Origin of the sequence: Vibrio sp. Vb339, assembly GCF_902751245.1 — a bacterium.
Lineage (GTDB): Bacteria > Pseudomonadota > Gammaproteobacteria > Enterobacterales > Vibrionaceae > Vibrio > Vibrio coralliirubri.
In genome coordinates, this window is sequence record NZ_CADDIS010000003.1 from 346,029 (window position 1) to 444,319 (window position 98,291).

General features: G+C 43.6%; 80 protein-coding genes and 3 pseudogenes (1 of these 83 only partly in view). 50 read left to right on the forward strand and 33 right to left on the reverse strand.

Translation table 11 applies throughout. The features are described 5' to 3' along the window. Window positions 1-445: the 5' end (the start) of an aromatic amino acid transport family protein gene (locus HRQ85_RS17455; protein WP_172380237.1), read on the reverse strand. It extends 809 nt beyond the left edge of the window; only the first 445 of its 1,254 coding nucleotides appear in the window; the start codon lies at window positions 443-445; the stop codon falls past the left edge of the window. A gap of 309 nt (window positions 446-754) precedes the next feature. Continuing rightward, window positions 755-1,354 carry a CoA pyrophosphatase gene (locus HRQ85_RS17460; protein WP_052878187.1) on the reverse strand — a complete coding sequence of 200 codons (600 nt, stop codon included), beginning with the start codon at window positions 1,352-1,354 and terminating at the stop codon, window positions 755-757. Between the two features lie 303 nt (window positions 1,355-1,657). Between HRQ85_RS17460 and HRQ85_RS17465 the strand changes: the two genes are divergently transcribed. Together HRQ85_RS17465 and HRQ85_RS17470 are read left to right on the forward strand one after the other, a co-directional pair. Further along, window positions 1,658-2,200 carry a heme NO-binding domain-containing protein gene (locus HRQ85_RS17465; RefSeq protein ID WP_017080579.1) on the forward strand — a complete coding sequence of 181 codons (543 nt, stop codon included), beginning with the start codon at window positions 1,658-1,660 and terminating at the stop codon, window positions 2,198-2,200. A 1-nt stretch (window position 2,201) separates the two neighbouring features. After that, on the forward strand, window positions 2,202-3,920 hold the full coding sequence (locus tag HRQ85_RS17470; protein WP_172380238.1) for an ATP-binding protein: 1,719 nt from the start codon (window positions 2,202-2,204) through the stop codon (window positions 3,918-3,920). A 162-nt stretch (window positions 3,921-4,082) separates the two neighbouring features. Here HRQ85_RS17470 and pabB read toward each other — a convergent pair whose 3' ends face one another. After that, window positions 4,083-5,471 carry an aminodeoxychorismate synthase component I gene (gene pabB / locus HRQ85_RS17475; protein ID WP_172380239.1) on the reverse strand — a complete coding sequence of 463 codons (1,389 nt, stop codon included), beginning with the start codon at window positions 5,469-5,471 and terminating at the stop codon, window positions 4,083-4,085. A 254-nt stretch (window positions 5,472-5,725) separates the two neighbouring features. On the opposite strand from pabB, the gene HRQ85_RS17480 reads away from it, so the two are divergent. The 8 genes from HRQ85_RS17480 to HRQ85_RS17515 all read left to right on the forward strand — a co-directional run bounded on the left by HRQ85_RS17480 (window position 5,726) and on the right by HRQ85_RS17515 (window position 13,629). Beyond that, window positions 5,726-7,243: a fumarate hydratase gene (locus tag HRQ85_RS17480; RefSeq protein WP_017068776.1), complete on the forward strand. Its 1,518-nt coding sequence runs from the start codon at window positions 5,726-5,728 to the stop codon at window positions 7,241-7,243. Window positions 7,244-7,407: 164 nt separating this feature from the next. Beyond that, complete coding sequence (locus HRQ85_RS17485; RefSeq protein WP_004734731.1) at window positions 7,408-7,593, forward strand: hypothetical protein; 186 nt, start codon at window positions 7,408-7,410, stop codon at window positions 7,591-7,593. Window positions 7,594-7,804: 211 nt separating this feature from the next. Then, window positions 7,805-9,178 carry a YcjX family protein gene (locus HRQ85_RS17490; protein WP_017067718.1) on the forward strand — a complete coding sequence of 458 codons (1,374 nt, stop codon included), beginning with the start codon at window positions 7,805-7,807 and terminating at the stop codon, window positions 9,176-9,178. A 14-nt stretch (window positions 9,179-9,192) separates the two neighbouring features. Then, a complete protein-coding gene (locus HRQ85_RS17495) occupies window positions 9,193-10,245 on the forward strand; it encodes a YcjF family protein (RefSeq protein WP_172380240.1) in 1,053 nt (350 codons plus the stop codon). Between the two features lie 123 nt (window positions 10,246-10,368). Continuing rightward, window positions 10,369-11,913, forward strand: coding sequence for a transcriptional regulator TyrR (tyrR, locus tag HRQ85_RS17500; RefSeq protein ID WP_048611644.1), 1,545 nt, complete (start codon window positions 10,369-10,371; stop codon window positions 11,911-11,913). Window positions 11,914-11,931: 18 nt separating this feature from the next. Continuing rightward, window positions 11,932-12,519, forward strand: coding sequence for a ribosomal protein S5-alanine N-acetyltransferase (rimJ, locus tag HRQ85_RS17505; RefSeq protein ID WP_017060432.1), 588 nt, complete (start codon window positions 11,932-11,934; stop codon window positions 12,517-12,519). Between the two features lie 152 nt (window positions 12,520-12,671). After that, the gene (locus tag HRQ85_RS17510; RefSeq protein WP_017060433.1) at window positions 12,672-13,145 is read left to right on the forward strand and encodes a DUF2947 domain-containing protein; all 474 of its coding nucleotides are present in this window, start codon (window positions 12,672-12,674) and stop codon (window positions 13,143-13,145) included. A gap of 268 nt (window positions 13,146-13,413) precedes the next feature. After that, entirely contained in the window at window positions 13,414-13,629 is a 216-nt protein-coding gene (locus HRQ85_RS17515) for a hypothetical protein (protein ID WP_012604204.1), read from the forward strand. A gap of 171 nt (window positions 13,630-13,800) precedes the next feature. Here HRQ85_RS17515 and HRQ85_RS17520 read toward each other — a convergent pair whose 3' ends face one another. The 3 genes from HRQ85_RS17520 to HRQ85_RS17530 all read right to left on the reverse strand — a co-directional run bounded on the left by HRQ85_RS17520 (window position 13,801) and on the right by HRQ85_RS17530 (window position 19,391). Continuing rightward, the gene (locus HRQ85_RS17520) at window positions 13,801-16,641 is read right to left on the reverse strand and encodes an Hsp70 family protein (RefSeq protein ID WP_172380241.1); all 2,841 of its coding nucleotides are present in this window, start codon (window positions 16,639-16,641) and stop codon (window positions 13,801-13,803) included. A gap of 153 nt (window positions 16,642-16,794) precedes the next feature. Then, a complete protein-coding gene (locus tag HRQ85_RS17525; protein ID WP_172380242.1) occupies window positions 16,795-18,759 on the reverse strand; it encodes an Hsp70 family protein in 1,965 nt (654 codons plus the stop codon). Then, on the reverse strand, window positions 18,759-19,391 hold the full coding sequence (locus HRQ85_RS17530) for a DUF2760 domain-containing protein (protein ID WP_048611653.1): 633 nt from the start codon (window positions 19,389-19,391) through the stop codon (window positions 18,759-18,761). Before HRQ85_RS17530 ends, HRQ85_RS17525 begins: the two co-directional genes overlap by 1 nt. Window positions 19,392-19,739: 348 nt before the next feature. Here HRQ85_RS17530 and HRQ85_RS17535 point away from each other — a divergent pair, with 348 nt between their 5' ends. The 6 genes from HRQ85_RS17535 (at window position 19,740) to HRQ85_RS17560 (ending at window position 24,868) form a co-directional block, all read left to right on the forward strand. Next, window positions 19,740-21,278 (forward strand): sensor domain-containing diguanylate cyclase, encoded by a 1,539-nt coding sequence (locus HRQ85_RS17535; RefSeq protein WP_172380243.1) that lies wholly within the window; start codon window positions 19,740-19,742, stop codon window positions 21,276-21,278. An 87-nt stretch (window positions 21,279-21,365) separates the two neighbouring features. Beyond that, entirely contained in the window at window positions 21,366-21,896 is a 531-nt protein-coding gene (locus tag HRQ85_RS17540; RefSeq protein ID WP_017068784.1) for a 3'-5' exonuclease, read from the forward strand. 306 nt (window positions 21,897-22,202) lie between these two features. Then, entirely contained in the window at window positions 22,203-22,559 is a 357-nt protein-coding gene (locus tag HRQ85_RS17545; protein ID WP_048609176.1) for an antibiotic biosynthesis monooxygenase family protein, read from the forward strand. Between the two features lie 15 nt (window positions 22,560-22,574). Beyond that, entirely contained in the window at window positions 22,575-23,270 is a 696-nt protein-coding gene (locus HRQ85_RS17550) for a hypothetical protein (RefSeq protein ID WP_019822538.1), read from the forward strand. 450 nt (window positions 23,271-23,720) lie between these two features. Continuing rightward, window positions 23,721-24,425: a winged helix-turn-helix domain-containing protein gene (locus HRQ85_RS17555; protein WP_444823274.1), complete on the forward strand. Its 705-nt coding sequence runs from the start codon at window positions 23,721-23,723 to the stop codon at window positions 24,423-24,425. Between the two features lie 5 nt (window positions 24,426-24,430). Continuing rightward, window positions 24,431-24,868, forward strand: a complete 438-nt coding sequence (locus tag HRQ85_RS17560) for a hypothetical protein (RefSeq protein ID WP_019822532.1) — start codon at window positions 24,431-24,433, stop codon at window positions 24,866-24,868. Window positions 24,869-24,901: 33 nt separating this feature from the next. Here the strand turns inward: HRQ85_RS17560 and HRQ85_RS17565 are convergent, their stop codons facing one another. The 3 genes from HRQ85_RS17565 to HRQ85_RS17575 all read right to left on the reverse strand — a co-directional run bounded on the left by HRQ85_RS17565 (window position 24,902) and on the right by HRQ85_RS17575 (window position 28,086). Beyond that, a complete protein-coding gene (locus HRQ85_RS17565) occupies window positions 24,902-25,351 on the reverse strand; it encodes a tellurite resistance TerB family protein (RefSeq protein WP_048609171.1) in 450 nt (149 codons plus the stop codon). Window positions 25,352-25,497: 146 nt separating this feature from the next. Continuing rightward, window positions 25,498-27,561 (reverse strand): alkaline phosphatase family protein, encoded by a 2,064-nt coding sequence (locus HRQ85_RS17570; RefSeq protein WP_172380245.1) that lies wholly within the window; start codon window positions 27,559-27,561, stop codon window positions 25,498-25,500. A gap of 24 nt (window positions 27,562-27,585) precedes the next feature. Further along, entirely contained in the window at window positions 27,586-28,086 is a 501-nt protein-coding gene (locus HRQ85_RS17575; protein ID WP_172380246.1) for a hypothetical protein, read from the reverse strand. 81 nt (window positions 28,087-28,167) lie between these two features. Here HRQ85_RS17575 and HRQ85_RS17580 point away from each other — a divergent pair, with 81 nt between their 5' ends. The 3 genes from HRQ85_RS17580 to HRQ85_RS17590 all read left to right on the forward strand — a co-directional run bounded on the left by HRQ85_RS17580 (window position 28,168) and on the right by HRQ85_RS17590 (window position 34,400). After that, window positions 28,168-29,496 (forward strand): MipA/OmpV family protein, encoded by a 1,329-nt coding sequence (locus HRQ85_RS17580; RefSeq protein ID WP_122082493.1) that lies wholly within the window; start codon window positions 28,168-28,170, stop codon window positions 29,494-29,496. A 198-nt stretch (window positions 29,497-29,694) separates the two neighbouring features. After that, window positions 29,695-33,762 carry an ATP-dependent RNA helicase HrpA gene (gene hrpA, locus HRQ85_RS17585; RefSeq protein ID WP_050621986.1) on the forward strand — a complete coding sequence of 1,356 codons (4,068 nt, stop codon included), beginning with the start codon at window positions 29,695-29,697 and terminating at the stop codon, window positions 33,760-33,762. Between the two features lie 143 nt (window positions 33,763-33,905). Then, window positions 33,906-34,400: an outer membrane beta-barrel protein gene (locus HRQ85_RS17590; protein WP_017107497.1), complete on the forward strand. Its 495-nt coding sequence runs from the start codon at window positions 33,906-33,908 to the stop codon at window positions 34,398-34,400. Window positions 34,401-34,535: 135 nt separating this feature from the next. Here HRQ85_RS17590 and HRQ85_RS17595 read toward each other — a convergent pair whose 3' ends face one another. Together HRQ85_RS17595 and HRQ85_RS17600 are read right to left on the reverse strand one after the other, a co-directional pair. Further along, window positions 34,536-35,318 (reverse strand): hypothetical protein, encoded by a 783-nt coding sequence (locus HRQ85_RS17595; RefSeq protein ID WP_048668634.1) that lies wholly within the window; start codon window positions 35,316-35,318, stop codon window positions 34,536-34,538. Continuing rightward, window positions 35,239-36,012, reverse strand: coding sequence for a hypothetical protein (locus tag HRQ85_RS17600; RefSeq protein ID WP_172380247.1), 774 nt, complete (start codon window positions 36,010-36,012; stop codon window positions 35,239-35,241). The genes HRQ85_RS17595 and HRQ85_RS17600 overlap by 80 nt, the downstream gene beginning before the upstream one ends. 528 nt (window positions 36,013-36,540) lie before the next feature. Between HRQ85_RS17600 and HRQ85_RS17605 the strand changes: the two genes are divergently transcribed. The 7 genes from HRQ85_RS17605 to pheT all read left to right on the forward strand — a co-directional run bounded on the left by HRQ85_RS17605 (window position 36,541) and on the right by pheT (window position 47,105). After that, complete coding sequence (locus HRQ85_RS17605) at window positions 36,541-37,326, forward strand: TetR/AcrR family transcriptional regulator (protein ID WP_048611674.1); 786 nt, start codon at window positions 36,541-36,543, stop codon at window positions 37,324-37,326. A 120-nt stretch (window positions 37,327-37,446) separates the two neighbouring features. Next, window positions 37,447-39,963 carry an efflux RND transporter permease subunit gene (locus HRQ85_RS17610; RefSeq protein WP_172380248.1) on the forward strand — a complete coding sequence of 839 codons (2,517 nt, stop codon included), beginning with the start codon at window positions 37,447-37,449 and terminating at the stop codon, window positions 39,961-39,963. A 44-nt stretch (window positions 39,964-40,007) separates the two neighbouring features. Then, window positions 40,008-40,829 (forward strand): outer membrane lipoprotein-sorting protein, encoded by an 822-nt coding sequence (locus tag HRQ85_RS17615; RefSeq protein WP_172380249.1) that lies wholly within the window; start codon window positions 40,008-40,010, stop codon window positions 40,827-40,829. A gap of 9 nt (window positions 40,830-40,838) precedes the next feature. Beyond that, the gene (locus HRQ85_RS17620; protein ID WP_172380250.1) at window positions 40,839-42,071 is read left to right on the forward strand and encodes a hypothetical protein; all 1,233 of its coding nucleotides are present in this window, start codon (window positions 40,839-40,841) and stop codon (window positions 42,069-42,071) included. Between the two features lie 160 nt (window positions 42,072-42,231). Next, window positions 42,232-43,383 carry a GGDEF domain-containing protein gene (locus tag HRQ85_RS17625; RefSeq protein ID WP_444823272.1) on the forward strand — a complete coding sequence of 384 codons (1,152 nt, stop codon included), beginning with the start codon at window positions 42,232-42,234 and terminating at the stop codon, window positions 43,381-43,383. A gap of 332 nt (window positions 43,384-43,715) precedes the next feature. Beyond that, the gene (gene pheS / locus HRQ85_RS17630; RefSeq protein WP_004734764.1) at window positions 43,716-44,699 is read left to right on the forward strand and encodes a phenylalanine--tRNA ligase subunit alpha; all 984 of its coding nucleotides are present in this window, start codon (window positions 43,716-43,718) and stop codon (window positions 44,697-44,699) included. Between the two features lie 18 nt (window positions 44,700-44,717). Then, window positions 44,718-47,105: a phenylalanine--tRNA ligase subunit beta gene (pheT, locus tag HRQ85_RS17635; RefSeq protein WP_172380252.1), complete on the forward strand. Its 2,388-nt coding sequence runs from the start codon at window positions 44,718-44,720 to the stop codon at window positions 47,103-47,105. A gap of 219 nt (window positions 47,106-47,324) precedes the next feature. On the opposite strand, the gene HRQ85_RS17640 is transcribed toward pheT, so the two are convergent. Beyond that, window positions 47,325-48,575 carry a glycosyltransferase gene (locus tag HRQ85_RS17640; protein WP_172380253.1) on the reverse strand — a complete coding sequence of 417 codons (1,251 nt, stop codon included), beginning with the start codon at window positions 48,573-48,575 and terminating at the stop codon, window positions 47,325-47,327. Between the two features lie 179 nt (window positions 48,576-48,754). On the opposite strand from HRQ85_RS17640, the gene HRQ85_RS26495 reads away from it, so the two are divergent. Next, window positions 48,755-49,342 (forward strand): TetR/AcrR family transcriptional regulator, encoded by a 588-nt coding sequence (locus HRQ85_RS26495; RefSeq protein ID WP_444823273.1) that lies wholly within the window; start codon window positions 48,755-48,757, stop codon window positions 49,340-49,342. A 204-nt stretch (window positions 49,343-49,546) separates the two neighbouring features. On the opposite strand, the gene HRQ85_RS17650 is transcribed toward HRQ85_RS26495, so the two are convergent. Beyond that, entirely contained in the window at window positions 49,547-51,832 is a 2,286-nt protein-coding gene (locus tag HRQ85_RS17650) for a DEAD/DEAH box helicase (RefSeq protein WP_172380254.1), read from the reverse strand. Beyond that, window positions 51,829-52,557, reverse strand: coding sequence for a hypothetical protein (locus tag HRQ85_RS17655; protein WP_172380255.1), 729 nt, complete (start codon window positions 52,555-52,557; stop codon window positions 51,829-51,831). Before HRQ85_RS17655 ends, HRQ85_RS17650 begins: the two co-directional genes overlap by 4 nt. 467 nt (window positions 52,558-53,024) lie before the next feature. Between HRQ85_RS17655 and HRQ85_RS17660 the strand changes: the two genes are divergently transcribed. Both HRQ85_RS17660 and HRQ85_RS17665 read left to right on the forward strand, forming a co-directional pair. Then, window positions 53,025-54,184 (forward strand): IS3 family transposase gene (locus tag HRQ85_RS17660; protein WP_172380256.1). Its coding sequence is split into 2 segments (ribosomal slippage): window positions 53,025-53,283 and window positions 53,283-54,184, totalling 1,161 coding nucleotides; the frame shifts between segments, so codons are not numbered across the junction. A gap of 393 nt (window positions 54,185-54,577) precedes the next feature. Beyond that, window positions 54,578-55,720: an MFS transporter gene (locus tag HRQ85_RS17665; protein WP_172380257.1), complete on the forward strand. Its 1,143-nt coding sequence runs from the start codon at window positions 54,578-54,580 to the stop codon at window positions 55,718-55,720. Between the two features lie 354 nt (window positions 55,721-56,074). On the opposite strand, the gene HRQ85_RS17670 is transcribed toward HRQ85_RS17665, so the two are convergent. Continuing rightward, complete coding sequence (locus HRQ85_RS17670) at window positions 56,075-56,332, reverse strand: hypothetical protein (protein ID WP_017085640.1); 258 nt, start codon at window positions 56,330-56,332, stop codon at window positions 56,075-56,077. Between the two features lie 538 nt (window positions 56,333-56,870). Here HRQ85_RS17670 and HRQ85_RS17675 point away from each other — a divergent pair. Next, entirely contained in the window at window positions 56,871-57,209 is a 339-nt protein-coding gene (locus HRQ85_RS17675; RefSeq protein ID WP_172380258.1) for a cytosolic protein, read from the forward strand. A 97-nt stretch (window positions 57,210-57,306) separates the two neighbouring features. Here the strand turns inward: HRQ85_RS17675 and HRQ85_RS17680 are convergent, their stop codons facing one another. Continuing rightward, the gene (locus HRQ85_RS17680) at window positions 57,307-58,815 is read right to left on the reverse strand and encodes a DUF3360 domain-containing protein (RefSeq protein ID WP_048609131.1); all 1,509 of its coding nucleotides are present in this window, start codon (window positions 58,813-58,815) and stop codon (window positions 57,307-57,309) included. Window positions 58,816-59,351: 536 nt separating this feature from the next. Here HRQ85_RS17680 and HRQ85_RS17685 point away from each other — a divergent pair. From HRQ85_RS17685 to HRQ85_RS17695, 3 genes are all read left to right on the forward strand, one after another. Beyond that, entirely contained in the window at window positions 59,352-60,224 is an 873-nt protein-coding gene (locus HRQ85_RS17685; protein WP_172380259.1) for a patatin-like phospholipase family protein, read from the forward strand. A 35-nt stretch (window positions 60,225-60,259) separates the two neighbouring features. Beyond that, a complete protein-coding gene (locus HRQ85_RS17690; protein WP_050634533.1) occupies window positions 60,260-60,616 on the forward strand; it encodes a hypothetical protein in 357 nt (118 codons plus the stop codon). A gap of 125 nt (window positions 60,617-60,741) precedes the next feature. Then, entirely contained in the window at window positions 60,742-61,368 is a 627-nt protein-coding gene (locus HRQ85_RS17695) for a type II secretion system protein (protein ID WP_172380260.1), read from the forward strand. A gap of 11 nt (window positions 61,369-61,379) precedes the next feature. Here the strand turns inward: HRQ85_RS17695 and HRQ85_RS17700 are convergent, their stop codons facing one another. Then, window positions 61,380-61,835, reverse strand: coding sequence for an Lrp/AsnC family transcriptional regulator (locus tag HRQ85_RS17700; protein ID WP_050634531.1), 456 nt, complete (start codon window positions 61,833-61,835; stop codon window positions 61,380-61,382). 142 nt (window positions 61,836-61,977) lie between these two features. On the opposite strand from HRQ85_RS17700, the gene HRQ85_RS17705 reads away from it, so the two are divergent. Continuing rightward, complete coding sequence (locus HRQ85_RS17705; RefSeq protein ID WP_172380261.1) at window positions 61,978-63,789, forward strand: PLP-dependent transferase; 1,812 nt, start codon at window positions 61,978-61,980, stop codon at window positions 63,787-63,789. Between the two features lie 209 nt (window positions 63,790-63,998). Here HRQ85_RS17705 and HRQ85_RS17710 read toward each other — a convergent pair whose 3' ends face one another. The 4 genes from HRQ85_RS17710 to accD form a co-directional block, all read right to left on the reverse strand. Then, window positions 63,999-64,523, reverse strand: coding sequence for a MerR family transcriptional regulator (locus HRQ85_RS17710; RefSeq protein ID WP_172380262.1), 525 nt, complete (start codon window positions 64,521-64,523; stop codon window positions 63,999-64,001). Further along, on the reverse strand, window positions 64,517-65,416 hold the full coding sequence (locus tag HRQ85_RS17715; RefSeq protein WP_172380290.1) for a DMT family transporter: 900 nt from the start codon (window positions 65,414-65,416) through the stop codon (window positions 64,517-64,519). The genes HRQ85_RS17710 and HRQ85_RS17715 overlap by 7 nt, the downstream gene beginning before the upstream one ends. Before the next feature lie 308 nt (window positions 65,417-65,724). Then, window positions 65,725-65,967 carry a hypothetical protein gene (locus HRQ85_RS17720; RefSeq protein WP_048611711.1) on the reverse strand — a complete coding sequence of 81 codons (243 nt, stop codon included), beginning with the start codon at window positions 65,965-65,967 and terminating at the stop codon, window positions 65,725-65,727. A gap of 299 nt (window positions 65,968-66,266) precedes the next feature. Then, window positions 66,267-67,133, reverse strand: a complete 867-nt coding sequence (accD, locus tag HRQ85_RS17725; protein WP_172380263.1) for an acetyl-CoA carboxylase, carboxyltransferase subunit beta — start codon at window positions 67,131-67,133, stop codon at window positions 66,267-66,269. A 137-nt stretch (window positions 67,134-67,270) separates the two neighbouring features. On the opposite strand from accD, the gene HRQ85_RS17730 reads away from it, so the two are divergent. The 3 genes from HRQ85_RS17730 (at window position 67,271) to HRQ85_RS17740 (ending at window position 70,525) form a co-directional block, all read left to right on the forward strand. Then, the gene (locus tag HRQ85_RS17730) at window positions 67,271-68,167 is read left to right on the forward strand and encodes a LysR family transcriptional regulator (protein WP_172380291.1); all 897 of its coding nucleotides are present in this window, start codon (window positions 67,271-67,273) and stop codon (window positions 68,165-68,167) included. A 273-nt stretch (window positions 68,168-68,440) separates the two neighbouring features. Further along, window positions 68,441-69,490 carry an HlyD family secretion protein gene (locus HRQ85_RS17735; protein WP_050650111.1) on the forward strand — a complete coding sequence of 350 codons (1,050 nt, stop codon included), beginning with the start codon at window positions 68,441-68,443 and terminating at the stop codon, window positions 69,488-69,490. A gap of 12 nt (window positions 69,491-69,502) precedes the next feature. Continuing rightward, window positions 69,503-70,525 carry a DUF2955 domain-containing protein gene (locus tag HRQ85_RS17740; RefSeq protein ID WP_172380264.1) on the forward strand — a complete coding sequence of 341 codons (1,023 nt, stop codon included), beginning with the start codon at window positions 69,503-69,505 and terminating at the stop codon, window positions 70,523-70,525. Window positions 70,526-70,677: 152 nt separating this feature from the next. Here HRQ85_RS17740 and HRQ85_RS17745 read toward each other — a convergent pair whose 3' ends face one another. Then, window positions 70,678-72,720, reverse strand: a complete 2,043-nt coding sequence (locus HRQ85_RS17745; RefSeq protein WP_172380265.1) for an FUSC family protein — start codon at window positions 72,718-72,720, stop codon at window positions 70,678-70,680. Window positions 72,721-73,116: 396 nt separating this feature from the next. Between HRQ85_RS17745 and HRQ85_RS17750 the strand changes: the two genes are divergently transcribed. Continuing rightward, window positions 73,117-74,316 (forward strand): hypothetical protein, encoded by a 1,200-nt coding sequence (locus HRQ85_RS17750; RefSeq protein WP_172380266.1) that lies wholly within the window; start codon window positions 73,117-73,119, stop codon window positions 74,314-74,316. Window positions 74,317-74,375: 59 nt separating this feature from the next. Here the strand turns inward: HRQ85_RS17750 and HRQ85_RS17755 are convergent, their stop codons facing one another. The 6 genes from HRQ85_RS17755 to HRQ85_RS17780 form a co-directional block, all read right to left on the reverse strand. Beyond that, window positions 74,376-75,101, reverse strand: a complete 726-nt coding sequence (locus HRQ85_RS17755) for a metallophosphoesterase family protein (RefSeq protein WP_172380267.1) — start codon at window positions 75,099-75,101, stop codon at window positions 74,376-74,378. 79 nt (window positions 75,102-75,180) lie between these two features. Next, window positions 75,181-75,675, reverse strand: coding sequence for a YcxB family protein (locus HRQ85_RS17760; RefSeq protein ID WP_122082522.1), 495 nt, complete (start codon window positions 75,673-75,675; stop codon window positions 75,181-75,183). 467 nt (window positions 75,676-76,142) lie between these two features. Continuing rightward, window positions 76,143-78,137 (reverse strand): choice-of-anchor X domain-containing protein, encoded by a 1,995-nt coding sequence (locus tag HRQ85_RS17765; RefSeq protein ID WP_050645342.1) that lies wholly within the window; start codon window positions 78,135-78,137, stop codon window positions 76,143-76,145. A gap of 12 nt (window positions 78,138-78,149) precedes the next feature. Beyond that, window positions 78,150-79,667: an esterase/lipase family protein gene (locus tag HRQ85_RS17770; protein ID WP_172380268.1), complete on the reverse strand. Its 1,518-nt coding sequence runs from the start codon at window positions 79,665-79,667 to the stop codon at window positions 78,150-78,152. A 232-nt stretch (window positions 79,668-79,899) separates the two neighbouring features. Further along, a complete protein-coding gene (locus tag HRQ85_RS17775) occupies window positions 79,900-81,060 on the reverse strand; it encodes an IS3 family transposase (protein WP_172380269.1) in 1,161 nt (386 codons plus the stop codon). Window positions 81,061-81,621: 561 nt separating this feature from the next. Then, complete coding sequence (locus tag HRQ85_RS17780) at window positions 81,622-82,005, reverse strand: helix-turn-helix domain-containing protein (RefSeq protein ID WP_172380270.1); 384 nt, start codon at window positions 82,003-82,005, stop codon at window positions 81,622-81,624. 258 nt (window positions 82,006-82,263) lie between these two features. On the opposite strand from HRQ85_RS17780, the gene HRQ85_RS17785 reads away from it, so the two are divergent. The 3 genes and pseudogenes from HRQ85_RS17785 to HRQ85_RS17795 all read left to right on the forward strand — a co-directional run bounded on the left by HRQ85_RS17785 (window position 82,264) and on the right by HRQ85_RS17795 (window position 85,677). Further along, window positions 82,264-82,461: a hypothetical protein gene (locus tag HRQ85_RS17785; RefSeq protein ID WP_172380271.1), complete on the forward strand. Its 198-nt coding sequence runs from the start codon at window positions 82,264-82,266 to the stop codon at window positions 82,459-82,461. Between the two features lie 839 nt (window positions 82,462-83,300). After that, complete coding sequence (locus tag HRQ85_RS17790; RefSeq protein WP_172380272.1) at window positions 83,301-83,939, forward strand: NAD(P)H-binding protein; 639 nt, start codon at window positions 83,301-83,303, stop codon at window positions 83,937-83,939. Window positions 83,940-84,321: 382 nt separating this feature from the next. Next, window positions 84,322-85,677: pseudogene (locus HRQ85_RS17795) on the forward strand (carbohydrate porin). A gap of 63 nt (window positions 85,678-85,740) precedes the next feature. Here HRQ85_RS17795 and HRQ85_RS17800 read toward each other — a convergent pair. Continuing rightward, a complete protein-coding gene (locus HRQ85_RS17800; protein ID WP_172380273.1) occupies window positions 85,741-86,727 on the reverse strand; it encodes a LacI family DNA-binding transcriptional regulator in 987 nt (328 codons plus the stop codon). A 152-nt stretch (window positions 86,728-86,879) separates the two neighbouring features. On the opposite strand from HRQ85_RS17800, the pseudogene HRQ85_RS17805 reads away from it, so the two are divergent. The 8 genes and pseudogenes from HRQ85_RS17805 to HRQ85_RS17840 all read left to right on the forward strand — a co-directional run. Beyond that, window positions 86,880-87,880: pseudogene (locus tag HRQ85_RS17805) on the forward strand (PTS transporter subunit EIIC); the annotation flags it as partial. A gap of 79 nt (window positions 87,881-87,959) precedes the next feature. After that, window positions 87,960-88,640, forward strand: a complete 681-nt coding sequence (locus tag HRQ85_RS17810) for a hypothetical protein (RefSeq protein ID WP_172380274.1) — start codon at window positions 87,960-87,962, stop codon at window positions 88,638-88,640. Between the two features lie 298 nt (window positions 88,641-88,938). Then, a complete protein-coding gene (locus tag HRQ85_RS17815; protein ID WP_172380275.1) occupies window positions 88,939-89,391 on the forward strand; it encodes a site-specific integrase in 453 nt (150 codons plus the stop codon). Then, window positions 89,375-90,496, forward strand: coding sequence for a hypothetical protein (locus tag HRQ85_RS17820; protein WP_172380276.1), 1,122 nt, complete (start codon window positions 89,375-89,377; stop codon window positions 90,494-90,496). The genes HRQ85_RS17815 and HRQ85_RS17820 overlap by 17 nt, the downstream gene beginning before the upstream one ends. Before the next feature lie 599 nt (window positions 90,497-91,095). Next, window positions 91,096-91,350, forward strand: coding sequence for a hypothetical protein (locus HRQ85_RS17825; RefSeq protein ID WP_172380277.1), 255 nt, complete (start codon window positions 91,096-91,098; stop codon window positions 91,348-91,350). 322 nt (window positions 91,351-91,672) lie between these two features. Beyond that, window positions 91,673-91,966 (forward strand): hypothetical protein, encoded by a 294-nt coding sequence (locus tag HRQ85_RS17830; protein WP_172380278.1) that lies wholly within the window; start codon window positions 91,673-91,675, stop codon window positions 91,964-91,966. Window positions 91,967-91,982: 16 nt separating this feature from the next. Continuing rightward, the gene (locus tag HRQ85_RS17835) at window positions 91,983-93,170 is read left to right on the forward strand and encodes a hypothetical protein (protein ID WP_172380279.1); all 1,188 of its coding nucleotides are present in this window, start codon (window positions 91,983-91,985) and stop codon (window positions 93,168-93,170) included. After that, on the forward strand, window positions 93,167-93,580 hold the full coding sequence (locus tag HRQ85_RS17840) for a hypothetical protein (RefSeq protein WP_172380280.1): 414 nt from the start codon (window positions 93,167-93,169) through the stop codon (window positions 93,578-93,580). The genes HRQ85_RS17835 and HRQ85_RS17840 overlap by 4 nt, the downstream gene beginning before the upstream one ends. 273 nt (window positions 93,581-93,853) lie before the next feature. Here HRQ85_RS17840 and HRQ85_RS17845 read toward each other — a convergent pair whose 3' ends face one another. The 4 genes from HRQ85_RS17845 to HRQ85_RS17860 are packed head-to-tail and all read right to left on the reverse strand — an operon-like array spanning window position 93,854 to window position 97,695. Then, complete coding sequence (locus HRQ85_RS17845; RefSeq protein WP_172380281.1) at window positions 93,854-94,831, reverse strand: hypothetical protein; 978 nt, start codon at window positions 94,829-94,831, stop codon at window positions 93,854-93,856. Further along, window positions 94,824-96,074, reverse strand: a complete 1,251-nt coding sequence (locus HRQ85_RS17850; RefSeq protein WP_172380282.1) for a hypothetical protein — start codon at window positions 96,072-96,074, stop codon at window positions 94,824-94,826. The genes HRQ85_RS17845 and HRQ85_RS17850 overlap by 8 nt, the downstream gene beginning before the upstream one ends. Window positions 96,075-96,085: 11 nt before the next feature. Continuing rightward, window positions 96,086-97,219 carry an ATP-grasp domain-containing protein gene (locus HRQ85_RS17855; protein WP_172380283.1) on the reverse strand — a complete coding sequence of 378 codons (1,134 nt, stop codon included), beginning with the start codon at window positions 97,217-97,219 and terminating at the stop codon, window positions 96,086-96,088. After that, window positions 97,216-97,695 carry a hypothetical protein gene (locus tag HRQ85_RS17860; protein ID WP_172380284.1) on the reverse strand — a complete coding sequence of 160 codons (480 nt, stop codon included), beginning with the start codon at window positions 97,693-97,695 and terminating at the stop codon, window positions 97,216-97,218. The genes HRQ85_RS17855 and HRQ85_RS17860 overlap by 4 nt, the downstream gene beginning before the upstream one ends. Window positions 97,696-97,790: 95 nt before the next feature. Between HRQ85_RS17860 and HRQ85_RS17865 the strand changes: the two are divergent. Then, window positions 97,791-98,291 (forward strand): annotated as a pseudogene (locus tag HRQ85_RS17865) (transposase); the annotation flags it as partial.

The window sequence follows — 98,291 nt, forward strand, 5'->3', positions numbered from 1 at the left end:
TAGCAAGGATAAGTGCACCAGAAAGAAGAGGACGTGGAATAGATTCCATACCCATTTGGTTTACTAGGAAAGAGTCAACCGTGTTTGTGATACCAACACCGTAGATAAGAACGATCGGGTAGATAGCGAAGAAGTAAGCAAAAGTAATAATGTTTGCGCCAGTCTTACCGAAGTGCTCTTCAACTGTGTCTGTAATGTCAGCTTCAGGGTTTTTAGCAGACAGTACGAAACGAGCTAGAGATTTGTGTGCGAACCAAGTCATTGGTGCCGCAATTAGAGCTAGGATAACTAATGGCCAAAAACCACCCGCACCAGCTTTGATTGGAAGGAATAGTACGCCAGCACCAACTGCTGTACCGAATAGTGATAAACACCAGGTAAAATCTTTATAGTTAAACTTGCTTGAATCTTTAACGGCATTTGCCGAAGAAGTTGTTGTGTTCATGTTAAATTACTCATTTTTTGGGAACAGGAAATAAGTCGGGGCTAATTCTGCAGAATTTTCGTCTGCAAAAAATAGATCTAAATCATGTAATGAAACGGCGTGTCACATGATATGCGAAAAACGGATTTTTGATCACGAAAATAGCGTGCCACAGGTGATTTATGTTTATGCTTGGTATTAGTTTTATTTATGCGAAAGGCGGGGTTGTATAGATTTATACCAGGGAAACGTTTGCGTAAAATTGCATTAATAAATCTGTTCCATAGAAAGTCTGGATTTTGTTAACAGAGATTAAACAAAACGTAGTTGCTATGTAATTCGTTGCACTACATGTTGCTGCAGTGATTGGATAATTTGCGCCGTAACGCCCCAAATTAGGTGCTCTTGGAAAGGCATCGCAAAAACACGATGCTTGATTTGTTTGAAGTTAACAGTGTGACTGTGTAACTTGGCTTGGTCTAAAACATAGGTGGCAGGCACCTCAAAAATAGAGGCAACTTCGTTCTCATCGATGATGGCTTCATAGTCAGGATCGACCATAGCAACAATCGGCGTCACAGAAAATTTACTAATGGTACTCAAAGCGGGTAATTGCCCAACAACTTTAACTTGATCCGATCGAATTCCTACCTCTTCATGGAGCTCTCTAAGTGCGGTGAATTGCATAGAAGGGTCAGAGAGTTCGTGTTTACCGCCAGGAAAACTGACTTGGCCAGGATGATGCTTTAAATGAGCCGCTCTTTTAGTAAAAATGACATGTAAACCATCTTCTCTTTCCACTAAACCGACCACCACTGCCGCTTTACGTAATTGATCGCCACTGATATGCGAAACACGCTCTACTGACTCTGGGTGATAGCCAACGGTAGGGTTTAGTTGGAATTGTTGAAGGAAGTTTTCTTTATTCATATCAAGCCAATATATTGATTATTATGATTTTAAGTATAGACATAACCGTGGGTTGATTACCAATATTGAGTTTTTCTTCATTCACTTTCCCTCTTTTAGTTATCAATTGGGCGTCATGAGAGGCTGTTTACCGATGAATCTCCTCAAAATGACGATTTTTGCTATATTCAATATGTGCATACAGGCGAGTAAGCGTTACCCATGTCATAAAATTGGGTGACGAAACGTAGATTTTTTGTTTAAGAATTTGATAACAATAACTTAGTGGACCATTCTAAAAAGAAATAGAAGAAAAGGTATGAGATGAAAGGAATCATATTCACCGAATTTTTAGAGCTTGTTGAAGACAAGTTTGGGCTAGAGCTTTTGGAAGAAGTTCTAGAAATGTCAGAAGACGAAGGGATCTATACGTCGGTCGGCAGTTACGACCACAAAGACCTTGTCAGGTTGATTATCAACTTGAGTAAGAAAACCGATATTGATGCGGCAAGCTTGCAACGCGTGTTTGGGCAGTCTGTATTTAAGAACTTACTGGCCTCATTACCGAATAAAGCGAGCCTTGCTCATAGCACGACCACCTTTCAATTTATTCAGCACGTAGAGCGCTACATTCACGTTGAAGTGAAGAAGCTCTATCCAGATGCTGAGCCACCTGAATTCAGTTTTATCACCACGACCGAAGCACAACTTGTTTTTGACTACAAAAGCGCAAGGTGTATGTCTCATGTTTGCTTAGGACTTATAGAAGGATGCGCTGAATACCACGGTGAATCTATCGCGGTGGAGATGACGCCACAAAATGATGACCAAAGCGTGGTTAGGTTTAATCTCAAAGTAGAAAAGTAATATGGATCTGGCATCTGCCCTAGAGAAGAAGCTCAAGCGTCAAATCGCGGCAAGAAAAGCGGCTGAAGGATTGTTGGAACAGAAGAGCCTCGAGCTGTTCGAGGCTAACCAACAACTTGAGCTTGCTTTGCGTCAGTTAGAAAAGCGCTCCAACGCGAATTTACGTCGTATTGAATTTCAAGAACAAATCGACAACCTGTTGATTGACTTCGGGCGCGCGTTTCTAAGAAATGATCTCGATGATGTCATGCTATCTGAACTAACGACGAACGTGACTAACAGTTACTTAATCGAAGCCAGTCGTTTGATTCTACCTCCCAAGCTCATCCCTCAGTTACACACCTATGATTATGGCGATGAGACTGTCGAGGTGTTAGATCAAGACATTCAAGAACCTCATTGGCAAGACGACCTGCTGACCGTGCCCTTAGAGGTTGAAAAAGTCATAGTCGGCGCGTTAATCGTCAGAGTCAGGTTGTTAGACCAAGACTACGAGTTTATACAAAGCCAACTGTTGTTGGTGACCGACCTCATCTGCAGTGCCTTGACTCATCAGCTAGCGATTAACCGAAATATTGAATCACGTAAACGAGCGGAAGAGTCCGAAAGGGCAACGCGTGACTTTGTGGCCATGATTAACCATGAGTTAAGAACTCCGCTTAATGGCTTGTTAGGCAGTGCCGAATTGATCAGTGATACCGAACTCAACAGTTCTCAGCGTGAAATAGTGAACAACCTGAGCCAGTCTGGAGAGTTTCTCAGAACCATCATTAATGATCTATTGGATTACAGCAAAATCAATGCAGGGATGTTGGAGCTTATTCCAAAGAAATTTGCCCTACGTGATTTGAGAAGCACGATTGAAAGCATCTTCGTCAATCGAGCAATTGAGAAGCAGCTCGAATTCAATATCAGTGTTGCGTCAAACGTTCCCTCCCATTTCCAAGGCGATTTAGAGCGCATCACACAGCTGTTTGTGAACTTAATCGGTAATGCGATTAAATTTACAGAAGAAGGGCATGTGAATGTTGATATTGAGTGGGACAAAAACCAATTTGTTTTCTCTGTAGAAGATACCGGAGTCGGAATTGCTGAATCGGCGCATAAGACGCTGTTTGAACCTTTTACTCAAGCGGATAACTCAAGTAGTCGAAACTATGAGGGCACCGGGCTTGGGTTAGCGATTTGTCGTAAACTGGTGGCTCTGATGAATGGCGATATTGGGGTGACCAGTGTTGTTGGTTCAGGCACGACGTTTACCATCTCGATTCCTCTTCAAGTTGTCGATGTTCCGGCTGAGAGTGATAGTGTTACTAAGGGCTTTGAGTCTGAGGCGGAATTGTCACTACTTAAAGTGTTGGTGGTTGATGATATTAAGATGAACCAGATCATCATCCAGCAAATGCTTCGTAAACATGAGATTGAACCGGCTATCGCAAGTAATGGTGTTGAAGGGTTTGAGCTCGCGTCAGACAACGAATACGACATTGTATTCATGGATTGCAGAATGCCCGTTATGGACGGCTTTGAAGCGACAGAGAAACTAAGAGAGAAGGGTTACGTTAAATCTATTGTGGCACTGACCGCCGGAACGACACTTGAAGAACGCGAACGTTGTATTCAGTGTGGAATGGATGACATTTTGAGTAAACCTTACACCGCCAATGATCTTAAAGAGATGCTTAAGAAGTGGGGTGTCTCTGCGGTGAAGGTCGCTTAAACACGCTAATAATGCGTTGTGAGCAATGCACTCTAGTTCAAAGACTAAAAAACCGAAGTGATCTTGCGATCCTTCGGTTTCTTTTTATATCGAGTTTTTGCTGAGCGTTAAGCCGCAGAACTCGTCATTAAATCGCGGAACTCGCAGTTAATGACGCTAGGTTTAGCAATCTTCAAGTACCGGTAGAATTCGACTCAGCTTATCCAGAGTTTCTTGGTATTCAGAAGCACAATCACTATCAAATACCACACCACCGCCAGCCCATGCATAAAGCGTATTGTTCTCGGCGACTAATGTACGAATGGTAATACTGGTATCCATTCTGCCATTTCGGCTGATGTAGCCAATACTGCCGCAGTACGCTGAACGTCGATGCGGTTCTAACTCTTCAATGATCTGCATCGCGCGAACTTTTGGTGCGCCAGTAATCGATCCTCCAGGGAAACACGCTCTCAGAAGGTCAGTCGCAGAATATTGTTCATCAAGGTCTGCTCGTATCGTGCTTACCAAGTGGTGCACGGCAGGGAAGCTCTCAATATCGAACAACTTTGGTACATGCACTGTGCCCGGTTTTGCGACTCTACCGATGTCATTGCGCAGTAGGTCGACGATCATCAGGTTTTCTGCCTGATCTTTTTCTGCTGCTGCTAAGTCTTGAGCATTGGCGTCGTCAATCATAGGTTCTTCAGAACGAGGACGTGTGCCTTTGATTGGTTTTGTTTCAATGGTGCCACTATTGAGCTCTAAGAATCGTTCAGGAGAAACACTTAAGATTGCTGAGTGTTCAAGACGAATAAAACCAGAAAACGGCGCCGAGTTGTATTGCTCTAACTTTTCATAAGCGAGCCATTCGCTGCCTTGGTAACCAGCACGAAAACGTTGAGCAAGGTTTATCTGATAACAGTCACCCGACAACAAGTACTCTTGAACGCTATCGAACTTATTGGCATAACTCTGCTCAGTCATGTTGGATTGCCATGGGGTGGTTAGTCCAAACTTCTGATGAGCCCGTTCTGCTTGTTGGCTTGGCGATTGTTGTTGAGTTAACCAATCCCAATGGGTATCAATGTTTTGCCCAACAAGGAACGCAGCTTTAAGCTTGTGATCAACAATTACAGCCCATTCATACAATCCAACCGCCATATCTGGCGCAGAAATATCGCGCTTAGCAAGAGAGGGCAGAGCTTCCACTCGTCGCCCTAAATCGTAGCTAAAATAGCCTAAAGCGCCACCAATGAAAGGCAGTTCAGGATGCTCACTGGTTGCGGGTAGCAATTGCTGCTGATATTGGTCGAGTAGTTCGAAAGGGTCTGACTCTGAAACCTCCCACGTCTCATTAACATTAACGGTCGTTTTTGCACCGATTGTCTCGAAGGTGGCGATGGGTTGAGCAACTAAAATATCGTATCGACTATCAACGTGGCTTTCTGAAGCGGAGCGTAATAGCATTGCCCACGGCAGGTTTTCAATATGGGAAAACAGCTGTTTAGCTAAAGTTGATTGATATTCAAGCGGCTTGATTTGGATAGAGCGAAATTCGTTGTTATTCATTTGTTTAATTTGTGACAAAGAGTTCGATCACTGCATGGCGTGTGAGAGGAAGCAAGAGTATCATAAATTGAAAATAAAATGGGTTCTTGATTAGAACGGAGTAATCCAAGTGGTTTAGTTTAAAGCTATGCAAGCGATTGCTAAAGCAACTAAATACAGCTCAACACAATAAAAAGCTAAACCACCTAATTCGATTTGGCATAGATAGCCAAACGGTGAACCCACATGGAACCAGAACAATAAAGAGGCATGCAATGACGGTTATTCGTAAGCAAGATGTGATCAGCAGTGTCGCTGACGCACTTCAGTACATTTCTTATTATCACCCCTTAGACTTTGTCCAAGCCCTAGAAAAAGCGTACGAGAAAGAAGAGAGCCAAGCAGCTAAAGATGCTATTGCTCAGATTCTTATCAACTCACGCATGTCTGCGGAAGGCCATCGTCCAATTTGTCAGGATACGGGTATTGTTACTTGTTTCGTGAACATCGGTATGGATGTTAGGTGGGAAACGGATCAAACAGTACAACAGATGGTTGATGAAGGCGTTCGTCAAGCTTACAACAACCCAGATAACCCATTGCGTGCATCTGTCCTAATGGACCCTGCAGGTAAGCGTATTAATACCAAAGACAACACACCAGCGGTTGTCCACATTAATATGGTTCCAGGCAACAAAGTTGAAATTCAAATCGCGGCTAAGGGCGGCGGTTCTGAGAACAAAACCAAGATGGTTATGCTGAACCCTTCTGATGATATTGCAGAATGGGTAGAGAAGACGCTGCCAACAATGGGTGCAGGCTGGTGTCCACCGGGCATGCTAGGTATAGGCATCGGCGGTACGGCTGAAAAAGCAGCGGTACTAGCAAAAGAATCTTTGATGGAACACATCGATATTCAAGAGCTTATCGAAAAAGGCCCAGAGAACGCAGAAGAAGAGCTTCGTTTAGACATCTTCAACCGTGTAAACAAACTGGGCATTGGCGCACAAGGTCTTGGCGGTCTAACGACTGTGGTTGACGTGAAAATCAAAACAGCACCAACACACGCAGCATCTAAGCCAGTTTGCTTAATCCCGAACTGTGCAGCAACGCGTCACGTTCACTTCACGCTAGATGGCAGCGGCCCAGCAGAGCTAACGCCACCTAAACTAGAAGAGTGGCCAGACATCACTTGGGAAGCGGGCGCAAATACACGCCGTGTTAACCTTGATGAAGTGACTAAAGAAGACGTACAAGAGTGGAAGACCGGAGAAACGGTTCTTCTGTCAGGTAAGATCTTAACCGGTCGTGATGCTGCTCATAAACGTATTCAAGGCATGCTAGAAAGCGGCGAAGGCTTACCAGCTGGCGTTGATTTCAAAGGCAAGTTCATTTACTACGTGGGTCCTGTTGATGCTGTAGGTGATGAAGCGGTAGGTCCTGCAGGTCCAACAACTTCAACACGTATGGATAAGTTCACTGACATGATGCTGAACGAAACTGGCATTATGGGCATGATCGGTAAAGCGGAACGTGGCCCTGCAACGGTTGAATCAATCAAAGAGCACAAAGCGGTTTACCTAATGGCGGTTGGCGGTGCAGCTTATTTAGTCGCGAAAGCAATTAAAAAAGCACGTGTAGTTGCGTTTGAAGATCTCGGTATGGAAGCGATTTACGAGTTTGAAGTTGAAGATATGCCTGTAACGGTAGCGGTTGACTCTAACGGCGTGAACGCACACCAGATTGGCCCTGACACGTGGAAAGTGAAGATTGCTGAAGCTGAGAAAGCGTAATTAACCGAAGCCAAAAAATCGTAATTGTCGCTAACTTCAGCGTTTGAATTGCAATTTTTGACAGAAAGTTAAAGACAAAAGTGCAGCATTATCTGCACTTTTGTCATATTATCAATGATATAGTGATAAACACATAGTTTGATATAAGAACATAGGAGAGAGGAATGCCTCGTTTTATTCAGATCCTACAGATTATCTTGGCAGTGGTGATTGGTGCTTTTGTTGGCTACGACCTGATCTTGAAAGGGATCAGTATCTTTGATAATAAATACGTGACGATTACATGTGCGCTTTGGCTAATTGCAGAGATTGCACTGTTTGTTATCTACAAGTTGATTGAAGACGATTAAACGTCGGATATCGTGCAAAAATTCTAAAGCCCCTGATTATGAATGTAGTCAGGGGCTTTTATTCATCTAGCATTAAGAATGGATATTGCATACTCACCACTATTAGCAAAAGAACAAACAAAAGCATACAAACTATCCCAACAGGGAAAGAACATAGGCTTGCCTCTTTATTATCATAACCAGCTAGCCTAATTATCACGGAGTCGTTCAAATGAAACACCTAACTCAAGAAATGAGTGACTTTATAAGCAGAGGAACGGATTCTCATATTCGAGTAGCGGTCACGGGGCTTTCTCGTGCGGGTAAGACTGCATTCATAACTTCGCTGGTTAATCAGCTTCTTCATACGTCTACCCATAAAAACCTACCACTGCTTGCATCGGCGAGAGATGGAAGAATTATTGGCGCAAAGCGTATCCCGCAACACAACATGATGATTCCACGCTTCTCCTATGATGAAGCGATGGAGTCGCTGAATGCACAGCCACCAGAATGGCCGGTGCCAACGCGTGATGTCAGTGAGATTCGTCTAGCCATCAAATATAAGCCTGCAAAGGGCGCGAAAAAGCTGCTGAGTAAAAACAGCACGCTTTATCTAGATATTGTTGATTATCCAGGTGAATGGTTGCTTGATTTGCCGTTACTGGATATGGACTTTGATACTTGGAGCCAATCTCAGTTTGCCGCGTTGAAAGGCGACAGAGAAACCTATTCGCAACAGTGGAACGCCATGCGTGGTGATATCGATTTGCTAGCAGAAGCAGACGAAAAGAAACTGGTCGCGATTGCCGATAGTTACACTCAGTACCTTCATACTTGTAAAAGTAACGGACTGCATTGGGTTCAACCGGGTCGATTCGTATTACCCGGTGAGCTTGAAGGCGCGCCTGTACTGCAATTCTTCCCGTGTATCGCGCCTGAAGGTAAGTTTTCAAAAACAAGTAATTACGCGGTACTGAAAGCGCGTTATGAAGAGTATCAACAGAAGGTCGTGAAAGCGTTCTACAAGAATCACTTTGCTACGTTCGACAGACAAATCGTGCTGGTGGATTGCTTACAGCCGCTCAATGCGGGCTATGACTCTTTCATGGATATGCGTGGCGCATTAGAGCAGCTACTAAAAAGCTTTAAGTATGGTCGAAGCAATATATTAAGACGCTTATTCGCGCCGAAGATCGACAAGATATTATTCGCCGCAACCAAGGCCGATCACGTGACACCGGATCAACACCCGAACTTGGTATCGCTGTTACAACAGATGGTGCATCCGGCTTGGCAACAGGCGGCGTTTGAACACATCGACATGAGTTGCATGAGCATCGCGTCTATTCAAGCGACCAGCGCGGGTTATATCTCGTCGGGCTCAGACAATGTTCCGGCGTTGCAAGGTGTGACTTTAGATAATGTCCCTCAAACCATGTATCCGGGAGAGGTGCCGCGTAAGTTGCCCAATAAACAGTATTGGGAAACCAACCAGTTTGATTTCACGAGCTTTAGGCCGATGGAGCAACATTCCGATGAGCCTTGCCAACATCTAAGAGTCGACAAGGTTTTAGAGTATCTCATTGGCGACAAGTTGAAGTAATTGAGGCAATCAAAATGAGTGAATTAAAAACAAAGCAGGTCTTTAATGAACCGTTGAAGACCTCTTTTGATGAGCAAGACAAGAGCGAAGTTGGCCCGGATTTAGGCGCTCAACAACTGTTCACAGAGCAAGAGAAATTTGTCCCTGTCGCACCGCAAGTGGAAGCCGAACTTGATGGTGAAGCTGAGCAGCTATTGGAACAAGTGATTCGACCGAGCAAAAAGAAGAAGTGGTTTGGAACGGGTTTATTGGTCGCTTTCTCTGGTCTAGTTGGATGGCAGGCAATTGATTCGGTGATTACCGCGATTCAAACGGCTGACTGGCTTGCGTTAGGTTGGGCTGGCTTTATTGCTGCCATTGCTTCATTGGGTTTAGGCGCAATAGGCAAAGAGCTGTGGAAACTGCGCTCACTTAAAGATCACTTTAGTGTGCAAGAGCAGAGTGAAGAACTACTCCAAAGCCAAAGTGTCGGTAAGGGCAAAGCGTTCTGTGAAAACATCGCCAAGCAAGGCGGCATTATCGCTGAGTCTCCTTGGTACGATAAGTGGCGAAACAGCATTAACCCAGCACACAGTGATGCAGAAGTGTTGGATATGTACGATGCGTTAGTCGTGAGTCAACAAGATAAGGTTGCGACTCAAATCGTCACTAAGTTCTCGACCGAATCGGCGGCTTTGGTCGCGGTGAGTCCATTGGCGGCGGCTGATATGTTGCTGGTGGCTTGGCGAAATTTCACCATGATAGACAAGCTTGCTGATGTGTATGGCATTGAGCTTGGCTACTGGTCTCGTATTAAGCTATTTAAACTGGTGTTAATCAACATGGCAGCTGCGGGTGCCAGTGAACTTGCGATAGACGCGAGTATGGACCTCGTCTCGATGGATCTTGCAGGCAAGGTTTCAGCTCGAGCAGGGCAGGGGCTCGGTGTCGGTATTCTCACTGCGAGACTGGGTTTAAAAGCCATGACATTGCTGCGTCCTATGCCTTGGCATAATGAGCGAAAAGTAAAAATATCAGATCTTCGCAAAGCCGTCCTTTCTGAAATAAAGCGTATCACTCTCAAATAAAGCATTTGAAGCTCAATAGTTTGAGAAGAAGAGTAAACATATGTTTACTCTTCTTCTTGACTGAACTCAGAGCTTAATCCACACTACTGTCAACTTATCCTGACACCTATAATAGGACTATTTGTGCGTCTTGAAGTATTGTGTGAAGACAGACTCGGCTTAACGCGTGAGTTGCTCGATATCTTGGCCTCAAAAAGCATTGATTTAAGAGGAATCGAAATTGATGTTAAAGGCATTATTTACCTAAACTGCCCTGATATCGATTTTGATGCTTTTAGTGAACTTATGGCTGAAATTCGCCGAATTTCAGGTGTGAAGGATGTACGTAAAATCCAATTTATGCCAAGCGAAAGGCATAACACAGAGCTGATTGCTCTGCTGGCAAACCTACCTGATCCTGTGATTGCGATTGACCTTAAAGGCTCAGTCGATATGGCTAACCACGCTGCATTGAACCTCTTCAACAAACAAGAAGATGAAGTCATCGGTGAACCGCTAGCGACGTTTGTTCCTAGCTTTAACTTTGCTCGCTGGATCGAAGGCGATGTAACGCGTCATCGTGAAGTTGTCGTGTTGGATGGTTTAGATTTCTCTATTGAGATCCTGCCGATTTACCTTGGTGGTGATGTCAACGAAGCGGTACTGGCAAGCGCAGTAATGACGATTCGCTCTTGTAATCAAGAGATGAACTCGCCAGATTCAATCCCAGAACAGAACAACCTAGGTTTCGAACACTTTGTTGGTGTCTCTAATCGCCATAAAGCCTTGATCAGCCAAGCTAAGAAATTGGCTATGCTGGATCAGCCTCTATTAATTGAAGGCGATACGGGTACAGGTAAAGAGATGTTGGCGAAAGCGTGTCATAACCGTTCAAATCGATCGTCTTTCCCATTCTTGATTCTAAGCTGTGCATCGATGCCTGATGACGTAGCGGAAACGGAATTGTTTGGTCATGCGCCGGGTTCATTCAACCATGAGCAAGGTCATAAAGGTATTTTCGAACAAGCGAATGGCGGTACCGTATTTTTAGATGAAATTGGCGAGATGAGCCCGCACCTACAAATCAAATTGCTGCGTTTCTTACAAGATGGTTCATTCCGTCGTGTTGGTGAAGAAGAAGAGATGCACGCTGATGTTCGTATTATTGCATCAACACGCCACCGTCTTTCTGAATTAGCCGACTCGGGTTCGTTCCGTGAAGATTTGTTTTACCGCTTGAATGTACTGACTCTGTCTATCCCTGCATTGCGTGAACGCTCAAACGACGTAGCACCGCTGTTGGAACTGTTCGTTGCAAAGTACGCGCAGCAGTTAGGTATGTTAAAACCAAAATTGACTCAAGAGTTAGTCGACCAGCTTGGTAATTACCAATGGCCGGGCAACATTCGCCAGTTAGACAACATGGTTCTACGTGCACTAACAGAGCTAGATTCAGACACACTAACGGTTGAGCAATTCCATTTGCCACAGCTTGAAACAATGACGGCTGGAATGGCGAACCTGAGCTTAGACGGCTCGCTCGATGAAATCATGAAAGACTATGAATCTCAGATTCTAGAGAAGCTTTATCAGTCTTTCCCATCAAGCCGTAAGCTAGCAAAACGTTTGAATGTATCTCATACCTCAATTGCGAATAAGCTTCGTGATTACGGTATCAGAAAGAACTGATCGAATAAGAACAAGATTATGGAAGATTTGAGTACACCAGAGCGCATTTATAAGCATGATGGTAATCTGATTCTACGCACGGCTGAAATTGATGACGCTGGCATGATCAGCGAGTATTTTCAGGTTAACAGAGAGTACCTGAAACCTTGGGAGCCGATACGCGAAGATGCGTTCTTTGATAGAGCGAGTTGGGCGCAGCGACTGATCAAGTTAAACGAGCTTCATAAAATGGGGCTAGGCTATTACTGTTTACTGATTAACGCTGACTCTAATGAAATGTTAGGCACCATATCGTTCAGTAATTTGTCGCGTTTCCCGTTCTACGCTTGTAATGTCGGTTACTCATTGGCTCAAAGTGCACAGGGCCACGGCTACATGCGCAGAGGTTTGAGCATGGCCAAAGACTACATGTTTGATGTGCAGAACATGCACCGCTTAATGGCGGGCTACATGCCTCACAACGAACGCAGTGCGGGTGTATTAGAACATCTTGGTTTTGTCCGAGAAGGTTTTGCTAAAGACTACCTACAGATTAACGGTAAATGGGAAGACCATATACTGACGGCATTAGTTAACCCGAATTGGGAAGATCGGCGCGCTGTATAGAGACCAATAGTCATTAGGCGTAAGTATCAATTAAGCGTAAATACAGAGTTAGAGGCAGTGACGACATAGATAAAATGAAACCGTCACTGCATCAAAAAGAACAGATAGGCATGGTAAATCCATCAGCCTGAGAAGATATTTGAGGAATTTTGATGTCATACACAACTTTGGACGAATACCAAAGAAAATGGATTTTCACACACCAGTCAATGCCGCTGCCGGCAGAGGACTTGGAAAAGATTAAGCCAATGACACAGGCGAGAGCATCTCAGTTCTGGAAAGAGAACGTGAGCCCTCAAAGTCCAGACGCAGAACGACTGAGCTCGCAAGACTGGCCAAGCAAAGCATCGAACTGGAATGAAGAGATCAGCTGGATGGCGCATTGGGAAGCGGATGAGCCAGAAATGCCAGAAGAAATTCTTAACTTCATTGATTGGCAAGATGACGTAACTGTTTATTTTTGTTACGAAAAGTATAATGTTCTTGAAACTAAATGGGCGATTTTCAAGAAGCATTGGAAGAACTTCTTGTTCTACGATGATGGCCCGATTTTAATTGGTCGCCGTCGTTCAGAAGCCCTTTGGTTTGCTACCAATGGCAAGGTAAAAATCGGTAACCGTGCTTAACCTCGGTGTGATTTAATCGAGTGAGTGTTTGTGTTTCGATCAACAGATAGACAAACAAAAAGCGAGCATTGAGCTCGCTTTTTTTGTGCCTAATGATCTTCGAAGATCATGGGGAAATACCCATTGTTTGAGCCTAGCTAAAGGTGACCATTTTCATGTGTTCAAAGTGGGTAAATTACGAAATTGAGATCGCTATCTCATTGGGTTAGTTGAAGTTTTATGGGGTTGAGCTATCTTTATATTACTGCCTTAGTGGAGGTGAAGTATTATGATTTGGGATACTCTCGAACGTGTAAATAAACTTCGCAAGGAAGCAATGGAGGATCCAGAGTTTTTGGATTCAGCAAAAATGCATGAGGAATGGCTTTTAAGCGAAACTCATAATCAATCAAACAAAGGAGCAAAAGAGAAGAAACCGAAAAAACTATCTGACATTTATGAAAATACGGATTTTCCTATCAACCCAACTGGAACCAAACATTAACAATGATGAACTGCAACACGGCTAAGGCTCTTAACCAAAAAGCTATAAGTCGATTATTCATACCAGCCTTAAGCCACCAATAAAAAAGCCACTTTCAACGAATCGAAAGTGGCTTTTTCTTTACTTGCTAGCTTCTTTACCATTAGCAACGAAAGCTAATCGTTTTCAAACCTAGTTATTGATTAGGCTTAATCCGCTTGGTAACGCATCACCAAACACACGCTTAGATTCGCTCTCAGAAAGCTCAGTCACTTCACTCACTAGTGTTAACCATGAATCAGGCACCTTGCTTTGCTTAAGCTTCTCAATCACTTGATTGCGATAGTCATCAGAGATATCAAACTGACGGTCACCGGTTTTACGACAAATCATCACCGCTGCAAAGGCGATCATCTGCTCTTTATGCCAGTTCTGCTCAAGCAGTTTCGGTAACCATTGTTCAGCTTGTTCTCTAGGAATCACGCTGTGTTGGCTACCATACAAAGGCGTTCTTGATGCTAATCGACCCAGAGCCCACCAATGCGCTTGTTCAAATTGGTTATGGTTGATCGCTTTGCTTAAGAACCAACTTGCCAGCAGCACTTTGTCTTCAACCTCAAGTTGCTCAAGTGACGCCGCTAAACGAACCATGGCTTCATAGCCATTGTCTTGCGCATCTTTGGCTGTCTTAGGGTTCTTCATTGCACCTGGGTGAAGGTATTTAGCGATGTCCGCCAAGATACTCTCTTGCTGCTCTTGGTTTAGTCCACCGGCCACACGACGCCAGAATACCCACCAGTCTGTCCAGCCTTGGTGGTTCTTGAACTGAATGTTCTGTTGGTAAAGGCCCCAAATTTGTTCGATACGCCATGAGTCAGTCGGATCGCCAAAGCCAGGACGTAGCGAGTATCCCGCCAAACGTAACCAGTTCTTCTCGTGTGCTTCTGAGCGGCGACGACGCTTACGACCTAATGAGAAGGTATCAAATAGGTTACGAAGGGTCGTGAAGTCCCATTCATCGCGTTTACCTAGTCGCTTCTCAAGATCTTTCGATAGCGTTTTGATCTCTTTCGATTCAGCACTTTTCTTGTTGCCGCTGTACAGGCGAGAAATCAATTCCTTACACTCTTCCAATCTTGGGTGAAGCGCGGAGGTATCAGATTCATCGCCTTGCTTATTTCTTACTTCAAACTCAAGCAACCAACGCTTAGAGTCATCTTCTGTGCTCACACACTCCATTTTCAGTGTGCCGACTTCGGTTAACTGACAAGCGAGCAGGACTTCAACACGCTCTTTTTGGTTGGCTTGAAGTTCTGCAGTACCTGAGCCTTCCAACGTAGAAATATACGGTGGGAGAGGGGAGAACAAGTCGGCATCCACATTGACCATCACACCGTTTTGAATGGCGGTGTCGTGAGCAATTTGATCGTGTGTTGAAGTCAGTAGATTAAATCGTACTGGCTCACCTAAAGTCAGCGAGAAACGACGGCTGTTTAAGCGTATCTCTTGTCCTTCCTCAGTACCTTTGGCAAGCAGACAAAGCGCTTTACCCATCTTGTTCTTCTCTTGTAGATGCAAGAAGTAAGAACGAGCTGCACCACCACCGATTTTCAGTTGTGCACCACGGCGGGCTTTACCAAAGGCAACCGCGCCAAGGGCAACAGACCAATCTGGATGAGGGTTATCAAGCACAGTGATCGGAGAACCGTTCCAGTTGCCAAGTAGCTGTGTGATTCGTTCAGTGACCAATTCACTGTTAAACACACCACCATTGAGCAGCACGCCAACTGGAATTGCAGGTTTGGTGTTATCGAACTCAATAGAGTCTGAGTTTTCTAATGCGGCTTTAGACACTTGTTGGTGTGTTGTTAGGAATTCTGCGACGTGCTTACTCACCGCAGGATCAGCCACGTAAGGCAGACCAAACTCAACCACAGCACTGCGGCGTTTGTCGGGTGTTTCAGCAAACTCAGAAAGCGGGAAGAAACCTTCCAATGCGATTTGATGAACTTCTTGTTTGGTTAAGCCAATACTCTTAGTACCGCCAAGCAGTTTAGAACCGCTGCCTAGCATTGTGATCTTCACATCATCGGGTGCATTGGCAGAAAGTAGGCTCTCTTTTGCGGCGCGAGTTTGTTGAATTAGTTTGGTTAGGCTAGAAGCATTCAGCTTTTTGTTTTGATTGAAGCGTTGCTCAGCGAGGTGAGCAAGTGCTAAATCGAGGTTGTCACCACCGAGCATCAAGTGTTCACCAACGCCAATACGGTCGAGTGCGAGCTCGTTATTGCCGTCGCTGTTCGCATCGAATTTGGCTTCAATTAAGCTCAAGTCCGTGGTACCACCGCCAACATCACACACTAGAATCAGCGGAATTTGTTGAAGTTCATCTGCTGCGGTTTGTTGGTGACGGGCATACCAGTCATAACAAACGGCTTGCGGCTCTTCGAGTAACAGAATCTTACCTAAGCCCGCCAGTTCTGCGGCTTCGAGTGTTAGCTTACGTGCTGTCTCATCGAAGGAAGCAGGAACGGTAACCACAACATCTTGGTCTTCCAGCTTGTTGCTCGGGTTACGGTAGTTCCATGCTTGGCGAATGTGGTTGAGGTAGCTTGCACTCGCCACAACTGGCGAGACTTTATCGACATCAGCTGCGCCAGCCCAAGGCAGAATATCGGAGTTACGATCAACCGCTTGGTGTGATAGCCAACTCTTAGCACTCGATACTTGGCGGCCTTCAACCTTAGCGCCTAATTCACGTGCCCATTCACCGACGATAACGTTCTTAATATCGCCTTCAACGGGGCTTGGTTCCCATGGCATTGTCAGGTCAGAAGGGGAGATTTGACCTTGTGCTGGGTGGTAACGAAATGATGGAAGTAGGGGCTTGCGAACCACTTCACCGGGGCCGATGAGTTGGTCAATATCGAAAAGAGAAACGGGAGCATGTTGTAGGTCGTCGTTGATTTCACAGTAAGCGACAACCGTATTGGTTGTACCTAAGTCAATGCCGACTAAAAAACGAGGAGTTGCCATACAAAACCTTATTCTTCCAGAGTGATGACCAGTTTTTTGATAGCTTTGGTCTTATTGTTGTTATTCGTAAACGTCATTCCTGAGAAACAGGCAGGACTAGATTGAGAAATGCATTGATAAAGTAACGGCACCCGCTAAGGTGCCGTTGATTCATTATGCTTGTTCGTTTGAGTCGTTATTCGAGTCTTCACGAACGTCGAACTCAACGTGCCACTTCTGACCGTTGTCAGTAGCAATCGCTTCTAGGTATAAGGTACCTAGCTCAGTAACGCGAGAAGCCAAAGTCACTGGAACCACTTCACCTTCGCGACGGCCTTCAGATACAGGCAGTGTCACTTGGATTTCAGGAAGCTCATCAAGCTCTTCAGGCGCCCAATGATCAAGGTGCGTACCCGCTTCATCTTCACGACGAATGGTTGAACCGAAGAACTGGAAGTGTACTGGCTGACCAATCACTAGACCGAACTCTTGACTAGGTACTTGTACGCTTGAGCCTTCTTCCATACCAAATGGTGCAACACACAGTGCTTCCATTGGAGGAGCCATACCTGGGATTGCTGGCATCGCGCTTTCAATTCCTACGTAGTAAGAAGAAGCGATACCGCCACGGATACGAACGCCTTGGCCACGACGAACTGCGCCGTAGTATGAAGCGCCGCTTGCAACTGCTAGGTCCAAATCTAGACCTGAAAGCTGTTTAGCGAACTCTTCGTCAGCATTGATCAGCCATTCGTTGATCGTATCTGAAAGACGATCAGCAAGTAGGTTCGATTTTAGAACACCACCATTGAACAGGATTGCTGTTGGCTTGATGAAGTCTGCCGCTGGCGCTTCTGACCCTTGCGTTTGTGTTCCGGGCATACCAGGCATGTTTGCAAACGGGTTGAAATCTTGTTGAGTAGCTTCGCTATTTCCAGAAAGCGCATTGGCTTGCTTAGAAAGGAATGCAGCAATGTGACGAGTAATCCCTGCGTCTTGAGCGTAAGGCAGGCCCATTTGAGTCAGTGCACCACGCGTTTTTTGTACCGGATGATCCGTTACAGCGACTTTAGGGAAGAAGCCGTCAACCAATGTTTGTTGTACTTCTTGCTGAGTCAGTTCTGTTTTCAGTGTTGCGCCAAGCAGTTTAGAACCACGACTTGGAACAACGATAGGCACAGATTGCAGTTCAGCATCGTTTAGCAGTGCTTCTTTTGCATCACGACATGCGTGAGTCATAGCTTGAACCTGCCAAGGAGCCAGCTCTTTGCCTTCTTGAGCCAGTTTCATTTTCAGGCGGTAAGCCAGTGCTAAGTCCATGTTGTCGCCGCCAAGTAGGATATGTTCACCTACTGCGATACGGTTCAGGCTTAGGTTGCCGTCATCTTGTGTTACTTCAACTAACGAAAGGTCGGTTGTACCACCACCGATATCGACAACAAGAACGATGTCACCAACGTTTACTTCATCACGCCATGTGTCGTTGCTGTTATCAATCCAGCTGTAAAGAGCCGCTTGTGGCTCTTCAAGAAGCGTTAGGTGAGTGAAACCGACATTACGTGCAGCTTCTGCTGTTAGGTCACGAGCCGCAGGATCAAACGAAGCAGGAACCGTGATTGTTACGTCTTGGTCTGCCAGTTTGTGTTCTGGGTTCGCGTGGTTCCAAGCATCTTTAAGGTGCTCAAGGTACAGTTCAGTAGTCTTAAGCGGAGATACCTTTTCCACTTCCTCAGGGCTGCCTGCAGGAAGGAAAGCATCGCGACGGTTAACACCACCGTGGCATAACCAAGATTTTGCACTTGCTACCAAACGGATAGGAGTTTTAGAACCAAGGTTACGAGCAATTGCACCCACTAGCGCTTTTGGCTCTGAAGACCAAGGAAGAACGCGAGAGCCCGCATTCATTTCGTGTTCGTGCGGTTGGTATAGGAACGAGCCAAGTTGGCTGCGAGTTTCTACTGTACCTGGCGCCGTCAGTTGAGGGATTGGCATCACCTCAACGCGAGCGTCTTCATTTGTTGTGTCGATGAAAGACAAAACGCAGTGTGTAGTACCTAAATCGATACCAACACTGAACTTAGGTGCTTGATTTTGCTCTTGAGAAGATAGCTCTTGAGCTGAATGACTTTGGTGTTCCATTATAGCTCCACCTCTGCCGGTGCAATTACAGATGCATCGTAGTTTTCAGCAAGCTTAGGCAGATTCATATCAGTTGCTTTCCAACCTTTGTGAACCAGTGTGCCGTTGAATGGTGCATTGCCCGTTACGTTGCCAGTTAGGCGAATTTCTTGAGGGTTGAAACCTTCAGTGATAGTGATACGTGTTTCTTCATCTTCAGTGCGGATGTGAGACAGCGTTACGTAATCGGCTAATACTTTTTGACCGCCAGTGTGAATAACACGAGCTGCTGCGCCAACTTCTTCATCAGAGAATGACGTCAGGTCTTCTTTCAAGAAGTCAATCAAACGTGCTTCTTGCTGCATGATAGACAGTAGCTGCATTGCTGAGTCAGTTGGTGCTGTAGCAAGCTTAGATTCAACTTCGACTACTTTTTCGATCACACGTTCAACTTCTACTACTTTCTCTACTTCGACAATTTTCTCAACTGGCTTTTCAACTTCAACGATCTTTTCTACTGGTTTTTCTACGACTTTCTCAACCACCTTGGTTTTACGAGAAACGGCAATTAGCAGTAGTAAAACGCTTGATGCAGTTAGGCCTGCGTGAAGCATATCAAACGTCTGTGGGATTAGGTTCAAATCAACGATCATAGTGATTTCTCTTTAAAATTGATTTAACGGTATATTCGTCGGTTCAAAGGAATATACAGGTTGGAAAGAAACTCATTGGCACTAAGCCGAAACGGTCACTTTCAAGCTATAAATATGGATGGATACTAGCATATTCAAGGCTTAAGAGTGGTATTTAATGTTTTTAATCAAGTGGGTTTTTGGTGTGTTAGCTTGAAATTTAGTCGAGATTCGGTCGAATATTGGTCGCCGATGTAAGGGCGAGGTAAACAATGCCCATTTTATGTCATTTTTAAAACCAAACTTAAATGGAGCATCATTCCCTTCCGTAATATACTTTTAACTCATTAGAGCCTATTTGGAAGCCACATGCCCCACACCACCGACCCACTAACAGGGTTGAAGAGACGAACTCTCCCATTGGTCGTATTTTCGGTCAGTTTTTTGATTACTGTGTTGTGTTTTATATTAGTCGCGCTCAACCAAAACCGCGCGCTAAATATGAATCTGGATAGCTTTGCTACTCACCAGACATTGAGCTTGGAAGCGTTTATCGCCAATGATGTGGCTTATATCGGTTCAGGTGCTAATTTTTTCTATTCTAACGAACCTGAAAACTGGGATAAATTTGACCGTTTTGCTCAGCAAACGATTAATGACTCAAAAAGCTTAATCGGCTTACAGTGGATGCAAAAAGTGCCGGCAGACGAGATTGCCGAGCATACCGCTAAAATGAAAGAAAAATACCCGTCTTACGAACTGTTCACGATTCCAAAACACGAAGCAAAAGCCTTTGGTTACATCTTAGATGGCGAGCCGGCGTTCATTGCTAGTGACCTGTATCCAAACACACAAGCAAACGACAATGTTCTTGGCTTTTACTCTTCTCGTGAGCGCTTCAAGCTGGTTTTAGATAATATTAAACAGACGCGTAAAGCGAATATTTCAGACAAAGTTCGCTTGCTTCAAGACGGCTTAGATCAAGACATACCAAAGACAGGTATGCTGGTTTACCACCCTGTATTTGAAGGTGAAAGCGACAACCTACTCGGCGTTGTAATTGGTGTGGTTCGCACGACTTATTACTTTGAAAACTTACTGGCTTCGGCAGTCGGCGACATGGATGTCTATATTCGTGTTACCGATACGGGTTTCGAAGCAGAAGACTCCCCAATCTTGTTTGAAACCGAGGGCTATGAAGCTGTTTCTGGCCACCACATAACAAAGACGATTGAATTGACTAACCGTGATTGGAAGGTCGATTACAAAATAGATTCATGCATCTCTTTCTATGGCTATTTGGTATTAACTGGAATTGTTTTAGTGGGGACAACCATCTCATTGTTGTTGGCGTATATCGTTAACATGCAAATCCGAGAGAAAGAGCGTTTGTATCAAATGCTTGATAAAAGAACAGAAGAGCTTCGCTTTCTAGCCAACCATGACAGTCTTACGGAAGTTTATAACCGACGTGCTTTCAATAAGATGTTAGATAAAGCGATACAGCGAAATGAACCCTTTAGTCTTATCGGATTTGATGTCGATAAGTTCAAAGGCATTAACGACCAATTCGGCCACCCAGCAGGGGATGCTTTACTCATTCATGTGATTAAGTTGATTTCAGTTAGCCTGAAAGAGGGTGATAACCTGTTTCGTATAGGTGGAGATGAGTTCTGTATCATTTCTAGTATTACAAACCATGAAGCCCTAGACCGATATTTACAATGCATTCTAAGTACAGTGGGCCACTCTCATTGTGAGCACAAAGGTCGACAGCTCAGTTGCACTTTGAGTATTGGTGCTGCCATTCGTGCCAACGAAAACACGGAAGAGATTCTGCAAAAAACAGACAGCATGCTCTATCAAAGTAAGTCGAATGGCCGAAATCGAGTGACAATTGCAGGCTAAATGAGCACTTGATACAACTAGGGTCGAGTTCTGTATTGGGCTCATGTACAATTTCACGAAATTTTTGACGAGAGAATTAGGCGACGTATGAATCACAATCGAGTGGTGTGTTTCGATTTGGAAATGTGCTGTTGGAGCGAAGACGGTGTGGGAACAACAGGGGAGATCATTGAAGTTGGTCTTGCTGAGATTGATCTAGCATCTGGCACTATCGTGAAGCGAGCACAATACTACGTTAAGCCAGAGAAAGACGAAGTCTCTCTATTCTGTGCCGAGTTAACGGGCATTACACCTCGTAAAATCGAAAAGCAGGGTCGCCCATTAGAGTCTGTTATCAAGTCGATGATTAAGAATTTCGGTGGTCCCAAAAAGATTTATGCAGCGTGGGGACGTGACGATCTTATCTTACACAAGGAGTGTATTGAAAAAGGCATCGAACCGCCGTTCAGCGAGTTCTTGAATATCGCAACGCTTTATCGAGTTCAGAATCGATTGAAAGACAAACGCATTGGTCATCGTGCTGCTCAAGAAGCCAAAAACATTGAGTGGGAAGGTCGTCAGCACTCGGGTTATGTCGATGCTTATAACTTGGCTAAGCTAACGCTGACGATGCTGTAGTCGTTTGCATTAAACGGGCGCTCGGTTAAAAACTGAAACCAGCCAGATTGTTGTGAGTTATCCAAATCAAAGCCACCTACTTATTAGGTGGTTTTTTTGTGCCTGTAATTTAAGGATAATTCCCTTCCAAAGAAAACTCATTTCAGCGAGTGGTTTATCAATAGTGAATGGCTACATCGCTTATTTAACGAGTGAATCTTGTTGGTTTGAAATTTAGCTTTTTAATTAATATTAAATCGCAGGTAGCAGCCTTGATTGGGCAGGGCTAAATGATAGCGTTAGCTCACCCAAAACAAGGAGAATAGGATGAAGAACATAATTAAGTATGGATTGGCACTGGGGGCACTAAGCGTAAGTGCGTTGGTTTCGGCACAACCCGTTGTATTGATTAACACTTTTTCAGTCGAGCCAGCCCATGAAGCCGCGACATTAACGTATTGGGAAGATGCGCGAGATGTATTGGTGAAGCAACCCGGATATATCTCTACCAAATTGCACCGCTCTTTAAGCTCGGACGCGACATACCGCTTTATCAATGTTGCTGAATGGGAGAGTAAGAAGCAATTCCATGATGCAATACAAGTGATGAGAAAAGAGCTACCACCTTTAAAAATCGAAGGGGTTTCTGCTGACCCTAACTTGTATGAAATTATTCGCGACTAATTAGGAAACCACATAATGAAAACAATTCGAGGAACCTTTTTAGCTATTTTTAGCTTTCTATTTTCAGCGATTCTATTTTCTAGCTATAGCCATGCTGCGGCATACGGCGTGTCAGTGGCTTGGAAAACCGATGACGCTCAAGCGGTATTTGAGGCAATGCCTCATCAGCAAAAAGCCTTTGCTAACTTAGTTGATGCAGGCTTGGTCCACGACATGTTCGTATCAGAAAGCTTTGTCGGAGATAAGAAGTTTCCGATCATCAAGTTTGTGATTGAAGCGGACAGTGAACAGCACGTTCGAGAGTTGATTGGTAACTTACCATTCCAATTTAAAGAGCTTGTCGAGGTGACTGAAATCAGAGACATCGGTAATAAATGGTTAAACACCGAAGTTGCTTTCAAAAACTACGCAGTCGAACTCGCTTGGACAGAGCCTGAGAATCAATTCATTGTCGATGAGATTATCAGTCAAGATTTACAAATGGTTGTCGATTGGAGCGCTCAAGGCGTGATTACTTCTGCTTACTTAAAGCATCAAGAAATAGCCCAAGAGAAGCCAAACCAAAAAGCAATGATCAGACCTATCTACTCAATGGCAATATTGGCTAAAAATGAACAACAAGCTCGCGAAGTTGCTAGTCAGTTGAATGCAGTAAAGCTAGGCTTTGCTGAGGTCATGGTCAGTGAACTGGGCTTTAAACTAGACCTATAAATAAATGAGTTCTATAGACGATAAGAACTAAAGAAAATGAAAGCTATCGAAAACGAGAATTATCGAAATCAATCGATATAGCTTTCTTTCTATAGACCTCATTAGTTGTTTTAATGGCTAGGCTTTGTACTAAGGTGAGTGAGTCTGCGTGACTCACTCACCTTATTGTTATTTTATCTTGTTACTTGCTGAGCTTATATTTGGCTTAATTATTGGCTAAACTTATCACTATTCTTTTCTATGTATGGTTTGGCATTAGCTCGACCAAACAAACACCTTTTTGATGACCTTTTTATTTATGAACACCTCGCCGAAATGAACGCCAGTAGCCCTGAAAAAATCATCTTAGACGCTTCGGGTCTCGAGATGGTTAACAACACACTCATTGATTCGAACTTGGACAAGCGGGTGACTTTGTCTCCCTCAGAAGCCTTGATTCTTGAGTTCTTAGTGAAGAACAGCCCCAAAGCTGTGGGTCGCGACTTCTTGCTTGAGCATTGTTGGCCGGGCAGGGTGGTGACGGGCAGTTCGCTTAATGTTGCAGTGAAGAACATTCGTACAGCATTAGGCTCACTTAAGTGTGATTGCAAAATCTTAACGGTGCAAAAGGAAGGGTACAGTTTTAGTAGACCTCAACAGATCGGTGGCTACCTATCTACACCCACCTCGGCTATTCAAGTTGAAGTACCTCAATATGAAGCGCCTAAAGGTGAAGCGCTTAACGTAACCTCAGCATCAAAGAGCTCGAGTACTGAACGTGGCGACGATGAAAATGAGCCAGCCTTAACGAAGCAACCAGACTCGTATAAACAGCGTCAGGTGCAGCATTTTGTCGCGCGTCATCGCTCTCGTATCGCCGGAATATTAGTCAGCGCGTTTCTTCTCATGCTGTTTTATCAGTTTGCTTTTTTTATGGATAAGACGAGCTATCACGGCATGGATGTTTATCACGACAGTTTGAATTTTGATCAAGAGCTTTTAACGGAGTTGAATACTGTGTCAGAACTCGGTGTTGAGTCGCTCTACCTGCATCGCATTGGCGTTGGGTGTCAGAACATTCAAGCTGTTGCTTTGATAAACGGGCGCTGGAAAGAGATGAGCCATCAGTTTAAGTCGCTCTCTTGTGATGACGACAATGACGATGAGCGAGGATAGCCGAGATGAATCGTAAGTTTTGGATGCCTATTTTGTTGACGCTTTTTGTGATTCTAAATGTAGGCTTAATTTCTGGGCTCGCAACCAAAAGTACTTATAAATTCACCGCAGAATATCCGATGATAGGCTGGGAGAAAATCTCACTTCGATTGGAAAATGGTCGAGTTAAAATGCAGTACATTGGTTACGACATGGATGGGAATGTCGCTCAAACCAAGCAAATGTTTGGTGTGTTCTTACGCTGGGGGAATCACTATTACCTTTATCAATTGGATCAAGAGCAGGCCCAAGATAAACAGACATTCAATATCAAGCACTTATATATTCAACAAACCCAAGGTAAGCGCAGTGTGTTGGTATCGAATCAGCGCGGCCTTTATGTAACGAAAAAAGGCGCGCCATTAGAACTTAAAGGCATCATGCATGGTGATAGATTACGTTAATACATAGGCTTAACGTGAATAGAAAGCCTGTGGTTAGCTTTTACCGAGGACGTTCAGCTTAGTTTTGATAAAGTCACTGTGGTCAACGTAGAGCAGTTCCGCTGTTTTACGGATCACAGAGTCTTCGATAGGGTCAATTTCCCCGTCGGCATGCGCCACTTCCCACATCGCTTTGATTAAGTCGATTCGCACTGGCTGAGATAGGTCTCTGAGTTGCGATGTAAAGTCATACAGCGATACTGATTGCTCTACTTTCGGCTCTGCTTGCGCGAGCAGCACCTTTGCTTGTTCTTCATCTAAATCCAGCAAACGCTGCAGAAGCTGTAGCTTAGCGACTCTTTCTGATTCATTGATCTGATGGTCGGCTCCCGCCACTTCACACAACAAACTCGCGATGGCGATATTAGGTGATGTGCCTTGGTTTTTGCTTAGGTCCTGACCTTCAATCAATTGTTTAAACATTGATGTGAGAGAATTGAACATAACGAGCTCCAGTTAAAATTTGTATCGGGTTCCGTAACGCTGATAGTTATCGACTATAACCATAACTATTGGGTCTACAGAGTGTGATCGCAAGCGTCTTTACTAAAAACTGACATTACGGATACGCGAGCGATAAGGAGCACTTCCTAGTCCGGTTTCGGAAAACGTGTAACCTTACCATCGCCGCTCAGGGTGGTGATCGATTGCGGTTTCCCATCGGTGTCTAGCCTCAATTCACCAATCGCACTGCGGTTTGAAAGGCGATAGAAGGTCTGATTGTCTGGGCTTCGTTTTTCGATCTTCAAGCGTTTACGCTTAGTGAAGTAGTTCAAAACTGAGCGAGGGCTGTATAACAGACGGTCCCATACATCGCAGAATTTAAGCAGCGGAGCAGGGAACTGATTTTTAATGCCACTGCACGTGATTTGATAGATGTTCGGGCTGTTGCGGCGATATCTAAGCTTGATGTCATAAGCGAAGGAGTAGTGAACGTCACCAGAAAGTACCACAAAGTTGGTTGGTGTTTTGGTATGGGTAAAGATACTGATCAGCGTATTCGCACTGCCCGGATGTGCCATCCAGTTTTCAGCATCTATCACCAATGGCTTGCCGATTGTGGTCGCCATCTTTTGCAGTGTTTCAATAAACTTCACGCCAAACATCGGTGCAGCAGAAACGATCACCACTTTATCTTGATTCATTAACTGATGTTGAAACTCAATCAAGGCTTCCCAGTCCATTAAACCTGAAGGCTTATTCATGCGTGACTCTGAACGCCAACGACGCGTACGAGTATCCAACACAATGACTTTGGGTGAAGTCTCTATTGTGTAATGCCATTCTTCAAAGCGACTCAGCATCTCAATGAAGGCTTGATGCTTGTCTGGCTCGATATTGCTAACAGAGTGAGTAGTCACTGCATCGCCGGCTTCATTATGAGTTTGTTTACTAATGCGCGGTTGTTTACTAATGCGCGGTTGTTTAGTAATGAGCGGTTGAGCGACAAAAAGCTGTTTTGCTTGCTCGATAAACGTTTCGTCGAAGCTCTCCGGTTTGTTACCCCAACCCTGACACATCCAGTAAGCCGCAAGGCCGTTACCAATGACTTGGGTCGCGAACTGATTTTGGTCGACGGCATGCTCCCAACCCACGGTAAGGTTCCAATCATCCGTCACATCGTGATCATCGAAGATCATGTACGTTGGAATATGCGCGAACAGACGTTGTACTTGCGGTAAGCCAGCAATGAAATCATCCATGATGATGCTTTCATCACGCCATTGTTGCTGCTCAGTCGGTGTTAATTGTCGCCCACCTTGAGTGAAGTTATTCTCAATTAAACGCTCTCGATTGACGCATTGCCACAGTGTTGGAGACCAAACCAATAGGTACATCGCGATAAACTCAGACAGCGTGACCAAGTGGTTTTCACAATCCGTAGAACTAAAAATCGGCACGCCACGATTCGGGAAGAACTTATCGAGCATCGATTCTGAAGCGGTGTGGTGCGGCAAATAGTGATGACGCTGATACAAGTGATGTTCGCTGTTATAGAGAGCGTCACTGCTGCTGATTTGTTTAATTTGCGAGTCGGTCGGTAAGCTTTCGCCTACGAGGCCAAGCAGTTGAATCACTTGTTGAATAGCATCAAGTGTTGGGCCTGCCACATGGTCGGCGTAGATCTGATCGCCACTCATCATTAGCATATCGGGTCTTTCAGCGACGGTTTGCTCGGCCATCTTGTTGTCGGCTGCGACTAGGCTGTCTTTGCTTGGATGATGCGGATTACGGCAAGAGCCATGCAGAATGTAATCAGCTGAGGTCGATATCTTAAACTCAACGCGAGATTTACCATTGTAAACAAGGTGAGGGGCGAGCTCTTTTAGTGAACCTGACTCTGTGTGAATGTCATATTCAAGCCGCGTATTAGTCGGAAACTCGCCTTGTAAGCGAATTAGCGTTACCCACGCATGTGTACCGATTTGAATCGAATCATGCTCTTCAAGCGATGAGGTATAAAACGGCTGATCTTGTGCTGCTTCAGAATGCTCTTTTTCGTTCGAAGAGCCTGTTTCTTGAATGTGAAGTTCAGCTCTGCCTTTAAGGGGCGAGCTGGTGGCTAACCAAAGTACCACTTCAGTCGCGGTGGTTTTTCTTAAAATGGGTCCGGCGAGTAACAGGGGAAGAGATGATGTCGTAGAGGGTTTCAATACGGTACCTAAAATCGTTGGTGGTTAGTCGTCGTGGTGTTCTTTTGTTTCGAGCTTATTCGTGTCTGGCTTTGTGGTTTCAAGCTGTGATGCTTCAAGTTCTACTGAGTCAGATTCTGTTGATTCAAGCTCTGTTGATTCAAGCATTTCGATAACTTCCGAGCTAGAAAGTTCATGACCCATTAGAAATATTGCCAATAGAGCATCGGCTTTGGTCTTGGTATCAGAAGGCTCGTCTAACAACAGTTCGAGCTTTTCACGAATCATAGCAATCTCGTGTTCAACAAAACCACGGCCTTCTTCATCCCCTTGATTGTCTTCAGGGGCATTATCGAATTCAAGAAATAGCATGTCACCGTCTAGTTTGGTATCCACCAAACGCTCGGGCAACCACGCCTCACCCATAACAATATCTGGATCGGAATATTTGGGTAAGTGATCTATAATGTTTTGTAATTCGGAGACTTTCACAATACTTTCATTTAACCGAGAATATTCTACATTGTAACGGTCAATGCCGAGCAAACCTAAAAATAGTTAGCCGTCATGGTTAATAAATGTCTATTCAGTAACACAATATTTATTACAAAGAGTAATTAGATAAGAATGAAGCTCAAATATTTACCGACTCTCCCTTCATCTGGGGTAGTTTTACTAGGTAGTGCTTTCCTAAGTAGCGTTTTCCTGAGTGCTAACGCGTGGGCCGCTGAAGAGCAAGAGTGGGGCATCGCTGCAATGTTCCGTACTGCGAGCATCCCTTATGACACGTCTGGTGGTGACCAATCGGTTAGCTCATTCGTACCGATGCTGTTTTTTAAGAACGATTATGTGTTCATTGACGGTACCGAGATGGGGGCATACCTCTATCAAACTGACGATGAGAAGTGGTCTTTCAATGCTATCTCTCGCATGCGCTTTATTGATATCCCGGCATCTGAGCAGAACGCGATTGAAGGCGATACGGCGGATTTCGGTGCTCAACTGACCTACCAACTTGATGATTCTTGGTCAGTTGAGACGGAATTAATGAGCGACAGTGAATACAACTTCCACGGTAACTTACGTGCTAAAGCTAAGTATGAAACCGGAGATTGGGAGTTTTACCCGAGCGCGACACTTCGTTATAAAAGTGCTGACTTCAACAGTGAGTATTACTCCGCGTCTAATGAAACCATTGGTGCTGGTGTTGACTTAAATGTCGGTGTTGAAACGCGTTACCATGTGGTTTCAAACTTGTACTTGTTGGGTTCTACCAGTGTGACTCGATTGGACGACAACGCCTACGACTCGTCGATTGTTGAAGATCGTTATCAAGGTGAGTTGTACCTTGGCTTTGGCTTCTTCAACGACAAAGAGAAAGCACCAAAACCGAAGCTGAGCAATGCGCCGTATTTACGTGTCGCCCACGGCTGGGCTACGCCATCCAATATTGGCGATATCATGAAGTTCAATCGAGAGAAAGACGAATACAACAACCAGTTGACTTCGTTCTTCTATGGACACCCGTTAACCGATGAGATCTTCGGCTTCCCATTGGACATCTACCTAACGCCAGGTATCGCGCACCACTGGAGTTCAGACGTACAATCAAGCAGCACCGAATACATTATCGCAATCAAAGCGTATTACACCTTTGATTGGCCAACTCAGTGGCGTGTAGGTGTGGCAGAAGGTATGTCTTACATCGATTCGATTACGTATATCGAAGGCTCTGAGATGGACCGTAAAGGTTACACCGCAAGCCATCTGTTGAACTACTTAGACTTCTCATTTGATGTGAACGTCGGCGACTTGATCGGTAAGAATGACTTGAACAACTTATGGTTTGGTTACTCATTGCATCACCGTTCTGCAATCTTTGAAAACGCATCCCAGTTCGGACGAATCAAAGGCGGCAGTAACTACAACACGGTTTACTTCCAATATGAGTTTTAAGCGCAGTTTTTAACGTTAGCTTTAAACCAGAGTTTACTAAGTACGACTTACATTTGACCTCGCTTTCATAGATCCTGCGAGTGTTCGTGAGATTAATCAGCCTGATAGCAAAAGGTTTTCCCTTTGCTGTCAGGCTTTTTTGTTTGAGACTTGTGATATAATCGCGCGAGTTTAATAAGTACAAGAATAGGACACGCTTTGACTTCGTCTCCGGAAAAAGCAGATAACAACAAGAATGCAGCACAGCCAAGTTCTTCACAGAGCAAAGCGAAACCAAACCAAGCTGCATCGAAGAAATCTGCTGAACAATCAAATACCAAAAAAGCTGAACAATCAGCGACAAACAACAAATCATCTCAGAATAGCCCAGCCTCTCTTCGTAAAGCGCTCAACGAATGTATGATGCGCGATCGCTTCCGTTTGAGTAAGCGAATTGCTGGTGCGAGCAAAATTAAGAACGAACAAGCTAAGCACGCTGTCTTTGATGAGATTGCGTTAGACATTGCTAAGTCGATGATGACGGCAACTCAGCGTGCGGCACAGAAACCAACGATTGAATATCCAGAAATTCTGCCTGTTAGCCAAAAGCGCGAAGACATCGCGAAAGCCATCGCTGAAAACCAAGTGGTTATCGTGGCGGGTGAAACGGGTTCGGGTAAAACCACTCAGTTACCAAAAATCTGTTCTGAGCTTGGCCGCGGCCGCTTTGGCTTAATTGGTCACACTCAGCCTCGTCGTCTTGCGGCGCGTTCGGTTGCGAACCGTATTGCTGAAGAGATGGAAACACAGCTCGGTGAGTTTGTTGGTTATAAGGTTCGATTTAACGACCAGATTTCTGACAACACCCAAATCAAATTGATGACCGACGGTATTCTACTGGCGGAAATTCAACACGACCGATTCTTAAATCAGTACGACACCATCATCATCGATGAAGCGCACGAACGTAGCCTGAACATCGATTTCATCATGGGTTACCTGAAAGAGTTGCTGCCAAAGCGTCCTGATCTGAAAGTGATCATCACGTCGGCAACCATCGATCCCGAGCGTTTCTCGAAGCACTTTAACAATGCACCAATCATTGAAGTGTCTGGCCGTACTTACCCAGTTGATACGCGTTACCGCCCATTAGGTGGTGATGAAAGTGATTCAGACCGCGACCAAATCGAAGGCATCTTTGAAGCCGTTGATGAGCTGTGTGATGAAGGGCTTGGCGATATCTTGATCTTCATGAACGGTGAGCGAGAAATTCGTGATACCGCAGATGCATTAAGTAAACGCAACCTTCGTGATACCGAAATTGTTCCGCTTTACGCGCGTCTATCGGCGGGTGAACAGAACCGTATTTTCCAGTCTCATACTGGCCGACGCATCGTTCTGGCAACCAACGTGGCAGAGACCTCGTTAACCGTTCCGGGCATCAAATATGTAATCGACCCGGGTACGGCGCGTATCAGCCGCTACAGCTATCGTACTAAAGTACAACGCCTACCGATTGAGCCAGTATCTCAAGCGAGTGCTAACCAGCGTAAAGGTCGTTGTGGTCGTGTTGCGGAAGGTATCTGTATTCGTCTGTACTCAGAGGAAGATTTCGAATCACGCCCAGAGTTTACCGACCCAGAGATCCTTCGTACTAACCTAGCATCGGTTATCCTTCAGATGACAGCGCTAGGCTTAGGCGACATTCAAGCGTTCCCATTTGTTGAAGCGCCAGATAAGCGCAACATTCAAGATGGTGTAAGACTGCTTGAAGAGCTCGGTGCGATCGCGACTGTTGAACCATCAGCGAACAAAAACAAGAACCACGGCGACGACAAGAAGAAGCTAACTGCGATTGGTCGTAAGCTGGCGAAGCTACCTATCGATCCACGCTTAGCGCGTATGGTGATAGAAGCGCCACGTAATCGATGCCTACACGAAGTGATGGTGATTGCGTCTGCGTTGTCGATTCAAGATCCGCGTGAGCGTCCATCAGATAAGCAACAATCGTCTGATGACAAGCACAAGCGCTTCTTCGATAAAGAGTCTGACTTCATCACGTTTGTGAACTTGTGGGATTACATCAAGCAGCAGCAAAAAGCGCTGTCGAGTAACCAGTTCCGCAAACAGTGTAAGCAAGATTACCTCAACTATTTACGTATCCGTGAATGGCAAGATGTGTACTTCCAAATTCACCAAGCGATGCGTGAACTGGATACCAAGTTGAATACAGAACCGGGTAGTTACGATGGCATTCACATGTCACTGCTATCAGGCCTGCTTTCGCACATCGGTATGAAAGACCAAGAGAAGAATGAGTATCAAGGTGCACGTAATGCGCGCTTCCACATATTCCCTGCGTCTGGCTTATTTAAGAAACAGCCTAAGTGGATCATGTCTGCTGAACTGGTAGAAACCTCAAAACTTTGGGGTCGCGTTATCGCCAAGATTCAACCGGAATGGATTGAACCGCTAGCGAAACACCTGATTAAACGCAGCTACAGCGAACCACATTGGTCTAAGAAACAAGCAGCGGTAATGGCACACGAAAAAGTGATGCTGTACGGAATCCCAATCGTACCTAAGCGCCTTGTGAACTACGGCGCGATTGATGCCACCGTCAGCCGTGAGTTGTTTGTACGCAGTGCATTAGTAGAAGGTGAGTGGGAAACCAAACACGCTTTCTTCAAGCAGAACCGCAAGCTTCTACAAGAAGTCGAAGAGCTAGAGCATAAATCGCGTCGTCGTGACATCTTGATCGACGATGATGAACTGTTCGATTTCTATGACCAGCGTGTTGGTGAAGAGGCGGTATCTGGCCGTCACTTTGATACATGGTGGAAGAAGACCAGTCAGAAAACCCCTGAGCTGCTGAACTTCGAAAAGTCGATGCTGTTCCGAGGCGATGCTAGCCACGTTACCGATCTGGATTACCCGAACTTCTGGCACCAAAATGGTATCAAACTGAAGCTGAGCTACCAATTTGAGCCGGGCGACGACAACGATGGTGTAACGGTACACATCCCGCTGCCTATCTTGAACCAGATCGACCAGAACGGTTTTGATTGGCAGATCCCGGGTCTACGTCAAGAGCTAGTGATTAGCCTGATTAAGTCGTTACCTAAAACGCTACGCCGTAACTTTGTGCCTGCGCCAAACTACGCTGATGCTTTCTTGGCACGTGTGACACCACTTGAAGCACCGTTATTGGATTCTCTTGAGAAAGAGCTACGTCGCATGACGGGTGTAGAAGTGGTCCGTGATGACTGGAAGTTAGACCAGATTCCAGAACACTTAAAGGTAACATTCCGCGCTGTCGATCATCGCAAGCGTAAGCTGAAAGAACAGAAAGACCTGCATGAGCTGAAAGAAAGCCTGAAAGACAAGGTTCAAGAAACGCTTTCTAAAGTGGCAGACGATGACATCGAGCAGCAGAACCTGCATACGTGGAGCTTTGGTGAATTACCAAAAGTCTACCAACAGAAACGTGGCGGCTACGATGTTAAAGCCTTCCCTGCGCTGGTGGATACCAAAGACAGCGTAGAGATTAAACTGTTCGAAACCGAGCAAGAGCAGATCTCAGCAATGAAATCGGGTCAGCGTCGTTTAATCCTGTTGAACGTGCCATCGCCGATCAAATACTTGCACTCTAACTTGCCGAACAAATCGAAACTTGGCTTGTACTTCAACCCATACGGACAGGTACTTGATTTAATCGATGACTGTATCGCTTGTGGTATTGATAAGCTGATTGAAGAGAAGGGCGGTTTGGTTTGGGAACCAGAGCAGTTTGAAGCACTGAAAGAGCACGTACGTGCAGAGTTGGGTGATACGGTAGTTGAGATTGCTCAACAAGTTGAAACCATCTTAACCACGGCATTCAGCATCAGTAAGAAGCTAAAAGGCCGTGTCGATCTTTCTATGGCATTCGCACTTTCTGACATAAAAGCTCAAGTAGAAGGTTTGATTTTTAAGGGTTTTGCCACAGAATGTGGGTGGAAACGCCTGCCGGATATTCTACGCTATATGAGAGCGATTGAACGCCGCATGGAAAAACTGCCAATTGACCCGAATAAAGATCGTCTTCATATGATCAAAGTTGAGTCAGTAATGAATGATTACAAAGAACTGCTGAATAAAATTCCAAAAGGGATCGCGGTTCCAGAAAATGTAAAAGAGGTGCGTTGGATGATAGAAGAGCTTCGTGTAAGCTTCTTCGCACAGCAGCTCGGTACGCCTTACCCAGTATCAGATAAGCGTGTTAAAAACGCGATTGATGCTTGCTAAAGGAATAAAGCTAGACGCAATAGCAAGGTTTGGGTATAAATCTTGCTTATTGCATTACTAATTGAATAGTTATTACATACAGGGCGACTTGGTGGCAATTTATTACCACTCAAGGCCTGCCACTAGGACGAAAAAGGTCGAATATGAAAAAAACGTTATTGGCACTAGCACTACTAGGTGCATCTTCAACAGCAATGGCTGATTCTTGGTTGTACGGCGGTGTAATGGGTGGTCAAAACTCATTCGCTGGTGAAGATGAAAATGCGGTGGGCATCCACGTAGGTACAGGTATCCTTCCACTAATCGGTGTTGAAGCGGGTTACTGGGATCTAGGTTCTTTCGACAACGTTAGCTACGGCAACCGTGCTAAACAAGGTGTTGACGTAAGCACTGCTTACTTAGCGATCAAACCAAGCATCGACTTCGGTCCTCTTCACGTATACGCGAAGGGTGGTCTTCATTCTTACGAAGTGAAAGGCGATAACTTCAAGCAAGACGACGTTGATATCATGTACGCTGTAGGCGCTGAATACTTCATCTTCGGTCCACTATCTGTAGGCGCTAGCTACCAAAACTTCAAAATGAAAGATGACGACGCAGGCGTTTTCTCTCTAAACGCAACTATCCACCTACTGTAATCAATCAGTAATGCGATCAGTCGTTAAGAGTTCGTAAGAATTCATAAAAAATGCCAGCTTGATAGCTGGCATTTTTGTATCTGTTAACCGTGTAGTCGCTACTCTGTTTTCTTACAACAGATAGCGGGCCGACGGTTACTTTTTACTGTTCAGAATACGCTGAATTCTAGGGTTAATCGCTTTGCCGTGTTGGCTTTCGTACTCTTCACGTTTTAAATCGTTGAGGTTCTTCACTGAGTTAGCGGCAAGCAGGAATTGCGGCAACTCCGTTTCTAGCATGCCTTTCTCATCTAAACGTTTTGCTTCCAAGTAGTACTTCTTAAACAGGCCATCAAGCTTGTTTTCCGCAGTGCGCTTCAAGTCATACAGCTTGTTTTGAATCAGCCATTTCTCAATCTTGTTCACCGCTGTACGCGACAACACACGGATACGGCTATCCAACAGCTCTTCTTCGGTCAAAGAGTCTTTCAGGATCCACAGCTCACCCATTTGCGGCGGCCAACTGTTGCCAAGCTGAATGCGCTCGTGACAGTGCATTAGCACTCGGTTTAGGCCGTCTGAATCAACAGAGTTAGCAAACTCAATGAACTTACCACTTGGCTCACTACCGTACTGATATTCCCACTGTGTTTCGTATACGCTCAAGAAAGAGCCGAACACATGGATACACCAATCGGTTAGTTCTAATTCTGCGGCATCCTGATCAACAACAGGCACTTGTTGAGACGCACCAGTGCTAGCAGCATTAGGTGTCGCTACTTCTGTACTCTGTGCTTCAATAACGTCAGGTACTGCGGGATCTTTAGGCAGCACTTCCGGAACAACAGGTTGAGCTTGCTCAGAAGGTTGGCTTTTTGCCTTTTTGAATGAGCTGCTGCCTGAAGCGTTCAGATGGGCTAAGCTTTTGTCGATACCCATTTCCTTGAGCTTGTCCTGCATTTCCTGAATATTGAGAGGTCTTCTGCTGTTGTTGTCTTTCATTTTGCTTCTCGTTAACTAACCAGTACTGCAACTTGGATTCGATGCGTGATATTGGCATTAGTTCATTGGCTTTGGCTTTATACCAGAGGACAAATTTTTTCCATACTAAACTATGGTCACCAGCAAGGCCGGAGAATTTAAACGCACGTTCCGCCCATGTTGGAATGATCTCTTCATCCAAATCATGCGTTGAAACGGTGTTGCTGTTCATTGAGCCTCTGCCTTGTGGGCGAGGGGTATGTTGCATGTGTTGCATTGGAGCCGGAGCAGGCTGAAACTTAGGTGCAGGTGCAGGTGCAGGTGCTGTAGAGTAGACCGGAATACTATTGGCCGGTTGAGCCTCAACGTGCGCTGCAGCTTGCTCTTGCTCAATGAGCATTTTGAAAACGTGAATCTCTTTTTGATCTCGATAATCTACTTTCACCTTATCGAGAAAACCTTGGTCGACTAAACACTTAAGACAGTCGGCTAAACCAAACGTAGAGAGAGCACAAAGTTGACCTGCTGTCTGTAGGCACACATTGGTGTAGCCGAATTCGTCAGCACCGTCTGCAAGCATCAATAAAACTAGCTTTTCTGCTGGGCTAGAAGTATTCACTTGCCAAGCTAAATAAGAATATTTGGCGCTCAATATCGTGTTCTCAAAAAAGGTAAGTCGTTGTCACTATTGTAAGTCACCCCTTACCGAATTTATAGCAACTTAACAGAAAACGGCATTAGTAAGCCAAATATTGACCATAAGGAGACGTCTGCCCTAAAAAGTAAGCCTACAGTCATTCATTCTTGTGGTTAGCGCTAGGAATCATTGGGCATGAATGCGCATAGCAGCTTAAAGTGACGACATTCTTTGTTAGGTTAAGAATGCCAATTCACTTTCGCAATCTGTAGGTCAAAATACGGGTCTTCTCTTAAGGTCGACTATTGATGATTGTCTTATCGATTCCAAATCCACCTATCCATTCAAATTTTGAATTTAATTTATAAAACACCTTGATATGATCAATATTTGCGCTATTATGACGATAAGTCAGAAATGACGAAGCGTCACAAAATGGTTAACTACATGAATTTACTATTCGTGTTAATATATTGGATAGGAGCGTTTTAAATACTGGCGAAGCTTAGGTAATGGCTAAGCTAAAATACGGACTGAGAAATTATGTTTGGCTTTGGTTGTAAAGGCGATAAACAAGGTATCTTTGGTTGCAAAGGCGTGTTGTCTAAAAAGCAACAGTCTATCGCAGACCGAGAAGTAGAATTGATGTTGTTAGCAAAAGATCTGGTTCGAGAACAAGGGTTCGGAAACCTCACGATGGATAAGCTAACGGCCGCGAGTTCTTATTCAAAAGGTACAATATACAATCACTTTTGCAGCAAAGAAGACGTAGTTTTAGCCTTGTGTATTCACTCTTTAAAGGCCGAAGCATTAATGTTTGCTCGTTCTGGAGAGTTTGAAGGCAACACACGTGAAAAGGTCGTTGCATTACACGTTGCTTACCGAATCTATGTTCGCATGGAGCCGGTACTATCAACCTGTGCGATCATGGCAAAAAGCCCGTGGGTACTAGAGAAAGCGTCTAGTGCACGCGTAGCAGAGATGAACGAACTGGAAGAATTGGTGATTGAACAAGCCGATTTAATGGTTAACCAAGCAGTCGATGCTGGTGACCTAAAGTTCCCTTCTGGTATGGGTTCAGACGCCATCGTGTTTGCAAACTGGTCAATCGCATTTGGTTCAAATGCCTTGTCACAGAATGCTTCAAACAGTCATTGTATTAAGCGGTTACAAGACCCGTATTCAGTATTATACAACGCGAACATGCTACTAGACGGCCTCAACTGGCAGCCTCTTTCTACTGATTGGGACTACCGCAAAACTTGGCGTCGTGTAGAACAAGAACTGTTCAGCGAAGAGATTGCCTACTTAGAATCTGTAGGTCGATAGCTTCCATTAAACCCACTCATGTGGGTTTATTAATAACCATTAGTGACGATTCGTCATAAACTTAAGTTTAGCCTAGTGTGGTTTTGGTTTTCTTGAGTGTATGACTAAGCATTGTGTCTTTTGTCAGCTTCGGCTGGCTTTTTAAGACACAACTATGACGAATCGTCACAAATGGAGACTGTGATGGAACATGACAGCCAGAAGCCAGCTTTCGATCACCCAAATCGAGATAACCGTAACGTCGATAGCGCAAACGGGGATCTAAATAACAGTTGGCACTCAATACCGACCAAGCGTTCGTTTATCGTTCTGCTGGTGGTTTTTTCAATCATCATTCTCTCTGCATTAGGGGCAAAGAACCTCTACTTTAGAGGGGACTACAATATCTTCTTCGAAGGCACCAACAAACAGTTGATGGCGTTCGATGAAATCCAAACGACCTTTGCAAAAACCGACAACCTTGCGATTGTTGTCGCCCCTGAAGATGGCAATGTCTTCACCCCAGAAACTCTCACCTTAATTCAAAACCTCACGGTCGATGCGTGGCAGATCCCGTACTCAAGCCGTGTCGATTCCCTTGCCAATTATCAGCATACCGAAGCCATTGAAGATGACCTCTTAGTGGAAGACCTGCTGTATGAAGAATACGAGCACACGCCCGAGCGAATCGCCAAAGTCAAACAGATCGCCCTAAACGAACCACTGCTTAAGAATGCCTTGGTGTCAGCCTCTGGCGACGTGACCATTGTGAACGTCACCGTGCAATTGCCAGAAGTGGATAAAACCGCGGAAGTGCAAGAGGTGATTACGGCCATCAACGCCATGATTGGCAAGTACCAAGCTCAGTACCCGAATGTCGAATTCCATAAAGCGGGCATCATAGCCATGAACAACGCATTTATGACCTCGGCTCAAGAAGACAGCTCAACGTTGGTGCCATTAATGCTGCTAGTAGTGTTGGTGTTCCTGACCTTCATGCTGCGCTCCTTCTTTAGCGTGCTTGCGACCTTAGTTGTGATCATCTCTTCAATTGTCGCGACCATGGGCTTGTCTGGCTGGGCAGGGATGTTCCTCAGCACCGCGACGGTTAACGTTCCAACCTTGGTATTAACCCTTGCCGTTGCCGATTGTGTTCACGTGATTGTGACCATGAGACAAGCGATGCAGCGCGGTATGGAGAAAGCACAAGCCATTCAATACAGCATCAAGCTCAATGCAATGCCGATTCTGATCACCTCAGTGACGACTGCGATCGGTTTCTTGATGATGAACATGTCGGATTCTCCAGTGCTGCGTGATTTCGGTAACTTGTCGGCACTAGGCGTACTCATCGCGTGTTTCCTCTCTGTGACCATGTTGCCTGCATTGTTAAAACTGCTGCCAGTTAAACGTCTATCTGCCAACCCTAAGGCGGAAGACAAAGTCACCTTTATGGATAAGCTCGGTGATTTTGTCGTTGCTAACCGCAAAGCACTGCTGCCTGTTTCAACTCTTGTGATTGTCGGTGCTGCTGCGTTAATTCCACTCAACAAAGTGAATGATGAGTCGGTGAAGTATTTCGATACCTCGAGCGAATTCAGACAAGCGGCCGACTTCATGGAAGAGACAGTAAGCGGCATGACGACCCTCAGCATCGCAGTGAAAACCAACGAGTCTCAAGCGATTGCTGATCCTGTGTTCTTGCAAGCGATTGGCGACTTTACTGAGTGGCTACGCGTTCAACCTGAAACCGACCATGTGGCGACGCTTTCCGATGTTTACATGCGTTTGAACAAGAATATGCATGGCGACGATGACAGCTACTACCAATTGCCGCTTAACCGTGAACTTGCCGCGCAATATCTGCTGCTTTACGAAATGTCTCTGCCGTACGGCTTGGACTTGAACAACCAGATCAACGTCGATAAGTCATCGATCAAAATGGTACTCACTGTCGACAACCTCGGCAGCGTGGAGTTAGTAGAACTCGAAGAGCGCATTTACTCATGGTTTGCGGCCAATGCGCCTCAGTATGAAGTAGTCGCGTCGAGCCCATCACTGATGTTTGCTCACATTGGCGAAACCAACATGGCGAGTATGTTATCGACTCTGCCTATTACCCTAGTGCTTATCTCCGGCTTGATGATCTTTGCGTTGCGCTCGGTTCGTTTGGGCATGATCAGCCTAGTGCCAAACATTGCGCCGGCGATCATTGGCTTCGGTTTATGGGCGCTTATCTCTGGTGAAATCAACCTTGGTTTGTCAGTGGTCGTCACGCTCACTCTGGGTATCGTGGTTGATGATGCGGTGCACTTCTTAAGCAAATACCAGCGCGCGAGAATTGAAGGGAAATCAGCGGAAGAAGCGGTTCGATACGCCTTCCACACCGTTGGCCGTGCATTGTGGATCACCACAGTCGTGCTCGTGGCGGGTTTCTCTGTACTGGCAATGTCGAGCTTCCGACTCAACTCTGATATGGGCTTACTCAGCGCGATTGTGATTTTCATTGCGCTGGTGGTCGACTTCATCTTGCTACCAAGCTTACTGATGATTTTCGATAAACAGACCCACTATTCAGTTAAAACTCAGCATGAATCAAAGCCTGACGCCAAGTCGCAGCCTAGCCCAGCAGCCGAACTGACTACATCGACCAAATAAGGAATCGTCAGCCTGCTGCGGTGGGCTGACTCAAGGAGATATTTATGAAAAGCGTTAAACAAACATTCGTTACCACATTATTTACCGTTAGCTCATTAACTGTCAGCACGTTAACAATAGGCTCATTCGCCGCTTTCCCAGCATTAGCAGACCCAGCGAAAGGCCTAGAAATCGCTGAGCAACGCAAAGCCGTCGATATGGGGTGGGGCGATTCTGTCGCAACCATGGAGATGCTACTTCGCAACAAACAAGGCGAAAGCAGCTCACGTCTAATGCGATTGAAGTCGTTAGAAGTGGATGACGATGGCGACAAAGGGCTGACAATTTTTGATGAGCCTCGCGACGTAAAAGGCACGGCTTTCTTAAACCATTCACACATCTCTAAATCGGATGACCAATGGTTGTATTTGCCTGCTCTGAAACGTGTAAAACGCATCTCTTCACGTAACAAATCAGGCCCGTTTATGGGCAGTGAATTTGCTTATGAAGATTTAAGCTCGTTTGAACTAGAAAAGTACACCTTCAACTACATTGAAGACGCGAATCTGGAAGGCGTCGATACCTTTGTCTTGGAGCAAGTACCGACCGATAAAAACTCTGGCTACACCATGCAGAAAGTATGGCTAGACCAACAATATTACCGCCCCGTTCAAGTGGAGTTTTACGACCGTAAAGGCGCATTACTGAAAACCCTCTCGTTCCAAGACTACAAACAATACCTAAACCAATACTGGCGCGCGCACACAATGTCGATGCAAAACCATCAAACAGGCAAAAGCACCGTTTTAACCACGACAGATTTAGCGTTCCAAACCGGTCTTAAGGACAAAGATTTCCAGAAAAACACACTGAAACGTGCAAAGTAAGGCAAGAATATGAAAAGGATTGTGTTAACAGGAACGCAGTTATCTTTAACCTTGGCAGCGACAGTTGGGCTTATGCAGGTGTCGTTGCCATGTGTGGCGGCAGGCTTTAGCTCTGAGTTCGTAGAACAAGTCCCCCCAGAACTCGCAGGGCAGGTTAACCTTGAACACAGGCAGTTCTTTAGCGACGGCTTACAAGGACAAGATAAAGGGCAAAGCTCACTGGTATTGCAGCCAGAGTTTTATTGGGAACAACAAGAGGGCAACGGCAGCTTTACCTTCACGCCGTTTTATCGGTTAGACAGTGAAGACGATGAGCGAACTCATGGCGACGTTCGAGAAGCTCTGTACCTCACGTATTGGGATGATTACGAACTGCGAGCTGGTGTCGGGAAGGTGTTTTGGGGCGTAACCGAATCGGCGCACTTGGTGGATGTGGTAAACCAAACCGATGCCATTGAATCGGTCGATGGTGAATCGAAACTCGGTCAGCCAATGGTCCACTTCACCTCGATCAAAGACTGGGGAACCATCGATGCCATGTTACTGCCGTATTTTCGTGAACGTACCTTCGCTGGGGAAGACGGCAGGTTAAGGCCAGCAGTGTCCGTATCGGACGATGCGCTTTACGAATCTTCGCGAGAAGAAAAGCACATCGATGTGGCATTGCGTTATAGCCAAATGTACGGCGATTGGGATGTCGGTTTAAGTTATTTAGGTGGTACGAACCGTGACCCTTACTACCGTGTGGAAGGCAATCAACTCAAGCCATACTACGCACAAATGCAGCACTTCGGACTCGATGTGCAAGGCATTATTGGTGACTGGTTATGGAAGCTGGAAAGTATTTATCGGGACAGCTACGACAACCACACAGGCGTAGCAACAGGCTTTGAATACACTTGGGTTGGAGCGCTTGAATCCTATTGGGACATCGGCTTCATCGCGGAATACTTGTATGACAGCAGAGGTAACAATGCCCAAACCATCGGCCAAAACGATGTGTTCCTCGGGGCTCGCTTCGCCTTGAATGATGAAGACGGCACCGAAGTGCTTACAGGCATTACTCAAGACTTAGATAACAGCGATGTCTACAGTGCAAAGCTGGAAGCATCAAGCCGAATCAATAACAATCTCAAGTGGCGACTAAACGCTTGGTTGTTTGAGAACGAAACCCCAGAAGACTTGTTGTTCTTCGCGCGTAAGGATGATTTTGTTGAGGTGGCGTTGGAATATTATTTCTAATGTTGGTTTGGTGGGGCTTTCTTGTTAAAGGGAGCGTCTCAGATTTAAGACGCGCTATATTTATAATGTTCAAAGTCATCTTTTTATAAAGTGGAGTAAATAATCGAATAGGCCTACAGGTAAGATGGTTATATTTTTCGAATATCTATAACCTCCGAATATGCATGTCAACCGTGCTGGTGGTATCGGCCCTAAGGGATCTATGAATTTATTTAATTGGGATCAAAACTTTGAAACAGGCATTGGTGTTGTCGATGAACAACATCAATACCTTGTTGGTTTTATCAACCACTACGGAAATCTTTTGTCAGAGAATACAATCTCTATAGACGAGATTAACATCGCTTTACTTGATCTCACGCGCTATGCCGAATTTCACTTTAAAGAAGAAGAATCTTTGATGAGAGATTGCGGTGTACATCAGGTACACATTGAAGAGCACGTCAAAGTGCATCGTGTGTTTATGCAAGATATCTACAGTATGCAAGCTTTCATCTTGAAAGAAGATCAGTTGTCAGCACGGCAGTTACTTGATTTCTTGATCCATTGGCTTGCTTACCACATCCTTGGCATCGACCAAAGCATGGCGCGACAAATGGTCGCCATAGAAGAGGGCGCAACACCTCAACAAGCCTTTGAAGCAGAAGCAAAGCAGCAAGATTCTTCGACTGTCCCGCTTTTGGCTGCGCTTAACGGCCTGTTTGAACAAGTCTCTGAACGAAACAAGCAGTTGTTACGCTTCAACCAGTTACTCGAAGACAAAGTTGAAGAACGGACGGCAGAATTGAAACGAACGAGTAAGAAACTTGAAGAACTGTCGTTAACCGATTCACTCACTCATTTGCCTAACCGCCGTAGTGCCTTTAAACAGTTAGCGCTACATTGGCAAGACTCCAAAGAACTTGGTATGCCTTTAGTGTGCATTATGATTGATGCCGACAACTTCAAGCGTATTAATGACACCAGTGGTCATGATGCAGGCGACTTGGTACTACAAACCCTATCGCGTGAACTGAAAAACACGTTCCGTAATGATGATATCGTTTGCCGGTTAGGTGGCGATGAGTTCTTGGTTATTTGCCCTAACACCGACCTCAAAGGTGGCATGCACATCGCAGAAACGGCTCGACAGAAGGTGTCTGAATTAGAGGTTGAAACCGGTAATCAAGTTTGGATTGGCAGTATTAGTGTCGGTGTCGCTGAAATAACCCAAGAATTCGGCTCAATGAACGAGTTAATCAAAGCCGCCGATGAGTCCGTCTATTTAGCAAAAAACGCAGGTAAAAACAGCGTTTGTTCGATTCAGGTTTAGAGCTCGTTTCACTTCTGATCTAGAACACCGCTCGCTTCAGTCTTTGTGCGCCATTTGCTTTGATTCTAGAACCTAGCAGCTTTAAATCTAAAACCTAGCTCGCTTTAGTTTTTGAGTGCTACTCACTTCAAAATAAACAAGTGGTACTCGTATTTGTGCCACTTCCTCTTAATCCTCATTAATATCCTGTTAAATTTGCCGTGTTTTTAGTCAATAACTTGCTCTTTTAACGATTCAATTTGGCATTGGTTGCGTGTTTGATTACTATGTGTAGCTATCTAAAAAAACTAATCATCCGATACGGACACTACCAACTGGTAGATGAGGAAATGATGCAACATCTAGAAGAGATCATTGCTAATGCAACGACTGCTATTGATACAGCAGATTCGTTAGTCGCACTTGATGAAGTGCGAGTTCAGTATTTAGGTAAGAAGGGTGAACTAACTCTTCAACTACAAAGCCTAGGTAAACTTCCACCTGAAGAGCGTCGCACTGCTGGTCAAGAGATCAACAAAGCGAAAGGTGCTGTTCAACAAGCGATCGCAGCTCGCAAAGACGCACTACAACGTGCAGAGCTTGAAGCGAAACTAGCTGAAGAAACTATCGATGTGAGCCTACCTGGTCGTCGCATTGAGAACGGTGGTCTTCACCCAGTTACTCGCACAGTTGAGCGTATCGAACAGTTCTTTGGTGAGCTTGGCTTTAGCACTGAGTCTGGCCCTGAGATCGAAGATGCATTCCACAACTTTGATGCACTAAACATCGCAGACGATCACCCAGCTCGTACTGATCACGATACTTTCTTCTTCAACCCTGATCTAATGCTACGTACGCACACTTCTGGTGTTCAAATCCGTACGATGGAAAACGGCAAACCGCCATTCCGCTTCATTGCTCCGGGTCGTGTTTACCGTAACGACTACGATCAAACTCACACGCCAATGTTCCACCAAGTGGAAGGTATGTTAGTTGATGAGAACGTAAACTTCGCACAACTTAAAGGCATTCTTAACGATTTCCTTTGTAACTTCTTTGAAGAAGAAGTTGAAGTGCGTTTCCGTCCTTCATTCTTCCCGTTCACAGAACCTTCAGCTGAAGTTGACGTGAAACGTAAAGATGGCAAATGGCTAGAAGTTCTAGGTTGTGGCATGGTTCACCCTAACGTACTTCGCTCTGTTGGCATCGACCCTGAGAAATACTCTGGTTTTGCATTCGGTATGGGTGTAGAGCGTCTAACGATGCTTCGTTACGGCGTAAATGACCTTCGTGCGTTCTTCGAGAACGACCTTCGTTTCCTTAAACAATTCAAGTAATCCGGGGCAGTCAAAACTATGAAATTCAGTGAATCTTGGCTACGCGAGTGGGTTAAACCTGCAATTAACAGCGAAGAGCTAGCTCACCAAATCACTATGGCTGGTTTGGAAGTTGACGATGTAGAACCTGTTGCTGGTGAATTCACCGGCGTTAAAGTAGGTAAAGTGGTTGAGTGCGGTCAGCACCCAGACGCAGACAAACTACAAGTTACAAAAATTGATATCGGCGAAGAAGAACTTTTAGACATCGTATGTGGTGCATCTAACTGTCGTCTTGGCCTAACTGTAGCAGTAGCAACAGTTGGCGCAGTACTTCCTGGTGACTTCAAAATCAAGAAAGCAAAACTACGTGGCGTTCCATCGCATGGCATGCTTTGTTCTTTCTCTGAGCTAGGTATCGACGTAGAGTCTGACGGCATCCTTGAGCTACCAGAAGGCACAACGCTAGGTATGGACGTTCGTGAGCTTCTTGAGCTTAACGACGTAACTATCGACGTAGACCTAACAGCAAACCGCGCAGACTGCTTCAGCATCCGTGGCCTTGCTCGTGAAGTTGGTGTACTAAACCGTGCAGACGTTACAGAGCCAACAGTTGAAGCTGTTGCAACAAGCATTGAAGACACAGTATCTGTTGAAATTAAAGCAACTGATGCTTGTCCACGTTACCTTGGCCGTGTGGTTAAGAACGTAAACGTGAAAGCGGAATCTCCAATCTGGATGCAAGAAAAACTGCGTCGTTGTGGTATCCGTTCAATCGACCCAGTGGTAGACATCACAAACTACGTGATGCTAGAGCAAGGCCAACCAATGCACGCATTTGATCTCGCTAAGATCGAAGGCGGTATCGTGGTTCGTCTAGCAGAGCAGGGCGAAAAACTAACACTTCTAGATGGCAACGAAGCTGAACTAAACAGCAACACACTTGTTATCGCTGACCACAGCAAAGCACTAGCAATCGCTGGTATCTTTGGCGGTCAAGATTCAGGTGTTACTACTGAAACAACAGACGTACTTCTTGAAGCTGCATTCTTCGCACCGGATCACATCCGTGGTCGCGCGCGTGCTTACGGCCTACACACAGATTCTTCTCTACGTTTCGAACGTGGTGTTGATTCAACTCTACAAGCAGCAGCAATGGAGCGTGCAACACAGCTTCTAGTTGAAATCTGTGGTGGTGAAGTTGCGCCAGTAAACGGCAGCGAATCTGAAGCTGATCTTCCTAAAGCAAACGTAGTTGCTCTACGTCGCGCTAAGCTAGACAGCCTACTAGGTCACGAAATCCCATCTACAGACGTAGTGGAAATTCTTACTCGCCTAGGTTGTGAAGTTGAGACGACAGAAGCAGGTTGGACGGCAACGTCTCCATCTTGGCGTTTCGATATCGCAATCGAGCAAGACCTAATTGAAGAAGTAGGTCGTATCTACGGTTACGATAACATTCCAAATCAAGCGCCTAAAGCGGCACTTAAAATGAATGACCACAAAGAAGCTGACCAACCGCTTAAGCGCGTTCGTGACCTTCTTGTAGACCGTGGCTACCACGAAGCAATCACATACAGCTTCGTAGAACCAGAACAGCAAAAACTTGTTGTACCTGGTGTTGAGCCGCTAATCCTGCCATTCCCAATCTCTGCGGACATGTCAGCAATGCGTCTTGGCCTAATCCAAGGTCTTCTAAACACAGTTGTTCACAACCAGAAGCGTCAACAGTCTCGCGTTCGTCTATTCGAATCAGGCCTACGTTTCATCCCTGAAGCAACTGCTGAAAACGGCATGCGCCAAGAAATGATGCTTGCGGGCGTTATCTCTGGTACTCGTGGCGAAGAGCACTGGGACATTGCAACTAACACTGTAGATTTCTTCGATCTTAAAGGTGACCTAGAAGCCGTTCTTGAGCTTTCTGCAAACGAAATCGCATACAGCTTCAAAGCTGCTAAGCACCCAGCACTTCACCCAGGTCAAACTGCGGCTATCGTAGTAGACGGCAAAGAAGTGGGTATCATTGGTACTGTTCACCCAGAACTAGAGCGTAAGTTTGGTCTTAACGGCCGTACTATCGTATTCGAAATCGAATGGGCAGCTATCAACACTCGCGTGCTTCCAGAAGCAGTAGCCGTATCTAAGTTCCCTGCAAACCGTCGTGATATCGCAGTCGTTGTTGACGAAGCAGTCGCTTCTGGCGACATCGTAGAAGCGTGTATCGCAGCGGGTGGCGAATTCCTAACAGGCGCTAAACTGTTCGACGTATACGTTGGTCAAGGCGTTGAAGAAGGTAAGAAGAGCCTAGCAATCGCACTTAGCCTACAGTCTGTAGAGCGCACACTTGAAGATGCAGACATCGCTGGTTCAGTAGATGCTATCGTAGCTTCAATCTCAGAGAAATTCGGCGCAGCACTTCGCGACTAATCTCTTCTGATTGATAGAAAACCAAAGGCCTCGCATTGCGAGGCCTTTTTTGTATGTGGATAGGTTAGAGTAGGTGGCAACTCATCGCTAGAAAGTTAGATGTCCGTGATTTAATTAGTATTTAACGAATAACTAGAGTACCCGAAGGTTATTCAGAGTTTTAGATATCCGGATTATGGTTCTCAATGTTCTACTTGTGTACTTATTACGGTACGAAAATCACCTTAATAACCCACGAGTCTCCATCCAAGTAATCGCCGTATCAACACCATTTTCATGTGAAAGTTCCTTGGCGAGTTTATTCGTATTGATCTTGAAATCTTGGTTGGACACTAACTCAATCAAAGCCTTACCTAAATTGTCGCTCGTAAGCTTCTTCTGCTTAATCGGTGAAGGGCCTAACCCTTTTTGTTCAACTTGAGCCCCCCAGAATGGTTGGTCACCAAAAAAAGGACAAATCAATGTTGGTTTACCCGCCGAAAGACCCGCTGCGGTTGTACCTGCTCCCCCATGGTGTATAACAGCTGCCACTTTTGGGAATAACCAATCATGTGGGACAGACTCAATCACTAATACATTGTTTGGCAATGCGTCCACTTTTAGACCTCCCCATCCTGATGCTAGGATTGCCCGAACGCCAGCTTTGGTCACTGCATCAACGATCATTTTCCCTGTTCTTGCGGGATCTTTTCCAGTCATACTGCCAAAACCAATATAAACAGGTTTTGATTCATGAGATAAAAATTCCACCAGTTCTTTTGAGGGGTGGTAATCATTTAGGTCGGTTTTTGATTGCCAATACCCTGTGATCGTTGCGTCACAAGTCCAATCGTTTGGACGAGGTACTAGCTGTTCGCTAAACCCATGTAATACGGGGACTGGTTTGCCGCTACTGTGTGACAATATTCCCGTATTTTTTTTCAAAGCGGGTAAACCTAAAAGCTCGGCACGTTGTTGATTGAGTTCTTTTGAATACTGGGAGTAGCCTAAGTTAATCAGTCGATAACTAAGCTTATTTGCTAATGAACCTAAGTTGGGAATCCCTGCAGGGGGGAAAGCACTGGTTTTAGTTATCATTGGTTGCAGAACTCCCATTACAGCAGGGACTGTAAACTTCTCTGCAATGGATACGGCAGCCAAACATTTTGGGTGGTAAATGATTAAGTCGGGCTTTGATTCTAGCCCGGCGTGAATACTATCAATGATCATTTGGCGGTTAAGCGGTTTCGCCTTTTTAACCAATTTGACTACCGTTCTTATCCCACTAAACAAGCTGCCCATGTTTTCAAATATACCGTTATCCATTAACTTGAATAAGTCATCATTAATGTATCTGTAGGTTAAACCACTTTCTTCAACGAACCCTTGAAATCGAGATGCTGTACATAAATCTACTTGGTGCCCCTTTTGTATTAACGCTTTACCTAAAGCGATATACGGTTCTACATCGCCACGAGAACCGATAGTCAACAATAGTACCTTCATCTAAAGCCCCTAATTTTCTATCAAATGGGAGCATGAAATTCATCAAGTACTCCAAGTTGGTTTATGAAATATGTACGTTGGATATTTCATAAAATACGTCAAAACAATCATCTGGTCAAATTTATGAAATAAAAGTAAGATAGACTTCATAACTTGGAGGGACTATGACAACTAATGGATTTCAGCGCCGAGCAGAACAAAAGAAAGACCAGATTATTAGCACAGCTAAAACTTTGTTCTTTAGCAAAGGTCCTGCCAGCACGAGTATTGCTGAACTCGCTAAAGAAGCTAAAGTTTCACAAGTGAGTATTTATAACTATTTTGGCTCGAAAGAGGCACTGGTTGAATTGGTGGTGACTCAATATTTAAACCAATCCTTTGAATCGGTAGAGGCAATTCTTGAATTAGAGTCTTCCTTTCAAGACAAGCTCAAACAATTTTTTGCTCTAGGTGATGGAGAGGGAAACGAAGTCAATAAGAACGCTTTAAAGCATTTTGATTGGCAAAGTGGCGCTCTTATGAAAATTTATGAGCGGTTTGTTCAAGAAAGACAAATCCCATTTTTACTTGCTCTTGTTAAGCAAGGGCAGCACGAAGGTGAGGTTGCCGTTCATTTGCAGCCAGAAGCGATTGTAGATTTTATGAACGCCAATATGATTATCTATAAAGACCCAGACTTCTTGAAAAAGGGGCATCAATACATGGAAAGTGTAGGGCATCTATTTTTTTACGGCATTTTAGGGAAAAAGTAGCTTAAACCAATCGCACTTAGCCTACAGTCTGTAGAGCGCACCAGACATCGCTGGTTCAGTAGATGCTATCGTAGCTTCAATCTCAGAGAAATTCGGCGCAGCACTTCGCGACTAATCTCCTCTGATAGATAGAACAATCAAAGGCCTCGCATTGCGAGGCCTTTTTTTGTTCATGTGTAAGAGATGTTGCTCAAGACTTCACATTTAAGGCAAGTACCAATCGACCATGTCCTGGATATATTGAGGTGCATCTTTTATCATTGGCTTGAAGATAATATCTTCTTCATTAATTAGTTGTATGTACGGTGATAAATCGGCGACGTCTTCAGGAGCAAAACCGTATCGCATAAGCATAGTGTGGACTACATCATTCGTACCATACCTCAACAGCTCAATAATCTTATCTGCCCTGTAATCTAGAGTGTGTTCTCTATAAACCTTAAATGCGGTTATAAATGTTTCAGTTAGTGAGAAGGAAATAACTTGATCAACATAATCATATGTATCGAACACAATAGCATCGTAGCTAACATCTTTTGCTTTCGTTCCTTTATCAAATAAAGAATATGTGTTTGTTAGAGTACTTTTTGGTAGTCTTTCTGCTGGTTGAGAAAACTTAGCGAAGCCATTCCTCCCTTTTTCTTTGTTAGATATCATCGCGAACCTAAGGCCAACGATTTCTCTAAATGTTCTCCCTTGAATGATTTGTAGGAAAATAGAAATTGCTTGAGAGAATACTGCATTTTCCCCATCATAGAGTACGCGGCCAAGTGATGACTCGAATAAAAACTGGAAGTAGGCTTTTATCTTCTCTCTATTTTGAGCGTTTTTCTTTCCTCTCAATACATCTTTAAATTCTTCTTGACCATATAACAAGTCTAATATTGCACGGCAATATTTTAAATTTTCGTTTGTTCCTAGCCGCTCTATTTTAGTTGGAGGGGCTTGCAGGACATCATCGAATGTATTGTTTTTGATTGAATCGATGAGTTCCGCTAAGTCTGGATCCCATTCCTCTCCGAATGTATCGATTAAAGACTCTTCTTTAAGAACAAATTTTTCATTAACTCTTGCGGTTAGAAGCTGTGGGTTTTTTGTGAAAACATAACCATAGTCAAATTTTCTATCACTTGATAACCTACCTGCTCGACCTATTAGATTTTTAAAAGCTAATGCTCGCTCTTGCTCACTTTCCCCCATTATTCTCATGTTATCTAACCACACGATATCAAACGGCATATTCACACCTTGAGCTAGTGTGCTAGTCGCAAAGCAAAGCTTTGCGAAACCTTTTCTAATTAACTCTTCGACAAGAAATCTTACTTCCAAGGGAACGGATCCATGGTGTATTACTACACCTTTTCGAAGTAAATTAACCATGTCTGATTTGTGCTCATTCGCATTTGCGCCTAACAGATGTTCAATGGTATCTATTAAACTTAGTGCTTCTTCCGATGTAACGTCATCAAAAGATTCAATATGTTTGTTGTAACTTTCTAGGTACTTCCCATTGTAAATAGATGATTTTGATACATAGATCAAAATCGTGTTTTGACCATTGAAAGCAAAGTCGACAAATTTTTTCTCGTATGGAATACAGTTTTTTATTTGATGACCTTTATCGACAAACGGAGAAAAGTAATAGTATTTCTTGTTACTCGGGTGCTGGTAAATACAAATTTTACCAACCGTTCCGTGTGTATAAGAACGTGAGTATCCCTGCTCGACAGGGAAGTCATGTTTTGTTAACTGAGCTTCTGGGTTTTCAACAAATGGATGGGCAAATATTATTTTTGCGGTAGGGTATTTCTTTTTAACTCGTCTCACTAAAACATCGAAAATGACACCGCGCTCTTTTTCTTCTGACACTTGCGCTTCGTCGAAAAAGAATACACTGATATTAAGATTGGAATTTGTATTAAATAGTTCTCTGGCTCGTTCTGGAGTTAGTATGAAAATCCGGCGAAGATCTCGTGAGTTAAATACTGTATCTACAAAAGCGGATATCATAACTCTTTTATCGCCAGCAAACTTTTGTTTCATTGTGTTTATATATTCAGCTATCAAGGCTCGAGATGGTACGACTATGACGGCATCACCAACACTTTCAGCTATGAAATCTCTAATTGAATAAGACTTTCCTGCGCTCGTAGGTGCAGAGATGGAAATGATCTGATTATCATTTACAGCTCTTCTCACGCTAGCTTGTACCGGAGTTAAATACTCCCCGTAATCTTGATGGTGCTGCTTGCCTACTCCGCCTAGAACAAATGAATAAAAGTTTGTTGGTTCCAGTACTTTGTAGAATAAACCAAGAGTCGAAATGATCTTTTCTTCAAATTCACTGAACAAGTCTTCATGAAACACTTTGTAATAGCTCAAATGTTCAAGTATTTCGGAACTTTCAGGACCAATTTCGTGGAGGTGATCTAATAATGCCTGTAAGCCTACTCGAGGGTCTGAAGCTTCAATAATATTTTTTATATTCAATGAGTCACCCCGACTAAATAAACGGATTTGATTTTCTCAGAGGAAAGTGATTGTGTAGCTGAATCTATAGCATTTTTGAGAACCAGCAGAGGGTTACCAGCATTTATTGAAAAGGAAGCGACTACACCATAGCTGTCATCATCTAGATTATGTATTGCATTGGCGGAAACGAGATCACGTAAGTGAACCCTATCACGGAGGTGTTTTTCATTTTCTATAAAGCCCTTTGCTTGATCAATTGCATTACCATGAGGGCTTTTTTTTGAAGAAAACTTAGCCTCTCCGAAATTTATTAGTTCATTTGAACATACAGTATGAAAGTCAAAACCTTCATTTTGCTTGACTTGCGGTTTCCAAAGTTCGGAAATTGGCAATACATTGTGGTCAAAGATAACTTCTAAAGCTTTAGTTGACCCAATTGAAACCATTATTTCACCAAATTCTTTTCCAACAGTACTTGTTGCTAGGGTGTCATTGAATACTTCGACCAACGCTTCGGCTGTATCAGCAACTGTGCGGTCATAGCTTCGCTTAGCACCCGGATCCAGATTTGTCATCCATGAAGTATCTTGGACTTTGGTAATTAGTTCCATTGCTACTTTGCGTAAGTCTGCCACTCTTACTAGACAAACTTGTACTTTACCCATGTCTATTTGACTAAATAACTCATCGTATTCACATCCCCAAGACGGGTCTGGCGTACTTTTTTTTACTTCTAAGGTCATTTGTGTGAATGCTCTGTTATGCAATTACATTTGTTATGAATATTGGGTTCTACTTTCATACAACCAATGCAACTAGTTGATTCGTTATGTGTGATATTTTATATGTCTATCAGTTGTATTACGAGTTGCGCATATGGGGAAAAGTGAGCGTCGACACACAGTTACATTAAAAAAACTATGGCTATTATTTTAATGTCGGTATGACCTATGAATGCCATGGCTCATGATTCAATGGTTAAGTACGGAATTACGATATCTCACGCTGGTGGAAAAATTGCGTATGGTAAAACTAGGAGTGGGGGGATACGGCACCGATCTTCATTCATGGTTGGAGCTTAGACAGATGCTCGTGGAATCGGCTGATAATCCCCTCCTAACCTCCCCTTGGTTTACATCTCCATGTAGTGGTCTAATGATCCCGGACACCAAATTAGGTGGTAAAGTCTCCACCATAAATGAGGTGTTCAATGACAAAACGACAACGACGTACATTTTCTACTGAGTTCAAACTAGATGCTGCAAGTTTGGTTCTTGAGCAAGGGTACTCCATACCTGAAGCAGCTAACTCTATGGGCGTAGGTGAAACGGCTTTACGGCGATGGGTCGACCAACTCAAAGTTGAGCGAGGTGGGATGACTCCAACGGCTAAAGCCCTCACGCCTGAGCAAAAGAAAATCCAAGAGTTAGAAGCCCGGATTAACCGGCTAGAACGAGAGAAGTCCATATTAAAAAAGGCCACCGATCTCTTAATGTCGGACGAACTCGAACGTTCTCGTTAATAGACAAGTTGAGGGAGCATGAATCGGTCAAAATGCTTTGCGAACTGTTCAACGTAGCTTCGTCTTGTTACTACGAGTTTAAGCAACGCAAGCCGGATGCCAGTCGCATTCGTCTAGCTAGCCAAATTAAAGAACTCTTCAACATGAGTCGAGGCTCTGCTGGCAGCCGCACTCTTGTCTCGATGCTGAGCGAAGAAGGCATAAAAGCCGGACGATTCAAGGTTCGCCAGATAATGCGTGAAGCTGATTTAATGAGTAAACAGCCAGGTTCGCATCGATATAGACATGCAAAAGTAGAAAGGCCAGATATTCCAAATCTACTGAAGCGTGAGTTTTCTGTCAGTACTCCGAATCGTGTTTGGTGTGGCGATATTACTTATATTTGGTCAGGTTCGAAGTGGACCTATTTAGCGGTAGTGCTTGACCTATTTAGCCGACGCGTTGTGGGGTGGTCTTTATCCGATAAGCCCGATACTGAATTAGTATCTAAAGCTTTGGACATGGCCTGGGAGCAACGAGGATGTCCGAAGAACGTGATGTTCCATTCAGATCAAGGTTGCCAATATAGCAGCCGCAAATATCGCCAAAGACTCTGGCGATATCGTATAACTCAAAGCATGAGCCGTCGTGGTAATTGTTGGGACAACGCTCCCATGGAGCGGCTATTTAGAAGCTTGAAAACCGAGTGGGTACCAGCAACAGGTTACCTGACACAAGCTCAAGCTAAGAAAGACATCAGCCATTATCTGATGAGTTACTACAATCGGCAGCGGCCTCATCAAGCAAATGATGGGCTGTCGCCAGTAAATGCCGAAAATCGGCTTAAGTCAGTGTCCGGAATTTGTTGACCACTACACCAATCTCTTGTTGGTAGCGGGAAAGGGGAGGAACTGAATACCGATCGTTGCCTGTGCAGCTGTATTTTTAATGACCAATAACAACCTCCAATGAATCTCTCAAATAAGTAAAACCTCTCTGAATACTTACCAATCTCAAGAAGTAACATTCTAAAAATGATCGTGTAACAACTCGTTAACTGGTTGTATTGTCTCTGTGTTCTTTGTCTTAGTTGCATATCGTTACCAAGCTCAGAACATACCACTGTTTTTGAGGATCTGAATATGAACGGAAAACTAAGAACGGCTTTATTCATGTATGACCATATTCAAGATTTTCTTTTAGAATCGGCGGCTTAAATGACTCTCTGGCTTAGGATTTTAACATCGCGAAGCTCATTTGCGATGTTGGTTATTATCGCTATCGCGTCAGTGATAGCGAATACTGGATGGCGAGTTGTGATGAATAACTTCGCTGTCGATACTGTTGGTATGACCGGTGCTGATGTGGGTGTATTGCAGAGTGTTAGGGAAATCCCAGGATTGCTCTCATTTACTGTTTTGTTTCTGTTGTTCATCGCGTCGGAACAAAGAGTCGCGGTATTGTCGGTTGCAATATTAGGGCTAGGTGTTGCAGTAACGGGGTATCTGCCTTCGATCTATGGCTTCTATTTCAGCACGACGATCATGTCTATTGGTTTCCATTATTTAGAAGCGGTGAACAAATCACTCTCAACACAATTGTTAGCGACTGAGAACTTCAGTGAATCAATGGGAAAGATTCGCTCTGCAGCCTCTTTTGTCTCAATGTTGACTTTTCTAGGCATTATGGTTGCGAGCTATCTGTTTGATGTTTCAGATAAGGCCATTTTCTTTACTTGTGGAGCAATATGTTTCTGGCTAGCGGTTTACTTGGTCACGTTTAAAAATACTCATACAGAGGTTAAACAACACACCAAACTCATTGTCCGACGCGAGTACACGACCTATTACATTCTTACCTTTTTGAGTGGGGCAAGAAGACAGATCTTTGTGGCATTTGCTGGCTTACTGATGGTGACCAAATTTCAGTATTCGATCGCGATGATGGCCGCTCTGTTTATGGTCTCCAGCTTAGCAGCGACTCTTGCTCTGCCGTATGTTGGGAGATTTATCGATCGAGTAGGAGAGAGGCTCGCTTTGATCATTGAGTATGCCGCGTTAGTGTTGGTATTCCTATCTTACGCATTTGTGGATGATCATTATGCGGCAGCAGGGCTGTATGTTATCGACAGTATCATTTTTAGTTTTGCGATAGCTTTAAACACTTACTTTAAAAAGACAATTAGGGAAGATGAAGTAGCTTCAACGGCGAGTTTGTCATTCACCATCAACCATATTGCAGCGGTGTTCTTACCATTTTTGTTGGGAATCATCTGGATGTCTGGTTATCAATGGGTGTTTGTTACAGGAGCAGTGATTGCTTTGATTAGCCTGTTTGTGTCGTTGACTATGGGCACGCAGCTTCATCAGCGAATTAATGGATTCAATAGGCTACAGAACCAATAGCGACACTCATTTATCTGACTGGTCATTTCCTATTGTTAGAGTAACCAAAGCAGTTCACCTAACGTTGATGAAAGCGTTGAAGTTGGGTGCGGTAGTTATTAAAAGATAGTTTAGCCGTTAGAAGATAAAACCAAGGCCTAGCGATTACGGGGCCTTAGTTTTTTTAGTCAAATCGATGGAGCCTGTCACTCTGATAGAGTCCATTATTTTTTGTCTTGAGAATCTTTATATTTTTTTGCAATCCACTCATGCAAATGAAGTCCCGTTTGACGCTTTAGGAATACAGTGATGCCAGCTAAAATTAGCAGTCCGATTATTGTGCCCATAATTATCTCCACGCTTTGTTGTTTTTGATTAATCCATTGATTTCATCATTTTATCTATATTAAGCCCACCAAGATCCTCGAGGTTATTCTTAATCTCTTCATCGATTGATAGTTGGCGTTCTACTTTCTTTATTTCCTTCTCAAGAAACTTTTCAACTTCTTGAGATACGTTGAACATCAACCCCTGTTCACGTGCTGCTTTTCTAGCTCGTTTAAGACGAACATCTAAGTCTGATGAAATTTTAATGTTCAGTGATACTTTGGATTGTTTTTTCTGTAATGACATATTGATTCTCAAGTTTAGCTAAAAAATACTATAAACTTTTCTACCTTTTTAGCAAGAATATTTTGACATTGACGGACTCGAAAGTGAACAAGAAACACATCAGGGTTTGCAGTGTTTTCTACATTGAAGGGGCAAGCCATTTTCCAGTTCTAGCACAACTCAACGTTACGCTGGTGTAATAGGGTAGTTGCACGTGACAATCCCCTCCTAACCTCCCCTTGGTTTACATCTCCAATCTCTTGTTGGCCATAGGAAAGGGGAGGAACTTAATACCGATCGTGACAAGTGCAGATACATGTTCAGTGACAAAGAATGTTCTCCCCCTCGGTCGTTAATCAAAAGAGGTCGGCTGACTTGATTCGAGGGGGCGCTAGAGGGGGAGTTTTTGATACTAGAACCGTTCGATAGAAAAATTGATGCATCGCGATAGCGGGGACTTCTTGTGTTCCGAGCAAAACTCAATTTCTCCCACGTTCTACACTTGATAGTGATAGAATCCCCGCATTAGAACTATCGAGAATCTAGGTATTTATAAACAATGTTTATCCATCATGTGAACGGCATCGACTGGCTGGTGATTACAGCTTTTGAAGAATTGAAACCGATGTTTATCGAAGATGCTGGTCCTATCCCGTCATACTTCTCTATTAGCAGTGAATTAAGCTTGATCGATCAAGCCAAGCGCAGCTGTGGGTTTTTGCCTAAACTCCGTGGCGTGATCACAGATACTGGCACGTACCAAAGCAAAGATCTTGAAGAAGATTTGAACCCACAACTGGCGTGTATCGTTGAGGGCAGAGGGCGTGTTTTCATCTATCACGGCGACTACGTGGCTTTTGTCGATGACGAGCAAACCTTCATTACCCGAATGAATTAAAGCCAGTGAAGTAGGGTTATTAACCCTTGATAGAAAAACTAAGGCCTCGCATGTACGAGGCCTTTGTATTTCTAGCGAAGTTAACTATTAATCTAGCTTAACGAAAGCTTGGGATAATCGCTGGAATCCCTGGTAGAAGGCCAACCAACGCCATCACACTTGTTAGCACAACAAACATAATGCCTGGCAGCACCCAACGGCTCATCTTGCTCAGTTCGCTACTACGTTCTTTACAACCAACTAAGCCTAAGTTGTCCAACAGCATGGTGAGAGCCCAACCAAATGCAGGGTTAACGAGCGCTGAAGAAAATACAACAATCGCTGCTGACTGTGTGGTTTTCCCTTCACGCGTCATTTCCATTCCCGCTTCTAGCAATGGCACAAATACCCCAACAATCAGCGCGACACACAGTACCGGTTGCCAGATAGCTAAATCCATCGGGTAACCCCAAACCGCGGCGATGATACAAAACAGAGCCGTGAGCAAAGCGCCCGCAGGAATAGGGCGTTTAGCAATCGCCGCTGGTACGATGTAAGTACCCCATGAAGAGGTAAAGTTAGTACCACCAAGTAGAGAACCAAACGTTTGACGAATAGACGCAGTGGTCATGGTGTCGTCAATGTTCATGTGTACTTTTTCAGTACGCTCTGGGTAGCTGATCTTTTGGAATACTTGATGCCCTAAGAAGTCTGGTGACCACATCGCTACTGCTAGAATCGCAAACGGCAATACCACCATGAAGTGCTCAATCGTCGGTAGACCTAGCATCCAACCTGTATCTTCTCCCCACCAATACATAGGGTTCATATTAGGCAAGCCTGGCTCAGTGTGGAAAGCGAATGGCGCACCCATGGCAAATGCAATCGTACCACCCAACAAGCAGCTAAGAGGTACCGCTAACCAACGCTTGCGGAAGTGTTCCAATAGCGCATACAGAATAATGGTGCAGAAGATCACGACAAAAGCGATGTGGCTCATGCCGATGCCTTCAGCCCAAGCGAACAGTTTTTTTACCTGAGAAGCGGTTCCTACAAAGCCAAGGTAGAGTAGCAAGCCACCACAAACGCCTTTACTGGTGAGGTTAGCCAACATACTGCCGCCTTTACTGATGGCTAACAGCAGGCCAAACGCGCCAATCAATAAGCCAAAAGCCATTGGGTGACCGCCAGCCGCAACCACAATCGGAATCAATGGAATGAGTGGACCGTGTGTACCTGCGAGGTTGGCCGTTGGTAGTAGAAAACCAGAGAAAAGGATGATGAAAACAGAGGCGATGAGGAGTTCGTATCGAACGTTCTCTAGAATAAAATCTTCATTTAACCCGAGAGCTCCAGCAAAGGTGGCTGCAATCGCACCTACCATAACCACTTTACCAATGGTCGCCGCCATCGCTGGGATGGTGTCTTCTATCTCAAATCGATAATCTTTAAACGGCAAATTGGGACGCCAGCGCTTAGGCGACATGATTTGTAATTCGTGTTCTAGATACTGTTCTCGGGATTCAAACTCTGAGCTTGGTTTATGTTGTTGTTCATAGGTGAGTTCATCCTCATTGGCTTGAGGCTTCTCTGTTTGTATATGTGCGGACTCTAAAGTAGTGCTCATTTTGATTCCTTTCGTTCACACTCTAAGGTGTGTTATTCCAACAAACGTTGTTTACTCACGCAGAAGCGCAAACAATGCGTCAACTTATAATTAAAGATTCATTAACATTTAGTTGTTAGTACCTTATACCAAACCAAAAAAAACAAATAGACTCAGTCGGTTAGACATTAGTCGTAGAGCAAGCCGACTAGTATTAGACTCGGTAGATAGTATGTGTCTGTTTATTTGTAGGTGATGAGCTTTATTGGTAATAAACGAAGATCCAATAAGAAATGCTTGGTGCTAAAGCGGCAGATAACGTCCACCAATCAGTGATTTCTGGCGTTTTGGAGGGGGGGATGGTGAAACACCCTTCAACGTTGTTCAGTCGTCTGAGACCAAGGTATACGCTAGAAGATAATTTTTACTATCCCAAAATGAAGATGTTCACCAGCGACTTTAAGCCTTTTCAAAGCATTACACTGCGTACAGTTATACGAGGTGATATAATTTTTGCCTAAAGCTTTGAAGAGCTGATGAATTAAAGGATTGATACGATGGCAAAAACGATCTCATTGGTACTTGGCAGTGGCGGCGCAAGAGGCTTGGTTCACGTTGGAGTGATCCGTTGGCTGATTGAGCATGGCTATCAGATCAAATCCATCTCTGGCTGTTCAATTGGTGCACTTATCGGTGGTGTTTACGCTGCGGGCAAGTTGGATGAATTTGAAGAGTGGGTCACCAGTATCGACCAAGGTGACATGGCGATGTTGTTGGACTTTTCATGGCAATCGAGTGGTATGTTCAAAGGCGACAAGATCATCGACACACTGCGTGGACTGATCGGCGAGATTTCAATTGAAGATCTGCCCATCCCTTATACCGCCGTTGCCGCTAACGTCGCCGATGAAAAAGAGGTTTGGCTGCAATCAGGCTCTCTGTTTGATGCCATTCGTGCCTCTATCTCTTTGCCATTGTTCTTCACGCCTCATGTCATCAATGGCGAAGAGCTGATTGATGGCGGAGTGCTTAATCCCGTGCCGATTGCGCCTACCTTTGGTGACAACACAGACTTTACACTAGCTGTGAACTTAGGTGGTGAACCTGAAATGCTTCAACAGGAAGTGATACCGGTTTCCCTGCCAACGAAAGAGAGTAACCTGCATGAGAAGGTTGTTCATTTTATCGATAATCTAGGCAGCAGTGTAAAAAGTAAAATGAGCTTCAATTTTGCGGCCTACGACATTGCTAACCAAGCGTTTGATGCAATGCAATCGACCATTGCTCGCCAAAAACTGGCCGCTTATCCCGCCGATATTACGCTCGAACTCCCACGCAATGCTTGTGGCACTTTAGAGTTTGATCGTTCACAAGAGATGATAGACAGAGGCTACCATTTGGCACTGGCTAAACTGGGTAACCGACTTTAATGTGATAGGTCACTGACTCGACGAAGAGAGTATTTATGGAAACGGAACTCAAACAACTTGAACTCAACGATCTGGTGGCCACAAAAGATGTCATCGTGCTCACAAGCATAGAAGATCAGGCTATCTCTTGGCTAACAAGTTACTATCAAAAAAACGCTGATATTCAGATTATCGAGAACGCACACCAGCTAGATACTGAAGTGACTTTGACGCAATGCCGAAGCGGCCTTCATGACGGTAAAAAGGTGATACTCACCGCGCAGTTTCGCAGCCAACTTCCTATCATCAATATCGCGTCACTGTGTAATGAGCAGCGCAAATCATTGATCAATATTGAGCTATCGGGTTGGGATGAAGAAAAACGCCTCCCTCAGTCGTATAGTAGTTTCTAGTTTCTAGTGGCTTCTGTGTTGGTAGTCCAGTGCTTTATCTAGACCAATTTTAAGGCTAGAGCCACTTCCCAAGGCTAGAGCAACCATTACGTTATAAGAACTTTTAGATGAGAGATAGGAAAGCCATGTTGAAATTGTTGCGCCAGGTGAAAAAGTGGAAACTTGCGTCGCTTAGTTTGATCATTCTCATTGCCACTTTTTTTATCTACAACCAGTTCGGGAACCGTATGTCCCGTGTCGACGAGGCAAAATTTCTAATCGGCCAACTTAATGCTGTTTTGGATGCTGCTGAGCAATATTCTCGTGATAACGGCTCTCTGCCTCCTATTACTTCCGATACCGATACGAACTTCGGCTACTTAAACATCAATCACTTAATTGAAAATCCGGGCTTATCAACATGGCAAGGACCATACCTACCTTATGAGGATACATGGATAGGAGGTGATCAGTACATTGATCACCCAGATTACATAGCAACGCAATTACTGCTTAAGGAAAAGGGTAGTCAATGGGCACGAGGAAGCTCCGAGACAGGTTGTGAATCGTCGTCATCAACTTGTTCTCTTGCGGCTTGTATCTGGTTAGTACCAACAAAAGTGGCACAAGAAATTAATCAGATTGTCGATGGCAATACGAGTCTCGAAAGTTCTAATACGACCGGAAAAGTACGTTACGACAAAGCCTTTGGTGGCGCGCTTGTTTGTATAATCGGAGATGACTATCCAATGCCTTCTGAACCGTTAAACTAAGTCGTTTCTAATTACCTTACTGGCAACTTGGTCTTAGTTTTTACCTGACCAAATGCGAAGCTGGATTCTATAGACGCGATATTGGGCAGGCGGGTTAACTGTTTGCGGATAAATTGCTCGTAGCTTTTGAGTGACTCGCTCACTACATGCAATAGGTAGTCGTGATTGCCTGTCATCAGAAAGCACTCTAACACTTCATCAATCACTTCAATGTGCTGTTCAAAGTCGCGCATGTTCTCTTCAGTCGGCTTTTCAAGTTTCACCAACACAAACACATTTACAGGTAAGCCACACGCTTCTTGATCTACGCTAGCGTGATAGCCACGAATGATCCCTTGTTTCTCTAGTGCTCGAACTCGGCGTAAGCAAGGAGAGGGTGACAACGCTACGCGGTCGGCCAACTCTTGATTGGTCAGGCGAGCGTTGTTTTGCAGTTCAGCCAGTATTTTCTTGTCGATCTCATCCATTAGCATATTCCATCAATATTGAAGTTTATTTGGCAATATTATTGCTCAAAGTGTATGTCTTACTTCGCAAATAGCAATTTTTAACATCGGTGCAAAACTAAAATTAAAGGAGGAACAACAAGCATGGAATGACTTAGGAATTATGAATACTTCAACTCAACTTAGCCCGCTACGTAAAACCACCAAACACGAACAAGCAGAAGCCCTTGCCATTGAGCAAGCAAAGCATTTTGGTATCGACCCAAACAGTGATTATGGCGTCACGCTTATCGAACTGGCGACGACACTGTACAAAGCCAATACCAAGACACACGACCTTTGGGCACTGACGGTTGATGGACTTTCAGAACTCGACAAGAGTGACCGAATCGCTTGGTTTAACGCCAAACGTTTTTTGTCATTCCAGATCGCGAAGATCCTCGATAATCTGCAAAACCCAATGCGCGCGACTTACCAATCTATTGCGACTAATAATGGTAATTTTGCTTCAAAAGGGGCGTATCCTATCTTCGATAATGTTGCCGCTATTTTCTCTGCTAGCCCTGTGATTACAAGAACCGCGACCTATTTGTTTGCGTGTACAGAATGGATTGAAGATGCGTTCAACGGTAAGGAGCCGCTGCACGATATCTACTCTCGACTGCTTAACCCAACATCGATCTCACTGGCAAACCACATGGTTGATATTGAGGCAGGATCTAGAGCCAATGAGTACCTCGCATGGAACTTTAACTCGGGGATGGCGGCCATTGATGGGTTGCTGAGCCATTTGCTCGGGCATGAAGACATAGTATTGGCCTCACGCAATATCTACGGCGGTTCTTACCAGCTGTTGGAAGATTGGTTTGGCAAGCCGTCGAATCTGAATGTCGCGGTAGAGTGGGTGGATGGTTACTCCGGGGATGAGTTTGCGACGCGCCTTGATGAAGTTGCCGATAAATACGCAGACCGCCTAGCTGCGGGTAAGAAAATCTACGTTTACCTAGAGTCACCGTGTAACCCGCATGGATACGTGTTGGATGTTGCTAGCATCAGTAAAGCTGGTCACTCTCGTGGTTGGGATGTGATTGTTGACTCGACAGTGGGGACTCCATTGCTGCATCCAGTACTGAAACGTGATGATGTGATGGAAAGACCAGATTATGTGATTCACTCCTACACCAAAGAACTGGCGGGTTCTGGTACCACAACCGCTGGGGTTGTGATTGGTCGCAATGAGACTATGTTTGTGCCAAAAGGAGAGGAGGTGATTTTCACCAAACCCAACGGTGATGAGGCCAAAATCCCATGGAACGAAACGCTGTTTTGGAATGTGTACTACATTAAGGGCGCATTCTTAGATGCAGACAAAGCGTTTGAAGTGCTCAATGGCATGAAAACCTATGAGATGCGCGTGGTGCAAAAAACGATTAATACCCTGACTCTCGCGAAGATCTTTGATGCTCACCCAGACATCAATGTGTCGTGTCCAGCTTTGCCAGACAGTGACAACTATCAACACTGCCAGAATAACATGTACTTGGGACTACCAGCGGCGCTTTTCACTATCGATATGGAAGGTAACGGCGATCGTCCGCCAATCAATCGAGATGGTTTTAAACAGTTCTTCGACATGCTTGAGCCCGCTATCGGCATGCAAGTGAGCTTAGGGCAAACCAATACCGTGGCGCTGTGCCCAGCACTGACTACGCACTCAGAACTCAGTGATGAAGCGCTCAATGAAGCAGGCATCAAACCGACCACAATGCGTATCTCTATCGGCTTGGAAGATCCTAGAATGTTCATCGCTCATATTGTCGAGGCCGCTAAATTATCGATTGACCGTAAGCACGTCGATTTCTCATCCAGCTTCCCGAGTGGTGACAATATCGATGAAATCTATATGCAAACTTATATGGATGTACACCAGAGGTTTGTAAAGAACTTGCCTAAGTTCAGTCAGCTTACTCAATAACTTAGGTCAGTAAGGGAAGTTAACAAGAGAAGCCAGTGAAGTAGGGTAGCTGTAAACGTTAAATGAAAAACGTAAGGCCTCGAACTGCGAGGCCTTTAGGTATTCGGGTAATAACAATAAACCAATCTAGAACAAATCCTAGAAAAACGCGTCGATGAATCACCTAATAGCCTTTAACTCGTGGAATGTGGGTAATTTATATCAATACCTCATGGCTTTCGTGACCACGCCCTTATCTGCTCAATTTCATCTTCATCGATATTTAAAGATTGAAGGAATTTGAGATGTCCTAGTGGCTCCATCTGCTCAAAGCGTTTGTGCCAATTGATCATACCCTGTTCATCCATACCTGATTCTTTAAGTATTTCTGTCCAACGCTCTTTGGTGAGTAGGCCTTGATTAAGAAGTTCAGGCTCTTTGAGTAACGCCATAATGGACTGTTGTTGCTGGCGCAACTTTTGAATTTCTAGATCAAGGGCAGCAAACTGTTGTCTTAGTACAGTATCTCGGTTTTCGTCCTGAGATAGGTGTAGCAGGCTCCCAATCTCACTGACGGGAATACCATAAGAGCGATAGGTAAGTATTGCTCTAAACCTTTCAAGCTCTCGTTCGCCATATTGGCGATAACCGTTAGATGCTCTAGCCGCGGGAGTGATTAGCCCCTTTCGCTCGTAGTAGAGAACCGTTGTTCGAGATACCTCAAGTTGCTCACAAAATTGTTTGATGCTCAACACTTAGGGCTATCCTCTTTGGTTGTTTGATAGTGAGACCAAATCAATGGAATCAATGCACTAATAAGAATAATCAGTGCGCCAATCATTGACCATAAATCAGGAATTTCAGAAAAGACAACTAAGCCAATAATAAGTGAATAGATAATCTTTACATACTCAACATTGGCAATGATGTTGGCTTGTGCCCATTTATATGCAGAGATACCAACATACTGAGCAAACGAAGAGATGAGGCCAACTAACAGCAGTAACATGAAGTCTTCGACTGTTGGCGTGCGCCATAAGTAAAGGGTTGGTATTAATGTCATCAAACCAATTGCCAGAGCTTGGTATGCCATTAATGTTATCTTGGGTTCGCTCTGTGCCACTTTCCTAACACACACTACCGCTACCGACGCGCCTAGTGCGGCAATCACGCCAGATAAAACATAAAGGTTATGGCTTGCAGCAAAGGTCGGGCGAACAACCGTCATTACCCCGATAAATCCAACCACAATCGTGAAAATTCGACTGCTGGTGATCTGCTCTGCCAACACGAAATGAGCGATTAGAGCCACAAAAAGCACCTGCAAGAAACCAAGTGCTGTTGCGTCAGCAAATGGAATATTGCTTACTGCAATAAAGCCAAAATATAGAGCGGTAAAAGCGCCTAGTATTCTTAGTAGGTGAAGCGATATTTTGTTGGGCTTAAGTAGCACGCCGATATTTTTGCTGATCGCAGGCATGAGCAACAACATAAAGATGAGCTGGCGAAAGAACAGGATCTGAAAGGTGTCATAGTCTGTGCTGAGCTGTCGAACAAATACCCCAACGATCGTAAACAGTGCTGTAGATATAAGGGCAAGAGTGATCCCTTTCGTTGTCGATGGTAGATGGTCGAAGAGCTGAAATATCTTTGACTGCTGTAAGTCTCGTAATTGGTACAACGAAATGTGCCTCTTTAGTCATGATAAGCATAAGGTTAATCATTCTAAAGTCGTTACCTGTAGACAGGTCAAGTGTTATGAGTTGTCAACGGATAAAAGCAATCCCTTTGAAACATGAAAGGGGAGGTTATGACAATAAGAGCTAACTAACTCAAAAAAGCACCAGTTACAGCCCTTGTTGTCAGTATGAAATGGCGCATATTGAGATCGCGCGGTAGGGGGGCTCGAAGGACTACTGTTAGCAAACTTTGTAACTCCCTCTATCCACTCGTTTGCTATTTTGGCTGGTGGCCTGTCTTTTTCGCAAGCTCTTGCATAGCCTCGGCAAACGTTGTTGTTCCGCCTTTCGCTTTAACCTGAACCACCTTATATCCTTGGCTTTCCAGCGCTTGGCGCTCTTCTAAAACGGCTTTGTCATCTGGTTGACTGCCTTGCACAGGCTGATGAATGTAACACCCTTCTAATTGACCATCTTCGACCAGTTGGTGGTGTTTCAGTGCATTGATATCAAAATTCATAGTAAGTCTTTTCGCTTTAAATGGAGAGTCTCTGTGGCAAAGGCCGCGAGTCTCTATAATTTTATGGTTTGTACAATAGGCATTTTAACCATAAGAAGCCAGTGCAAATTAAGCAATCCAATGGAATGTAACTGGGTGCGGCTTACTTCTTCAATCTCCTATTGATCGTAGGGGAGGAACTGAATGCGAACGTTACAAGTGTAGTTGTATGTTCAGCGATAAAGAACGTTCTCCCCCTCGGTCGTTAATCTAAAGAGATCGTTGTTGGTCATTTGAGGGGGAGCTAGAGGGGGAGGTTTTTAATGATCAACTTGAATCTGAGTGTTGGTCATCATTGCGATTAGCTTAGCTACTCGGGCGCGCATCTCACGTCTATCAACAATCATGTCTAAAGCACCATGCTCGAGTAGGAACTCACTCTGTTGAAAATCGTCAGGTAATTTTTCACGTACCGTTTGCTCAATCACTCTGCGACCAGCAAAACCAATTCGCGCTTTAGGTTCACCTATATTGATGTCACCAAGCATAGCTATACTTGCCGAGACTCCACCAAAGGTTTGGTCGGTTAACACAGATATATAAGGGAGCTTTGCATCTGATAGTCGCTTTAACGCTGCACTGGTTTTAGCCATCTGCATTAATGCCATTAGCGATTCTTGCATGCGTGCTCCACCACAAGCCGAAAAACAGACTAATCCACAATTAGCCTCAATGGCTGAGTTAACCGCGTCAACAAAGCGAGCCCCAACAACGCTGCTCATTGAACCTGCCATAAACGAAAATTCGAAAGCGCACGCCACTACCGGAAGCCCCAACAGTTCTCCTTTTGCAGCGACTAGGGCATCTTTCTCGCCCGTGCTTTTTTGAGCAAGTGAGATACGTTCTTTGTAGCGTTTCTGATCCTTAAAATTGAGTAAGTCTTGTGGTTCGTGCTGGCTACCAATTTCAGTCATCACTCCTTTATCCAAGAAGCTGTCTAAACGATAGCGTGCTGTCATCCTCATGTGATGACCACACTTTGGGCAGACTTCCAGGTTTTCTCTAAGGGCTAATCGGTATAAGACTTGATCACACGCAGAGCACTTAGTCCATACCCCTTCAGGAATAGAAGCTTTACGGGTACTTATTATATTTTTCTTATCTAATAGCTTTTCTAACCAATTCATTGGAAACCTTATCCAGTTCACTTTAATGATGAGCATTGTATAAGCCTGTTTTTGGTAATAAAGTGCTTAATATTGGCTTTATAATCCTATTTTATGGGATTGTTGGTGTGGGCGGATTATTGATATGGATGAGATTAATGGGAATGCTTGAGAAGATTGACCAACAATGGCTAAAAAGTTTTCATTGTGTTTATGAGAATAATAGCTTTAAAAGAGCGGCGGAGTTTTTGTGTTTGCCGACCTCAAATGTAAGTCGTCACATTGCTTTATTAGAAGAGCAGTTAGATGCTCGATTGTTCGATAGAACGACTCGCCGTATAGCCCCGACAGAAGCAGGTGAGCACCTTTATTTACGTACTCAGCCTTTATTGGACAAGCTTAACGAAGCGCTTACTGAGGTAACGCAGCATTCACGTCATGTGGTGGGGCAGCTCAACATTCTAATGCCTGATTCACAGGAACTCGCTCAAGCCGTTGTTTCCTTTTGCACCAAATACCCCTCTATTTCATTGTGTTGCGATACAAGCATCAGTCCTAAAGAGGACTTGCTCGATGGATTTGACGTTATTCTGAGTTTTCATCGAGGGAAACTTGAGGATAACAATTGGATAGCGAAAGAGATTAAACGCTGGTCTAGCATTGTTGTGGCTTCCCCCAAACTTCTTCGCACATCCTCTAAGCCTTTTAAAATTACGGATTTGAAACATGTACCGTGTATTAATAGCTTTACCGCGCTAAACGGGACGCCATGGGTATTTAAGAACGGAACTGGTGAGGTGATTACTCAAAGAGTAAAATCTGCGTTTAAAGTGAATAGTGGACAACTTGCTAAAGCAGGCGCATTGGCTGGTTTGGGTTTTGCGATACTCCCTGACGAACTCTGTCGTCACGAGATCGAGACAGGCGAACTAGAGATCATAGAACTTGAATATCAACCTGAAGACTTAGTCTTATACGCCTTTTATGCATCAAGAAAGCACATAGCGAAAAAGGTTCCAGCTTTCATTGAATACTTACAGGATCAAGGAAAGTAATTTGGGTTGGTGTGTGAGATTCCACTGTTAATTTCCTCTTAAGCTCCCTTTGACTCAGTCTTCTAACGTTTCAATACCCCCTTATCTGACCTTTTCGCTCAACCATTGAGCGAAATCGGTACAAATCAACAACCTTTCCAAATGTGGAACCCACACTTCTTTTATTGGCTATATTTTCCAATTGTGAATGGTTATAACCTAGTTTTCGTAGAAAAGAGAATCGAATAAGCCGTGAGCGCGGCGCGTCATAATGAATGAAAACTAGGCACAAGCATGAACGAAAATTTTTATAGATACGCGATTTACACTGTTTTTTCAGCGGCAGCATTGTTCTCCGCTTTTTTAGTCACCTCAGATAATGTTTCCCCTTTTACCACTCAAGCGACTTTGTATCGCAACGTGGCGACCATCGCGCCAGAAGTGTCCGGTGTAATTACTGACGTCATGGTTAGTAATGGCGAGTTGGTTGAAAAAGGTCAGCCATTATTTGCTATCGATGCCAGCAGCTACCAATTGAAAGTGGCACAAGCGAAAGCTGAACTGCATCAAGCGCGTGACTCTGATTCAGCTAAATGGCAGCAATTAGCAGCAGCGAAACAAACTCAAAGCCAACGAGAATTCGAATACCACAACGCGAAACAGAAACTCGCACGTAACCAAAAACTGCGTAACAAAGGGCTCGCGACGGAACAAGATCTTGATGACGCAATCACCAATACACAAGTTGCGAGTAGTGCGGTTGAAGCTGCGAACGCGGAAGTGAAACGCATTGAAGTTGAGTTATCGACCCAAGACCGCACAGCGGCCATTGAATTGGCAGAAGCAAAACTCGCCAGTGCGGAACTGGATTTAGACCACACTCAAGTCGTCGCGCAAACGGAAGGTGTCGTGACCAACTTACAATTGCAATCGGGCAGTTATATCACTCAAGGTACTTCATCATTACTGCTGGTGGATGAAGCTCATGCGTGGATCAGTGCAGACTTCAATGAGAAAGGCATTGATAAGCTAACTAATGGCCGCGAAGTTTTGGTCTCTTTTGATGCGCTACCGGGCAAAGTCTTTACGGGTGAAGTGAGTAGCCAAGAGCGTGCGATTTACGACACCAATAACGCCAATGGCAAACTGTCTAGCGTGACCAATGATACGCGTTGGATCCGTGAGCAACAGAAAGTACGTACCCGCATTACCGTTAATGAATTGGATCCTTCGATGATCTCAGGTTCACGCGCGAGTGTGATTGTTGAAAGCGGTAATCCAATAATGCACGTTATTGGCTCTGCTTGGATTCACTTGGTTTCAACATTTCGCTACATCTACTAGTAGGATATGACGATGTGGACATTCGAAAACACCGCACAGGGTCATTCTGAACGTAATGAAGCGCTGCGTGTCGCACTTACTGTGACGATTTGTATGGTGTTGGGAAAGCTACTAAACCTAGACTCTCCCGTTTATCTGGCGTTGTATCCAACCATCATCATGACCAAGAACAAAGATTACTCTTGGCTTGGCCTGATCCGTACCTTGGCACCCACTTTATTGGCAGCAAGTACAGCGTTGGTGGTGACCGAGGTCTTTTCACTGCATCCGTTTGTGGTGTGGACCATTAGTCTGTTCTTCTTCGACTTTATGCGTCGTCGAGCCACTACGCCAGCGAAGAAAGGTAAAATGTTGATGCCAACCTTCAACTGGATTTTGATTGTGGTGTTTGCTCAGCACTCCACCATGGATATGCCGATGCGTATTCATGAAATTTTGGTATCCATGTTGATTACCATGGTAGTAGCAAAAACCATGGTGGCTTTGTTCCCTGTTGAGCAAGGAAGCAAGCCCCCTGTATTTAAAGAACAGCCAGTCACATTTGAGAGCAGAGCCATTTCACTCGCATTGATTGGTCTCGGTTTGGCATTCTTGATGATCGTTGACATCATCTCAGCAACGTTCTGCATGGTGCCAGTGATTGCTGCTGCAACCCAAACCACACACAAAAGCTTTATCGACGTGGTTGACCGCCGTTTTCAAACTCAAGTAGGCGGCTGTGCAGTAGCCGTGGTGTTCACCTTGTTGATGGCAGGGCATCAGTCTACATTCGGTTACTACACCATAGTGTTGGGTTTATTTGCCTTTATGATCACCGCATCAATGGCCAAAGCGAAAGGTTCAGCCAGGGACGTTCATGCCGATGCATTATTGGCGACCATGCTGCCGATTCAGTTGTACATGACCAGTAGCAATTTGGGGTTGGAAAGTACCTTCCTACGCGCTTGGGAGCTGACTATGACTTTGTTTGTGCTGTGGGCTTTGTGTCATTTTGTTCGTAAGCCTAATGGTGAAGAGCCGGCACTCGTTCGCTAATAATCAAATCCGGCCAACCGATTATGGTCTGATTTGATTGCGCCTTTCATAAAATTAAAAAATGCTTTTATTCTGGCTGAATCTTCTAAATCTTTATGAGTCATCATCCATAGGTCTGTGTTTTGATGCCTAGATCATTCGTTTTCAAACTTTCAGTTTTCGAGATTGCGCCGAACTAAATCGTGCATTTGTTTTACTGTCATCAGTGCTAACCAGATGATTTCTTCTACTGAACGTTGCCCAGCTGCAGACATTGGGTGGTCGGCGTCAGTTTGATTGGTGAGCGCGGGCAGCTCATGGACGCGGTTATCACGAATGGTATTGATCAACGCATCCATCGCATCATGAATCAAACTTTCGACTTGTTGCGAGCCTTGGTATTGGGTGCCTTTTCTTACAAGTGGAATCAGCAAGCAGAGGTAATGGCTTAACAATCGATAGTGACTCAGCATATCTTCATAATAGTGAGGGTCGGCGCGAGTGTGTTTTGGTTCTTGCTGCATCTCATTGTAAATCAGCTCAAGGTCGCTTTCAGCGGTTAGCATGGCGGCACGTTGCTTGGTTAGTTCAACGTGGTCATGTTGTTCTACATCGATTTGAAGTTGTTCATAGCAATACAGGAACAAGCTTTTCGAACGGTTCAGTGCTTTTAGCGCTTGATTATGTATCTCTCTGCCTCGCCATTGAGGCCATAGCAAACCATAGCCTAATAGAACTATCGCGCCGCCAATGACATTATCGATCAAACGTGGCGCGGCGAAATCGAGCCCTTGGTGTGCCATGGTTTGGTAAACCAAAATCAATAGCGCGGTAATACAACCAATAGCCAGTGAGTAGTGGCGCATAATATTAAGCATGGCAACGGGTAAGAGTATCGCGATCAGCACTATCATTGTGGTGGCTGATACACCGAGTTGAATCAAAGATGTCGCGAACAACACACCAGCAGCAGTACCTAAGCAGCGTTTCCAAGTTTTACTGCGTGTTGCCAAAAAGCTAGGCTGTATCACCATCAGCATTGAAATCAGCACCCAGTCAGGGCGAATTAATTCATAGTATTCTGCGATGCCGGCACCAAGGGAAAACATCAAACCGACTCGGGCAACGTGGCGCCAAATAGGGTTATCTCGTTTGGGTAGGCGAAATGATAATTCGAACGGTTGTACTTCAAATGACCGTTCATACGCGGGTTCACTCAATTCAATACGACGTGAGATGTGTTTTACGGCGAATGCCCAATAACGGAAGCGAGGCTGATCTTCTAGCTTCACCGCCTCAATCAAGTCATCAGCTTCTTGTTCTAACAAGCTCAAGTGCTGTATGTCTTCATTGGTGTTGTGCAGAAGTTGCTTGGCTTTATGTTTTAACCTTTGCTGGCAATGTTGGCTCCAAACTAGCAGTAAGTCACGGTTGTGTTTATTGGATTGAAATTGTTTTAACAGATCTGGATTGCTGGTGTGGCTGCTTATTACGACTTCAAATGTATCGATAGCGAGGAATAGTGCTTCCCGAAGCTTGTTAGCATCGTCATGTTTAGAGCGGAATGACTCAGACTGAAGAGCCTGTTGGAACAGTTCGATTAGCTGATACTTGATACGTCTTTTTGACGCTTCATTTTCCCCACCTAACAAGAACTCTTGGCGATATTGAATGTAGTCTGCCAATGCCTCGTAAATTGCTGCTAAGCACACACGTAACGCATAGTGCTTCCATAACGCAAACCAAAGCCAGCTAAACAGAGAAAAAGTAAGGGGGCCAAGTACCAGCATCGGGTACAAGCTTAACGCCGTGTTGGAGTTATGAAGCGACAGACTGACGACAGCAATCAGGAGGCTAGACATACCAAGCCTCGCCCAGAATGGACCGTTTACCGCCGCACTGGCTAGCAACGCACCCATTGCACCATAAGTCACCCATAAAGGCAGTCCGCTTTTCAGCAGTGCGTAACTGACGGCCAGAGTCATGCCCCAAGCGGTTGCGGTGATCGTAAAACGTGTCCATCTCCTTGGCCCGGCGGCGTCGAGGCCACTAATCAGAGCGGCTGGCATAGTCATCAGCGCGGTCATGGCGATAGTGGTTTGATTCGACAGCACCCCTAAACCGAGAAACAGCACAATGGCACTGGTGGCACGAAGCCCAAGGTTAATAGAAGGGGAGTACCAGACTTTACGCAAAATGGCAGGAGAAAACGTCATAGACCCTCGTTATTTGTTTGAACTTAATGAGTGTAACGCCAAATCTGTTTCCGCGCTGTCTTCAATCACAGATTGATAAATTAAAGCACAACAAACCTTTAGGTGAAATTCGACTCACCACACCTTCCTAGGTTTCCCTAGCTGAGTCAGTGTTGGCTCTATGCTCAAACAGAAGCTACATTTGATTTTATAGCTCAAACTTTTTAGCCACAGAAAAGACGGATATCGAACAATGTGGTGGGCTATTATTGAGCACCCCGAGAGGTAAAGATAAAGAGTCCGCCAATAAGTTTCGAGGCTCTTTTCGCTTTTTACAATCCTTCATTTCAGCCTCTTCTATGTGGACACAATCAACTAGCTAAATGATCTTAAATGGATGAACAAGGACAGTGAATCATGCCAGATATTTTGAACAATTCTTTGGAAATAACAGGTGACCCGATAGACGACAAACAACTTTTCTTTCTTAGGTTTTTTAGTGAAGTAAGTATCGATGACACAGTAAAAACACCTGAGCAAATCAGAAAAAATAGAAAGGTGCTAAACAAAGTCAGAAAAATAACGAATGAGGTGAAGGATCTCTCAAAGTCGAATGATAGCGATAATGGGCAAGCGGTAGGTGACACATCAAATGAGATCTTCGCTCAGGTTAATAGGACGGTTCAAGGCGTTCCTGGATTGGAGTTATTGCCTTCAAACTTATTTACCGAGATGAAACCTCTGATTTTTGACTTAGTGAGCGATGTTTGGGAAGAATTTGCTCCTTTCATTAAAGACACCAAAGGGATAGTTCAAGGCGCATATAAAGGCGTGAAGGGCGTGTCACTCTATAAGAAAGCGACCAAAGTGATATCAGTAGCGGATAGCCAAGGGCAGATGACGCTGAGAGTGGTGAGAAGAAAAATCAAAGCGACTGCCTTAGAGGACGGGTTATTGGAGTTTTCTTTTAATTCCGCAACGTTAGTGGTCAATATCGTTTCTTTGGGTACTGCCTCACCAGCGACAGCCATAGCAAGAGCGGCGAAATCAATTTGTCAGTGGTGCGTTAATTACATTTACAGAAAGATTACTATTGCCCGATACAAAGCTTTCCAAAAAGAATGCCTGAGAATGTATCTGAACAAGAGCACTATTACTGGCCTAGCTTGCTGTACGTTTTTCAACAAGAGCATCCAAGATATACCAGTTGTCGCGATGATGTGGATTTTACATCCTTTAGTCAGCTCTAAAGAAGAGGTGCTCATTGGCGTGTTGGATCTGCCAGCTTATAAGAAACGTTCGCTCATGAAAAAGCACATGAGAAAGCTCAAATATAAGTTTAAGAAAGAGCCCGATAAGTTTGCGACCTATGCACCAGGTAGTGAACTTGCAGGTAAGATTTACAAGTCTTACGAAAAAACCAGAAAGTTTGCCCGCAAATACATCACTAAATCGGGTATAGAATTCGTCACGATGGACACTATCTACGTGGCTTATTTAGCTCAAATTAAAGATGGTGTGAGTTATCTCAATACATCAAAAGATGAGTTCGACAAAGCGCTAAGCAAAAAAGACAAGTTGAAAGGTAAACTCAAAGAAGTAAAAGAATACTTGTAGCGGAGCACCAAGTTCGCAGCGCAGCAAGGTTAAAGCTAGCAATCTTAAAGCTAGCATCCTCAAAGGTAGATAGCTTGGTAGTCGATGGAATCAGCAGAGAACGAAATTCGACTTAATCCTATCCTCTCGCTGCGATTGTATTCATTGATCGAGTGGTCAAAGCCATAGGCTGTCGACGGGGCCATATATTGAGTTATGCCTTGCTGTGTCGCTGTTATTCCATCATGGCCATGACCGCAGAACACGTCACGAACGCGATATTTTCGAAGCACGTTCATCACATCAGTATCGTTCTCTAGGCGGATCGCTTTCATCCAATCTGCACCGACTGGAATGACAGGGTGGTGAACAACCACGATAGGATCATTGGCCTTTCTCAATTGTTGTTTTAGCTGAGCCATGCCGCGGTTATCAATACGCCCTGAACCAAGTGGGTGGCGGCTGTCTAGCGGCTTGAAGCTTGAGTCTAGGAACACAAACTCTCGTTCACCGATGGTGGCTTTGTCGGTGACATAAATCGTCGAGCCTTTTAGCTCTGTGCGCATTAAGCGAGAGTCATCATGATTACCCGCAATCACGTAAATGGATTGGTCGCTAATGTGTTGCCTAATGAATGCCTCTAATCGAACGTAGTCGCCAGACTTTGGGTTACAACAAATATCACCAGTCAGAAAGATGGTCTTGCATGCCGTGTCTTTGTTGACGTATTCCAGTGCTCTGCGCAGGTTCTCATAGCTGGATTCATCGGAAAGGTGGCAATCACTGATTTGGTACACGGTATTCATTGTTATTGTCCGGTAATTCGATACGTAGAATTAAAAGTGATAGAAAAATGCCTGCTAAATCAGCAGGCATTTATTGGTGTTATTTCGCTTTTGATGCGGCGTGGTGTTCAATCATGAAGGCAATGGCTTCTTCGCTTAAACAAGATTTACTCACATATTGGCGCTGTTTACCGATATGCAGGATAAAACCAAGATTGGTCTGCTCAAGTTGGTCGATGTCACTCCACGCGATGGTGTTGGTCGCTTTGTGGTTTTTGTAACTCACTCCGTTAGCATCACCTTGAAAGACTATTTTGCTGCCTGCGCCTGAGCTGATCTTTTGTCGCCATAACCACCAGGTTCTTTTGCAGTACACACTGAATGCTTCAATCACACTCAAAACGATAAAGAACCAGCCAACATAGCCGTTAGGTAATAGTTCAAACTCCAGTAGAACCACACCAAAAATAAGAAACAGTATTCCTTTTAAGTAGGCTTTTGGAAATTGAGTTGGAAGGCTAGTTTGATCATAACACTCCGCGAAAAACGTCTTGTCGAGTTTGTATTCTGTAGTGAAACCGGGTTCTTTAGACATGTGAGGCTACTTTATGGTTCTCTGTGAATGGGCTGTCAGTGGGCAGGTGTCCCACGCTGCAATTTTGCAACTTGATTATTGTATCGCTTCTCACTGTTTTTATTTAGATATTTTGGCTCTGTTTTGTAAATCGATGATACTTAACGGGTCTATTCTAACTTTAGCTATCAGACTAGTGTAGGGGCATCTTTAAAGTCACCTAAAAATTTGGTGATGGGATGGATAGATCTGTGGAGTCACCCGGTTGTTGGGACTACTGGCCTTTTTGGATAAAACTTCGATCTCATTTTGTTGGTTGATGGAGTCTATAGTGATTAGCGTGCTTTATCACTACTGTTGAGGGGCTGGCATAGTCTGCTCTAACAGAATAAACATATGAAGCTTGCAAAGTTCATCACTGTTCACTCTGAGAGGCCATGCCCAAAGCGATACCTTGGGCATGGCCTTATTCTATTTCAGTTTTAGGATCAGTACTCGATGAATAATGACACCTGCTTAACGTTAATGAAGAAACTTCTTTCATAGGGAGAAGAGGTAAGAGCAATATCTAGTTTGTTCAACCCAGACACTCTCTTCTCATTTAATGCTTCTAATAGTTTAGAGTTGGTAAACCTAAGCGTTTGACCTGCTTCTACGTTGTTGAATGTAGTGAGTGGATTACTCCATGCTGCACATATTGTAAAAGACTCACAGAACGTGTCGTAATCCAGTGTGTTTGGAGACCAAGTTTGATTAACGATATGCGCAGTTACATTGTTGAATGGAAATTGAAGAGTTGAATCTCCGAAATCAACAATAAGCGTTGCCTGTTTAATTTTCCCTCGAACCTCACTTAAGTCAAAACTCGCTAGTGTTTCGTAGTCGTATGGGATTGAAGCCCCCGCTCTTAAGTAACCACCGACACGATGTTGCGTGACTTGTGTTGCCGGGGTTGCTTGCCAGTTTTCTCTTTCCAAACCGAATAGGTTAGAGGGGAGGGTCACATTCACTGGCGGACTGAAATCAGAGGCTTGGTATGGTGGAGTTTGACCGAGAACTCCTTGTCGATAGGAGTCAACGCCACTGTAGATTAGCAGTGCGTTCAGTTCATAAGGACCATCGGCTTGCTTAAACGTGTCACCAGGAACGGTAAACTTGATGGTGTTTTCGCCAGCCTCAAGCGGTTCTTGGAAACTCACTAGCTCTAAATACTCTCCGGCTGCACCAACGATATTTACCGAACCTGTGTAAGTTCCACTGCGCGTAACATGGATAGGAAACTCAAAACTCAGCGAATCAATGTAGGTTCCATCTTGCGACATAGTCGGTGTGGTGACTAAACTCCCCGTGACTTCAATCGGTTCGCGGCAACGCTCAAAAGATGCTAAATCAATAAATTCTTCAAACTGAATTCGAGGGGCTGAAATTCGTATGTCATCTTGAGTGATTGCGTAGATGATCGTCGGGTTGGAGGTCAAAGTAGACGCTGAATCAAACGCGCCAAAAATATCTTCAGTTGAGTACTGTAGAGTGACGATTTGCTTCGCAGGTTTGAGTTGCAGACGTTTGCTTGTGTTCAGCTCGTCAATTCCATCGGTGAGGTAACCATGAATGGCAAAATCCCCCGCGGATTTAACATCAAGTTCCAAGCGCTGCTCTAAGGCAATAACACAGCCTTCAGAGGAAAACAGCGGAGCGAGTGAGAGGCTGACAAATTCAATGTCAGAGGGTAGTACGTGGATTTTTTTACTTGTCTGGCGAGTGATAGTTGTTCCATATTCTTCAAAAGACGTTATGCCTTCAATTAGATAATCCCCTTCAGCGGGTGGAACGAAAATATTGCTGTAGACACCATCTTTAGCAATAGCATCGAAATTGACACCCTCATCTTTAAGCGTCAGGCGTGTTTTTATTCCAGCTTCATCAATGATCACTGCGCTGGTTTGGGCACCTGTGATTGGATTCCCTTTGTTTGTCAGTAATGCAGAAACGGGAACTGGTTCACCGACCACAAATTGGTTTGCAGCTATCGCCATGCCAAACGCAATTGGGGATTGGATCGCAACCTGAGCAATAATTACTGTGTTGTAACTTGGGTTTGGAAAATCAACGACGATCTTCCATTCGCCAGGTTCAGGGTTAGTTACTTCAGGCAAAAATAAATAGCTGCCCGGTAGCGGCGGACTTTGTGTGTCACCTGAAAGTATGTTCGCTTGCACATCATTGGATGATGTTGCGACTTGCCCGTTAGGCTTGACTAAATATACGGTTGCATCATCCAACGGCACGATGATTTCTGCTTTTAGGGCTTCCGCTTTGTCGATGGTAAATAGCATTGTGACTTCGTTATCGTTACTAGTCACTGGTTGAGATAGTGTCGTGCTTGTACTCATCCCAACGGGTATTGCATTACTGGCGATAGCCGGTGTGATGAAGGTACAGAAAAGACTGAACACCATCACTAATTGCTTGATGAATTTCATTGTGGCCACTCCTTAGCGCATTGAAATAATTTGTTGTAGAAAACGTTCAACGTTTTGTCCCGTTTTCATTGTTGAGTGGTTAGCCAATACGTTACCCAATGCATTGGTATAACTTGGGTTAGCGCTTGCCAAGGTCACAACAACATCATTTTCTTGCGGTACTGTTTGAATGGCTTGGTAACTGACTATGGTGATTGGATGAGCTTGTGGTCCATACACACTTGGCATTGTGACCGATTGAGTTTGAGTATCGAGGTAGGCCGCAGAACTAAAGCTTCTTAGCGCCTGCCAAGCGGTAACGCCTGCCCAACGCGATCCCCATGGGAATAGGCCAACGATATCAGGATCTTTCTCAATAACACCGTCTTGGTTGAGATCGGCATTTGCCCCAATAGAAAATGTATTTGCAATATTGCCGCGAGTACGCATATGGATCGCGTTTGATGCTGTATCCGTTGTTAGATCACGGATACCAGGCATTTTAGGACCCGCAAACGGAATATTTGGGAGTTGCATGTACTTGCCAGCGTAATTATTTGGATCGGTACTGACGTTACTGTAGATATCGGCGTAGTGGTCCATTTTTATCACCGACAAATCTGCTGCGACGCTACCAAGGTGAGGTGTGGAGAAAGTAGAAAGGGAGGTTATCTCAAAGGAAGGGCTAAGTGCTTTGAGGTTTTGGGTATCTAGCCCGCCTTTACTGTGTGCAATGACGTGAACTTTGTCGGATTTCAACTCACCGAGAAAACCCTGAATTTTGTTGTTCAAGATATTAGCGTTAGTCGCTGTGGTTCCATTTTTGTCAGCAGAGAAACGAGTATAACGAATGCCATAGTCATCAAGTGTAGAAAGCACGCCTGGAGCCGTATCATCATCCCAAGTGTCTGATTGTGCAGCAATGCCATGAGCAAGAATCACAGGAATGGCAACATCAAACTCGATTGAGACCCAATCGACAGACATACACCAGTTGTCTCCCGTATTGCCAGTATCAATATCGACGCGAATCTCATTGTTTTGGCCGAACTTGATATCACTGATATCGACTTGAAGGTTAGTATCCGTCCAACGGTTATCAGCGCCTTGCAGCGTACCTAAAGACTTTCCGTTAAAAGATACGATATCTATTTCTGGAGCAATTTTACTGACGTTGGCATTGGAGTCTATGTCGAAGACCGGCATGCTGATCCTTGCGTTAGAACCGATAACGCCTTTTTGCTGCATATCGCCCAGTTTACTCGGAGCAATTCTCCCGTCACTTTGTAAAACGTTGGGGCTGACGACCATAGGAACAGGTAAAGAGATAAGTAGAGGTCCGCCAGAAGCATAGGTACAACCGGTATCCAGACCAGGACCCGAATTCACAACATAAACGCCGAGTTCTTCTTGCGGTGGGGCTATCCCAGAGCTTTGTGAGCGCATCGAAAAATTACGCAATTCGTATGAATCAGGTATATCTTCGGCACTCGCGAAACTCGGAGAAAGTAACAAAACACTGAGCGTGGCGCTCGGAATGTATAGTTTCATTTGTTTACCTTTGAGTATAGGTTATCCAAGAATTTGGTTGAAGAAAGCTCTATCTGTAGTTGTAAGGTAAAGGCTTGGAGTTTGATGTGAAATTTATTGGGTATAATTTCGGCTTGTTACTCAATTGATAAAACTGCTGCTCTATTTTTTTTCAAAATAGGAAGAGTGCGATCGCAGTTTCTGGATTGCGGAAGTTATGTCCTTATTTTCAAAAGGAGGGGGATTGTAGTGGTCAACAAATTCCGGACACTGACTTAAGCCGATTTTCGGCATTCACTGGCGACAGCCCATCATTTGTTTGATGAGGCCGTTGCCGATTGTAGTAACTCATCAGGTAATGGCTGATGTCTTTCTTAGCTTGAGCTTGTGTCAGGTAACCTGTTGCTGGTATCCACTCGGTTTTCAAGCTTCTAAATAGCCGCTCCATGGGAGCGTTGTCCCAACAATTACCACGACGGCTCATGCTTTGAGTTATACGATATCGCCAAAGTCTTTGGCGATAGTTGCGGCTGCTATATTGGCAACCTTGATCTGAATGGAACATTACGTTCTTCGGACATCCTCGTTGCTCCCAGGCCATGTCCAAAGCTTTAGAGACTAATTCGGTATCGGGCTTATCGGATAAAGACCACCCCACAACGCGTCGGCTAAATAGGTCAAGCACTACCGCTAAATAGGTCCACTTCGAACCTGACCAAATATAAGTAATATCGCCACACCAAACACGATTCGGAGTACTCACAGAAAACTCACGCTTCAGTAGATTTGGAATGTCTAACCTCTCTACTTTTGCATGTCTATATCGATGCGAACCTGGCTGTTTACTCATTAAATCAGCTTCACGCATTATCTGGCGAACCTTAAATCGTCCGGCTTTTATGCCTTCTGCGCTCAGCATCGAGACAAGAGTACGACTGCCAGCAGAGCCTCGACTCATGTTGAAGAGTTCTTTAATTTGGCTAGCTAGACGAATACGATTGGCATCCGGCTTGCGTTGCTTAAACTTGTAATAACAAGACGAAGCTACGTTGAACAGCTCGCAAAGCATTTTGACCGAYTCATGCTCCCTCAACTTGTCTATTAACGAGAACGTTCGAGTTCGTCCGACATTAAGAGAGCGGTGGCCTTTTTTTAATATGGACTTCTCTCGTTCTGACCGGTTAATCCGGGCTTCTAACTCTTGGATTTTCTTTTGCTCAGGCGTGAGGGCTTTAGTCGTTGGAGTCATCCCACCTCGCTCAACTTTGAGTTGGTCGACCCATCGCCGTAAAGCTGTTTCACCTACGCCCATAGAGTTAGCTGCTTCAGGTATGGAGTACCCTTGATCAAGAACCAAACTTGCAGCATCTAGTTTGAACTCAGCTGAAAATGTACGTCGTTGTCGTTTTGTCATTGAACACCTCATTTATGGTGGAGACTTTACCACCTAATTTGGTGTCCGGGATCATTAGACCACTACAGTTATCGCATTACTGTAAGAAGATCGCTTATCTATAGTTCAATGTTTGTGGCTGAAATGATGATTTATAAGCGGCTAAGTGTTTCTAGTGTATTAGGAGTTGGCCATGAAAGCGTAGGTGTTACTGCTGAGATGTGAATAATTGTGTAATAGTGGTTGTAAATTAATCTGTACCGTCAGAATGCTACATTCATATTTATTTTATATGAATGTAGTTCGTGATCTACCTCTTGTTTTTGGAAGGTTGTAAAATTCTTCAAGCGGGGCTAGTTTTTATCGGTTAAATATTAAGTAAAGTTAATTATACATAATATGTTAAATTGTAGTGTAGATTATAAAATGAGGGGGAGTTTCGAAATGGGATGCTTTGTTTTGAAAGCCAGTCCTATGCTGTTTTTTTTTATACAAAATTAACAACATTGGACTGGTAATTTTTGTTTAGAAACGATTTTTGATTATTTTCTCACAGAGCGTCAGTATGAGGTTAGGGGATTTCTAATCTTCTGCTTTTTTCTTTAAGCGTTTTCTTGCGCGTTTAAAGGCTTCATTCTCATCAACTGTCTTAGACACGACAAACGTTGCTTCTATCGCCTTTAAAACTTCTTGATGGTATGACTCCAGTACTAGCCTAACAAACTCTTGTTCATTAATGTTTAGTACCCGGGCTAATTCTGCAGCTCGACTGATAGGAACTTTAGTTCTGCCTTGTTTGAACATTGTGATTAGATTTGCATTTAGATTTAGCTCAGAAGCTAACTCGGCTTGCGACTTTATGGAGTTACGCACTGCACTTGTAACAATTCTTGGAATAACAGATTCACTGAAAAACCTATCACTTTCTCTTATAGAAAGGTTCTCGGTGATTGTAAACATGTTCATAAAAATCCCATTTAATCTTAGAGGCTTAACGTAGGTTCCCTATATTAGTCACCAGTGCCGAGTTTTACTAGTGAACATATCAAATTATAGGTACGAAATTGCATGTAAGTTGGCGAAATTAGGTGCTATTTCTTGTCTTATCGTGAACTTTAGATGCTGTATTCATCGTTTATCATTTTTTTTTGACTGTTTTGTGCATAACGAAGAAATTAATTATAGTAATACTCGTTGGCTTCAAGCTGTGAGAGGGTAATCATAATGCAACTGAATGCATCAGTTAAAATAATAAATTTACAAGTTCTTGCTGAAATTATTGAAAAGAATAAATGCGACTCAACAGAATGTGAAAAAGTGGGTGTAATTCACAATCTTACTATTAGCGATAAAACATTCACGGCAATACCGACACCAAATGACGATTTTTTCTATTTGATTGAAGGGTATTACTTAAAGTAATTTATGAGTGGATCGTAATAGCCTAAGGGGGCAGCGATGACAAAAAACTTCGTATCCCTGTGATAGGAGAGAAGTCGTCAAAAATAACGCGATAAGTATGTTGTTTTCATTTCAAACTTTGGACAGCTTAGTTCTGGTTTTACTTTTCGTTTTGTAGCAAAGGTTCATAGTTGAAAGCAAGTGGCATTGAATGTTTAAAGGGGGGAGTGACTTATCACTTACTGAGTTGTGATTGATAAAGCATGATGTGCTTGGCTTCAACATATCGCGTTCAGCGGCAGTGTATACGCTAATTCTAACTTTTTTCGAGATAAATTTATCTCTCTGCTGCATTCTTGCGTTAGTTGTAACCCTTCTAATAGAAGGTATTCCCTAAGTATTGTTTGAAATGGGCTTTTTATGAGTCGAAAAGGTTTTAGTACTAAAGGAAACTACCGAGAGCATTTTTGAAGCTCGATAAAGACTTCCACTAAGGTTTGTAATAGAGAGCCCAGAAACAAACAGAATTCGTCAAACTTTTGTATGCGTCTAGAGGGCAAAGTTTGTTGTGAGTGATTCACCAATAAAATAGCGATTAATTAAGGGAAACTCTTTGCTTGAGAAAAAGAGCTTATTAAGCCTCTCATTATGAGAGCGTTCGGTGATGAAAACGGATCGTTATTTAGTTCCAGATATAAAAGGCAATTGATAGTTGGTTGGTTAATTTGTTACTGCGCGAAGCGCGGCATGTTGGCATTACCCCTGAAATACTTCTCGGATAAAACGATTTTTCTGAATTGTTTTGAGCACGTTATAGGTGTCATTTGGTTAGTAAAAAATAATTATTAGGGAACATTTTTATGAAAGTCGCAGTACTAGGGGCAACAAGTACCTTAGGGAAAAGTGTCGTCGAGGCCGCTTTGAGTAGAGGCTTCGAGGTTAGTGCTTTGATACCTGAGCATAAGTATTTACCAGAGAAATCGAATCTAAAGGTTGTTGTCGGCAATTATTTTCATCGAACTGATTTGTGCGAAGTGCTTAATGACGTTAAAGCGACAATTTCGTGCATTGCTCCCACACACAATGCTCATTGTGAGGACATGCCTTATCAATATGTCGATGCTCTTCGAAAAGTCCGTCAAATCATGAGTAAGGGAAGCGGGAAACGTTTGATTCAGTTGACTTCGTATGACGCTAATGGCGTCATGGATGAGATGCCTGAGTACTACAGCACAACTCATCCAAATTATGGGAAGTTATTGCGAGAGCAAGCGCGAGATCTGGAGATGGAATACCTCTTAACACGCCCAATTTTTTTGGATTGGACTTTAATTCGAGTACCTTTCATTCATGAAAACCCGAAATCAAACAAGTTTATTGTGACTGGTATAAAACCCGAAGGTCGTTTTGTTGATGCAGATCATCTTGCTCAGTTTATGATTGAACAAATTGACTCCGATGAATGGTTGATGAAGTCACCATTCGTGATTTCTGAATAGTAAGACTGTTTATGGAAGAATTCTGAGATAAATTTAACGGTATCTCTCAATCGAACTTTGGGTTCTCACTAGTTGAAAATATGACAGCTTTAGCGAACATTGTGGATTTATATAGCCTGAGTCAATGGAATGTGCGCTGGTTAATGATTTTTATGTAAATAATGCCCCTGGACGTGATACAGCTAACAAAATCGCCCTGTTCGGTAACGTTCCCTAAATGCTTGTATATTATCGCTCCATTGATACAAGTGGTAGAGACGCTCTGAGTCTGAGCGCTCTGAAATTCAGGCTTTAGATGGACATTTAAAGCCACCATATGTTTGCGATTTTTCTTGGGAGCGTTTGCAAAATCCTGAGTATAAATTTACGTGAGACTATGGAAATGAAACTACACACTTTGACGATGGCAGTAGGTTACTGCTCCTACATTCCTCACAACAGATGTTGACGCTCTTGAAAAGCGAATTAATGAATTAGAACAGAGACTTGAACAAACAGAACAAGTATCCATAGAAGCAAATGAGAAAGCCTCAAGCTTTGAGTTTCATGGCTACGCTCGTTCCGGGTTGCTCATTAATGACGATCTGAATGGTGCAGTTGGTACTGGTCCTTACATGACGGCAGTTGGTGCTATTGGCGCTCCAATTGGACGATTAGGGGTTGAGGATGATCATTATGTGGAAGCAAACCTTATTCACAAACGTTTTGCAGATGATGGTCCAGCGCTTTGCTCCGAATCATGCTGGCAGATAGTACGGAAACCAATAACGAATGGATAGCGAGTGAGAGTCAATTAAACGTTCGTCAGGTATATGCTGAGCTAAACAAGTTGAGCATGTTCTCTGAATCAAGTGCGTTTGCTGACGCAACGTTTTGGGCAGGTAAACGATTTGACCGTGATAACTTTGACATTCACTTCTTTGACTCGGATATCGTTTTCTTATCTGGTGCTGGCGTGTATGACGTCCAAATGAGCGATTCATGGAAAGCAAACTTCTCGACCTATGGTCTTGATTTGAGTGAAATTGATAGCTCGTCAACTGATGTTGAAAACTATATCGCGACAATGAACAACCGCTTTGGTAATTGGCAATTAATGCTGAGCGACATGACGTCTGCTGATAACAATGATCGCGTAGAAGGCGCAGCGGACAAAGGTTTACATGCGATGTTTGCCTACCATGGCGATAACTTTTTTGGCATGAGTGAAGGCTTCTCTAAAACTGGTATTTTGATGGGTGATGGACTGGGTGCAGAACTTAAAGGCATTGGTTCAAACGGTGATCTGCTAGAAGATGCAAAAGCTGTACGCTTGTTCAGTTATGGTGTAACACGCATCGGCGATAACTGGCGTGTAGCACCTGCGTTGTTAGCAGGACACAGACAAGATCGCTTTGCTAAAAATGATGAATTTACGTGGGCATCGTTCAACATCCGCTTAGCGCAAGAGTTTACACAAAACTTTGAGATGGTTTATGAAGGCTCATACCAATACATGGACCTAGACAATGCGATTGATAAAGCAAGAGGCAGTTTTTACAAAGCGACAATTGCACCAACGCTTAAGATGTCTACCGCAGCAGGTTTCTTTGACCGTCCGGAGCTACGTTTTGCTGTTAGCTACGTTGATTGGAGCGAAGACTTGAATAGCTACTCGATTAGCCAGGATGCGGGCGCTGCAACGATGGGTGATGGTGGTGAAGTTCTGTTTGCACTGCAAATGGAAACTTGGTTCTAAAGGGCTCTAACCTACAAAGAGTAAAAAGAAAAGCACCAACTGATTTCAGTTGGCGCTTTTTCATTAACAGGACTGACGCTCAATTGTTTTGAAGGTTAGTACCATCTTACTCATTTCAAAACTTCTGTTGGCAATTCTATCTAGTAACAGTTTCGCACCATTTTCACCTGCTTTATCAAATGCATAGTTAAATGTTGATAAGGTCGGGGTGCACACTGATGCGAGCTCATCATCACCAACCCCTAGCACCAAAACATCTTTACCCGGTGTTAACCCGAGCTCTTGAATCGCTCTCATCGCACCGATAGCAATACGATCTGTCGCACAGAACAAGCCATCTAGCTTAGGGGTCTTTGTTAAGTGTTGTTTTGCCAATGAATAGCCAGAATCGATTGTAAAGTCACCACGAGCATGGAAGGCGAGCTCAAAACCATGGTGTTGCAGCGCTTGAACAAATCCTTCAGAGCGTTGCTTATCTACCGCGTTATCGTCACCTTGCACACCAATAAAACCCATGGTTTGGCAACCTTTTGCAACCAGTCTATTTCCCGCTTCAAACCCTACTCGTGCGTCATCATGAATGATGCTTGGAATATTAAACATGGAACCATCTTGACCGACGAGCACAACTGGGACGGCTGAGTTTTGAATTGCTTTTACCAGCTTGGAATCGAGGTGGGTGGCGTAAAGAATGATCCCTTCAACCCGTTTTTGGTTAAAGATCTGAATGTATTCCAGTTCTTTTTCGTGGGCTTGGTGAGTGCTAGCAAGTAAGACATGTTTCCCGGCTTTTTCAAGGACATCGGTTAATCCATCGACACCTTGGGATGTGGCATGAGAGGAAACCCGAGGAACAATGACACCAACCAGATTGGTCTTTTGAGATTTTAGATCTTTAGCGACTTGGTTCGGCACATAGCCACACTCCGCTACTGCTTGGCGGACCTTCTGTTTTGTCGCTTCTTTTACGCCATACTCATCGTTTATAACCCGTGACACTGTTGATTTTGATACGCCAGCCAGACGGGCGACATCATGCAGACTCACCATTGTTCCTATCCATTCTGTTTTTCTTTTTTGGGATTGTTTGCAAAGAGAAGATGAAAAGCTCTTTGATTATTTGGTTTTATTGAGCAACAACTTGCTTTGCAAACGTTCCCGAAAATTTCGCAAGCTCAGATAATAATCCAATGGGGTATGAAATGAATTATCCGGCAGTAGCAAAAGAGTTGTTAACTCTACTAGGTGGTAAAAGTAACATCACTGCACTTGCGCATTGTGCGACACGCTTACGCTTTGCCGTTGCAGATGAGCAAAAAATAGATGAACAAGCGATTGATAGCCTTGAAGGGGTAAAAGGGCAGTTCAAAGTTGCGGGTCAGTACCAAATCATTTTTGGATCAGGCATCGTAAACCAAGTTTATGCAGAAATGGCGAAGTTGACGGGTATGAGTGAAATGTCCACCAACGACGTTGCGTCTGCTGGCGCAGAGAAACAAAACATCGTTCAACGCGCAGTGAAAGGGTTGTCTGATATTTTCGTTCCAATCATTCCCGCAATCGTCGCTGGCGGTTTGTTGATGGGTATCTATAACCTATTGACTGCCCAAGGTTTGTTCATTGATGGCAAATCTTTGATTGATGCCAACCCAGGACTGACAGACTTGGCGAACATGATCAACACGTTTGCGAATGATCCGTTTGTTTACCTGCCTATTCTGCTGGCATTTTCAGCCAGTAAGAAGTTTGGCGGTAACCCATATTTAGGGGCGGCGTTAGGTATGTTGATGGTCCACCCAGAATTACTTAACGGGTGGGGCTTCGGGGGTGCTGCGGTATCTGGCAACATTCCGGTTTGGAATATTCTTGGCTTTGAAATTCAAAAAGTGGGCTACCAAGGTTCGGTGTTACCGGTTTTGGTATCGGCATTCATTCTTAAGAAGGTTGAGTTAGGTCTGCGCAAGGTCATTCCTTCTGTTTTAGACAACCTTTTAACGCCGCTACTTGCGATTTTCATCACGGGTTTATTGACGTTTAGTGTCGTCGGTCCATTCACGCGTGATATCGGTTTCCTATTGAAACGCAACTTGTTGCGGATATTGCGACGACAGGCGGCACCTTTATCTTTCCTATTGCGGCGATGTCTAACGTTTCTCAAGGCGCAGCAGCGTTGGCAGTGGGCGTGATGAGTAAAGATAAGAAGAGTAGTTGTGATTCTGTAGTTTGACGTAACATGTGTGATGTACCAAGGTTGACAGTATCCTGATAAATAGGTGATGTCTATGTACCCAAAACATGAACGAATCATACTAATTCGACACTTCAAGCAAACAAATTCTGAGATTACCTCATGTCCAATAAGTGATCTTTCTATAGAAAGACTTTTGTGTGATGGTGAATCTTACTTTATTACCCCAAATAAAGCTTTTAACGAGAATTACGATCTATACCTATTCCCATTTATTATCAATGCCGACGGATCTCCATGGGAGGAGGCAAACTCCTTTATATTTAATGCAGCTTATAACCTGATAAAAGGTTACACATCATCAGAAGCAATAAGAAAAAAAGTGAGTCTTCTACTAGAATATAAAATTTACTGCGAGCAGAATGAGATTGATTTGATGATTTTCGAAGGCCGTAAACCGCAAAGGCCAACTTATCGTTATTACATGGAACAATTATCACTACTAGAGAAAGGTTTGATCACGAGACGAAGCCTTAACCAAAGAACCAAGGTAGTATACGATTTTTATAAATATGTATCTAAAATTCCTAATTATAATATTGATATTAAACGTGTTGATAACGTGGATTTAATAAAAATATTTAATGGTGGGTTGAATGGCCAGTCGTATCAATATGAAATTGAAAAGCGTGAACAGAGTGTAAGTGTTAGCAGTAGTCCTTCTCCTGTACCACATGGTTTTGTGCGTGGTATGGTGAAGATCTTCGACCACTGAATAACAATGAACTCGATGAGTTAATATAAATTATCTCCTCCGAGAACTTTAATATAGATGAGAAGCTGATTCATTTAATCGCCTTACATACGGGAGCAAGAAAGCAATCTATACTAACAATGAGACTAAAACACTTAGATAAATTTGTTTTAAAATATCTTGAAAAAGATGGAACGTATAAGTTGAATGCTGGACCTGGACCTGGACCTGGACCTGGACCTGGAATTGATACCAAGTTTTGTATTTTCCTGAAAAAATAGCAGAACAAATTATAATGTATAGTAAAAGCGTCTCTGCGATGAAAAGAAGAGATAAGTTTGTAATTAGAAATGGAAATATAATACCAGAAGATAATATGTATATTTTCCTTTCTCCTGAAGGGGAGCCGCATTACATGGCTAAGGATGACCCAAGATATAAAACTAAAAAGAGTAGGCCCCAAGGTAGGAATACTTACTATATGAAGAAAAAAATTCTTGGAAAATGCAGTGCACTTTTTCCAAAAAGCTTTTCATTTCATTGGTTACGTGTAACATACGCATTGAAATACTACAGATGGCTACAACCGTTATCAACTAATGGAGTGCTAACCGAGGGTGATATTGTTTCACTGGTACAGAAAAGGTTGCATCATGATGACAGGCGTACGACAGAGGTCTACTTAAAGTTATTTGACTCTGTAGACGAAAGGTTGAAAGCTCAGTCTATATATGAAGAAAGAGTATTTGATTTATATGGAAATAAAGAATGACAACTATATAGAAAGGAACTTGGTTCATTACACTTTAGAAGAGTATCTAAGGTCGGAAAACGTTGATACGCCAAATTTAATAATTAATATATTAGATCCGAACGATAAAAAGAACGGTCATTTTGTCGATCTTGGTGAGCTTCTTTATGAGGATAAATACTATATACCTTCTCACATAAAAAACATGTCATATTACAAGGTTAATCCTAGTTCATTTGTGAAACATTGGGAGCCCTTCATTTACAAGTTAAACGAATATGTAGCGTTAAGAAGAAAAACTATTAGAAGTAAAATTTCCATATATACTTTAACTAGACGTGCTCTTTTGTTAGTTTCAGAAGTTGGCTTGTCTAATGATTTTTTCAAAAGTAAAATAGATACTAAGTTGGCCTATAGAATAATAATTAATGAACTTAAACATCGAATGCAAGTCGGAGATATAACACCTAGAAATGCTGATATACTACAAAATAATTTAGCAACCATCGCGGAAATTTATTATGGTAGAAGTTTTAGAAATTACATGGTTGCTGATAATATAAATATTAAAGGGTGTATTGAAAGCACCCTACTAAGAGAAGTAGATGACTTAAAGCATGCATATGATGTTTACTATAATATTGCCACTCAATTGACTGAACATTTGGTTTGTGAAAAATCATTACCATTTTTGATAAAAACAGAAAAATACGAAACTTATTTGTTTCCCTCCGCTTCCCATAGAGTAACTCCTTACTGTAATAGGCCAACTAAAGCATATAATGATGTTGAAGGTAGATTATCTACATTTGAAGAGCTACGTTATAAAACGGATCCTAGAATAAAAGATAGCTACGTTAGATCTGATTTATATAGTTTGAGAAAAAGGTTTAATAAAATAAACTCAGATCCCAGAGCTAAATGTAAACGTGCCTTAGCATCTACTGCTATGCAGGCATATCAAACAATATTTATGATGCTTACTGGTGCATACATTAGCGAGGTGGATAGGTTGGAATTTTGTGACAACTACGAATATAGCACATCAACAATTAGCAAAAGCTATAGAGTTGTGAAATTTAGAGCCTCTGGTCGCATTGTTCAATATGATCTTTCTACAGGTTGAGTAAAGCTTTTTAGAAAATATTTGAAGTTGAGAAATTGGGTATTAAATGGAAAGGAATGTAATAAATTATTCTTTGGGTTAAAAGCTAAATCCTGGGATACGACCAGTGTCACATGTGAAAGTATTAGACATTTTCAGAAATCAAAAATTATTGGTGTTTTCCTTCCTAAAGATTTTAAGCCTCTAACTCCGAGAGAGTTTAGGAAAATAAAAAGTATTTTTTTGCATGAAGAATCTACTATAACTAAGAACATAGTATCTAATGTATTGAATCACTCTCAATCTACAAATGAAAACCATTATATGGAAGTCTCACCTAAAAAAATAAGAACAGAAATGGACGCGTTTTGGAGGTCAGCGCAAGAGGCTGTGAAGCACGTTAAGCAATTGAACAAAAGTGAGAAAGCAAAGACAAAAAAATTGCTGCAGGGCAGTGTGAAGGCTTTTCTGAACCTCTTTATATTATGCAAGACCCACCAATACAGCCAGACTGCAGAACTCAATATGGTTGTTTGTTTTGCTCACGTTATATTTGTCATGCTAACGACGAAGAAGATGTCCACAAACTAACCAGTCTGCTTTATATCGTTTCAGGTGTAATGAATGCATCACAAGATGAGGGAAAAGCAACTGAGCTTTTTGAATTATTAGCTGCTCGAACCCGGAAAATGCTTTATCAAATAAAAAGTATTTCAAAAGAGGGGGAGATGAATGTTGATAAGTGCATGAACAAAGTTTTCAAGTACGGAGATTTAACCTCATATTGGGAATCTAGATTACAAAGGTATGAAAGCCTAGGTCTTGTTTTTTCAGAAACGGATGGAGAAGAGATAAGTGATTGGAATAAGGAATAGGGTATATGTTAGTAACATTCTTTCTCACTCAAAAACGGACCAGAATATTCAAGAGCCAGATGTGTTCAATTGTGAATCTGCGTTAAAGGTAGCAAACTCTTTCGTTATTTGTAGAGATTCAAAAGGAAATGTTACAGCATGATATGGGGACAACCTTTGGGATTTGACGCCATATAGCCTTACAATAACTGGTAATTCAAAGTTTGATTTCAGTAGATTAAAAAAGACAGGCGATAGTGAACATGATGACCTAATAACCAACCAAGTAAAATCCGTCGTATTCTCTCTTATATACTTTTCAAAGAGCGGGAGGAACGGTTGTTTGAATACAACTACTATCTATAGGTATTTTGAGTCAACCATTGATGCTGCAAATTACTGTTTTGTTTTTGAAAAATTACCAATGATAGGGAGAATAAGTTTTTTTGATTTTATATCAAATGAAATATATTTGAAAAAGTATGCGGCTGGTATTTCTAGCAGAAAACAGTTATTACTTCATATATTACTTGGTCATTTGAATAAAATTGGAAGTAACAAAATAGGTATATCAAAGGATAGATATAGGCTTAATTTTCGAGAGTCGGTTAAAAAAATGGTTTGGAAAGTTTTTTAGAGATTGTGATGTAGAAATGAAGACACGGAAAAGTGTTTCAACACTAATATCTAAAATACAGTATGATATGCTTATATTAATTCATTTATACACTGGAATGAGAAATAGCGAAGCTAGGAGCTTGCCATTCAATTGTATATCTAGTAGCACGGTAAATGATGAGGTTGTTGATGAGTTAGATAATAAAATAGTTCCGAAGAGAACTATAAAAATAATATCAATTACAACAAAATTTTCCGGGTATAAGAAAGAAGCGACTTGGTTTGCACCACCTATTGTTGAACGGGCCGTGCAAGTTCTACAAGCACTAGTCCGGGGGATGGCAAAAGTGAATAATTTGAATCCTGAGGATTGTCCACTGATTAGTAGCCCAAATTGCTTGAACAGTAGTATAAAGATCATGAAACCTAAGGTTGCAATGAAAGAACAAATTAAGAGCTCCTTTAGGACGGCAGATTTTCAAATTATTAAAGAAGACCTTGATATATTGGAGGCGAGTGACTCAGAAAGGAATTTTTCTTTGGAACCTCAGTTCAACGTTGGACAAGTTTGGCCTCTCACTACGCATCAATTAAGGAGATCTTTAGCGTTTTATGCTGTCAATAGTGGGTTTGTGTCATTACCAACAGTTAAAACCCAGTTTAAACACACTTCTAAAGGGTTGAGCAAGTACTATAGCCGGAACTTTGAAAAAGTGCATACTATATTCGGTAACTACGATGTAAAAACAAAATCCTATGTCTTACCTCAAACCCATTTTGCGTATGAAATCCAGATTGGTGTGTCTCTAGATACGGCGAACAAATTGATCACTGATATGATTGGTGAATTCCCGATTTTCGGTAAAAGTGGAGGCTTTCTCGAGAAGCAAAAAGAGAAGTTTCTAAATGGTGATATTCCCGTCGAAGAATTAAAGGAAGACACCTATAAACATGTCGAGAGTGGTCAAATGTCATACCGCACTACTTTATTAGGTGGTTGTACTAATCCAAATATCTGCGAATGTGCTTTACTTGGTGAGTTTTCTAGTTGTTTGACAAGTAAGTGTGCGGTTATAAAACGGAGCAACGTAGAATCACTTATAGAACGGCCTCGAAACGAATTGATGAAATATGATAAAGGCTCTGTTGAGTATTTATCTACACAAGCTGAATTGCAGAAGTTATTGAACTTCAAGACGCATAGATTAGGGCGAAATAAATGACGGACAAGACAGGAATCAAAGCATGTTATGACGCGTTGGAGCGGCTGAAGAATGGTGAGCCGCTAAATGAGAAGTTTATTGGTTTGACACTAGACAGAATCACAGCTTCAGTTGTATCTCAAGAGGCCGGCTATGACAGTGGCTATCTCAAAAGAGCACGAATAAACCACCAAGCTATCATAGCAATGATTGATTCAACAAAGGCCTGTGCACAAAACAACATATCGACTTTGTCTAAATCGGAAATAATTCGCCGCGAGAAAAAGAGAAGCGATAAACTCAGAGTAGAATTAGAGCGAACTAGACAGCTTTTGGAAGAGTCATTATCTAGAGAAGTCCTTTTAGCTCACAAATTAGTGGAGCTTGAGCGTAGATTACTCACGGAATTTAACATGATCGACCTTCGATAACTTGTCGTACAATGTCACGCTGTTCTGATGATGGATTGTTACTTATTTAGTGAATGGATAGGTGATATCGGTTCTCGGCCTACCTGAAATTTAATTTTTTCCGGTGATACTCAATATGAAGGTGTATCTATACGCCTTGACCCGTTGTAATCAATTGCCGCAAATTTTGATGTTTTGATTGATTACTCACCTATTAATCTTATACATAAATTCACCAACAAGCACATATTAAAAATAGTAACGGTTTTCGGTGATACACGAGCATCATCGCCGTTAAAAAGGAGAATAGAGTTCTGCAAATCGCCCGTGTTCCGACAGTGCAAGCCCTTGAGAATAAGGTATCCCCAATTGTACTAATTGCTTGGAGACACCCTGAGATGGCATAACTTTTTCGACAACTTGGTTGTTTTCTGGGATAAGCAACACCTTCATCGGTCGATATCCTGTCGCGAGCGATCGCTCACATGAGGCAACCCCAGGCCAATAGTTGAGCATTTTTGCTCCCCCTATAACCCCATCCGCACCGAGTGTTGAAATAAGAGCAATATTCATCGAATTATCGTACACCAAGGACGACTCTCCTGGAGTTGTTGGTTTTAATTCCCCAAGAGGGCACAGGCTTCGCGCATTGGTACGCTGTAATAAAGAGGATAAGCCCGAAAGTTCTGATTGCGATATTGCGAACAGTAGCTGATCAAGCGTGATATACATGGTGCGCTGAGCAAGAGAAAGTCCCGCAGCTCTTTCCGTACTGGCCATCAACGCTACATAAGACCACGCTCGATTAATACATTGAGTTGACATTGCGTGGACCGCAAGTGGGTGGTTTTCCATTTCGGGTAGAGTTAATTCTGATAATGGAGGCTGGGATATTATCGTGACATGCTTCTTTTTTTTGTTTCTGGTGAACAAATTAACTTTTCTGATTTGTTGTTGATCATCCAAATACCACCACGCGTACGGTCGCCAACCGAGATCACTGAAGTTTGTGTGACTCAAGACTATTCGCAAATGAAATGCCTTCCTGTCGTCGCATTGCAGATGACGGGCATACCAGCTTGCAGCAACACGAGGAAAAAACACATTTGGGCTAGCGTGGGGGAGTGTCACGATAAGATGAGATGCATTGAGAAAGTTATTAGCAGTTGCAATATCCCAACCAAATAAGTGCTGCATTGGTTGATTATTCATGCCGAGTTTCAAGACGGTCTGCAACACATTTTGGCGAGTTTTATAGATTACGTTATTCATTGTTGGAAAGGCTCCTGAAGTGAGATTGGTCTTCGCGCCAAGAAGGCGGGAATATCCGCCAGAGTATCAGGAAGCATATTGCAATTGCTGACAACACGAGCCAACTGCTTTGAATATCAACCACAGTTGTGACAATCCCTGCAAGCAAAGAGAAACACGTTTTTGCTATAGAAACTGAAGCATTGCGTAGAACAGTGTATTGAGATACATGCTCTTTGCACGGTATTTGATTAGTTTTTACTTGCATACATATCACGTGAGCTGTGGTAATGAAGGCAAGCGTAAACATTAATATGGCTACGAAAGTAGGATTGTTGTTTATTGCGAGCAATACGGTGATAACTGCGATTGCAAGTAAGCCATGATCTAGTACTAACGTACTCTTTAGGCGATTCGATGACAGGGCAACCCCAGCAAAAAAACCACCAATCATAGATACTACATCGAGCAAGGAAAAATAAGTTGGTTCATTGGCAACGACGTGATTAGCCAAAGGGGCAAGAATGGCATTGATGTATTGTAGAGTTCCACTGCTGCAGATAGAAAACAAAATTAAAGTCTGTAGGCTGCGGTCTTTAAATAATGATACTTTGTTGGCAGAGTTAGCTAGAGAGTTTGCTTGAACCGGAGTGGGTTTAAACGAGAACTCCGAGGTGAGGGTTTCAAGCTTTACCATCCCCCCCCAGGCTAATATAAAAAGAATAAAGGCGAGCACGGGGCTTATGTAGATAAGGTCAACGGTCAAAAGTAAGCCAGCTAATCCTGCGCCAATAGAAAGCGATACGAGTAGGTTAGAAGATGCCAATTCCATGGCCTGCTTGCCTTGTTGTTTTGAAAAAATAGTTCTGATCAGGAAAGCTAATGAAGATTGATTGGATAGCTTAACCAATGATAGAGCAACTTGAACGAGACTCATTACTATTAGGGTTATTGCACTATCGTCGGAAATTGATGTTAATGCGGCAATCATCAATAACATTGAACAAGAAAGAATAAAAACCCCGGTTTTCAGCTTTTTAAAGGGGTTTCCACGACTGAAATATTCAGAAAGGACGAGGCCAGCAATCGCAGAAGGGAGGTAACTCGCTACGATCATCAAGCTAACAATGAAAGGACTTTGCGTATAGTTATACGTTAACCAAATGACCGTGATCGAATGAATGCCACAGGCTATATAAAATGATGATATAAAGAATTGATAAGTGAGTATTTTTTTACATTTGTACCACGATTTAACACTCATACCTGTCCTTTTTATATATCCGAGAGTTTTAAAAATTCAGACATGACTTCTTGCTCATTTTTACATGTGAAAAATAGCAATTCTTTATATACTAAACAGCCAGTCGCTTGAGAGCGGGTTCGTGGGTTTAGAATCATGCTGCGACAAAACATCGGGTTACGGAGTAGTGTGTCTTTATAGTGATGTTCGGCATCAGATACACCGATGTAGCCAACAATAGACGATTGAGCTTGTTGAGGGGGTAGTGTCAGTGTTGCGCCTAAGGCCAGTTTTAAATAACAGTCCCAAAGATCAATATTAAAAAAATATTGAATAGATTCTGTTATACCTCCTCCACCAGGTCGAAGCCCAATTTCGCCAAAATATAACTGTTCCTGGTAGTCAAACAATTCAATGTGAAAAACACCGTTTTGGATACCAAGCTCTTTCAGTAATACGATAACCATATCTTTGGCCGCCTTGTACTGTGGATCATCGTTTGGTAGATGAAGGCTGGCATTGGATTGCATATCTCCCCCAAGCCAAGGCCTGGCGTACCTAGATAGAAGGAAAAAGTTCAAATTTCCATTCGTCACTACTCCGTCACAATGTAGCTCTCTGTTTAGGGGGATGTATTCTTCGACGATGGACAAGGAAGGTCGACCAGCTAGATATTCGATAGCAAGAAGAGGTGTCAGACATTCCACCCCTTGACTACTAGAACCATAGATAGGTTTTATCACAACTTTGGGAGGTAGATGAGCAGCATTTACGTTAGCAATTTGCCCAAAATCTCCAGAATGCCAAAATCGAGGACTACGAACATGTCCTGACAAGTGCTGGCGCATCGACAGTTTATTGGTGACGTTAGCACTCAGTGTGGCATCGGGCCCATGTTTCAGGCCATATCGCATCCTCAGTAAGCCTGCAAATTGAATCTGACTTTCAGAACAAGCGACCACGTATTTAAAAGGAGCCGTGCACATCAAACGATCCAAGTATGCTAAGGTATCTGCATGGTACATAAACCCTACAGTATTTCCTTCAGCATCGATAACATCAATACTCTTATGACGGATAAAGCTATATTTTTTATAATCATCGCTTTGTATTAAGCGATTAATGTGGGCCTTATCGCGGTCTAGTAGGAGAACTCGAATGGTCATTTTATTCTCCTCTGCTCATTGTATGTAGTGATGGCTTCAACTGTAGATGTCAGTTCAGAAAAAGAGGGACGAGATACTATAATGTATCCTGAGTTTCCATAACTCCCGGAGGTTTGTGCATCTTTTGGTGGATCGAAGTGCAGGTCTACGGGATGGAACGCCTGCTGATACTCCTCCTCAGTTTGATTACCTCCAGGGTAAGAGCGTAAGTACACAAATGCATGACACTCTGTTGGTGTCATTGGGAGGTGATGCTCGTTTACTATTCCCATGCATTGTTCAAATTGAACCGAGAACCAATCAATACCGTAAGCGTGTTCGATGACTTCAGGGATCTGCCCTCCTCCTAATCGCGCAGCGCACTCACTAAAAACAAGTGCTTCCCCGGTATCAAAAAACTCTAGGTGAAATACGGTCGAATCGAAGCCCAAAGTCTGCATTGCTTTGGTGATTAGTTCCGATGTTCTTTGGTACAAGGAAGGGTGTTCCAAATTTGACAAAATTTGTACTGATCCGCACCAGAAGTTTTGGACACTGAGTTAAGTGAATACAATCACTAACGAGGTGGACAATGACAACTAATAAAACACGAATCAAACATGCTCCTGAATTTAAAACCGAAGCACTTAAGTTAGCAGAGAAAGTCGGTGTCGCTGCTGCCGCACGGCAGCTATCGTTATATGAATCTCAAATCTATGGATGGCGTAAAGCCGTAAAAAAAGACGCGAAAATCAGCGATAGAGAAAGAGAACTCACCACTGAAAATGCCAAGCTCAAGCGATTATTAGCAGAGCAAGCTGAAGAGCTAGATATCGTAAAAAAGGCCGCCACCTACTTCGCGAAAAATCTAAAATAGATTGCTATGAGTTTATGCTCGAACACCTGATGCAATATAGGATTGTCCGTATGGCTAAGGTGTTTGGGGTTTCTCGAAGTGGGTTTTATTATTGGATTGATAATCGCCATAAAGTCACTCAACGCAACGAGCACCGCAAGCAGCTTGATAACAAAGTTCGAGAAGYCTTTGATGATAAAAAGGAACGCGACGGTGCAAGGCGCATTCAAAAAGAAC

What these genes read in the sequence shown, in the direction of transcription:
- HRQ85_RS17735 (WP_050650111.1), top strand. Translation starts at nt 68,441, where the DNA reads ATGAACGAAAATTTTTATAGATACGCGATTTACACTGTTTTTTCAGCG.
- HRQ85_RS17730 (WP_172380291.1), top strand. Translation starts at nt 67,271, where the DNA reads ATGGGAATGCTTGAGAAGATTGACCAACAATGGCTAAAAAGTTTTCAT.
- HRQ85_RS17855 (WP_172380283.1), bottom strand. Translation starts at nt 97,219, where the DNA reads ATGACCATTCGAGTTCTCCTACTAGACCGCGATAAGGCCCACATTAAT.
- HRQ85_RS17765 (WP_050645342.1), bottom strand. Translation starts at nt 78,137, where the DNA reads ATGAAATTCATCAAGCAATTAGTGATGGTGTTCAGTCTTTTCTGTACC.
- HRQ85_RS17790 (WP_172380272.1), top strand. Translation starts at nt 83,301, where the DNA reads ATGAAAGTCGCAGTACTAGGGGCAACAAGTACCTTAGGGAAAAGTGTC.
- pheT (WP_172380252.1), top strand. Translation starts at nt 44,718, where the DNA reads ATGAAATTCAGTGAATCTTGGCTACGCGAGTGGGTTAAACCTGCAATT.
- HRQ85_RS17690 (WP_050634533.1), top strand. Translation starts at nt 60,260, where the DNA reads ATGGAAACGGAACTCAAACAACTTGAACTCAACGATCTGGTGGCCACA.
- HRQ85_RS17820 (WP_172380276.1), top strand. Translation starts at nt 89,375, where the DNA reads ATGGAAATAAAGAATGACAACTATATAGAAAGGAACTTGGTTCATTAC.
- HRQ85_RS17740 (WP_172380264.1), top strand. Translation starts at nt 69,503, where the DNA reads ATGTGGACATTCGAAAACACCGCACAGGGTCATTCTGAACGTAATGAA.
- HRQ85_RS17545 (WP_048609176.1), top strand. Translation starts at nt 22,203, where the DNA reads ATGAAGAACATAATTAAGTATGGATTGGCACTGGGGGCACTAAGCGTA.
- HRQ85_RS17620 (WP_172380250.1), top strand. Translation starts at nt 40,839, where the DNA reads ATGAAAAGGATTGTGTTAACAGGAACGCAGTTATCTTTAACCTTGGCA.
- HRQ85_RS17590 (WP_017107497.1), top strand. Translation starts at nt 33,906, where the DNA reads ATGAAAAAAACGTTATTGGCACTAGCACTACTAGGTGCATCTTCAACA.
- HRQ85_RS17745 (WP_172380265.1), bottom strand. Translation starts at nt 72,720, where the DNA reads ATGACGTTTTCTCCTGCCATTTTGCGTAAAGTCTGGTACTCCCCTTCT.
- HRQ85_RS17700 (WP_050634531.1), bottom strand. Translation starts at nt 61,835, where the DNA reads ATGGATGAGATCGACAAGAAAATACTGGCTGAACTGCAAAACAACGCT.
- HRQ85_RS17810 (WP_172380274.1), top strand. Translation starts at nt 87,960, where the DNA reads ATGTACCCAAAACATGAACGAATCATACTAATTCGACACTTCAAGCAA.
- HRQ85_RS17465 (WP_017080579.1), top strand. Translation starts at nt 1,658, where the DNA reads ATGAAAGGAATCATATTCACCGAATTTTTAGAGCTTGTTGAAGACAAG.
- HRQ85_RS17670 (WP_017085640.1), bottom strand. Translation starts at nt 56,332, where the DNA reads ATGTCATTACAGAAAAAACAATCCAAAGTATCACTGAACATTAAAATT.
- pheS (WP_004734764.1), top strand. Translation starts at nt 43,716, where the DNA reads ATGCAACATCTAGAAGAGATCATTGCTAATGCAACGACTGCTATTGAT.
- HRQ85_RS17755 (WP_172380267.1), bottom strand. Translation starts at nt 75,101, where the DNA reads ATGAATACCGTGTACCAAATCAGTGATTGCCACCTTTCCGATGAATCC.
- HRQ85_RS17705 (WP_172380261.1), top strand. Translation starts at nt 61,978, where the DNA reads ATGAATACTTCAACTCAACTTAGCCCGCTACGTAAAACCACCAAACAC.
- HRQ85_RS17615 (WP_172380249.1), top strand. Translation starts at nt 40,008, where the DNA reads ATGAAAAGCGTTAAACAAACATTCGTTACCACATTATTTACCGTTAGC.
- HRQ85_RS17510 (WP_017060433.1), top strand. Translation starts at nt 12,672, where the DNA reads ATGTCATACACAACTTTGGACGAATACCAAAGAAAATGGATTTTCACA.
- HRQ85_RS17845 (WP_172380281.1), bottom strand. Translation starts at nt 94,831, where the DNA reads ATGAATAACGTAATCTATAAAACTCGCCAAAATGTGTTGCAGACCGTC.
- HRQ85_RS17490 (WP_017067718.1), top strand. Translation starts at nt 7,805, where the DNA reads ATGAAACACCTAACTCAAGAAATGAGTGACTTTATAAGCAGAGGAACG.
- HRQ85_RS17750 (WP_172380266.1), top strand. Translation starts at nt 73,117, where the DNA reads ATGCCAGATATTTTGAACAATTCTTTGGAAATAACAGGTGACCCGATA.
- HRQ85_RS17485 (WP_004734731.1), top strand. Translation starts at nt 7,408, where the DNA reads ATGCCTCGTTTTATTCAGATCCTACAGATTATCTTGGCAGTGGTGATT.
- HRQ85_RS17785 (WP_172380271.1), top strand. Translation starts at nt 82,264, where the DNA reads ATGCAACTGAATGCATCAGTTAAAATAATAAATTTACAAGTTCTTGCT.
- HRQ85_RS17565 (WP_048609171.1), bottom strand. Translation starts at nt 25,351, where the DNA reads ATGTTCAATTCTCTCACATCAATGTTTAAACAATTGATTGAAGGTCAG.
- HRQ85_RS17815 (WP_172380275.1), top strand. Translation starts at nt 88,939, where the DNA reads ATGAAAAGAAGAGATAAGTTTGTAATTAGAAATGGAAATATAATACCA.
- HRQ85_RS17460 (WP_052878187.1), bottom strand. Translation starts at nt 1,354, where the DNA reads ATGAATAAAGAAAACTTCCTTCAACAATTCCAACTAAACCCTACCGTT.
- HRQ85_RS17685 (WP_172380259.1), top strand. Translation starts at nt 59,352, where the DNA reads ATGGCAAAAACGATCTCATTGGTACTTGGCAGTGGCGGCGCAAGAGGC.
- HRQ85_RS17535 (WP_172380243.1), top strand. Translation starts at nt 19,740, where the DNA reads ATGCCCCACACCACCGACCCACTAACAGGGTTGAAGAGACGAACTCTC.
- HRQ85_RS17525 (WP_172380242.1), bottom strand. Translation starts at nt 18,759, where the DNA reads ATGGAACACCAAAGTCATTCAGCTCAAGAGCTATCTTCTCAAGAGCAA.
- HRQ85_RS17675 (WP_172380258.1), top strand. Translation starts at nt 56,871, where the DNA reads ATGTTTATCCATCATGTGAACGGCATCGACTGGCTGGTGATTACAGCT.
- HRQ85_RS17580 (WP_122082493.1), top strand. Translation starts at nt 28,168, where the DNA reads ATGAAGCTCAAATATTTACCGACTCTCCCTTCATCTGGGGTAGTTTTA.
- HRQ85_RS17655 (WP_172380255.1), bottom strand. Translation starts at nt 52,557, where the DNA reads ATGACCTTAGAAGTAAAAAAAAGTACGCCAGACCCGTCTTGGGGATGT.
- HRQ85_RS17850 (WP_172380282.1), bottom strand. Translation starts at nt 96,074, where the DNA reads ATGAGTGTTAAATCGTGGTACAAATGTAAAAAAATACTCACTTATCAA.
- HRQ85_RS17770 (WP_172380268.1), bottom strand. Translation starts at nt 79,667, where the DNA reads ATGAAACTATACATTCCGAGCGCCACGCTCAGTGTTTTGTTACTTTCT.
- HRQ85_RS17720 (WP_048611711.1), bottom strand. Translation starts at nt 65,967, where the DNA reads ATGAATTTTGATATCAATGCACTGAAACACCACCAACTGGTCGAAGAT.
- HRQ85_RS17605 (WP_048611674.1), top strand. Translation starts at nt 36,541, where the DNA reads ATGTTTGGCTTTGGTTGTAAAGGCGATAAACAAGGTATCTTTGGTTGC.
- HRQ85_RS26495 (WP_444823273.1), top strand. Translation starts at nt 48,755, where the DNA reads ATGACAACTAATGGATTTCAGCGCCGAGCAGAACAAAAGAAAGACCAG.
- HRQ85_RS17665 (WP_172380257.1), top strand. Translation starts at nt 54,578, where the DNA reads ATGTTGGTTATTATCGCTATCGCGTCAGTGATAGCGAATACTGGATGG.
- HRQ85_RS17495 (WP_172380240.1), top strand. Translation starts at nt 9,193, where the DNA reads ATGAGTGAATTAAAAACAAAGCAGGTCTTTAATGAACCGTTGAAGACC.
- HRQ85_RS17530 (WP_048611653.1), bottom strand. Translation starts at nt 19,391, where the DNA reads ATGATCGTTGATTTGAACCTAATCCCACAGACGTTTGATATGCTTCAC.
- HRQ85_RS17800 (WP_172380273.1), bottom strand. Translation starts at nt 86,727, where the DNA reads ATGGTGAGTCTGCATGATGTCGCCCGTCTGGCTGGCGTATCAAAATCA.
- HRQ85_RS17560 (WP_019822532.1), top strand. Translation starts at nt 24,431, where the DNA reads ATGAATCGTAAGTTTTGGATGCCTATTTTGTTGACGCTTTTTGTGATT.
- HRQ85_RS17840 (WP_172380280.1), top strand. Translation starts at nt 93,167, where the DNA reads ATGACGGACAAGACAGGAATCAAAGCATGTTATGACGCGTTGGAGCGG.
- pabB (WP_172380239.1), bottom strand. Translation starts at nt 5,471, where the DNA reads ATGAATAACAACGAATTTCGCTCTATCCAAATCAAGCCGCTTGAATAT.
- HRQ85_RS17540 (WP_017068784.1), top strand. Translation starts at nt 21,366, where the DNA reads ATGAATCACAATCGAGTGGTGTGTTTCGATTTGGAAATGTGCTGTTGG.
- rimJ (WP_017060432.1), top strand. Translation starts at nt 11,932, where the DNA reads ATGGAAGATTTGAGTACACCAGAGCGCATTTATAAGCATGATGGTAAT.
- HRQ85_RS17695 (WP_172380260.1), top strand. Translation starts at nt 60,742, where the DNA reads ATGTTGAAATTGTTGCGCCAGGTGAAAAAGTGGAAACTTGCGTCGCTT.
- HRQ85_RS17835 (WP_172380279.1), top strand. Translation starts at nt 91,983, where the DNA reads ATGAAGACACGGAAAAGTGTTTCAACACTAATATCTAAAATACAGTAT.
- HRQ85_RS17680 (WP_048609131.1), bottom strand. Translation starts at nt 58,815, where the DNA reads ATGAGCACTACTTTAGAGTCCGCACATATACAAACAGAGAAGCCTCAA.
- HRQ85_RS17780 (WP_172380270.1), bottom strand. Translation starts at nt 82,005, where the DNA reads ATGAACATGTTTACAATCACCGAGAACCTTTCTATAAGAGAAAGTGAT.
- HRQ85_RS17825 (WP_172380277.1), top strand. Translation starts at nt 91,096, where the DNA reads ATGAATGCATCACAAGATGAGGGAAAAGCAACTGAGCTTTTTGAATTA.
- HRQ85_RS17760 (WP_122082522.1), bottom strand. Translation starts at nt 75,675, where the DNA reads ATGTCTAAAGAACCCGGTTTCACTACAGAATACAAACTCGACAAGACG.
- HRQ85_RS17625 (WP_444823272.1), top strand. Translation starts at nt 42,232, where the DNA reads ATGCATGTCAACCGTGCTGGTGGTATCGGCCCTAAGGGATCTATGAAT.
- HRQ85_RS17520 (WP_172380241.1), bottom strand. Translation starts at nt 16,641, where the DNA reads ATGGCAACTCCTCGTTTTTTAGTCGGCATTGACTTAGGTACAACCAAT.
- HRQ85_RS17480 (WP_017068776.1), top strand. Translation starts at nt 5,726, where the DNA reads ATGACGGTTATTCGTAAGCAAGATGTGATCAGCAGTGTCGCTGACGCA.
- accD (WP_172380263.1), bottom strand. Translation starts at nt 67,133, where the DNA reads ATGAATTGGTTAGAAAAGCTATTAGATAAGAAAAATATAATAAGTACC.
- HRQ85_RS17515 (WP_012604204.1), top strand. Translation starts at nt 13,414, where the DNA reads ATGATTTGGGATACTCTCGAACGTGTAAATAAACTTCGCAAGGAAGCA.
- HRQ85_RS17470 (WP_172380238.1), top strand. Translation starts at nt 2,202, where the DNA reads ATGGATCTGGCATCTGCCCTAGAGAAGAAGCTCAAGCGTCAAATCGCG.
- HRQ85_RS17550 (WP_019822538.1), top strand. Translation starts at nt 22,575, where the DNA reads ATGAAAACAATTCGAGGAACCTTTTTAGCTATTTTTAGCTTTCTATTT.
- HRQ85_RS17595 (WP_048668634.1), bottom strand. Translation starts at nt 35,318, where the DNA reads ATGGGTATCGACAAAAGCTTAGCCCATCTGAACGCTTCAGGCAGCAGC.